The organism is Pedobacter psychrodurus, from assembly GCF_004331735.1.
Lineage (GTDB): Bacteria > Bacteroidota > Bacteroidia > Sphingobacteriales > Sphingobacteriaceae > Pedobacter > Pedobacter psychrodurus.
Genome location: NZ_SJSO01000005.1, coordinates 1 through 115,343, shown reverse-complemented (window position 1 = coordinate 115,343; position 115,343 = coordinate 1). Strand labels below are relative to the sequence as shown.

100 protein-coding genes and 1 pseudogene (1 of these 101 running past the window's edge) are annotated in these 115,343 nt (G+C 38.3%); 48 read left to right on the top strand and 53 right to left on the bottom strand.

The genetic code is table 11. From position 1 onward, the window contains the following. The 3 genes in view from EZ456_RS07315 to EZ456_RS07305 are tightly spaced (at most 18 nt apart) and all read right to left on the bottom strand, a layout consistent with a single transcriptional unit that may run on beyond the window. Nucleotides 1-28 carry the 5' portion of a hypothetical protein gene (locus EZ456_RS07315; protein WP_131528751.1) on the bottom strand. It extends 416 nt beyond the left edge of the window, so 28 of the gene's 444 nt are visible here — the first part of the coding sequence; its start codon is at nucleotides 26-28; its stop codon lies beyond the left edge, outside the window. Between the two features lie 18 nt (nucleotides 29-46). Then, nucleotides 47-1,555, bottom strand: a complete 1,509-nt coding sequence (locus EZ456_RS07310; RefSeq protein WP_165501270.1) for a SusD/RagB family nutrient-binding outer membrane lipoprotein — start codon at nucleotides 1,553-1,555, stop codon at nucleotides 47-49. Between the two features lie 12 nt (nucleotides 1,556-1,567). Beyond that, nucleotides 1,568-4,630, bottom strand: coding sequence for a SusC/RagA family TonB-linked outer membrane protein (locus EZ456_RS07305; protein ID WP_131528749.1), 3,063 nt, complete (start codon nucleotides 4,628-4,630; stop codon nucleotides 1,568-1,570). A 244-nt stretch (nucleotides 4,631-4,874) separates the two neighbouring features. Here EZ456_RS07305 and EZ456_RS07300 point away from each other — a divergent pair, with 244 nt between their 5' ends. Further along, entirely contained in the window at nucleotides 4,875-5,621 is a 747-nt protein-coding gene (locus EZ456_RS07300; protein ID WP_131528748.1) for a DeoR/GlpR family DNA-binding transcription regulator, read from the top strand. A gap of 35 nt (nucleotides 5,622-5,656) precedes the next feature. On the opposite strand, the gene EZ456_RS07295 is transcribed toward EZ456_RS07300, so the two are convergent. The 3 genes from EZ456_RS07295 to EZ456_RS07285 form a co-directional block, all read right to left on the bottom strand. Then, complete coding sequence (locus tag EZ456_RS07295) at nucleotides 5,657-6,964, bottom strand: RagB/SusD family nutrient uptake outer membrane protein (protein WP_131528747.1); 1,308 nt, start codon at nucleotides 6,962-6,964, stop codon at nucleotides 5,657-5,659. A 28-nt stretch (nucleotides 6,965-6,992) separates the two neighbouring features. Then, nucleotides 6,993-10,094 (bottom strand): SusC/RagA family TonB-linked outer membrane protein, encoded by a 3,102-nt coding sequence (locus tag EZ456_RS07290; protein WP_131528746.1) that lies wholly within the window; start codon nucleotides 10,092-10,094, stop codon nucleotides 6,993-6,995. A 112-nt stretch (nucleotides 10,095-10,206) separates the two neighbouring features. Then, nucleotides 10,207-11,403, bottom strand: a complete 1,197-nt coding sequence (locus EZ456_RS07285; protein ID WP_131528745.1) for an anhydro-N-acetylmuramic acid kinase — start codon at nucleotides 11,401-11,403, stop codon at nucleotides 10,207-10,209. Between the two features lie 151 nt (nucleotides 11,404-11,554). On the opposite strand from EZ456_RS07285, the gene nagB reads away from it, so the two are divergent. From nagB to EZ456_RS07265, 4 genes are all read left to right on the top strand, one after another. After that, complete coding sequence (gene nagB / locus EZ456_RS07280) at nucleotides 11,555-13,480, top strand: glucosamine-6-phosphate deaminase (protein WP_131528744.1); 1,926 nt, start codon at nucleotides 11,555-11,557, stop codon at nucleotides 13,478-13,480. A gap of 251 nt (nucleotides 13,481-13,731) precedes the next feature. Further along, nucleotides 13,732-14,247 carry a transposase gene (locus EZ456_RS07275; protein ID WP_131528743.1) on the top strand — a complete coding sequence of 172 codons (516 nt, stop codon included), beginning with the start codon at nucleotides 13,732-13,734 and terminating at the stop codon, nucleotides 14,245-14,247. A gap of 192 nt (nucleotides 14,248-14,439) precedes the next feature. Then, complete coding sequence (locus tag EZ456_RS07270) at nucleotides 14,440-15,600, top strand: acyltransferase family protein (RefSeq protein ID WP_131528742.1); 1,161 nt, start codon at nucleotides 14,440-14,442, stop codon at nucleotides 15,598-15,600. A gap of 37 nt (nucleotides 15,601-15,637) precedes the next feature. Further along, on the top strand, nucleotides 15,638-16,657 hold the full coding sequence (locus EZ456_RS07265; protein ID WP_131528741.1) for a LacI family DNA-binding transcriptional regulator: 1,020 nt from the start codon (nucleotides 15,638-15,640) through the stop codon (nucleotides 16,655-16,657). Between the two features lie 9 nt (nucleotides 16,658-16,666). Here the strand turns inward: EZ456_RS07265 and EZ456_RS07260 are convergent, their stop codons facing one another. Then, nucleotides 16,667-18,211, bottom strand: a complete 1,545-nt coding sequence (locus EZ456_RS07260; protein ID WP_131528740.1) for a glycoside hydrolase family 10 protein — start codon at nucleotides 18,209-18,211, stop codon at nucleotides 16,667-16,669. A 206-nt stretch (nucleotides 18,212-18,417) separates the two neighbouring features. Here EZ456_RS07260 and EZ456_RS07255 point away from each other — a divergent pair, with 206 nt between their 5' ends. Continuing rightward, entirely contained in the window at nucleotides 18,418-19,320 is a 903-nt protein-coding gene (locus EZ456_RS07255) for a coiled-coil domain-containing protein (RefSeq protein ID WP_131528739.1), read from the top strand. 45 nt (nucleotides 19,321-19,365) lie between these two features. Here EZ456_RS07255 and EZ456_RS07250 read toward each other — a convergent pair whose 3' ends face one another. From EZ456_RS07250 to EZ456_RS07235, 4 genes are all read right to left on the bottom strand, one after another. Continuing rightward, nucleotides 19,366-23,097, bottom strand: coding sequence for a sensor histidine kinase (locus EZ456_RS07250; RefSeq protein WP_131528738.1), 3,732 nt, complete (start codon nucleotides 23,095-23,097; stop codon nucleotides 19,366-19,368). Between the two features lie 90 nt (nucleotides 23,098-23,187). Next, nucleotides 23,188-24,069: an ACP S-malonyltransferase gene (gene fabD, locus EZ456_RS07245; protein WP_131528737.1), complete on the bottom strand. Its 882-nt coding sequence runs from the start codon at nucleotides 24,067-24,069 to the stop codon at nucleotides 23,188-23,190. Between the two features lie 83 nt (nucleotides 24,070-24,152). Beyond that, complete coding sequence (folE, locus tag EZ456_RS07240) at nucleotides 24,153-24,788, bottom strand: GTP cyclohydrolase I FolE (protein ID WP_116250505.1); 636 nt, start codon at nucleotides 24,786-24,788, stop codon at nucleotides 24,153-24,155. 12 nt (nucleotides 24,789-24,800) lie between these two features. Next, nucleotides 24,801-25,211, bottom strand: a complete 411-nt coding sequence (locus EZ456_RS07235; protein WP_029274209.1) for a 6-pyruvoyl trahydropterin synthase family protein — start codon at nucleotides 25,209-25,211, stop codon at nucleotides 24,801-24,803. 112 nt (nucleotides 25,212-25,323) lie between these two features. Here EZ456_RS07235 and mqnB point away from each other — a divergent pair, with 112 nt between their 5' ends. After that, complete coding sequence (gene mqnB / locus EZ456_RS07230; RefSeq protein WP_131528736.1) at nucleotides 25,324-25,947, top strand: futalosine hydrolase; 624 nt, start codon at nucleotides 25,324-25,326, stop codon at nucleotides 25,945-25,947. Between the two features lie 40 nt (nucleotides 25,948-25,987). Beyond that, entirely contained in the window at nucleotides 25,988-26,836 is an 849-nt protein-coding gene (locus EZ456_RS07225; protein ID WP_131528734.1) for a menaquinone biosynthesis family protein, read from the top strand. A 109-nt stretch (nucleotides 26,837-26,945) separates the two neighbouring features. On the opposite strand, the gene EZ456_RS07220 is transcribed toward EZ456_RS07225, so the two are convergent. From EZ456_RS07220 to EZ456_RS07210, 3 genes are all read right to left on the bottom strand, one after another. Next, nucleotides 26,946-27,641: a response regulator transcription factor gene (locus EZ456_RS07220; protein ID WP_131528732.1), complete on the bottom strand. Its 696-nt coding sequence runs from the start codon at nucleotides 27,639-27,641 to the stop codon at nucleotides 26,946-26,948. 174 nt (nucleotides 27,642-27,815) lie between these two features. Then, complete coding sequence (locus EZ456_RS07215; protein WP_131528730.1) at nucleotides 27,816-29,636, bottom strand: sensor histidine kinase; 1,821 nt, start codon at nucleotides 29,634-29,636, stop codon at nucleotides 27,816-27,818. A 258-nt stretch (nucleotides 29,637-29,894) separates the two neighbouring features. Beyond that, a complete protein-coding gene (locus EZ456_RS07210) occupies nucleotides 29,895-30,260 on the bottom strand; it encodes a DUF3127 domain-containing protein (protein WP_131528728.1) in 366 nt (121 codons plus the stop codon). Nucleotides 30,261-30,331: 71 nt separating this feature from the next. On the opposite strand from EZ456_RS07210, the gene EZ456_RS07205 reads away from it, so the two are divergent. The 12 genes from EZ456_RS07205 (at nucleotide 30,332) to EZ456_RS07150 (ending at nucleotide 46,562) form a co-directional block, all read left to right on the top strand. Beyond that, nucleotides 30,332-31,510, top strand: coding sequence for a THUMP domain-containing class I SAM-dependent RNA methyltransferase (locus tag EZ456_RS07205; RefSeq protein ID WP_131529186.1), 1,179 nt, complete (start codon nucleotides 30,332-30,334; stop codon nucleotides 31,508-31,510). Nucleotides 31,511-31,577: 67 nt separating this feature from the next. Beyond that, nucleotides 31,578-32,072, top strand: coding sequence for a hypothetical protein (locus EZ456_RS07200; RefSeq protein WP_057933225.1), 495 nt, complete (start codon nucleotides 31,578-31,580; stop codon nucleotides 32,070-32,072). A gap of 316 nt (nucleotides 32,073-32,388) precedes the next feature. Then, nucleotides 32,389-32,670, top strand: a complete 282-nt coding sequence (locus EZ456_RS07195) for a helix-turn-helix domain-containing protein (protein WP_131528726.1) — start codon at nucleotides 32,389-32,391, stop codon at nucleotides 32,668-32,670. A 73-nt stretch (nucleotides 32,671-32,743) separates the two neighbouring features. Beyond that, the gene (locus EZ456_RS07190) at nucleotides 32,744-33,388 is read left to right on the top strand and encodes an HD domain-containing protein (RefSeq protein ID WP_131528724.1); all 645 of its coding nucleotides are present in this window, start codon (nucleotides 32,744-32,746) and stop codon (nucleotides 33,386-33,388) included. 248 nt (nucleotides 33,389-33,636) lie between these two features. Next, entirely contained in the window at nucleotides 33,637-33,999 is a 363-nt protein-coding gene (locus EZ456_RS07185; protein ID WP_131528722.1) for a hypothetical protein, read from the top strand. A 93-nt stretch (nucleotides 34,000-34,092) separates the two neighbouring features. Continuing rightward, on the top strand, nucleotides 34,093-35,349 hold the full coding sequence (locus tag EZ456_RS07180; protein ID WP_131528720.1) for a putative DNA modification/repair radical SAM protein: 1,257 nt from the start codon (nucleotides 34,093-34,095) through the stop codon (nucleotides 35,347-35,349). Nucleotides 35,350-35,463: 114 nt separating this feature from the next. Further along, nucleotides 35,464-36,225 (top strand): TIGR03915 family putative DNA repair protein, encoded by a 762-nt coding sequence (locus EZ456_RS07175; protein WP_131528718.1) that lies wholly within the window; start codon nucleotides 35,464-35,466, stop codon nucleotides 36,223-36,225. Nucleotides 36,226-36,537: 312 nt separating this feature from the next. Further along, nucleotides 36,538-36,828 carry a co-chaperone GroES gene (locus EZ456_RS07170; protein WP_025141798.1) on the top strand — a complete coding sequence of 97 codons (291 nt, stop codon included), beginning with the start codon at nucleotides 36,538-36,540 and terminating at the stop codon, nucleotides 36,826-36,828. Nucleotides 36,829-36,980: 152 nt separating this feature from the next. Continuing rightward, the gene (gene groL, locus EZ456_RS07165; protein WP_131528716.1) at nucleotides 36,981-38,615 is read left to right on the top strand and encodes a chaperonin GroEL; all 1,635 of its coding nucleotides are present in this window, start codon (nucleotides 36,981-36,983) and stop codon (nucleotides 38,613-38,615) included. A gap of 296 nt (nucleotides 38,616-38,911) precedes the next feature. Next, the gene (locus tag EZ456_RS07160) at nucleotides 38,912-44,860 is read left to right on the top strand and encodes a PKD domain-containing protein (protein ID WP_131528714.1); all 5,949 of its coding nucleotides are present in this window, start codon (nucleotides 38,912-38,914) and stop codon (nucleotides 44,858-44,860) included. Then, on the top strand, nucleotides 44,857-45,879 hold the full coding sequence (locus EZ456_RS07155) for a PorP/SprF family type IX secretion system membrane protein (protein ID WP_131528712.1): 1,023 nt from the start codon (nucleotides 44,857-44,859) through the stop codon (nucleotides 45,877-45,879). The genes EZ456_RS07160 and EZ456_RS07155 overlap by 4 nt, the downstream gene beginning before the upstream one ends. Nucleotides 45,880-45,902: 23 nt before the next feature. Beyond that, a complete protein-coding gene (locus EZ456_RS07150; RefSeq protein ID WP_131528710.1) occupies nucleotides 45,903-46,562 on the top strand; it encodes an MgtC/SapB family protein in 660 nt (219 codons plus the stop codon). Here the strand turns inward: EZ456_RS07150 and EZ456_RS07145 are convergent. Then, nucleotides 46,543-47,034, bottom strand: coding sequence for an RDD family protein (locus EZ456_RS07145; RefSeq protein WP_131528708.1), 492 nt, complete (start codon nucleotides 47,032-47,034; stop codon nucleotides 46,543-46,545). The genes EZ456_RS07150 and EZ456_RS07145 overlap by 20 nt on opposite strands. 110 nt (nucleotides 47,035-47,144) lie before the next feature. Here EZ456_RS07145 and EZ456_RS07140 point away from each other — a divergent pair, with 110 nt between their 5' ends. Beyond that, nucleotides 47,145-48,572 carry an L-serine ammonia-lyase gene (locus tag EZ456_RS07140; RefSeq protein WP_131528706.1) on the top strand — a complete coding sequence of 476 codons (1,428 nt, stop codon included), beginning with the start codon at nucleotides 47,145-47,147 and terminating at the stop codon, nucleotides 48,570-48,572. A 112-nt stretch (nucleotides 48,573-48,684) separates the two neighbouring features. After that, nucleotides 48,685-49,878: a C1 family peptidase gene (locus EZ456_RS07135; protein ID WP_131528704.1), complete on the top strand. Its 1,194-nt coding sequence runs from the start codon at nucleotides 48,685-48,687 to the stop codon at nucleotides 49,876-49,878. A 714-nt stretch (nucleotides 49,879-50,592) separates the two neighbouring features. On the opposite strand, the gene EZ456_RS07130 is transcribed toward EZ456_RS07135, so the two are convergent. The 11 genes from EZ456_RS07130 to EZ456_RS07080 form a co-directional block, all read right to left on the bottom strand. Beyond that, nucleotides 50,593-51,504, bottom strand: coding sequence for an AEC family transporter (locus EZ456_RS07130; protein WP_131528702.1), 912 nt, complete (start codon nucleotides 51,502-51,504; stop codon nucleotides 50,593-50,595). A gap of 70 nt (nucleotides 51,505-51,574) precedes the next feature. After that, entirely contained in the window at nucleotides 51,575-52,795 is a 1,221-nt protein-coding gene (locus EZ456_RS07125) for a DEAD/DEAH box helicase (protein ID WP_131528700.1), read from the bottom strand. Nucleotides 52,796-52,979: 184 nt separating this feature from the next. After that, nucleotides 52,980-53,432 (bottom strand): Hsp20/alpha crystallin family protein, encoded by a 453-nt coding sequence (locus EZ456_RS07120; protein ID WP_205945046.1) that lies wholly within the window; start codon nucleotides 53,430-53,432, stop codon nucleotides 52,980-52,982. A gap of 54 nt (nucleotides 53,433-53,486) precedes the next feature. Then, nucleotides 53,487-53,879, bottom strand: a complete 393-nt coding sequence (locus tag EZ456_RS07115) for a glycosyltransferase (protein ID WP_131528698.1) — start codon at nucleotides 53,877-53,879, stop codon at nucleotides 53,487-53,489. Between the two features lie 4 nt (nucleotides 53,880-53,883). Then, nucleotides 53,884-54,117: a hypothetical protein gene (locus tag EZ456_RS07110; RefSeq protein ID WP_131528696.1), complete on the bottom strand. Its 234-nt coding sequence runs from the start codon at nucleotides 54,115-54,117 to the stop codon at nucleotides 53,884-53,886. 5 nt (nucleotides 54,118-54,122) lie between these two features. Then, a complete protein-coding gene (locus EZ456_RS07105; protein ID WP_131528694.1) occupies nucleotides 54,123-54,389 on the bottom strand; it encodes a hypothetical protein in 267 nt (88 codons plus the stop codon). A 612-nt stretch (nucleotides 54,390-55,001) separates the two neighbouring features. Next, a complete protein-coding gene (locus EZ456_RS07100; protein ID WP_205945045.1) occupies nucleotides 55,002-55,349 on the bottom strand; it encodes a hypothetical protein in 348 nt (115 codons plus the stop codon). Between the two features lie 10 nt (nucleotides 55,350-55,359). Further along, the gene (locus EZ456_RS07095; RefSeq protein WP_131528692.1) at nucleotides 55,360-55,911 is read right to left on the bottom strand and encodes an RNA polymerase sigma factor; all 552 of its coding nucleotides are present in this window, start codon (nucleotides 55,909-55,911) and stop codon (nucleotides 55,360-55,362) included. A gap of 113 nt (nucleotides 55,912-56,024) precedes the next feature. After that, nucleotides 56,025-56,960 carry a ketopantoate reductase family protein gene (locus tag EZ456_RS07090; protein ID WP_131528690.1) on the bottom strand — a complete coding sequence of 312 codons (936 nt, stop codon included), beginning with the start codon at nucleotides 56,958-56,960 and terminating at the stop codon, nucleotides 56,025-56,027. 24 nt (nucleotides 56,961-56,984) lie between these two features. Further along, entirely contained in the window at nucleotides 56,985-57,920 is a 936-nt protein-coding gene (locus EZ456_RS07085; protein ID WP_131528688.1) for a TolB family protein, read from the bottom strand. Nucleotides 57,921-58,181: 261 nt separating this feature from the next. Further along, nucleotides 58,182-58,943 (bottom strand): DUF4197 domain-containing protein, encoded by a 762-nt coding sequence (locus EZ456_RS07080; protein ID WP_131528686.1) that lies wholly within the window; start codon nucleotides 58,941-58,943, stop codon nucleotides 58,182-58,184. 219 nt (nucleotides 58,944-59,162) lie between these two features. Here EZ456_RS07080 and EZ456_RS07075 point away from each other — a divergent pair, with 219 nt between their 5' ends. Together EZ456_RS07075 and EZ456_RS07070 are read left to right on the top strand one after the other, a co-directional pair. Continuing rightward, nucleotides 59,163-59,741 carry an RNA polymerase sigma factor gene (locus EZ456_RS07075; protein WP_131528684.1) on the top strand — a complete coding sequence of 193 codons (579 nt, stop codon included), beginning with the start codon at nucleotides 59,163-59,165 and terminating at the stop codon, nucleotides 59,739-59,741. Beyond that, nucleotides 59,734-61,041 (top strand): carboxypeptidase-like regulatory domain-containing protein, encoded by a 1,308-nt coding sequence (locus EZ456_RS07070; protein ID WP_131528682.1) that lies wholly within the window; start codon nucleotides 59,734-59,736, stop codon nucleotides 61,039-61,041. Before EZ456_RS07075 ends, EZ456_RS07070 begins: the two co-directional genes overlap by 8 nt. A gap of 645 nt (nucleotides 61,042-61,686) precedes the next feature. On the opposite strand, the gene EZ456_RS07065 is transcribed toward EZ456_RS07070, so the two are convergent. The 8 genes from EZ456_RS07065 to miaB form a co-directional block, all read right to left on the bottom strand. Then, a complete protein-coding gene (locus EZ456_RS07065) occupies nucleotides 61,687-62,697 on the bottom strand; it encodes an inorganic phosphate transporter (protein ID WP_131528680.1) in 1,011 nt (336 codons plus the stop codon). Nucleotides 62,698-62,709: 12 nt separating this feature from the next. Beyond that, nucleotides 62,710-63,351, bottom strand: a complete 642-nt coding sequence (locus tag EZ456_RS07060) for a DUF47 domain-containing protein (RefSeq protein WP_029274248.1) — start codon at nucleotides 63,349-63,351, stop codon at nucleotides 62,710-62,712. Between the two features lie 580 nt (nucleotides 63,352-63,931). After that, nucleotides 63,932-64,957, bottom strand: a complete 1,026-nt coding sequence (locus EZ456_RS07055) for a sensor histidine kinase (protein WP_131528678.1) — start codon at nucleotides 64,955-64,957, stop codon at nucleotides 63,932-63,934. A 134-nt stretch (nucleotides 64,958-65,091) separates the two neighbouring features. Further along, nucleotides 65,092-65,454 (bottom strand): preprotein translocase subunit SecG, encoded by a 363-nt coding sequence (gene secG / locus EZ456_RS07050; RefSeq protein WP_108197142.1) that lies wholly within the window; start codon nucleotides 65,452-65,454, stop codon nucleotides 65,092-65,094. Nucleotides 65,455-65,468: 14 nt separating this feature from the next. Continuing rightward, nucleotides 65,469-66,524, bottom strand: coding sequence for a hypothetical protein (locus EZ456_RS07045; RefSeq protein ID WP_131528675.1), 1,056 nt, complete (start codon nucleotides 66,522-66,524; stop codon nucleotides 65,469-65,471). A 74-nt stretch (nucleotides 66,525-66,598) separates the two neighbouring features. After that, nucleotides 66,599-67,111, bottom strand: coding sequence for an LptE family protein (locus EZ456_RS07040; protein WP_131528673.1), 513 nt, complete (start codon nucleotides 67,109-67,111; stop codon nucleotides 66,599-66,601). Nucleotides 67,112-67,161: 50 nt separating this feature from the next. Continuing rightward, the gene (locus EZ456_RS07035; RefSeq protein ID WP_131528671.1) at nucleotides 67,162-68,406 is read right to left on the bottom strand and encodes a sigma-54 interaction domain-containing protein; all 1,245 of its coding nucleotides are present in this window, start codon (nucleotides 68,404-68,406) and stop codon (nucleotides 67,162-67,164) included. 132 nt (nucleotides 68,407-68,538) lie between these two features. Continuing rightward, the gene (gene miaB / locus EZ456_RS07030) at nucleotides 68,539-69,957 is read right to left on the bottom strand and encodes a tRNA (N6-isopentenyl adenosine(37)-C2)-methylthiotransferase MiaB (protein WP_131528669.1); all 1,419 of its coding nucleotides are present in this window, start codon (nucleotides 69,955-69,957) and stop codon (nucleotides 68,539-68,541) included. Nucleotides 69,958-70,937: 980 nt separating this feature from the next. On the opposite strand from miaB, the gene EZ456_RS07025 reads away from it, so the two are divergent. The 4 genes from EZ456_RS07025 to EZ456_RS07010 all read left to right on the top strand — a co-directional run bounded on the left by EZ456_RS07025 (nucleotide 70,938) and on the right by EZ456_RS07010 (nucleotide 76,169). Continuing rightward, nucleotides 70,938-72,722, top strand: coding sequence for an AsmA family protein (locus tag EZ456_RS07025; RefSeq protein WP_131528667.1), 1,785 nt, complete (start codon nucleotides 70,938-70,940; stop codon nucleotides 72,720-72,722). A gap of 68 nt (nucleotides 72,723-72,790) precedes the next feature. Further along, complete coding sequence (locus tag EZ456_RS07020) at nucleotides 72,791-74,605, top strand: hypothetical protein (RefSeq protein ID WP_131528665.1); 1,815 nt, start codon at nucleotides 72,791-72,793, stop codon at nucleotides 74,603-74,605. Nucleotides 74,606-74,655: 50 nt separating this feature from the next. Then, complete coding sequence (locus tag EZ456_RS07015) at nucleotides 74,656-75,213, top strand: LemA family protein (protein ID WP_131528663.1); 558 nt, start codon at nucleotides 74,656-74,658, stop codon at nucleotides 75,211-75,213. Further along, nucleotides 75,213-76,169, top strand: a complete 957-nt coding sequence (locus EZ456_RS07010) for a DUF3137 domain-containing protein (RefSeq protein WP_131528661.1) — start codon at nucleotides 75,213-75,215, stop codon at nucleotides 76,167-76,169. The genes EZ456_RS07015 and EZ456_RS07010 overlap by 1 nt, the downstream gene beginning before the upstream one ends. A gap of 121 nt (nucleotides 76,170-76,290) precedes the next feature. On the opposite strand, the gene EZ456_RS07005 is transcribed toward EZ456_RS07010, so the two are convergent. The 8 genes from EZ456_RS07005 to gltX form a co-directional block, all read right to left on the bottom strand. Further along, entirely contained in the window at nucleotides 76,291-76,656 is a 366-nt protein-coding gene (locus tag EZ456_RS07005; RefSeq protein ID WP_086549472.1) for a response regulator, read from the bottom strand. 19 nt (nucleotides 76,657-76,675) lie between these two features. Next, a complete protein-coding gene (locus tag EZ456_RS07000; RefSeq protein WP_131528658.1) occupies nucleotides 76,676-77,260 on the bottom strand; it encodes a chemotaxis protein CheB in 585 nt (194 codons plus the stop codon). Beyond that, nucleotides 77,245-78,063 carry a CheR family methyltransferase gene (locus tag EZ456_RS06995; RefSeq protein ID WP_131528656.1) on the bottom strand — a complete coding sequence of 273 codons (819 nt, stop codon included), beginning with the start codon at nucleotides 78,061-78,063 and terminating at the stop codon, nucleotides 77,245-77,247. Before EZ456_RS06995 ends, EZ456_RS07000 begins: the two co-directional genes overlap by 16 nt. Before the next feature lie 3 nt (nucleotides 78,064-78,066). Then, nucleotides 78,067-78,438: a response regulator gene (locus EZ456_RS06990; RefSeq protein ID WP_131528654.1), complete on the bottom strand. Its 372-nt coding sequence runs from the start codon at nucleotides 78,436-78,438 to the stop codon at nucleotides 78,067-78,069. A 14-nt stretch (nucleotides 78,439-78,452) separates the two neighbouring features. Continuing rightward, nucleotides 78,453-82,037, bottom strand: a complete 3,585-nt coding sequence (locus tag EZ456_RS06985; RefSeq protein WP_131528652.1) for a response regulator — start codon at nucleotides 82,035-82,037, stop codon at nucleotides 78,453-78,455. An 18-nt stretch (nucleotides 82,038-82,055) separates the two neighbouring features. Further along, complete coding sequence (locus EZ456_RS06980) at nucleotides 82,056-83,189, bottom strand: sensor histidine kinase (RefSeq protein ID WP_131528650.1); 1,134 nt, start codon at nucleotides 83,187-83,189, stop codon at nucleotides 82,056-82,058. Nucleotides 83,190-83,293: 104 nt separating this feature from the next. After that, the gene (ypfJ, locus tag EZ456_RS06975) at nucleotides 83,294-84,136 is read right to left on the bottom strand and encodes a KPN_02809 family neutral zinc metallopeptidase (RefSeq protein ID WP_131528648.1); all 843 of its coding nucleotides are present in this window, start codon (nucleotides 84,134-84,136) and stop codon (nucleotides 83,294-83,296) included. A gap of 162 nt (nucleotides 84,137-84,298) precedes the next feature. Beyond that, the gene (gltX, locus tag EZ456_RS06970; RefSeq protein ID WP_131528646.1) at nucleotides 84,299-85,807 is read right to left on the bottom strand and encodes a glutamate--tRNA ligase; all 1,509 of its coding nucleotides are present in this window, start codon (nucleotides 85,805-85,807) and stop codon (nucleotides 84,299-84,301) included. Between the two features lie 226 nt (nucleotides 85,808-86,033). Between gltX and EZ456_RS06965 the strand changes: the two genes are divergently transcribed. Genes EZ456_RS06965 through EZ456_RS06955 form a run of 3 tightly spaced genes read left to right on the top strand, consistent with a single transcriptional unit; the run spans nucleotide 86,034 to nucleotide 88,144 of the window. After that, a complete protein-coding gene (locus EZ456_RS06965; RefSeq protein WP_131528644.1) occupies nucleotides 86,034-87,242 on the top strand; it encodes a sensor histidine kinase in 1,209 nt (402 codons plus the stop codon). After that, nucleotides 87,223-87,732 (top strand): DinB family protein, encoded by a 510-nt coding sequence (locus EZ456_RS06960; protein WP_131528642.1) that lies wholly within the window; start codon nucleotides 87,223-87,225, stop codon nucleotides 87,730-87,732. Before EZ456_RS06965 ends, EZ456_RS06960 begins: the two co-directional genes overlap by 20 nt. Next, nucleotides 87,722-88,144: a hotdog fold thioesterase gene (locus EZ456_RS06955; RefSeq protein ID WP_131528640.1), complete on the top strand. Its 423-nt coding sequence runs from the start codon at nucleotides 87,722-87,724 to the stop codon at nucleotides 88,142-88,144. Before EZ456_RS06960 ends, EZ456_RS06955 begins: the two co-directional genes overlap by 11 nt. A gap of 170 nt (nucleotides 88,145-88,314) precedes the next feature. Here the strand turns inward: EZ456_RS06955 and EZ456_RS06950 are convergent, their stop codons facing one another. Beyond that, entirely contained in the window at nucleotides 88,315-88,680 is a 366-nt protein-coding gene (locus tag EZ456_RS06950) for a DUF6249 domain-containing protein (protein WP_131528638.1), read from the bottom strand. Nucleotides 88,681-88,897: 217 nt separating this feature from the next. Here EZ456_RS06950 and EZ456_RS06945 point away from each other — a divergent pair, with 217 nt between their 5' ends. From EZ456_RS06945 to EZ456_RS06930, 4 genes are all read left to right on the top strand, one after another. Next, nucleotides 88,898-89,464: a Crp/Fnr family transcriptional regulator gene (locus tag EZ456_RS06945; protein WP_131528636.1), complete on the top strand. Its 567-nt coding sequence runs from the start codon at nucleotides 88,898-88,900 to the stop codon at nucleotides 89,462-89,464. 69 nt (nucleotides 89,465-89,533) lie between these two features. Beyond that, nucleotides 89,534-89,854 (top strand): DMT family transporter, encoded by a 321-nt coding sequence (locus EZ456_RS06940; protein ID WP_131528634.1) that lies wholly within the window; start codon nucleotides 89,534-89,536, stop codon nucleotides 89,852-89,854. A 744-nt stretch (nucleotides 89,855-90,598) separates the two neighbouring features. Next, nucleotides 90,599-91,180, top strand: coding sequence for an RNA polymerase sigma factor (locus tag EZ456_RS06935; protein ID WP_131528632.1), 582 nt, complete (start codon nucleotides 90,599-90,601; stop codon nucleotides 91,178-91,180). Then, entirely contained in the window at nucleotides 91,177-91,659 is a 483-nt protein-coding gene (locus EZ456_RS06930) for an anti-sigma factor (RefSeq protein WP_131528630.1), read from the top strand. The genes EZ456_RS06935 and EZ456_RS06930 overlap by 4 nt, the downstream gene beginning before the upstream one ends. Before the next feature lie 135 nt (nucleotides 91,660-91,794). Here the strand turns inward: EZ456_RS06930 and EZ456_RS06925 are convergent, their stop codons facing one another. The 6 genes from EZ456_RS06925 to EZ456_RS06900 form a co-directional block, all read right to left on the bottom strand. Next, nucleotides 91,795-92,280 (bottom strand): RBBP9/YdeN family alpha/beta hydrolase, encoded by a 486-nt coding sequence (locus tag EZ456_RS06925; protein ID WP_205945044.1) that lies wholly within the window; start codon nucleotides 92,278-92,280, stop codon nucleotides 91,795-91,797. Between the two features lie 105 nt (nucleotides 92,281-92,385). After that, nucleotides 92,386-92,577, bottom strand: coding sequence for a cold-shock protein (locus EZ456_RS06920; RefSeq protein WP_025141747.1), 192 nt, complete (start codon nucleotides 92,575-92,577; stop codon nucleotides 92,386-92,388). A gap of 104 nt (nucleotides 92,578-92,681) precedes the next feature. Continuing rightward, nucleotides 92,682-93,608, bottom strand: coding sequence for a hypothetical protein (locus EZ456_RS06915; RefSeq protein ID WP_131528628.1), 927 nt, complete (start codon nucleotides 93,606-93,608; stop codon nucleotides 92,682-92,684). 70 nt (nucleotides 93,609-93,678) lie between these two features. After that, nucleotides 93,679-94,554: a phosphodiester glycosidase family protein gene (locus tag EZ456_RS06910; protein WP_131528626.1), complete on the bottom strand. Its 876-nt coding sequence runs from the start codon at nucleotides 94,552-94,554 to the stop codon at nucleotides 93,679-93,681. Between the two features lie 195 nt (nucleotides 94,555-94,749). Beyond that, nucleotides 94,750-97,266, bottom strand: a complete 2,517-nt coding sequence (locus EZ456_RS06905) for a zinc-dependent metalloprotease (protein ID WP_131528624.1) — start codon at nucleotides 97,264-97,266, stop codon at nucleotides 94,750-94,752. Between the two features lie 92 nt (nucleotides 97,267-97,358). Further along, complete coding sequence (locus EZ456_RS06900; RefSeq protein WP_165501269.1) at nucleotides 97,359-98,447, bottom strand: aspartyl protease family protein; 1,089 nt, start codon at nucleotides 98,445-98,447, stop codon at nucleotides 97,359-97,361. Nucleotides 98,448-98,658: 211 nt separating this feature from the next. On the opposite strand from EZ456_RS06900, the gene EZ456_RS06895 reads away from it, so the two are divergent. The 4 genes from EZ456_RS06895 to EZ456_RS06880 are packed head-to-tail and all read left to right on the top strand — an operon-like array spanning nucleotide 98,659 to nucleotide 102,629. Then, entirely contained in the window at nucleotides 98,659-99,987 is a 1,329-nt protein-coding gene (locus tag EZ456_RS06895) for a D-alanyl-D-alanine carboxypeptidase (protein WP_131528620.1), read from the top strand. Nucleotides 99,988-100,017: 30 nt separating this feature from the next. Then, nucleotides 100,018-101,043, top strand: a complete 1,026-nt coding sequence (locus tag EZ456_RS06890; protein WP_131528618.1) for a glycosyl hydrolase family 18 protein — start codon at nucleotides 100,018-100,020, stop codon at nucleotides 101,041-101,043. A gap of 1 nt (nucleotide 101,044) precedes the next feature. Beyond that, on the top strand, nucleotides 101,045-102,091 hold the full coding sequence (locus EZ456_RS06885; RefSeq protein WP_131528616.1) for an aminotransferase class I/II-fold pyridoxal phosphate-dependent enzyme: 1,047 nt from the start codon (nucleotides 101,045-101,047) through the stop codon (nucleotides 102,089-102,091). 37 nt (nucleotides 102,092-102,128) lie between these two features. Continuing rightward, nucleotides 102,129-102,629 carry a phosphoglycerate mutase family protein gene (locus tag EZ456_RS06880; protein WP_131528614.1) on the top strand — a complete coding sequence of 167 codons (501 nt, stop codon included), beginning with the start codon at nucleotides 102,129-102,131 and terminating at the stop codon, nucleotides 102,627-102,629. 187 nt (nucleotides 102,630-102,816) lie between these two features. Here the strand turns inward: EZ456_RS06880 and EZ456_RS06875 are convergent, their stop codons facing one another. The 4 genes from EZ456_RS06875 to porX all read right to left on the bottom strand — a co-directional run bounded on the left by EZ456_RS06875 (nucleotide 102,817) and on the right by porX (nucleotide 107,301). Next, complete coding sequence (locus tag EZ456_RS06875) at nucleotides 102,817-103,500, bottom strand: M15 family metallopeptidase (protein WP_131528612.1); 684 nt, start codon at nucleotides 103,498-103,500, stop codon at nucleotides 102,817-102,819. A 337-nt stretch (nucleotides 103,501-103,837) separates the two neighbouring features. Next, nucleotides 103,838-105,064, bottom strand: a complete 1,227-nt coding sequence (locus EZ456_RS06870; RefSeq protein WP_131528610.1) for an alanine dehydrogenase — start codon at nucleotides 105,062-105,064, stop codon at nucleotides 103,838-103,840. A gap of 73 nt (nucleotides 105,065-105,137) precedes the next feature. Beyond that, nucleotides 105,138-105,554 carry a tRNA (adenosine(37)-N6)-threonylcarbamoyltransferase complex ATPase subunit type 1 TsaE gene (gene tsaE / locus EZ456_RS06865; RefSeq protein WP_131528608.1) on the bottom strand — a complete coding sequence of 139 codons (417 nt, stop codon included), beginning with the start codon at nucleotides 105,552-105,554 and terminating at the stop codon, nucleotides 105,138-105,140. Nucleotides 105,555-105,747: 193 nt separating this feature from the next. Beyond that, nucleotides 105,748-107,301 (bottom strand): T9SS response regulator signal transducer PorX, encoded by a 1,554-nt coding sequence (gene porX, locus EZ456_RS06860; protein WP_131529180.1) that lies wholly within the window; start codon nucleotides 107,299-107,301, stop codon nucleotides 105,748-105,750. A 111-nt stretch (nucleotides 107,302-107,412) separates the two neighbouring features. Here porX and EZ456_RS06855 point away from each other — a divergent pair, with 111 nt between their 5' ends. The 9 genes and pseudogenes from EZ456_RS06855 to EZ456_RS06815 all read left to right on the top strand — a co-directional run. Continuing rightward, nucleotides 107,413-108,636 carry an HD domain-containing protein gene (locus EZ456_RS06855; RefSeq protein ID WP_131528607.1) on the top strand — a complete coding sequence of 408 codons (1,224 nt, stop codon included), beginning with the start codon at nucleotides 107,413-107,415 and terminating at the stop codon, nucleotides 108,634-108,636. A gap of 122 nt (nucleotides 108,637-108,758) precedes the next feature. Continuing rightward, the gene (gene lpxD, locus EZ456_RS06850) at nucleotides 108,759-109,835 is read left to right on the top strand and encodes a UDP-3-O-(3-hydroxymyristoyl)glucosamine N-acyltransferase (RefSeq protein ID WP_131528605.1); all 1,077 of its coding nucleotides are present in this window, start codon (nucleotides 108,759-108,761) and stop codon (nucleotides 109,833-109,835) included. Then, nucleotides 109,825-111,237, top strand: coding sequence for a bifunctional UDP-3-O-[3-hydroxymyristoyl] N-acetylglucosamine deacetylase/3-hydroxyacyl-ACP dehydratase (locus EZ456_RS06845; RefSeq protein WP_131528604.1), 1,413 nt, complete (start codon nucleotides 109,825-109,827; stop codon nucleotides 111,235-111,237). Before lpxD ends, EZ456_RS06845 begins: the two co-directional genes overlap by 11 nt. Beyond that, nucleotides 111,237-112,022 (top strand): acyl-ACP--UDP-N-acetylglucosamine O-acyltransferase, encoded by a 786-nt coding sequence (gene lpxA / locus EZ456_RS06840; protein WP_029274294.1) that lies wholly within the window; start codon nucleotides 111,237-111,239, stop codon nucleotides 112,020-112,022. Before EZ456_RS06845 ends, lpxA begins: the two co-directional genes overlap by 1 nt. Nucleotides 112,023-112,065: 43 nt before the next feature. Further along, nucleotides 112,066-112,533, top strand: coding sequence for a GNAT family N-acetyltransferase (locus tag EZ456_RS06835; RefSeq protein ID WP_131528603.1), 468 nt, complete (start codon nucleotides 112,066-112,068; stop codon nucleotides 112,531-112,533). A gap of 14 nt (nucleotides 112,534-112,547) precedes the next feature. Beyond that, entirely contained in the window at nucleotides 112,548-113,162 is a 615-nt protein-coding gene (locus EZ456_RS06830; RefSeq protein WP_131528602.1) for an ABC transporter ATP-binding protein, read from the top strand. Between the two features lie 591 nt (nucleotides 113,163-113,753). Then, complete coding sequence (efp, locus tag EZ456_RS06825; RefSeq protein ID WP_131528600.1) at nucleotides 113,754-114,314, top strand: elongation factor P; 561 nt, start codon at nucleotides 113,754-113,756, stop codon at nucleotides 114,312-114,314. Nucleotides 114,315-114,445: 131 nt separating this feature from the next. Next, entirely contained in the window at nucleotides 114,446-115,006 is a 561-nt protein-coding gene (gene efp, locus EZ456_RS06820) for an elongation factor P (protein ID WP_116250440.1), read from the top strand. A gap of 143 nt (nucleotides 115,007-115,149) precedes the next feature. Continuing rightward, a pseudogene (locus EZ456_RS06815) lies at nucleotides 115,150-115,343 on the top strand (IS5/IS1182 family transposase); the annotation flags it as partial.

The following is a 115,343-nucleotide window of genomic DNA, read 5'->3' as shown; positions in this document are numbered from 1 at the left end:
GCAGATAAAATATAGATGTCTTTTTCATGTTTGTAATTTTATATTATTATGGCTGATTCCACCACAATGGTTTTAAAAAATAGTCTTGGGCATTTGCGCCTTGTTTCTCTACTTCAGCTGGATTAAGCTGTATTTCTGTTAATGGATACAATGTTCTTTGAGGGTACAGGTTTTTTGCAGCAGGATTAGGATTTGCAGGATAGTAGAACCCAGGATAAAAGGTCTGGCTATAATCTAAGCGCCTCATATCTGTCCAGCTTTCAGGATTCATAAATAGCGCAATATATTTTTGCTGCATGATATCCTTTAGCGTTAAACTTGTGCTCACCTGAACCACGGCTGGTGTTAGCATATAAGCATCTCTTTGGGCAGTAGGAACACTCAGTTTATCCATGTGCGCTATTATACCATCGCGATAAGCTTTATAGGCTCTAGGCAGATTTCCTGCTCTAAAGGCTGCTTCAGCTTCAATAAAGCGAACTTCAGCATTTGTTAAAATTTGAAAAACGCCTGAATTGTTTGCTGCATTGAATACCTCGGTAGCATACCAGCTTGTGTAGAAATCAGAAACCACTCCTGTGGTTAATGCCTGCGCATTATTGGCACCCGGTTGTGTTCCTGTACTTGTTGCTGTGGCCATGATTGGCAGTCGGGGATCATCCGGCAGAGCGGCATCGCCCAGTAAATTTTTACCATTAAGCATTTCTATCAAAAACCTACCGTAGGTAATTGCGGCCATATTGTTTCTCGTTGGGCCGAATACATTTGTAGAATTTAATACTGTACTGGTTACAGCTTGCCATTGTAGCTGAGCATCTTCTGAGTTTGAACTTAAACCTTTGTCAATTAAATCCAAAACCGCTGTAGGATTATAAGATGATTTTTTTGTTAAATGATTGGCCTGCCTTGCTTTAATAGAGTATGCCAGCTTAATCCAAGATGCAGTAACACCTTTATAAAGAATGTCTCCGCTTATACTTGGTGTACTTATATAAAAAGGCCTGCTATTACTTGATGCTGGTTTTTGCAATTCTGTGATCCCTTCATCCAATAACTTGTTTACAGCTGCGTAGATTGATTCTTGAGTATCATATTTTGGCGAAATTGTTAAAGCAGGCTGAAATGCTTCTGTATATGGAATATCACCCAACAAATCTGTAGCATGTGCTAAAATAAGTGCATACATAATCTTACCAGCACCAACATAATATGGCGATCCTTCTTTCATAGCAATATCAATCATAGGCGGAATATTTGCCCCTACAATTTGATATGTATCCTGAAAGGGCCTTACGTTTGGTAAAAAGTAGTATTGTTCAAATGCGCCATTTGGTGCGCCTCTTCTTCCAACGTTCTGAGTTAAAATGCCGGTAAACTGGTACGCTTCAAAGGCCTGCATTGAAAAACCATTTGAAATAATACTGGGAAGTAAAAAATTAGGTGTTGTAGATGTTGGATTATTCGGATCCTTGTTTACATCTAAAAAACCTTTCTTACACGATATAACACCTGTAATGGAGGTAATCGCTATTATAAATATCAATATTTTTTTCATAACCATAATCAATTAAAAACCAACCTTCAAACCTAAATCAAATCCTCTTCTGCTTGGAACACCACCGTAATCTAAACCAGCAGAGCCACCACCTCTCACACCAGCACCTGATACCCCAACTTCAGGATCAATACCAGAATAATTGGTTAACAGGATAAGGTTTCTACCTGTTATAAACAGATTAAGATTAGAGAAAAACTTAGGAAGATATTTTTTATCCAATGTATAATTTATTGTTGCCGATCTTAGCCTGATCCAAGATCCATCTTCAATAAACGCAGTACCAACCGCAGCTAAATTATTCTCATAATAACCTTGGGTTAACTCTACCTGTTTTGTATTCGGGCTGTAGCTGCCGTCAGCATTCTTAACAACACCGTCAAAAACAACAGGCTTGCCACGCTCAGCAGTCTGCATACTTAAACCGCTTCGCACCAACTCCCACTCATTACCATTGATTACATCCCCGCCTTTTCTAATATCAATTAAGAAACTTAATTCTAGACTTTTATATCTAAAGGTATTATTAAGTCCCATTGTAAACTTCGGTGCTCTATCACCTGCGTAGGTAAATAGCGTATTAAAAGTTGGATAACCGTTAGCATCAATAATAACCCGGCCCTGAGGATCGCGGATATAATCTGTTGCACTAATTGATGTTAATGATTTACCAGGATATGAAGCGCCTTCTGCAACATTGATGATTGATGCATCCGAGTTTCTCACGATGGTAAGTGGATATGGAAGTGATAACACTTCATTTTTATTGGAAGCGAAATTGAAATTAATATCCCAGTTAAAGTTTTTGTTTCTAATCGGTGTACCGGATAACATTAATTCAATTCCTCTGTTTTCTACTAAACCGCCATTAATATATTGCAGAATAAATCCGGTTGCCTGACTTACTCTTGGTGCTATAATCTGGTCTTTAGTTCTATCTTTATAAACAGTAGCATCGAGCCTTAGTCTTTGATCAAAAAACTGCAGATCCAAACCTGCTTCGAACGATGTACGTCTTTCTGGCTTCAATTCGGGATTGTTACCAAAGAAACCGTATCTAAAGCCTCCCCCAATAAATGTATTTGATTGTAACGGAGATTCTACTCTATAAGGGCTGGTATCCTTTCCTACATCTGCGTAAGAAAGTCTCAGCTTTCCATAACTAAGCCATTTGTTATTCTCAAGTTTAAGAGATTTTGTAAATTCATACCCTAAGCTTACTGAAGGATAAAAGAACGACCTGTTTTTTGTGGGAAGTGTAGAAGACCAATCGTTACGGCCCGTTAAATTCAAGAAAACAGTTTTTTTCCAATCAGCGTTTAAGCTTCCAAAAGCACCTATGATTCTTTTTATGGAATTTCTTTCTATCAAACTTCTGTTTACAGTATTATTTACACTGATAAAATCAGGGTTCTGAAAAATCAGACCTAAATAATCAACAGTAGAAAATCTGGTCTGATCTACCGCGTTACCCACTAAAAGAGAAGTGTTAAAATCTCCGAAACTTTGTTCTGCACTGATTAAGAGGTTGGATGTTAAACTTTGAAAAGTATTAACTGTTTGACCAATACCACCATTAAAGTTATTTGGCAAGGACGTTCCCACAGCTCTTACACTCTGAATCCTTTCTGTGTATAAATCTGTACCAAGGGTATAATTTACTCTAAGCCATTTGAAAGGCCTGTATTCTGCGCCTGCATTACCTAAAAACCGATCATTCGAATCTGTTTGCGGATTTTTATCTATGGTAAAGTAAGGGTTATCGATATCTCCTGTAGCACTTGCCAATAGTCTCCTTCTCGTACCATCAGGGCTCAGATAATCTTTCATATTATCATTCTTTGGCCAGTTAAATATGCTCACAAGAAATCCACCTGAACCACCAAATAAACCTGGACCTTGTAAGGGTCTCCTTCCGGTTGTTCTCATATAATTCGCAGACCCTGTAAAAGTAAATTTTTCACTTGCAATTGCACTTCCTGATAATCTAACAGATGTTTTCCCATAATCAGTTTGTGGAACAACGCCGTTCTGATCAGAATTCGAAGCTGAAAATCTAAAAGTGTATTTATCTGAACCGCCCGACACACTTAAATTATGTGTTTGTGATTTGCCAGTTACGAAGAAACTGCCCAAATTATCATAAATGGTTTCACCGGGCGAAAATGCTGAACCATAAGAGTCTCTACTTGTTGGATTATAAATCCCAGCTGTTCCTTGTTTATAAATGGACTGGGTTTCTGGTAATCTGATTACATTATCCCATGAAAAAACGTTATTATAGGTAATTGCGGTAGAACCTGTTTTACCCTTTTTGGTTGTAATAATGATGGCGCCATTACCTGCCTTTAAACCGTATAAGGCAGCAGCAGCAGGACCTTTCAAAACCGTTACGCTTTCTATATCATCCGGATTAATGTCTGCTGCACGATTTGGAGTTCCAACACTTCGTCCCAACACCCCATTGAAAGCACTGCCTGCCCCTGGAGCCGTTGATTCTACAAATGAACTGTTATCCAAAGGCACTCCATCAACAACAAATAGCGGCTGGTTATCTCCATCTAAAGAAGTACCTCCACGAAGAATTATTGCAGACCCTTCTCCCGGACCACCACCTGAACTAGTAATAACCGCGCCAGCAATTTTACCCTGTAAAGCATTAACAATATTTTGCTGCCTAGACTCTTCAATATCTTTCGACTTCACATTTTGAAAAGCATAGTTAATACTTTTCCGATCTTGCGCAACATTAAATGCGGTAACAACAACTTCATCTAAGTTACTTGCATCATTTACCAATGCCACATTAATCGATGTATTGGCCCCGACTGTTCTCTCTACTGTTTTATAACCGATGTAGGTAAATGCCAATATATCGCTCTTCAAAGCTTTAATAAAATAGTTTCCGTCTGCATTGGTTTGTGCAACGACTGTGCTTCCTTTCACACGAATGGAAACACCAGGTATAGGTCCGTCAGTAGACGTAACCTTACCCGTAACGGTTATTTGCTGCGCAATGGCGTGAGCCAGCAACAGAAACGTACCAATAAAAATTAGTAGTAGTTTTTTTTTCATAAACTGCCTGTTTAGGGAATGAAATGATTTGTTTAGTTGTTAGTTTTTTTTGTTTGCCAAAACACGCATAATAACGCATTTTATTTTATTATTTAGCTAATATCATAAATGTTTTTCAATAAAAAAACATTTAAATGAAGTATATTTAGCTATCACACAAAACATTATTGCACAAACACGCACAAACACGCAAGTAATATATTTTTAAAATGTTTTTATACATTCGTATAAAATCAAATGATTTATGCTAAAAAAAGAACGTCACGATTTTATCATGCGCCAGATTAACCTGCACAACCGGGTGCTAACCTCAGATCTGGTTCAACTGCTTAATGTTTCAGAGGATACGATCAGACGAGACTTACAAGAACTTGTTGATGATGGATTACTGTTTAAAGTGCATGGAGGAGCCTTATCTAAATCATATCATAGCTCTTTCGATGATAGCACGGTATATGCAAGAGATAGTAAAATTGTGATTGCAAAAAAAACAATCCGTTTGATAAAGGATGGCATGGTGGTGCTAATTGGTGGAGGCACAACTATCCTAGAATTGGTTAAACAACTACCACAACATCTGGGGGCCACATTCTTTACCATTAGTCCACTTGTTGCTGTAGAACTGGCTAAATACAACAATATTGAAGTGATATTAATTGGAGGTCTTTTTTCTAAAAACTCACAAATAACTTATGGCGGCCATGTAATTAGCCAATTAGCTGAAATTAAGGTCGATTTATGCTTAATGGGCACAAGTGCCATACACCCGGAAGAAGGACTAACAGATACCGATTGGGAAATTAACCAACTCAAAAAGGCAATGGTAGCCTGTGCTAAAAAAACAGCGGTGCTTTGTATTTCAGAAAAACTGGATATCACTTTGAGGCTAAAAGTTTGCCCAATAGAAAATATAAGCTATTTAATCACCGAATTAGAAGTAGAGCACGAGTCTTTAGCCGGTTACCGCGCTAAAGAACTAAATATTTTATAAAGAGTCCCGATTTTCACCAGGACTCTTTATATCTGCTAGAAAGTGGGATCTGCAGGGGTATTGGTATTGTTATCTCTTTCTGCGAAAGGGTAAGGGAAAAAATTCCGCTTACGATCGGCTAAGGGCTGATTAAACCTTCTCATATCCTCGAGCTTTAATCCCGACATAAAAAGCTCAATACAACGGTGCTTGAAAATTAAATCTAAAAGCTGTTGTTGTGTATAAGGACCAGTTAATGATGGCAACCCAGCTCCCATTCCATAATTAGCATCGAGCACATTTCCCGTTGCTGGACGTGTTACGACCTTGTTTAGCTCAGTTAATGATGATCCCAGGTTAGGGGTAGCCTGCCGAGCATAAGCTTCTGCCTTAATTAAAGTCATTTCGCCAGGCAGATAAACTGGAATTGGCGCTAAGCTAGCCGCACCAAAACCATTAATACGCACCGTAGTGCTAACTACGGTATAAAACGGAATCCTTGCGTCGCCAGCATCTGGAATATTGGCACCAGTTTGCCCTAAATTTAAATTTTTAGGTTGGATTACATTATTAGTAGAAGTAGCAATTTCAAAAATGGGATTGAGATTTTGCGCATCATAAGTTAGTGATGATCTTTTAGTTAAATCAACAGCATTGGCACTACTTAAGGCAAGAGCGTAATTGCCAACAAACAACGCATAACGTGCCTTTAATGCATTTAACGTATTTGGAATATCTACTCCTGTGGGAATATTGCTCAAAAACGAAGTACTGATCGGGTTTGCTGCAATTAAGGCCAAAGCATTGTCAATAGTTGCAATAGCTTTGTTAAAGCCTTCTGCCCTTGTAATAAAAGTTACATTTTGCCCGGTTCCTGCTGGAACTTTTTCCCAAAATTCCGACAAATTACCCAAAGCCAAGGCTTTAAAAATACTGGCATGTGCAATTAAGCCGGAAGCCAAACCTTTATCGGCAAGATTAGCGGCATTATTAATCACATTATCTGCATCGAAAATGATTTTATTTGAACTGGTCCAAACATTTAGTAATACCGAATTTGTACCATCTACCTGCACTCCTCCCGTCATCAGCCGGTCTTCATTTGTATTTCCTGTATTAACAGAAATTAACTCATTAGTAGTAATGCCATTAACAGTAATTGCTGCATACAGGAGCCCTGCCCTTGTTGTGGAGAAATTTTTCTGAAGACCAACCGTAATTCCGGTCAAACCTCTTGCAGAAAGGAGCACATCATCAGCTACAGCACCGTTAGGATTTAAATATTCCTTTTTACAAGCAGCCAGTGAAACGGCCAGTGCAAAGAAAAATATGTAGCGAATATATTTTGATCTTGAGTTTTTCATCTTAATATGATTTATTTTTTTCAATTAATTAGAACTTAGCTTGTAAACCGAAAGAAAAAGTGCGTGGAATAGGCACAGAGCCGAAATCGATATTTCTCAAAATTGTGGATTGACCACCAGAGTTCAGCTCAGGATCGTAGCCTTTGTAATTATCCCACGAAATCAGATTTCTTCCGCTTATATTAATTGTTAAATCTTTCACAAACTTCACTTTACCAACATTATAGCTCAAAGAGATTTCTCTTAGTTTTACAAAAGAACCATCATCAATACGCCACTCTTCTACATTGTACGCACCAGCCACATAGCCTCTAGGCAATTGGCCCAACTGCTCTGCTTCGGCAACCTTCCCATTACCTACACCTTGACGAGTTCTCCAATCCGCATTCCATACATCCCCACCTTGAACAGCATCCAATTGAATGTGTAAGCTTAATTTTTTGTAGGTAAAATCGTTAACAAAAGACCCTGTATAATCCGGGTTTGGATCGCCGATTACTTTACGCAAAACATTACCTGCGGCTTGACCTGCAGTTAAAGGAATACCAGCAGGGTTTGTTGCAATATCTCCAGTTGATGTCCGCTCAAAATATGTTCCATAAAAAACACCTACCGGATAACCGTCAGTAATAGAAACAGGTGCGCCAGCATTGGTTGAAATTAATCTCTGTGCACCTGAACCCAAAATTTTATTTCTATTTCGGTTATAGATTAATGTCGATGTCCATGTAAAGTTTTCAGTTTTAACTGGCACGCCGGTAAGCATTAGTTCGATACCTTTATTTTTTAAAGTCCCGCTAATATTGTCTAACAGGCTTGAAAAACCAGTTGTTGGCGCAATTACAACGGGTAATAATAAATCAGTTACACTCTTATTATAATAACTAAAAGTTAAACCCAATCGATTGTTAAAAAAAGACATATCTGTACCGATTTCAAGCTCTTTTTGGCGCTCTGGCTTAACATCAGTATTAGCCAGTGTACTGCTCGATGCCAGTGATGTTTTGCTGTTTAAGGCACTGGGCACATACACATTGAAACGATCATACGCTCCAATCCCTGTTAAATTTCCTGACTGTCCGTAAGCTGCTCTTAATTTGAAAGCATTCCACCATGATGATACCCCAAAATCTTTCCAATAATTGGCAGATGACAATACATAACTCACATTAGCTTTAGGATAAAACTGCGTTCTATTATCTTCTCCAAATACAGTAGATTGATCTACTCTTATGGCGCCGGTTACAAACAAATGGTCTTTATATTTAAAGTTTTGTTGTAAATAAGCTCCGCTAATTGAAAATTCTGAACGACTGTCAACATTTGCCAAAACAGTACTTGCTCCGTTTACCACCTGAACAAAAGGCGCTAACCCACGTCCGTTTAGCAAGCTGTACAGGTCTTTTTGATATTGATAAGAACCACCCAATTGCGTTGTAGAACTTAATAGATCAGATATTTTTGCATCGTAGGTAAAATTTAATTCATTATTAAATAATGTTGTTGTTGCATTTGCCGCACTGGCATAACCGTTTAAAGACGGATCTAAAGTTGGTCCACCACCATAAAAACCTGTACTTACATTATACGTAAAGGGGGGAATATATGTTGTTCCGTTTTGAATGGAGTTATCAACCCCCATGGTATAATCAATGGTTAGGTTTTTAACCGGCGTAAGCTTCAAACCTGTATTTGCAATAATACGATTAGTAAACTGGCGCTGCTTGATATCTTCAATAACAGAAACTGGATTAACACGACCGCGTTCTCCAACAGCTTTTAAATTGCCCAGTATATCTCTTGCAAAAATATCGTGAAAGTTACCAATAATCGTTACAGAGTTCATTGGTGAAAAGAATGAATTACCATCTGGTTTTTCATTAGCATCGCTATGTACATAGTTAAAACCAGCAGTCATCTTTGCCCAGTTATTAATTTTTTGATCCAGATTTGCTCTAAAGTTCATTCTTCTGAAGTCTGTATTTTTAATAATCCCCTGATTAGAAAAATAACCTGCCGAAGTGTAGAACTTGGTATTATCGTTTCCACCAGAAACGGAAACGGAGTTGTCTGTACCCACACCGGTATGAAAAATATAATCCTGATAGTTATATCTGGTAACTGGAGTTTTTGCGGTCTGTAAAACAGGAGTGGCACCAGGAGTGGGTGGAACTGTTTGAATGACATCTTGCGTTACAGAGTTCGCATTATCCCCAAACCTAAAAGGCGACTGGTTTACTTCAATCTGCTTACGAAGCTCGCTGATTGTTAAGCTTGTGCTAAAGCTCACTTGAGGTTCCCCGGTTTTACCTCTCTTGGTAAAAATCTGGATTACTCCTGCATTTGCCCTCGAACCATAAATGGCTGCTGCTGCTGCACCATTCAATACCTCTATATGATCAATATCAGATGGACTAATATCCACCATCCGGTTTTGTCCGATACTTCCAACAAAGTTTCCTCCATCATAATTGGCTGATGTATTGGTTACTCTGGTTGTAGAGTTGTTTACAATTACGCCATCAATGATATATAGTGGCTCCGAAGATGAGTTAACCGAGCTTACCCCTCTTAATCGAACAGAAATTCCTCCTGCCGGATCTCCGGAGTTTTGGCTGATTTGTGCACCTGGTGTTTTACCTTGTAGTGAAGCTAGTGCATTTCCACTAGGTGCTTTGTTTAAATCATCGCCCTTTACCGTACTCACGTAACTACCGAGCTGTTTACGGGTAGTACCTTGAGAAGTACCAGTAACAATTACCTCGTCGAGCCCCACCGCATCGCCACTTAAAGCACTATTTGCCTGAACGTTGGTATTATCGCCAAGTGTTACAGATTCGATATTTGATTTAAACCCGATAAAAGAAATCTGGATCTGGTATTTACCCGGTGTCAAATCAACCGAAAAGCTATACGTTCCGCCCGAACTTGTACTTGTTGCGAGATTTGTATTGATAATTTTTACTACAGCGCCTGGAACAGGGCTGTTATTTGTGGCGTCGGTAACCTTACCACTTATGGTATACCGTTTGTTTTGTGCCTGCGCCATCTCTGTAAATAAGAGCAGCAGAAATGGGATCAACAAAATTGCGAAGAATCCTGGTGACCATTTTAGGTAACTTTTTTCCATAAAATTTGGTTTTGTTAGAAGATTAGTGTTAAAACAAATTTAACAAAATACCGCACAAACCAAATTTTTTAACCTACACAAACTGGTTTACAATCCGTAAAACATTTGTTTATTACGACGGCAAACTAATTTTACCCATACAAACCGAGGGCACTCCTTGCCTGTTGCCAAAATTAATCGGTTTTCCGCACAGGGTTTCATTGGCCAAAACAGCAAATAAAACAGCTTCTTTTGCATCGGGATTAATATTTAAATCATCAGTGGTTAGGAATTTGCAAAAAGGTAGTTTGGTTTGAAGAAGCTGCACCAGTAAAGGGTTATGCATTCCGCCACCACTCATAAAAACCTGCGCTTTAGCTTTATCTCCAAAACAGCGTTTAATAGCGCTGGCAATGGTTTCTGCAGAAAAATGGCACAGGGTAGCCATTACATCTTCTTTCCTTAAATCTCTTGTTAAAGACTGTTCTTGAGCGCTTATTAAATATTCCAGATTAAATAGTTCTGGCCCCGTGGTTTTAGGAAAATCTAAATCAAAAAAGCTGCAATTTAACAACGCAGATAATAGACGGGAATTTAATTCACCAGCCAAGGCAACAGCGGCATTTTTATCATAAAATTGATTAAAATGTTTTTGCACATACTGATCCATCAAAGTATTTCCAGGGCCAACATCCGTAGAAAAAATTTCACTGGCATCGGTACTCCCTGGCAGATAAGTGAAATTTGCTATGCCACCTATATTTAACATTACCCGATCTTCACCAGCTTTCGAAAACATTAAATAATCGCCATAAACAGCCAATGGCGCACCTTCGCCTCCAGCAGCCAAATGTTTTTGCCTAAAATCAGAAAGTGTGATAATCCCCGTTCTTAGCGCAATATGATCACCATCACCAATTTGTAATGTACCATTGGGATAGTCGGCCAGTTGATGCAGAGATTTTGGTGCATGAAAAATCGTTTGGCCGTGGCTGGCAATAAAATCGATAGCCTCATTTTGATAACCCCACTCTTTTAGCGCTTCGTTTATAAGCTCCGCATGGGTATTTGCAATATGCTCGTTCATCAGGCACACCAACTGTAAATCGACTTCTTTTTTAGAAAAAATGGCTTTTATTTTAGCTCTAAAATCGTCAGTATAATCGCCAGTTTTAAATTTTAAAATTTGGATATCAGTATCGGCACCGCTTCCTTTAACCAAACAAAGCACAATATCCAATCCATCCATTGATGTACCACTCATCAATCCTATAATTAAACGTGCCGATTTCCCTGCCTTCGAATACAACTTTTCAATCTGTGTGTTCATATTGGTTTTTATCTTAAAAAGATCAAACGTTTGTTTGCCCCTTTAATCGAATTTTATAAAAATACTTGCAATAAAAGTAAATAACCTTTGTTACAAATTGGGCATAACTCTCTATATTTACTGCTCCGTACATTAAATCCATATAAAAAAAATGGCTAGATTAAATCTACTGGAGGAGACACGTTTCGAGAAATTACCAGTAAGCGTGTTCGAAAATCCAAAAATTGCTTCAATTAATGTAGCACACCGCATTGCCGAGCTCATTAAATCAAAACAAGCAAACAACACACCTGCAGTACTGGGCTTAGCAACAGGTGTTACTCCAATTGCAGTTTATGCCGAACTGGTTAGACTGCACAAAGAAGAGGGCTTGAGTTTTAAAAACGTAATTACTTTCAACCTGGATGAATATTATCCAATGGCGCCAACTGCGGCACAAAGTTATGTTACGTTTATGAACGAAAACCTTTTCAATCATATCGACATTGATAAGAAGAATGTTCACATCCCTGATGGCACGCTTGCGCTTGAAGACATTCCTGCATTCTGCTTAGAATATGAAAAGAAAATAGGTGATCTTGGTGGTCTTGATATCCAGATTTTAGGTATCGGCCGTACGGGTCACATCGGGTTTAACGAGCCGGGCTCTGCACCAAATTCTGGCACTCGTTTGGTTACTTTAGATGATTTGACCCGCCGTGATGCCGCACGTGATTTCGGTGGAAAAACCTTTGTACCAACAAAGGCCATCACCATGGGTATCGGTACAATTTTCAAAGCAAGGGAAATTATATTAATGGCTTGGAGCCGTAAAAAAGCTTCAATTATTAAAAAAGCAGTTGAGGGCGAAATTTCCGGAGATGTTCCCGCAACATACCTGCAGCTTTCTGATCATGTAGAGTTTATCCTCGATGCACCCGCAGCTTCAGAACTGACCCGTTTTGATACACCATGGTTGGTTAAAGATTGTGTTTGGACTGATGCCTTGATCCGCAAAGCGGTGATCTGGTTGGCCAACACCCTGAAAAAACCAATCTTAAAATTAACTGAAGACGATTACAATAACAATGGTATGGCACAACTGGCAACTGAAAAAGGCCCAGTTTACAATATCAACATCCATATCTTTAACAAATTACAGCACACCATTACAGGTTGGCCAGGCGGCAAGCCGAACGCTGATGATTCTCAACGTCCGGAAAGGGCAGAACCAGCCAAGAAGAGAGTAATTATTTTCTCTCCTCACCCTGATGATGATGTGATCTCGATGGGCGGTACTTTTCTCCGCTTGGTTGACCAAGGGCATGATGTACACGTCGCTTACCAAACCTCAGGTAATACCGCGGTTTGGGACGATGATGCACTTCGTTTTGTTGAGTTCAATGTAGATTTCACGGAGAAAATGGGCATGGACAATACGCACTTAAAGGATCTTTATAATAAAATGAGAGCCTTTATTGATCAGAAACAACCAAACCAGATTGATACTCCAGAGATCCAAACAGTTAAAGGACTGATCAGAAAAGGCGAAGCTATTGCCGGTGCAAGATATTGCGGTCTTGAAGATGATCATATCCACTTCCAGGCGCTTCCGTTCTACGAAAGTGGTAAGGTTCAGAAAAACCCTGTAACTGATGCTGATATCGAACTTACAATAGCGCTACTGCAAAAAGTTAAGCCTCAACAGGTTTATGCAGCAGGCGATTTTGAAGACCCACATGGAACACATATTGTTTGTTTCAATATTATCTTGGAAGCACTGAAGCGCTTACGTAAAACTGAAGCTTGGGCACAAGATTGTTGGTTGTGGATGTATCGCGGTGCTTGGCACGAATTTGAAACGCATGAGATCGAAATGGCTGTTCCAATTTCGCCACAAGAGCTTGAACGTAAAAAATATGCTATTTTCAAACACCAGAGCCAAAAAGACAGGGCGGTTTTCCCTGGTGATGACGCTAGAGAGTTCTGGCAACGAGCCGAAGACCGTAACCGTGATACGGCAAAAGCTTACGATGAGCTTGGCCTGGCAGAATACGAAGCAATGGAAGCTTTTGTTCGTTGGAAATTTAAAGATTAATTAAAAAGAAAATAAATAGTAATCCTGCTTTGTTCATTCGAAGCAGGATTTTTTGTGCGCTCAACCTGCAAAATCTTAAAGGCCAAGAGCGTAGAAAGATTTCGCAGGTTTTAACAGGCATTAGAGACTTACGAAGCCCTTTCAACTCCCTATCTAAACTTTTGAGTAATTACGCGCGCTATTTTGAAGATAAATACTTATATTCATATCTGATTAGCCATCCCTAAATCAATTATTCAAATCGTTAGAGTATGAAGATAGAGGAAGGCTGTTGCTACCACATTTACAACAGAGGAAACAATAAGGGTAAAATATTTTTTGAAGATGAAAATTATATTTTCTTTTTAAAGCAGTTTAAAAATTATGTCTTACCATCGGTTGATGTATTGGCTTACTGTTTAATGCCAAACCATTTTCATTTTTTTATCAGGATAAAGGATAGGTTGAATTTTGAAAAAGGAATTAAGAACATGCTTATTTCTTATACTAAAGCAATAAACCAAAGTTATAACCGGGTTGGCGGCTTATGGCAAGGAAGATATAAATCGAAGAAAGTTGATTCTGAGACTTACTATACCCGAATCATCACTTATATACACCAAAACCCATTAACTTCGGGATTGGTAAAAAAAATGGAAGATTATAAGTATTCTTCTTTCAGTTCATATTTATCAGATGAACCAAGTTCGATTTGTAAATCTGAAGTATTAGAATTGTTTGGTGGTTTAGCAGGCTTTATAACTGATCATAGGATTAATGATCAGTGAACTTTCGCTTTGGCTCAAGTTACGAAATCTCGATGGCCGAGCGCGCAGCGAGACTTCAGAAGTTTTGCGAGACATTTCATATAGACTTACGAAGTTACCCGTACCCGCTTAGCCCAAGCTAAACTTCGTAAGTAATTTCTCATTCTAAAAACAATACTCTAAATTAGTTTGCTGAACCCAAACAAGCTAGCCATGACCGAACCTAAACAACGATTACTATCTCTTGATTTTTTCAGGGGATTAACCGTAGCCGCAATGATTTTAGTGAATAATCCGGGCAGCTGGGGGCATATTTATGCACCTTTAGAGCATGCGGAATGGAATGGATGTACACCCACTGATTTAATTTTCCCATTCTTCTTATGGATTGTTGGTGTATCTATTGCCTTTGCCATGAGCAGCAGTAAAGCAGATCCCGCTACACATCAAAAAACAATCATAAAAGCTATAAAACGTGGCATTATACTTTATTTACTCGGTTTCTTCCTTGCCATTTTCGGAAAAATTATCAGTGCCATAATGGACGACAGATCTATCTGGGAGGCTTTTCAAACGGTAAGGCTTTTGGGTGTTTTACAACGGATAGGTATTGTTTTCATCATCAGCAGTATCATTTTCATCAAAGTATCTAACAAAACGATATTCAAAACATTAATAGTAATACTCGCCGTTTACTGGGCGCTAATGACCTTTATTCCTGTACCAGGAGTAGGCTATCCAAACCTTGAAAAAGAAACTAACCTGGCTGCATGGATCGACCGTGGCATTTTAACTGAGGCACACACCTGGGCCTCTTCAAAAACCTGGGATCCAGAGGGAGTTTTGAGCACATTACCAGCAGTGGGAACCTGTTTATTTGGTATTCTGGTTGGCGTTTGGATGCGTAGAAAAGATATAGACAATCCAACTAAGGTTGCCTGGCTATTTACTACCGGCATTGCCTCTGTTATTTTAGGTTTGCTTTGGGATTTACAATTTCCGATTAACAAAGCCCTTTGGACAAGTTCTTATGTGCTCTATGCCGGTGGATTGGCATCTATAGGTTTGGCCCTTTGTTACTGGATAATAGATGTTCAGGGTTACAAAAAATTCACCACTCCTTTTGTTGTTTATGGCGTAAATGCCATAACAGTCTTTTTCTTAGCAGGGTTAATGCCCCGAGTATTAAATCTAATCCAGATTACGAAACCTGATGGTACAAAAACAGGATTATTGGTGCGCTTCTACGAAACTTGTTACAGTCCATTTTTTAGCCCTATAAATGCTTCCTTAGTTTGGGCCGTAACCTATGTACTCGGTTTTTATGTGTTATTATATTTTATGTATAAAAAGAACATTATTATTAAGGTTTAGTAAATTTACGCTATAATTGATTGTCCCCTTTTTGCAATTGAAAAAGAAAACCACCATATATGATATAGCAAAGGAGCTTGATATTACAGTATCAACTGTTTCCAGGGCGCTAAGTGGGTTTCCGGCAATAAGCGATGCCACCAGAAAGGCTGTTGTTGAAATGGCTAAAAAATTAAACTACAGCCCGAATAAACTTGCCTCTGCGTTAAAATCTGGCAAAACTCATATCATTGGTGTAATTGTGCCAAGTGTGCAGGCACATTTCTTTGCATCTATCATCCATTGTATAGAAGACGGGCTGAAGAACAGCGGCTACCGTGTTATTATCTACCAATCCAATGAATCTGTTGAGAATGAAATAAATGGCGTAAGAACCTTACTAGAAGCACAGGTAGATGGAATTATGGCTTCAATGTCTTTAGAAACAGAAGATGTTTCGCACTTTGCCGAAATTATTAAGCAAAATAAACCCCTCATATTATTCGACCGTGTAAATGTAGAATTAAAAGTCCCTACCATTACACTTGATGATTTCAAGGCGGGTTATATTGCTACAAAACATTTAATCGATCAGGGTTATAAAAAAATTGCGTTTGTAACCACCGTTCATCAGATTAAAATATTTAACGATCGCTTAGAAGGATACAAAGCAGCTTTAACAGACCATAACCTTCCGCTAATAGAAGAACATATTATTTTTGGAGGTTTATCCATTAAAGACGGCCGATTTGGTGCCGGCAAGTTAATGCGCAGCAGAAACAAGCCCGATGCGATTATCGCGGGTGATGATTTTACCGCCCTAGGTGTAATTAAGAAGCTTAAAGAGATTGATGAAACACCACCTGAAGTTGGTGTAATTGGTTTCGCCAATGAAGCATTCTCAGCTTACATTACACCTAACCTATCAACAATTGATCAGCATGCGCCACAAATGGGCAAAGAATGTGCTAAAATGTTTCTGAAAATGATTAATCAGGAGAGCCCATACGCCAATATGGAGCATATTGTGCTCGATCCAGCTGTTGTAGAAAGAGAATCGACTAATAAAAAGGATTAATAGCGCCTATTATTCCTTCGCTAACGGAACTTCGATACCAACAGGACCACTAGGATCACTTTCATTTTTTAATCGATCTAGCGCAGTTACGAGATAGCTGTACCGCTTTCCACTTTCTACACTGGTATCAATATATGAAAGATAATCTTCAAAGCTTATTTTAACAATGTTCTTAGGATCGAGTACCGAAATTTTTTCTCCTTCAGTAAATCGGTAAATTACAAATCCCGAAGCCGTTTCTCCATCTTTTGCCTTTAACGGAAGTTGCCATTTTAAATGTACACCATCTTTTAGTGCATCAGCCGTTAATGCTTGAGGTTGGTTTGGTGGTACCTCATCCAGCCATGGCATTTGCGGTGGCAAAGCAGGGTATTTATAAAAATCATTTTTTAACGAATCGCCTACGGCTTTAGCAACTGTACTTAATGATTTAGAACTAAAAAACACACTCCCCTGAATTCGGTTATTGTCTCTTATGTATCTAATCTGATTGGGTATTTCCCTTAGGTTTTTCCATGCTGCTTCTGCCCTCGAATTTACCAGATAAGCGCCCTGCCCGATATAAACATGCCTGCCAAAAGTATTATTACTCCACCAATCAACCAAAACACCATATGGTGCTACCCTTCTGGTAAACGTAAAATAAATCTGCGGATTGATGTAATCTACCCAACCTTCTCTAACCCATTTACGGCTATCGGCAAAAAGTTCTGCATAATTAGATAAGCCACTGGTAGCAGAACCTTCGGGATCTTCGTTTTTATTTTTCCAGATACCAAAAGGACTAATACCAAACTTCACCCATTTTTTATAGTGGTGAATACTGTCGTCCAGCTGCTTGATGAGCAGATCGACATTATTGCGTCTCCAATCTTTTATATCTGAAAAATTATTGGGGTATTTGTAAAAAGTATTACCATCGTTAATCGTTTGTCCCTCTACTTTATAAGGGTAAAAATAATCGTCAAAGTGAATTCCATCAATATCATATCCCTTTACTACATCTAAAATTACCTGAACTATATATTCCCTCACATCAGGAATACCCGGATCAAACTGCTTTTTGCCACCATAGGTAAAAAACCAATCAGGATGTTTACGATAAGCATGGTTTTCACTCAAAACAGCCGAGCTGCTCATACTGGCTCTATAAGGATTAAACCAGGCATGAAGCTCCATTCCCCTGAAATGAGCTTCTTTAATGGCAAAGGCCAAAGGGTCGTAACCAGGTGCAGGTGCTAAACCTTGTTTACCCATTAACCATTGGCTCCAGGGCTCTCTAGATTTTGCGTAAAATGCATCAGCTGCCGGTCTAACTTGCAAAATAATTGCATTCAGCCCCTGGCTTTTATGTCTTTCTAAAATGCCAATCAGCTCCTGCTTTTGTTGATCAATGCTTAAACCTGGCCTCGATGGCCAGTCTATATTGGTAACAGTAGCCACCCAAACACCTCTAAACTCCCTTTTTGGTGCAATTTTTGATAAAGGTTGTGCATTTAATATATAAGGTACTACAGTTAAAGATAAAAGTGCGTATAGGAAGTTTTTAAGCATTATTTCTGTCTTATTTTTTATTCAGGTTGTGTGTTTGTGTTGATTTGAATACAAATGAACACTAGCAAGTAAACGATTTTTTTTAAAAACTCTTATAAGTTTATTAAAAATTTTAATTTGTGCCCTGCTAAAATTAATTGTGTACACCCATTTACCTATGGAGAACAAAAGTATATTAATTTACAGAAGATACAGCGTTATTAAAAATGGAACCACAAAAGATTAATAAGGGTGATAGAAACAAAATTTACTTCCTGGTCATCGTTATTGCAGCTTTAATTGGCACAAATGCTTACTTGTTTTTTAAAGATCGAAAGCAAAGTGAAAGATTTGTTACAGTTAGTACAGAGAAGGATAAACTACGGCTTGAGGTAGAAAAGATTGAGGTTGAGCTGGATAAGGTTAATGCATTAAACCTGGATTTAAACGAGAAGCTTGTTGAAGAACAGAAGCTTGCCCGGGTAAAAATCGAAGAACTTAAAGCAGCTTTAGAAAAAAACCAGATTACTCAGGGCGAACTCGACAAAGCCAATACACAAATTAATGAGCTGAAAACATTTGTAAAAAACTACAATGATCAGATTATTCAGCTGCAGAAAGACAATATTTTTCTAAAAAACAGTCGCGATAGCCTACAGAATACCCTAAGAAACATCAGTAATAAGGCATCGAACTTAGAAAACGAAAACTCTAATCTAAATGCGAAAGTTAAAACTGCCGCGGCATTAAAGCTTCAATCGGCCGAAATTATTGCTTTCAGGACAAAATCAAGCGGTAAAAAAGTAGAAGTAACCAAATCATCTACTGCAGAGAAGTTAAGTGTGCGCTTTAATGTTGTGCCTAACCAATTAGCAGAAAAGGGACATCATAACATTTATCTTCGGGTATTCGATCCGGCGGGGAATCTGCTTGCAGACGAGGGAAACCATTTTGAGGCTGATGGGCAGGATATGCAGTTCAGCCATTCTATTTTTATTAACTACAATAACGATGACAGTACCTATGTTATCGATTGGGCAAACCCTAAACCATTTATAAAGGGTATATATACCGTAATTTTATACGCCGATGGTAATACCATGGGTAAAGCTCAAGTGGAGTTGAGATAAAACCCACCATCCGATTAACCAAATCCATACCTGTTATTTTTTAATTTAAGCTAAAGGAAAGTTCAAATAGAACGTTGTTCCTAAACCGTTTATGGAGGTAAACTTAACTGAACCGCCGGCATTTTCTACAGCCTGCTTAACAAAAGCTAAGCCTAAGCCTGTACCAGATGTTTTAGTAGTGAAGTTCGGTACAAATATTTTATCGTGCAGCACTGGCGGTATACCTTTTCCATTATCTTTTATTTCTATGTATGCATTTTTCACATCTACATATACAATAATGGTAATGCAGCATAAAGTTTCCTCATCTATAGCTTCTATCGCGTTTTTAAGCAGATTGTTAAACGTTCTTAAAAGCTGATCATGATCGGCCATGATTTCGATGTCCTTATCGCTCTTGTTTAGCACATCAATGGTTACGTTTTCGGTACTTTTAAATACCTCTCTTGCCTGCTCAATAATTGGAAGTAAAGAAAGGCGCTCCAGATTGGTATCGGGCATTTTGGCAAAATTAGAAAACTCAGAAGCAATTTTCGAAAGACTATCGATCTGTTCTATAAACGATTTGCTAAACTTATTAAACTTAAGTTCGAAATTAGGATCTTTCTCTTTCCACGATTTCTCTAACAACTGAACACCTAATTTTAAAGGCGTTAGCGGATTCTTGATTTCATGGGCAACCTGTTTGGCCATTTCTCTCCAGGCGCTCTCACGTTCCGATCTGGCCAGCTTAATCGCACTATCTTCCAAGGCCGCAATCATATGGTTATATTCCTTAATTAAAGAGCCGATCTCATCATGTCTACGCCATACAATAGGCTCGTTTTTTTGCCCGATTTTCGTTTTACTAATACTTTCCTGAATGAAAGTTAAGGGATTGGTAATCTGATTGGCCAAAAACACAGCCAATACTCCAATAGCCACAAATACCAGCGCATAAAGATTAATCAGGTTACTTACAAAAAGCGCCAGTTTATCGCTGTACTCTTCTTCGTTTGAATAATTTGGTAAACCAATATAAGCAATTGTTTTATTTTGGGCATTTCTGATGGGTGCATATGCGGCTGCGTAGGTTAAATTGCCAATTTTTTCATCTGGGTTGATAAATTCCGACCGATGCAAGCCTCCTAAAGAAGCAAAGGCAGATGGCCCCATCTTTTTACCGATAATTTTGTAATTATAAAGCTTGGGATAGGTAGTCATGATCAGGTTGCCACTCAGGTCATATAAATTTAAATCAGCATTGTTGATATCGGCAAAATTGTTAAAATCTGCGGCAGTGCTCTCGTCGTTTGCAATAATACCATTACTAAAAATCTGCTTCTCAAAGTTTTGTTGAACCTTCCTTATTTTATCCTTTAATATAGCATCCTGCTGTCCACGGTACTCATTATTCATATAATAGTAAGTTCCCCAACCTACAATAACCAGCGTTGCCACAACGGCCAATACAATAGAAACCTGGATCCTGGTTTTGTACAAAATCTTATTGGCGTTGATCATTAATGACCTGTTGATACTAAACCAACCTACCTTATCATCATCAAGGTTTTTGATTAACCATATTAAACCATAAAGTAACAAGGAGAAGATGATAAATATCAAGAAGAAAAACGATAGCGCTGCCAAACGTTCTACATAATCTACCTTCTCTTTGCTGATAACAACCATTTTGCTGTTGGTAGGCTTATAAATTAAATGGCTGTAATGAAGTTTATCATCATTACTGGTTATAAAATCATCTTTTTTACCCTTAAATATGCTTCCATCTAAAGGATATGTATAATTTCCAGATTGATTAAGCAACTTATTATTGCTGTACAAGGCAATAGAATAACCTTTAAAATCTTCGTCTTTGATCAATTTCTGATCTCCTAAAAGATCGGGTAGCCGATTGTTGTAATTATATGGCTTCGACCGGAGTTCTATAACGAGTGTACCTAATAAACCACCATTATCTACAATCGAAATAATCCCAAAGTAATCCTGGTAACCAAATGTATTGTTAACCTGATAAAAAAAGTTAGATCCATCAATTTTAACAGACCCAGCCTCGACCAGGTTTTTATATTTATCGATCGGTGGTGTCTCAGAATTCTCTATCGCAGCACCCAATCTATCATATGGATAGATCTGATAATCATACCGGTTTAAATAGCCATCTAAATAATCTTTAATATGATTTTTGAGTACCGCGTAAGTGCCTTTTCTGTTTTGACTAAAATAGCTTGTCAGAAAATTATCTTTAACAATTTCATTGCCCAAAGTACCTAAAGCAATAATAGCATTCGGATCTTCTGATGATTGCACTTTTCTGGCCAAAGGCTCGCGCAAACTTCTTTCTTTAATATCTTTATACTTGGTGTATTTAATAGAAGTATTAAAAGCCAGGCAGAAAAATACGATGGCAAACATGCCGATTGAAAAGTTCTTTTCTTTTAAATAAACGGCCCGCGCCACGATAAATAACACAAGGGCAAAAACAATAAAAAACGCATTAAAATCTACCACTAGCTTGTAGATAAAAACACCTGCAAAGCCAATAAAAAAAACAATGACCCGCTCCTTATTGGTTACATTTAATTGGCTACTTACCGTTGCCGAAACAGCAGTTATCAGGTAAATCTGAAACCAGGCCAGACACAAAATTACAATACCCACCCAGCTGGTTCCACTGAGTTTAAGGATATTAATGATATCGAAATTAATTTTTGAGTTAAAAATCAATCCGAAGAAAATATCATCAGTATCCCAAACTATCCGGCCAATCAATACCATTAATCCAGCCTGAATAACAATTCCAATTATTTTGCTCCGCTTAATCCATTCCGGAAACTTATATTGTTCCTTGTGGTTGTACATAAACAAGAGTGACCAGGTTAATACAATTACATTCAAGAGAAAATCGCCTAGCGAAGGCATCAGGAAATTATCAGCATATATCTTCGGATCAAATAGATCTAAAGTAAACCTGTGGTTAAACCAACCATAATACAAATCTGTTAACCGAAAGGCTAAGAAGAAAAACAATAACAAAAAAGTACCCCAGGCAATATGTCCACGCCTGGCAATGAACGAACTTAAAGAATTAAAAAACATACAGATGCATAACATACCGGCAACAAACAACCATAATTGTGTGCCTGAATAATGGGTTTCTGCATACCCTGGTTTAACCTTAAGTCCGAATAAAAACTTATTATCCAAATTTTTAATTACATATACATCCTTATCTGTAAAAGATGCGAACGTTAATATTTTGGTATTTGATAAAATTGGATCGATATCATTTTTAAAATACTTTGTTTCTTTAAAAGGATATTGAGATTGAATGGTAATCAAGAAAATAAAGCTAAAATTGCCCTGAGTACTTTTAATCACCTCGTACCAGCCATTATAAAAAAACAAGACAGAACTACCCTCTTTTATTGTAGTTGGATCTATTTCTGCGACTTTATAGGTGCTCCAAAACTTAAGTTGGTTATTTTGATAGGTTAACAGGTTTATGCCATTGTTTTTGCGGTAGGTATTGATAAAATCTATTGCATTTTGTGGGCTGAGATGAAACTGTTTTGCCTTGATAACCTGATTTTTATCAGCCAAAAAGCTTTTTACCGCTTTTTCTTTGATCAAAAGGTTCTGTTGAATCTCTTGCGCGTCGTGCTCAAGGAGCTCACTTTTGGTTGTAAACCGACTTAACGAAATAGAAGTTGCAATGAGGCAACAGCCCAAAACAAGCAATAGAAATCTTATTTTTACACCAAAGCTCATTTTCATCTACGGATAAAGATATTAAATATTGATAAAAAACAACGCCATAAACAGTTGAGTTTATGGCGTTGGCAAAATATTCTATTTTGAATAAAATTAAGCTATGGCAGCACTACTTGTTTGTACCTCGCGGCTTACCTTTTTAACCAATCCCTGTAACACATTACCTGGGCCAACCTCTACAAATTCAGTTGCCCCATCGGCAAGCATGTTCCCTACTGTTTGTGTCCAACGTACAGCACCAGTTAATTGTTTAATTAAATTGTCTTTAATTTCAGCTGGATCGGTATATGGCTTTGCATCAACATTTTGATAAACCGGGCAAATTGGTGCAACAATAGGCGTAGCTTCTATAGCAGCCTGTAATTCAATTTTTGCTGGCTCCATTAATGGAGAGTGGAATGCACCACCTACATTTAATTTTAAAGCTCTTTTAGCTCCTGCTTCTGTTAATTTAGCACAAGCGAGATCAATTCCTTCTATGCTGCCCGAAATTACCAACTGCCCTGGGCAGTTATAATTTGCAGGAACTACTACAGCATCAATTTCTGCACAGATTTTCTCCACCACATCATCAGCTAAACCTAAAATAGCTGCCATTGTTGATGGTTGCGCTTCACAAGCTTTTTGCATCGCATTTGCACGGGCAATAACCAGTTTTAATCCATCTTCAAAGCTTAATGCATTTGCAGCCACTAAAGCCGAAAATTCGCCTAACGAATGGCCTGCAACCATATCTGGTTTAAAATCATCGCCCAATACTTTTGCTAAAATAACCGAATGCAAAAAGATTGCTGGTTGGGTTACATTAGTTTGTTTAAGATCTTCATCTGTTCCGCTGAACATAATATCGCTAATACGGAAACCGATAATCTCATTGGCTTGTTCAAATAATGCTGCAGCTTTGGGGTTCTCATAAAGATCTTTACCCATACCTACAAACTGCGCTCCCTGTCCGGGAAAAATATATGCTTTCATATCTCTTAATCCCCTAAAAGGGAAATTAAATATTTAGTTAAATTATTATTGTTAAATCCATACCCCCTCTAGGGGGATGGGGGTTAATCTAAACTTGCGGTAATTAACCTTAAAAACTCGGCTCTTGTTTTATCGTTACTTAAAAAAGTTCCTGTAAAGGCTGATGTTGTTGTTACCGAATTTTGCTTTTGCACACCACGCATAGACATGCATAAGTGCCTGCATTCCATCACCACCGCAACGCCCATTGGGTTAAGGGTATTTTGAATACAATCTCTAATTTCGTTCGTTAAACGTTCCTGTACCTGCAAACGACGGGCAAAAGCATCAACTACACGCGGAATTTTACTTAAACCAACAATATGCCCGTTAGGAATATAAGCGATATGTGCTTTACCGAAGAAGGGCAACATATGGTGTTCGCACATCGAATACACTTCAATATCCTTAACCACAACCATTTGGCTATAATCCTCTTCAAACATTGCACCCTTCAAAATTTCATCAGGTTTTAAATCGTAACCATGTGTTAAATATTGCAGCGCCTTAGCCACGCGCTCAGGTGTTTTTAGTAAACCCTCGCGTTCTGGATTTTCGCCCAACTGGCCAAGAATATCTTTATAATGTGTAGCTACAGCTTCAATTTTATCTTCGTTGTAACGGTCTATTTTTACATAACCGTCTCTCGATTCGCCTTTCAATACGTCTTTATTGCTCATTAATTCAGGTTTTTAACCAAAGTATTCAACAAAATTATTTTCGGTTTCGTATATTTTTACGCAATGCAAAACAGCACCGCTCTCTGCAATCGGTGCCCATAATTGTTTCCAGATTTCTATGGCCAGATTTTCAGTTGAAGCCAACTTGCCTTTCATAAAATCTACATCAAGATTTAAATTTTTATGATCAACCTTATCTACCACATAGTCATTCATTACGTCTTTCAGCCATTTTAAATCAACAAGAAAACCCGTTTCCGGATTAACTTCGCCTTTAACTGTAACATATAACCAATAGTTATGGCCATGCCAATTGGGGTTGGCACATTTACCATAAACTTCATTGTTTTTATCATCATCCCAATCGGTACGGGCCAATTTGTGCGCCGCATTAAATGATGCTTTTCTCGTTATGTAAATCATTACTATAAAATAAAATGCAAATATACAGATAAAGGTTCAAGCTTAAAGACTAAAGACCAAAGCTTACATAAAACCTAAAACTTTAATGAAAACAATCTACTAACTTTACCTTATGAAAACTTTAGTTGTTGCTGCTACAAAAGCTGAGCTCACCTTCTTTTACCAGCATTTTAACCTGCCTGACGGAGATTTTGTGGAAAGTAAAAATTTCGATTTGCTGATTACCGGAGTTGGGATGGTGGCAACAGCCTTTGCCCTGGGCAAACATTTTTCATCTAAATATAGCCTTGTGGTAAATTTCGGTATCGCCGGAAGCTTCGATCGGAACATAGCCTTAGGTACAGTATTAAATATTACTGAAGATACTTTTGCTGAACTAGGCGCCGAAAATGGGGATGAATTTTTAACCATAAGCGATTTAGGCTTTGGGGAGAACCATTATACCTCGAAAACACACAAAAGAGTTAACCTACCCGTAGCAAAAGGGATAACCATGAACTGTGTAACGGGAAGCGAAAAAAGTATCAAAAATCTAATCAAGAGGTTAAATCCAACTACCGAAAGTATGGAAGGTGCTGCTGTTTTTTATGCCAGTAAACAGTTAAAGGTAGATTGCTTACAGATCAGAAGTATATCTAATTATGTAGAGCCGAGAAATAAAGACAATTGGAAAATTGGTTTAGCCATTAAAAATTTAAACGATTGGGCGATCTCTTTTATTGTAGAAATGAACTGATTATGACCAATTACTGTAGTACAGTAGTTAATTTTGATTTATGACACTTACACTTGGATTTTCTCCCTGCCCCAACGACACCTTCATTTTCGATGCGCTAATTCACCATAAAATTGATACTGAAGGATTAGAATTTGAGGTTTCTTATGATGATGTAGAAACTTTAAACCAAAAGGCGCTTAGGGGCGAATTAGACATTACCAAGTTAAGTTTCCATGCATTTGCCTATGTGGCCAACCAGTATGCCTTACTGGATGCTGGGAGTGCCCTCGGATTCGGCGTGGGTCCACTTTTGATCAGTAAGAACCATTTTAATGGAGAAAATGACGCTGAACTTCAAACGCCAAACTCTAAACTGAGGGTTGGAATACCAGGGAAATACACCACGGCAAATTTCCTGCTAGGCATTGCTTATCCTCACTTACAAAATAAGCAGGAACTTGTTTTTTCGGAAATTGAATCGGCTTTACTTAACGAGCAGATTGATTTAGGACTGATTATTCACGAAAACAGGTTTACCTATCAGGATAAAGGTTTGAATAAGATTGTTGATTTAGGCGATTATTGGGAAAAACTAACCGGTTGTGCCATCCCATTGGGTGGCATCGTAATCAACCGTAATTTAGATCGAGAGGTGCAGTTAAAAGTGAACCGTTTAATCCGCCAGTCGGTAGAGTTTGCCTTTGCACATCCAAAATCGGGGATCGATTTTATCCGCCAGCATGCCCAGGCCATGGAAGAAAGCGTGATGTACAAACACATCGAATTATATGTAAATAAGTACAGCATAAACCTTGGAGAAGAAGGCCGTAAAGCGGTTGATACTTTGTTTAAACTTGCCCAGGAACGGAATATCATTCCCGCTATTCAGGAGAATTTGTATATTTAGCGATATTTTATACTGTGATGCGTCATGCTGAATTTATTTCAGCATCTTCCCTTTAATGCGTTACATTGATCCTGAAACAAGTTCAGGATGACGAATGCTTAAATTAGATTTAACTTACCAATAGTTTATAGCCTTTTCCGTGCACGTTAATAATTTCTACTGCCGGATCGGCCCTAAGATACTTACGCAACTTACTCAAAAACACATCCATACTTCTTCCGTTAAAGTAATTGTCATCATGCCAGATACTTAACAGTGCTTCTTCACGGGTTAAAACGGTATTTTTTTTCAAACACAATAAACGCAACAGCTCGGCTTCTTTAGTAGACAGTTTTTGTTGGTGATCGTTATCGGTAATAATCTGCGTAGTATAATCGAAATGATATTGACCAATAGAAAACTGCGTTTCGGCAGCCTCTTCGTTGTTGTCTGTTTTATTGGCTACGCGCTTAAACATCGCATTAATACGCAGTAAAAGCTCCTCTATACGGAAAGGCTTGGTAATATAATCATCACCACCTAAATCATAGGCAGCAGATTTATCTTCCAACATGGTTTTTGCCGTTGCAAAAATAATAGGCACCTGTGTGTTTACCTTCCTAATGTCTTTACCCAAGGTAAAACCATCTTTTTTAGGCATCATCACATCCAAAATACATAAATCGAAGTTCTGCTTATTAAACGTTCTCAATCCATCCTCACCATCGGTGCATAGTACTACATCAAACTTGCCTTTTAGCTGCAAATAGTCTTGTAACAATAAACCTAAATTTGGGTCATCTTCTACCAAAAGTATTTTTTTCATTTTCTTGTTTTTATTCACATATGTAGCATTAGCCACACTGAAAGTTTGATTCTGAATATGCATGACGGTTTAATTTGTAATAGATTAAATTAATACGCTACTATTTTAACTAAATTAAACCTGTTCTATTTTAATGTATCGATAAAGCAAGCTTTTGTATCGATGTTTAACTGTTTATAAAGGTAAAGATATTTCGAATGTTGTTCCTCTATCTTTTTCGCTACTTACCTTAACCGTTCCATTCAATTTTTTAATAATATCCTGAACATAGTTTAAACCTAGGCCGAAGCCTTTAACATCGTGTAAATTACCTGTTGGCACCCTATAAAACTGATCGAAAATCCGTTTAGACTGCTCCTTGGTCATTCCAATGCCCTTATCTGCTATTTCGATAATTAAATTCTTACCGGCATTGCGGGTAGTAATGGTAATCTCTGGTGTATCGCTACTGTATTTATTTGCATTATCGATAAGATTATAAATTACATTAGACAGATGCAGCTCATCGCCATATATAACCGCATTCTCTGCATCGGTATGTACATTAATAATAGCATTCCTTTTCTGTAGTTGCAATTCCATACTATCCAACACAATCACAATCAAATCGTTCACATCTACTTCGGTGTTCTCCATTTTAAGCTCACCTTTTTCTAATCGGGCAATACTTAAAACACGTTCGATGTGACTACCCAGGCGAACATTTTCATCATAAATAATCCCTGCCAAACGTTTTAACCTGGCTTTATCTGCTGTCACCTCCGGATCTTTCAAAGCCTCACTGGCAATCATAATAGTGGCCACAGGGGTTTTAAACTCGTGTGTCATGTTATTGATGAAATCTGTTTTCATTTCCGACAGTTTTTTCTGCTTTAAAATGGCATACAGGGTATACGAGAAAATAAAAACAAGTACCAATAACAGACCGACTGATGAGGCAAGCGTTGCACTTAGATTAGAAATAATAGCCGAATTTTTATTCGGAAAACTTACGAAAAGCATTCCAGGATCGCGAAAAATATCGTTTCCAAACAAAGGTGTTTTATAGGTATTTTCGGGCAAAAATTCTCCTTTAACGTTAGAGGCCGTCATAAAAATGGTCGAATCTTTTCTGGCTAACGAAATCCGGTAAGAAGGTTCTAGTGTAATATTATTGGCAAGGAGCTCTTGCTTTAATAAAATGCCCAACGAGCTAAAATTAATGCGTTTATAGATGGGTACATTGGTTTCCTGCAGTTCTTTAGATACATCTTCTACTACACTCGATCGGGTATATGAAAAAGTATCCTTACCCAGTGCCGCAATTTTAATCTTTAATTTTTTTTTCTCAATCTCATCCTCACGTTGAAATTTTTTCTCTAAATCATCAGAAATCTTTGGAACACTTACCGTAAGTGGCTTGGCATTTCCAGGGTCGTAAACTAAATACCTTAAAGTATCTGGCAGGCTTTGTAAACTTTTAAATTCGAATGCTTTTGGTGGCGCAGCAAAAGGTTTTGTGCGCATGCTATATCCTTTTAAAATAAGGCTTTTAACATCAATGAATGCATCCATCTGCAAATCCAGCTTGTCGCCATTTTTTGAAGTCAAAGAAGTATATTCCAATTCAGAAATTACATTCGGTGCCCGATAAGATACACGGATAATACTATCTTGTTGGTTTAAGTAATTCTCAATCTGATTTTCTCTTTCGGCTTGCCTTAGCTCTGTCTCTTGCACATATTGTTGCCGTAAATCTTTAATATCTAACGCCCGTTGCCTTGAATCTTGTACCTGCTTCAACTTATTTTCAGCATCTTTCCGATTTAAGTGATCTGCAACATTTCTACGCTGTAGTTTATTTACAACCGATGTTAACGTTTGGTTTACCTGTTCATCAAAAAGCTGAGATTTTAGTTTATAGGATTCCCTGATGTAATACAGCTGCATTACAAAAACACCAAGCAAAGCCACCGTCATTAAAACGGTAATTAACCAAAAACTCTTTTTCTTCATGAACTAGATTGGTTTTAAGGTTAAAAAAAACCGGAGCATAATCTTCTTAAATCTAAACAGATATCAAAAATACTGATTAGCAGGGCTAAGTGTTTGTTTTTAACATATTTTAACAGCGCGAAGCACAGGAAAGACTTCCGAAGTCTTGCTGTGGCTCGGGCCTCGTAAACTTCGGAAGTTTGGCAGAGGGGCAAAAAAAATGCCGAGGCTTTAGCCTCGGCATGGTTCAAAATTGTTTGCTTAAAAAAGATTCTTTATTTAGAAAGGCAAATCATCATCTTCACCTGGTGTATTGCTTACGTCAACCGGAGCTGCATAAGCCGGTGTAGCTGCAGGTGCACCGGCTGCAACTGCATTTATACGCCAAATAACCAAACTGTTAAAATATGATGTTTTACCTGCTTTATCTGTCCAAGGGCGACCACGCAAATTAAAGAAAACCTCAACCTCATCGCCTGCTTTAAATGTATCTAATAATGCAGTTTTGTCTTGTAAAGCCTCAAAACGGATATATTCTGGGTATGTTGGATTCTCTGCGTATTCTATTATTAAATCACGCTTTTTAAACGTTTCACTTACTTGTTGTGTGGCACCTACTTCGTGTACTTTTCCTTTAATTTCCATATCTAATACTACTTAATGTACTATAAACATCAAATCTCTATAATTTTATTGATAACTTCGCATATATTATGATGCAAGTTTTCCACAATAAAAGCAAGGTAATTATTACCTGCAACAAGCGCCTTTCGCCATATTTACAAGATGAAGTTACGGCCCTAGGTTACACCATAGAAAGATCTTTTGCTACGGGTGTTGAGCTCAATATCACCCTTACAGAGTGTATAAAGCTAAATTTGAACTTGCGCTGTGCCAGTCAGATTCTATATGCCTTAAAAAGTTTTAAGGCCATTACGCCTGATGATTTATATAACGAAATTGCAGCCATTGAGTGGGAAGAACTGATTGATTTTTCGGGGTATTTCTCGGTAACTTCAAATGTTGATAACCCAAATATTACCACACCCCTTTTTGCAAACCTAAAAGTAAAGGACGCAATTGTAGACCGCATGAAAGAGAAAAAAGGTATTCGCCCTAACTCTGGATCTGATGCGAATAAAACGGTAGTGCACTTATACTGGAAAGATGCAGATGCGGATGTTTTTATGGATACTTCTGGCGAAACCCTTGCTAAGCACGGTTACCGTAAAATCCCTGGAAAGGCACCCATGTTAGAAGCTTTGGCCGCTGGAGTTATTTTAGCAACCAATTGGGATAAGAAATCGCCATTTATTAACCCAATGTGTGGTTCAGGAACCTTAGCCATCGAAGCGGCCCTGATTGCAAGCAATCGTGCCCCTGGTTTGTATCGTATGAATTATGGCTTTATGCATATTTTAGGTTATAATGAAGAAGATTTTTTCGCTGAGCGTAGAATTTTAAAAGATCAGGTAATTAAAAATGTTGACCTTAAAATTGTAGCCTCCGATCTTTCGGAAGATGCGGTTGAAGTAACCCGTAGAAATGCAAAAACTGCGGGTGTTGATACTTTAATTGAATTCGAAGTTTGCGATTTTGAATTAACACCAGTTCCTGAAGACGGCAAAGGTGTTGTTGTTTTTAACCCTGAATATGGTGAACGTTTAGGTGTGCATAGCAAATTAGAATTGACTTATAAACGAATGGGCGATTTTATGAAAACGAAATGCAAGGGCTATTCTGGATATATTTTCACTGGAAATCCTGATCTTGCAAAGAAAATTGGATTAAAAGCTGCTAAAAAATATGAGTTTTATAATGGTAAATTAGACTGTCGTTTACTTGAGTATGAATTATATGATGGCTCTCGCCGGGCACCATTAATTGATGCTTAGTCTTTTTCATTGAAAATTAATATATTACGCTCTCTTACGTACCATAACGTAAAAAATTTTGAAAAATATGGAATTTGATGACATGGATCATATGCCCGAATGGGAGCATTTTAGCCGATTTGGCCGAGATGATGAGGATGAAGAAAATCTATCAAGTGTTGATGCGGAAAAGGTCAGGTTAAAAGTGACCAGGGCTAAAAGCCTTTACAACCAGGCAAGAGCCGTATACAAATATGCCGCCCTGTTCTGCGAAACATTGGAGGGAGAGATGGCCGAAATGACCGCTAACTTAATTATGCAGAATGCCCTAATGTTATGCCCTAAAATTGTTGGGGCAGAAGGAGCTGATATGTATATTTTAAGAATGGAAAATGCCTCTATTATCCGAACCAATTGCCGTGAATTAGAAACCCAGGTAAGAGCAGCAGATATGTTCGAAATCTGTACCCCAGAATATAAAGACATTGTTTTAGACGAAATTGAAAAATTTCGTCTACTCTTTATCGAATGGGTTAAATATTTCGAAAAAGACGAGTTTGAAGATGACTGGGGGCTGTATTAACCCCTAACTGCTATCCACTTTTTTTTATTGATTTGAACTGCGTACGCAGTAAGCTATAAAACACACCTTATCGTCCTACTATCACTCCCTTACCATCCCTCTCTTAGCCTTCGATTTACCTACAACGATAACACAAAATACTGATTATCAGCCAAAAACAGAACACTTAAACATTTAGGTTATTTTTTTGTTGTAACATTTAGTTCATTACTCCGTTTCGCGTAATTCTCAATAGTGCTAAAATTTATACTTTTAAAATCTGTTGAGGTGAAAGTTTCGTAACTAATGAAAAGATTAAAAAATTTATCCCCTTTTTATGGAAGATGTATTGGCTTTAAAGACAAAGAATGTTGCCGGGAATATCAGAAAAATTAGAGAATACAGAGACTATACTCAGGATTATCTGGCGGCGAAATTGAAAATATCTCAAAATGCATATAGCAAAATTGAACTTGGTTATAGTAAATTAACTATAGATCGTTTATTTCAAATTGCAGCAATTTTAGAGGTTGAAGTATCTCATTTATTAACCCTTAACCACAATGATTTAATTAAAATTATTGCTGATGACGAGAAAAGGGCAACAGCGGTGAGTTAATACTCAGGCGCTGTTGATATCATTTCTTTTACCCTGCAAATAATTCCAATACCTTTGGAATAAATTTAAAACTATGCAGGCTTCCATTCAAAAAACTATAGATTTTGTTCAGAAAACACTAGCAAATGCCGAGGCAGGGCACGATTGGTTCCATATTGAACGTGTTTTTAAAACCGCACAAACCATTAATCAACAAGAAAATGGCAATGAACTTGTAGTAGCCTTTGCCGCATTGTTGCATGATATTGCTGATCCTAAATTTAATAATGGCGATGAAGAGTTGGGGCCGAACATGGCTGCTTCATTTTTAGCATCAATTGCTGTTAATCCTGAGGTTATAGCACATGTTAAACTGATTATCCAGAACATGTCGTTCAAAAATAGTTTTGATGGCGCAGGTTTTACCTCAAAAGAAATGCAAATTGTACAGGATGCAGATCGCTTAGATGCAATTGGGGCCATTGGTATTGCAAGAGCATTTACCTATGGTGGATTCAAAAATAGGGTGCTTTACGATCCGGCTATTTTACCTGACGAACACCTCACCAAAGAAAGTTATAAAAATACCACCGCACCTACTATTAACCATTTTTATGAAAAACTCCTGCTACTGAAAGACTTGATGAATACCGATGCAGGAAAAGCAATAGCTACAGAAAGGCATAATTTTATGCTCCTGTACCTGGAGCACTTTTACAAAGAGTGGGATGGCAAATAATCAATTATAGGCTATTAAAAATACCGAATAGTAAGTATTCCGGAACAATGTATTAGGGCTTAACTTTATAAAAATTAATCCTCATGCATCCTTATAAACTAAAATATCATAAAAATAGTGTTTTGTTAATCGCGATGGTTGGCATTCCTGTGTTCTTCATTTCCTTAATGGTATATTGTCTTTTTAGTTTACCCTCATCGCTTTCCGAAACGTCCACTTTGATATTGGTTTCGCTATCGATTATGTTAATGGCACTCCTTTTATTATGGATTACCAGAACGCAGATTTTTGTGCACAGTAAAATTTTAATTAGCGAAAAAGGTATTAGCTTTAAATTAAAAAACACTTCTTTTTTATACCGGAGAGCCGAGTTTTTTTCTGAGTGGGAAAACGTAACCAACATAACCGAAATGTTCGATAACCACAATGGAGGCTACTTTTATCAAATTACATTTAAAAACCCAGGTTTTGTAGCCAATTTTAGCCCGCTTAAAAACCATGAAATTGAAGCAGATCGCTTCTTTTCTGAACTGCAATACTACCAGGAAAGTTATAACATTGCGCATCAACTGCCAATAAGCAGAAAACTTAACCCATCGAACAGTTTTTAGTTAACGCTATTATTCCAAAATAGAATAGGATTAGCAAATCTATTTACTAATATTTTTAGTTATTAAACTATCTTTGTTAGTAAATATATTCCTATGTTCGATCGAATCCGTGAAAAATTAAATATTCTTGCTGACGCCGCTAAATATGATGTTTCTTGTTCATCAAGCGGCGGCACGAGAAAAAACACCAATAAAGGTCTTGGCGATAGCCATGCATCGGGCATTTGCCATACCTATACAGAAGATGGCCGATGTGTTTCGCTTTTAAAAATCCTCCTAACCAACCATTGTATATACGATTGTTTGTTCTGCGTTTCGCGGAAAAGTAATGATGTAAAACGTGCGGCCTTTACAGTAGATGAAGTGGTAGAACTGACCATGAACTTTTATCGCCGCAATTATATTGAAGGCTTGTTCTTAAGCTCAGGGATTTTTAAAAATGCCGATTTTACCATGGAACGGCTATTGTTAGTGGTTAAAAAACTCCGTTTAGAGCAGAATTATAATGGCTATATCCATTTAAAAACCATTCCGGGTGCCAGCGAAGAATTGATTAAGGAAGCAGGCTTATATGCCGACCGGATGAGTATTAATTTAGAAATGCCAACCGAAGCTGGTTTAAAGCTTTTGGCTCCCGAGAAAAACCACGAGGAGGTAATTAAACCTTTGGCTTTTGTTCAACAGCAGATTAGCCAATTTACTGCAGACAAAAAACTGATCAAACATGTGCCAAAATTTGTACCTGCAGGACAAAGCACCCAGATGGTTATTGGTGCCACGCCAGAGAGTGACAAAGATATTATGTACACAGCCAATGCCTTTTACAAGAATTTTTCTTTAAAAAGAGTTTATTATTCTGGTTATGTGCCCATTAGCAATGATACCAGGATGCCTATACTGGGCACACAGCCACCATTGTTAAGAGAAAACAGGCTGTACCAAACTGATTGGTTAATGCGGTTTTATGGCTTTAAAGTACAGGAAATTTTAAATGATGCCAATCCAAATCTTGATGTAGACATTGATCCAAAATTAAGCTGGGCCATTCGCAATATGCAGCATTTCCCTGTCGACATTAATAAGGCCGATTACAAAATGATTTTACGGATACCGGGTATTGGTGTAATGTCAGCCCAAAAAATTGTACAGGCCAGAAAGTTTGGAAAATTAAGGATTGATCAGTTAAAAAAAATTGGCGTAGCTTATAACCGGGCCAAACATTTTATTGTTTGCATGGATAGCCCTTATCAGCTGAAAGATTACCAGGGTACACAAATTAAGGCTTTTATTTTGGCAGAAAGCCAGAGCAAATATTTAAAAACAGATAGCAACCAGATGATTTTGTTTTAAACCCTCGCGGTCATCATTCCCAACTTGATTGGGAATCTCAAGCTATAGCATTAAGGTTCACGCCTTCGCGGGAATGACGACCAAAGTTTAAACCTGTCAACATAAATACCTCCAATGACTTACATTTTTGATGGCACTTTTCAAGGTTTATTAACCGCTGTTTTCGAATGGTTTGAACGCAAGCCAGGAAAAGTGATGCTAAAATCTATTTCAATTTTCCAACCCGAAGCTTTTGCAGAAAGCTTTACGGTTACCACCAATGCAAAAAAAGCTGATCGGGTTTGGGTAGGGCTGCAAAAGAAAATAAAAAAGGATTGGCAGCGCAAATACTATTGCAGCTATTTATCAGAAATACCCGAGGCTTACAACCACCTCTTCCAATTCACTATATACATTTTTCAAAATCAAATGGGTGCAGAAAGTAATTATGGCAATCCGCATGTAATTGCATTGGCTAAATATGCCAAAAGTGTAGAAAGGGAAAAACATAGGATGGAAGCCTTTATTCGATTTCAAAAAACGGGCGATGGGATATTTTATGCCAATATAGATCCTGATTTTAATGTGCTGCCATTAATATCCAATCACTTTAAAAACCGCTATGCCGATCAGCAATGGGTGATTTACGATTTAAAACGCAAATATGGCCTACATTATAATTTAGCAAGCGTTGAGGAAATTACCATCAGCTTTAGCAACGGTGCAAATAAACACAATCTTGCACCAGTTTTAATGGACGAAGGTGAGGCATTATACGCTACCCTCTGGAAAGATTATTTTAAAAGTGCAAACATTGTAGCCCGAAAAAATACAAAACTCCATCTGCAGCATGTGCCTAAAAGGTATTGGAAATATTTAACGGAAAAGGCGATATAAAAGGGTCGAAACATTAACATATTTCAATAATCCAGCCGTCATCTCGACTGAAACGCAGTGGAATGGAGAGATCTAACCAGCAGATTTCTCGACTTCGCTACACTCCGCTCGAAATGACGACTAGTGATTAAATAATAAATCTGGCTAAAAAAAATTAAAAACTTACTGCCATGCTGACACCCACATTCTCAATTAGCGTAAAAAGTTTGACAGTTTGGTGAAAATTTGTCCCTCAAAACCTCTTGGCATAAAAAGTGTTAATTGTAAGCTTAGTTAAAAAACTCAAATCAAAATAAAAAAATAATAAAAGTTATGGCGTTAAACCTTAAACCAATTGCTGGCAGTTCAAACAGAGTAATAGTTGAACCGGCTGCGGCAGAAGAAAAAACTGCATCAGGTTTGTATATCCCTGATACCGCAAAAGAAAAACCATCTAAAGGAACTGTAGTTTCTGTTTCTGAAGAAGATTCTGAAGGTAAAAAAGCGAGTGTGAAAGTTGGCGATGTTGTAATTTACGGTAAATATGGTGGTACCGAATTCCCTTACGAAGGTAAAGATTACTTAATTATGCGCGAAACTGATATTTACGCTGTTGTTGGGTAATAATTTAGGATTGAATGACTGAGTTCCGAATGAGTGAATTCCAGCATGAATCAAAGAAATAAATAATTAAATGATAGAATGAATGATTTAAAATAATAGAATATTTCGAAATTCAAACATTCTCTCATACATCATTCAAAATTTAAAAAATAATGTCAAAACAAGTAAAATATAACGTAGAAGCACGCGACGCCCTGAAAAGAGGTGTTGATATTCTTGCAAATGCAGTAAAAGTAACTTTAGGTCCAAAAGGCCGTAACGTAATTATCGATAAAAAATTCGGTTCACCAGCAATCACTAAAGATGGTGTTACAGTTGCAAAAGAAATCGAATTGAAAGATGCAGTTGAGAACATGGGTGCTCAAATGGTTAAAGAAGTAGCTTCAAAAACAGCTGATATTGCTGGTGATGGTACTACTACTGCTACTGTATTGGCTCAGGCAATTATTACTACAGGTATTAAAAACGTTGCTGCTGGTGCAAACCCAATGGATTTAAAACGTGGTATTGATAAAGCGGTTGCTGCTGTTGTAGAAAACTTAAAATCTCAATCACAAGCGGTTGGTGATGATAACAATAAAATTAAACAAGTTGCCTCTATCTCGGCTAACAACGACGAAGTTATCGGTTCGTTAATTGCTGAGGCAATGAGCAAAGTTGGTAAAGATGGTGTAATTACTGTTGAAGAAGCAAAAGGTACTGAAACTGAAGTTAAAACAGTAGAAGGTATGCAATTCGACAGAGGTTATTTATCTCCATATTTTGTTACCAATGCAGATAAAATGGAAGCTGAATTAGAAAACCCTTACATTTTAATCTACGACAAAAAAATCAGTAACATGAAAGAATTGTTGCCGGTTTTAGAAAAAACTGTTCAAACTGGTAAACCATTGGTTATCATTTCTGAGGATTTAGATGGTGAAGCTTTAGCAACATTGGTAGTAAATAAAATCCGTGGTTCGTTAAAAGTGGTTGCTGTTAAAGCTCCTGGTTTTGGCGACAGAAGAAAAGCAATGTTAGAAGACATCGCGATCTTAACTGGTGGTATTGTGGTATCAGAAGAAAGAGGTTACAAATTAGAAAATGCTGATTTAACTTACTTAGGTTCTGCTGAGAAAGTTGTTGTTGATAAAGACAATACAACTGTAATTAATGGCGCTGGTAACTCGGATGACATTAAATCACGTGTTAGCCAAATTAAATCTCAGATCGAAACTACTACATCTGATTACGATAAAGAAAAATTACAAGAGCGTTTAGCTAAATTAGCTGGTGGTGTTGCAGTTCTTTATGTAGGTGCAGCTAGTGAGATTGAAATGAAAGAGAAAAAAGACCGTGTTGATGATGCTTTACATGCAACCCGTGCGGCTGTTGAAGAAGGTATTGTTGCTGGTGGTGGTGTTGCATTTATCCGTGCGGTTGAAGCTTTAGCTAATTTAAAAGGTGCTAACGAGGATGAAAATACTGGTATCCAGATTATTCGTCGCGCTATCGAAGAGCCATTACGTCAAATTTGCGAAAATGCAGGTATTGAAGGTTCTATCGTAGTTCAAAAAGTTAAAGAAGGTAAAGCAGATTTCGGTTACAATGCCCGTACAGATGTTTACGAAAACTTAATTGGCGCTGGTGTTATCGACCCAACTAAAGTAAGCCGTGTAGCATTAGAAAATGCAGCATCTATTGCAGCGATGTTATTAACTACAGAAGTTGTTTTAGCTGACGAACCTGAAGAAGGTGGTGCTCCAATGCCTCCAATGGGCGGCGGTGGTATGGGTGGTATGATGTAATACCATTCTGTAGCGAAACGATTTCGTGTAAAAATACACCCTCAAGGTATAATGCCTTGAGGGTTTTTTTATGCTTATTTGCCATTAAAAACGCTGTTTCATCAATTCTATAACCCGTTCATTTAGTTAATGTTGGTGTAAAATTTTGAAACTGTAATCTAAAAATTACGTTCTTTACCCTCGAATATTTATTGACGCGTCTTAGATCTAATACTCATTTCTGAGATTGGATTAAAGCAAGTTTACTAACAAGGCTTTCAGAACGCAATAAAATCATTCCCTAGTGTTAGAGATTTATGAAGATTCGTTGTAAAAGGAAATGGCTTTCTTTTGTCCTATTTTTAGGGGCATTCTTGTTCACGTCAAATGTTTTCGCTCAAATTACTATAGGCTCAGTAGATGCAGGCCCTTTTACCCCAGGCAGCACCATTGCAGTTCCTTTTAATATCAGTGCAGGCTGTGCTTCACAGGGTAACCAATTTCAATTGTACCTTTCCGATCAGAATGGAAGTTTTGGCGCCGAAATACTTATTGGCAGTTACACTGGTTTTTACAGTACCTATATAAATGGCAAACTTCCCGCGAGCCTTACCCCAGGAACGGGTTATCAGGTTAGGATAAAATCTACTGCTCCGGCATTCACAAGCACACCATCAACTGCTTTTGAAGTAAAGGCAGGACTGCCAGTTGAGGCTAAATTAACATCAACATTGCTAAATGCTGCAAACGACGAAACTTTTGGTACCTGCACCAGCAAAGCCAATAATTCTTTCTTCCTTACAAATACTTCTACAGCAAATAGTACAGTTACCGCAAGCATAACTGATGAAGTAAATGGAGCGAGCCCAACTTTAATCAATTTCCCTACTGCGATACAACCTTTTACGGCCCAACAGTCACATTATACCATTTATACCAAGGCCGTAATGCCCGATGGGTCTGTGGCAACAAAGGCCTACCTGCTGATCAACAACAAAGCGATCACAGCCTTTGCTAATTCAGGCAATACGGTGGTTTGTTTGCCATTGGGTGCATTAACATTTAATGTAGATGTGACTTCGAGCGCAGGTATTCAAAACAACTTCCCTGGAGATATTTATACAATTACCTGGGGTGATCAAACCACCTCAACCTATACCCTTTGCGAGATTATTGCCAATGGCGGCAAGGTTACACATGCTTATACCAGATCTTCTTGCGGAAGTGTTTCTACCTCTAGTGCAGGCACAATTTACAACGCTTTTGATGTATCCATTAATGTATCGAATGCTTTCTGCACAACAATGGGCACACCTGTTTCCTCTTCGGCCAAAGTAGTGGTAAAACCGATAAATTCATTTGCATTTAATACGCCGGGCTGTACCAATGCCAACATCACATTTGTGAATACGTCTGTTTTGGGCGAAAACCCAAACAACAATACAGCAGCTTGTACACCCAATAATGTAACCTATAACTGGTATGTTGATGGTGTGATTAAAGAGGCTGATAAGCCAAAATCATTCAATTTTGTTTACAAATTCCCAACCCATGGAGAGTATACCATCCGGCTAGAATCTAAAAACATTACAGGTGAGTGTGATGCCGATCCGGTAGAAATGAAAATCTGCATCCAAGACCCACCCAAGCCAGATTTTAGTTTACCATCAAATACCATTTGCTCAGGAACAACTTTAAAAGCTACCGACCTTTCGGTTTTAGACAATATCTGCAATGCAGCCAATAACTATTCATGGTCAGTTAGCCCAGCGGTAGGTTTTGCTGGTGGCACAAATGCCGCGAGCAAAGAACCGGAGTTCAATTTTACCAGCCCTGGCACCTATACCATTACTTTAAGCATCAGCACTCCATCATGTGGTGTAATTACCAGCCTACCACAAACTGTTGTAGTTAATGCGAGTCCCGTAGCTACGCTATCGCCTGATATTACCCTGTGTAACCTGGCTACTTACGATTTTAACAATACCACAACAGGGCCAACCCAAACATTAATAACAGGCACCACAAAAGATTTACCCGATAGTTATGCCTGGACTGTTGTTCCATCGGGATCGGGCACCTATAGCTTTACTGGCGGCACAACTGCCAATTCTAAATACCCATCCATCAAGTTCGATAGCTACGATACTTATACTGTAACTGTTGTACACAAAAATAATTGCGGTACTGCAAGCGATACCCAAATCCTGACCTTCAGTACGGCACCAGTGATTAGCGCAGGACCAGATCAAAATATCTGTTTTAACGACCCCAGTTTTACGCTTAGCGGAACCATAACAGGTACGACTACTACACAAGCCTGGATTGGCGGATTAGGAACATTTACGCCTAGCAGAAATGATTTAAACGCAACTTATACTCCAACCGCAGCCGAAAAAACAGCGGGTACGATTACTTTACGATTAAGGGTTACTACCGCACTGGCCGCCCCCTGCAATCAAATTGATGACGATATTATTCTTAAAATAAAACCTAATATCAGTTTAACAAGCCCGGCAACTAAAACCATCTGTACGGATAAAAGTGTTGCCTATACACCTACATCTGCCGTTGTGGGTGTTACCTACACCTGGACTGCTACTGGTACTGCAACTGGCTATACTGCTAACGGAAGCGGGCCCATTAACGATATCCTTACCAATACCGATCTAAATGACGATGCAAACGTAACTTATATCATCACTCCTCATTTTGATGGCTGTGACGGAACAACATTCACCTTGTCGGTTTTGGTTAAACCCAACCCTATTGTAACGCCAACGGCAGTCAATGCAAGCATCTGTAATACCACTTCATCGGCCATTAACTTAACGGCAAACCTAACAGGTGTAAACTATACTTATACGAGTGTGGTAACCGGAGCAATAACCGGGAATAGCAATAGAACGGTAGCATCGGCAGGAACGCAAATCAACGATATCCTAACCAATTCAGGCACCACAGCAGGTACGGTAACTTACACCATTACACCTATATCAACAAATGGTTGTCCAGGTACACCCGCCAGCATTACCATTACGGTTTTACCAAGTGCAACACTGCCAAATGCAGGACCGAATGAGGCCATCTGTAACACTACAACCTATACTTTAAAAGGAAACAGCCCAATAGTAGGCACAGGCAAGTGGACAATCGTTTCTGCCCCTACAACTGTAACATTTGCAGACGATACTCAAAGTAATACAGCAATATCTGGTCTGCAGGCAGGAAATGCCTATACTTTTAAATGGACAATAAGCGATACCAGCTGTTCAACATCCAGTGACGATGTTCAGATCACCGTTAACCCGCTAAGTGTTGGTGGCACAATCGCAGGTGATGTGAATGTATGTGCAGGTGCAAATGGCGGAATTATCAGTTTAAGCGGGCAAGTTGGAAATATCATCCGTTGGGAAAGATCTATTGACAACGGTTTAAACTGGTCTACCATTACCTCAACAGCAAATCCATATCTATTTTCTAACCTCACCATAACCACACAGTACCGTGCGGTAGTACAGAGTGGTAGTTGTGCAGAAGCCATATCAACCATAACTACCATCACGGTAAATCCTGGCACCGTTGCTGCAAATGCAGGGGCAGATCAAAACCTGTGCAGTGGGAACGGCATTACTTTAAACGGAAATAACCCTTCGCCAAACAGTGGCGCATGGACTTTAATATCGGCACAAACCGGTATTACCATTACCGATCCTGCTCTTTACAACACCGTAGTTACTGGTTTGGTACCAGGGCAAACTTATACCTTCAGGTGGACTATTTCTGGTTTCAATGGTTGTCCTCCATCTGTTGATGATGTTACCGTTACCTATTACTCACCTGTTACCAATAATATTGGGCCATCATCAGTGCCAGTTTGTGCCGGCCAAAGTATCACCATTACCGGAGATACCCCAACTGGCGGAACAGGAACATTTGCATACCAATGGCAAAGCAGTGCCGACGGAAATACCTGGAGCAATGTTCCTTCAGCCATTAATAAAGACTTAACCCTGATTGCAAACTCTTCAACCTATTTCAGAAGATTGGTAAATAGTACCATCTGTACTTCAATTAGTAATTCGTTACAGATTACCGTTTTGCCGGGTTTAATCAACAATATCATTTCTGCCGATCAAAATATCTGTATCGGCACAGTCTCAGCTCCATTAACAGGTGCCCTACCAAGTGGTGGCAGTGGAGTGTACATTTATCAATGGCAATCGAGCTTAAATGGAACAGCCTGGAGCGATGTATTGGGCGCAAACAGTATAAGCTTTACGCCTCCAACACCAACTGCAAGCATTTATTACCGTCGAACAGTAGCCAGCGGCGCTTGCAGTAACGACATAAGCAACCAGATTCAGATAACGGTTAACCCTCATGCCCAGGCGGAAATTACTTATAATAAAAATGTTGGCTGTGCACCTTTTATTCTAGATGCAAACAATATTGCCGCAACTTTATATCCTGACAGGAATAGTATTTATACCTGGTTTGCCAATAATGTACAGATCGGAATAGGGCCAGTATTTCCTGGTTATACCATATTAAACGGAAATGAAAGCGTAACCATAAAGCTCGTTGTTACGAGTAGTTTAGGTTGTAATACTGATGAAAAAAGTGAGGTATTTAGTACGCTTCCAGTAATTACACCTTCTTTTACACAAAGTGTAGCTGAAGGCTGCGGGCCACTTAATGTTACCTTTACCAATACGACTACCCCCCTTACTGGCGCAACATTTAAATGGAATTTCGGTAATGGACAAACATCAATTTTAGCCCAACCAGCTGCACAAATTTTTTTAGCAGACCCGACCGGAAAAGACATTGTGTATAATGTTACTTTAGAAACCACCACACCGTGTGGCCCTCCAATTATAAAAAACGCGACAGTTACTGTGCATGCAAAACCTGTTTCTATATTTTCGCCTGATAAAACAACAGGCTGTTCTGATCTGCTTGTAAACTTTAGCAATACCTCTCCTGAAAGCGCGGGCACAACCTATACTTATGATTTTGGTGATGGCACGGCCCCAGAAACCTATCCAGATAGGAGAACGGTAAGTCATATATTTAAAACACTTATAGTTAAGGATTTTATTATAACGATGACTGCAAAAAATGCTTGCGGAACAAGCATTTCTAATAGCACCATTGTGGTTTCGCCAAACAACGTTATTGCAGAACTGGTGGTAAATGGTAATGAGAAAAAAGGCTGTGCTCCTTTCGTTGTTAATTTTGTGAACAATACCAGTGGAGCGAGCAGATTTCTTTACACCTTTACCAATGAAGATACGGGCGAAATCAATACGGCATTCTCCAATACCACCGGTGTTTATCCATACACCTTTACCAAACCTGGAAAATATACCATCAGGTTAGATGCAGAGAATGACTGTTCGCATAGTTTCACTACAGAAACTGTTACCATCTTAGCGCAGCCAACAGTAAGCTTTACTACCGAAAAAACCTCTGGTTGTACCAATCTAATGGTTAAATTTAAAAACACGAGTGTTGGCGCGGTGGGCTACCTATGGGATTTTGGCGATGGTTCTCCAACCTCAACTGAATTTGAGCCACAGCATACCTACACCGGATCTGGCATAAATTACCCTGTTACTTTAACTACTACCAATGCATTAGGCTGTACCAACACCACAGCAATAGCCGATTTTATCCATATTGTTGCACCGCCAGTGGCCACCTTTACTGTTAGTCCAGGCAATGAAACATCCATTCCGAATTATTCATTCGCCTTTAAAGATATCAGCACCAATGCAGTAAGCTGGGAATGGACTTTTGGTGATGGCTCTACGTCAACTTTACAAAACCCAAATCACACCTATGCCAACGAAGGGGTTTATAATGTAACCCTCAAAGTGCTGAGCAAAGAAGGTTGTTCTTCCAGCACTTTCCAATCGGTGAGGATTATCGGAGTACCAGGCTACTTAAACATCCCCAATTCATTTATGCCTGCAAGCGCGAAAAACGAGATTAAAGTTTTCAAGGCAAAAGGCCGAGGCATAAAAGAATGGCAGATGTCTGTTTTTAACAAATGGGGACAATTACTTTGGGAAACCACCAAACTGGATGATGGCGCCCCGCTGGAGGGCTGGGACGGCACTTATAAAGCTCAGGAACAACCGCAAGGTGTTTATTACTGGAAAGTAGATATAAAATTTATTAATGGCAGCGATTGGAAAGGGATGGCTTACGATTCATCTCCTCCAAAGAAAACGGGTGTAATATATTTAATAAGATGATGAGGAGAGGGATAATATTATTTTGGTTTGCGTTGGTGCTGCCCTTAATGATCTCGGCGCAGGATCACATTTATTCGCAGTTTTACAACGCGCCTGTTTATTTAAATCCGGCTTTAACAGGTCAGTTTGAGGGGGACATTAGATTTAATGCCTTATACCGCAACCAATGGACGGGTTTAGCAAGTGATTTTTCATACATGAGTGCTTCTGGCGATTTAAACCTTCGCCAGTTTAACAGTGGCATCGGTTTGATTTTTAACCGCAGCAGCGAGGGCACAGCCTACCTGGTGAAGAATAATATAGCGTTGAGCTATTCTTATATTATCGGGGGCGATGACTTTGCGCTCTCGTTCGGGTTGCAGGGTGGCATCACCAATCAAAAATTAAACTGGGATAAACTTGTTTTTGGCGATCAGATCGATATCAACACAGGTTATATTCCAGGCAGCGTTTCTGGCGCCGAGCGACCAAGTGTTGATAGCCGTTTTTATTTTGATGCCAATACAGGGGCCAATCTGGTTTATAAAAAATTTATGATGGGACTGGCTGTCCACCATCTCAATCGCCCTGACGAATCACTGTCGGGTTTTCAGGCAAAATTACCGATGCGCATATCGGGGAATTTAAGTTACAAGCTCACCCTGATCCCTGATCAATATGATCGGGATGGAAGTTATCTGATCCCTTCTATTGTTGCCTACAAACAGGGCAATGTAAAATCATTCAGTGTGGGTACACAGTATAAATATGCTGGAATAAACGCAGGCATATGGTACCGCAATGATGGCAATTCGAACGGAAATGATGCGATTGTGTTTTCTGTAATCTTCGATATTTTTAACCGCAGAACCAATGGCGAAAAATTCAGGTTAGGCATCAGTCATGATGCTACAACTTCAAAAATTAACTACAGCAACACCGGCGGAACATCGGAAATTGGCGTGGGTTACGAAAAATATTTTCCAAATAGTTCAAATGGTGGCAGGGCAAATGGCTTAAGATGTTACGATTTTTACTAATTTGCCTGTGATAATTCAAGGCGATGAACGAGATCATAGACCAAAACCATTTCATTACACAAAGTGAAATCAATAAATTTTTATTGGCTACGCTGCTTTGTGGCATAATCGGCGCTGAGCGCGAGTACAGAAGTAAATCTGCCGGCCTCAAAACCATGATGATGATTGGTTTGGGCGCTACCTTATTTACTATCCTATCCATCAAAATTGGGCCAACCAGTCAAGACCGTATTGCATCGAACATTGTTACGGGGATCGGTTTTTTAGGTGCCGGTGTAATTTTTAAAGAAGAAAATCGTGTTAAAGGGCTCACCACTGCCTGCATTATCTGGATTGTCGCTGCAATTGGAATGGCTATAGGCTCAGGTTATTACGAACAGGCTATAGGGGTTACCATTGTAGTTTTACTGGCGCTGATTATTTTTCCGTTCTTGGAAGAAATTGGCGACCGACGCTTTACCAAAAGGGTTTACCGAATTGTTAAAAAACAGCATACACATGGCAATTTAGAAAGCTATGAAGAAGTTTTCCGCGAAAGTAAACTTAAACCACAGCGCGGAAAACACCAATTGGTCGACAATATCATCACTGGAAACTGGACGGCTACAGGCACTCCAAAAAACCATCAGAAATTTGTGGAGCGCATGCTTAAAGATGATGATATTATAGAGTTTGATTTTTAACTGAGTCGAACAAATCTATTTTTTGGGTTTGTAAGGCTAATTTTTTCTCTTCGATCACTATTGTATCCGACCAAAGGTCGTGCCATGGTGCACAAGGATTCCCCAATGCACTAAAGGCATTGAACGGGATAGCTCTTACAATATTTCGGATAAATGCTTTTTGAAAAGTAATGTCGCTACCATCAGGATTTACAGCTCTTGTTCCTGTAATTAACTTTCCAATTGATCTTCCGTTAGACATTGCTTCTGTTATAAACATTACAATACCGTAAAGTAATAAGGAAATCAAACGGCCTGATAATCCTTCAAAACTATCTAAAAGTTCAGGCTTAACGATTCCGAGAATGATTGCAATGCCAAATGCGATGATGTAAAAAACAACTAAATCGATAAGATAATTAGTAAATCTCTTTACCGTAGTTGCTCGACAGTATTCTAAATCAATTTCTTGATAGTTGTTGTTGAAGTCCATTCTAGCGCCTTTAAATTAGATCTTTCGAAGGTAAAATATTTTCACCATGGCCCAAAATTAATTTATCCAAAATCATAAAACAATCATAGCTTTGTATAACTATATTCATAATGATCAAGGAACAGATTTCAGTTTTCGATATTTTTAAAATAGGCATCGGCCCATCCAGCTCACATACCTTAGGCCCGTGGCGGGCCGCACAACAGTTTACAGCTTCGCTTGCCCAAAACAATTTAATTAATGAAGTTGAGGGTATAAAAATATTGCTTTACGGTTCGCTTGCCAAAACAGGTAAAGGCCACGGAACTGATGTAGCTATTCTACTCGGTTTAACAGGAGCTGATCCGGTAACTTTTGATGTTGACGCCGTTACCACTACCTTCGAAAGCATCCAAAGAGATAAGAAATTAAACCTTGCTGATCATTTAATTCTTGATTTTGACTACGATAACGACCTGCTTTTTCTTTTTGCCGAAAGTTTGCCCTTTCACCCAAATGCGGTTACTTTTCAGGCATTTTTAAAAGATGGAAAAGCATTTTCAGAAACCTATTACTCTATTGGCGGTGGTTTTGTGGTAAAAGAAGGAGAAGACAATAGCAAAAAAGCCCAGGTAGATCTCCCCTTCCCTGTAGAGAAAGCAAAAGATCTTTTACACTGGTGTTTATCTACCGGTTTAAAGGTGAGTGAAATCGTAATAGAGAACGAACTGGCCTGGCGTACCGAAGCAGAAACGAAAAAGGGCATTTTACAACATTTCGCCGTAATGCGCGATTGTATTTATCGCGGATGCCATACCACAGGTTTTTTACCTGGCGGTTTAAATGTAGCGCGAAGGGCATTTCCGCTAAATAAACGATTAATGGGTAAAAGCGAATATTCAGATTACAATAGCTGGGTAGAGGCCATTAGAAAAGGTGGAAACGGTTTTAATTATACTTTAGACTGGGTAAGCTGCTTCGCGCTAGCTGTTAATGAAGAAAACGCATCTTTTGGTCGTGTGGTAACCGCTCCTACCAACGGTGCAGCAGGTGTAATTCCAGCGGTATTACAATATTTCATTACTTTTTGTGATGGTTACAGCGAAGAAAAAATCATCCAGTTTATTGCCTGTGCTTCAGAAATAGGCAGTATTTTCAAAAAAGGAGCAACAATATCAGCCGCTATGGGCGGATGTCAGGCCGAAATTGGTGTTTCCTCAGCCATGGCTGCTGCAGCGCTAACGGAGTGTTTAGGTGGCTCGCAAAGACAGGTTTTAATGGCAGCAGAAATTGCCATGGAACATCACCTGGGCCTAACCTGCGATCCGATTGGTGGCCTGGTACAGATCCCTTGTATCGAAAGAAATACCATGGGTGCAATTAAAGCCATCACCGCTAGTCAGCTAGCCCTGCAAAGCAATCCTGATAAGGCCAAAGTAAGTTTAGATGCTGTGGTAAATACCATGTGGGAAACCGCCCTTGATATGAATGCCAAATACAAAGAAACATCAGATGGAGGATTGGCAACTAATATTCCGATCAGTTTGCCAGAATGTTAATTCAACATTGTTGCATTAAAATGATAAATGTTATCGATTTATTACAAATTTTCTGGCACCAAATCAACAAGTATTTTTACATTCGCTGACTTTATTAATTATTCATAAAAAAATGATCAACTACACAAAAATCAGTGTGATTGGTTTGGCTTTGTCGTTATCTATATCGGCGACTTATGCTCAAGACAATCTCGTTAATTCTTTAAAAAACAACCAAAGCGAAAACAGTGCTGCTTCTTTTAAATTCACTGAAGTGATTAACCTGGCCAATACACCAGTTCAAAACCAAGGTTCTTCAGGTACTTGCTGGAGCTATTCTACCAACTCATTTTTAGAATCAGAAATGATTAAAGCGGGTAAACAGCCCGTAACCTTATCTCAGCTTTTTTCTGCCAGGAATGCTTATGTAGAAAAAGGTAAAAATTACGTGCGTATGCATGGTGCAGTTTCATTAGGCGATGGTGGTGCTTTGCACGATGTAATCAACATGTACAGAAAATATGGTGCTGTTCCACAAGAGGTATACACCGGATTAAACTATGGCACTAAAATCAATAAAACCGCAGAGCTTGGCGATATTGAAAAAGGTGTTTTAGAAGCTGTTGTAAAGAATGCAAATGGCGAGTTAACGCCAAACTGGTTAAAAGCTTATACAGGTGTAATTGATGCTTATTTAGGCGCTGTACCAGAAAACTTCACCTATAATGGCAAAAAATACACTCCAAAAACTTTCGCTCAGGAAGTGGTGGGTTTAAATGCCGATAACTATGTAGAACTTTCATCATTCAACGATCACCCTTTCTACAGCAAATTTACTTTATTAGTGCCCGATAACTGGTCTTTCGATCAGGTTTATAACGTTAAAGTAAATGAGCTAACAGACATTATCGATAACGCCTTAAAAGGTGGCTATACTGTTGCATGGGCTACAGATGTAAGCGAAAAAAACTTCAGCTGGAAAAACGGTGTGGCTTTTGTTCCACAAACACCTTTCGCTGATATGACAGCGAAACAAAAAGCAGATATGTTTAACGGCCCGCAGCCAGAGATGGAAATTACGCAGGAGAACCGTCAGCTAGCGTTCGACAACTATCAAACTACTGATGATCACGGGATGCACATTATTGGTTTAGCTAAAGATCAGACAGGTAAAGAATATTATATCGTTAAAAACTCTTGGGGAGCAAGCAACGATTATAAAGGATATTTATACGTAACTAAAAACTATGTAAAATATAAAACAACAGCAATTTTATTAAACAAAGCAGGTATTCCATCTGCAATTGCTAAGAAATTAGCTTTATAGTTAAATCTAAATCATTCAAGAAGCCGTAGAAGAAATTTTGCGGCTTTTTTGTTTGGATTTAACCGCAAAGGCACGAAGGTTTTCGCAAAGGAGGGCGAAGAATAATGGATGACGGATAAGCGTTTAGGGGGCGTTTCGTTGAGACTCGATTTTACCCTTCGACTCCGCTACCATTGAAGTTATTTTGTAATCACTTAAATATAAGTGGTTTATACCGAATGCGCATTTCCACCTAACTAGGCCGTAGCAATATATCCCCGTTCTACTTAAATCCGACCTAACAAATTTTTCGGGCTCCACCGACACAGCCACCCCACTAACTTTGAAAGAAAACGGCGAAGCCCTCATGAATGCAGCTGAAAACTATAATACAAATGAATAAATTTTCAGCCGGTGTTTTTTGTTTTTTCACTTGTTCCCTTTTTTTTATTTGTGTTCAAGCTAGCTGCGCTGGTCTTTTTAACACCAAAAAGAAAGAGCCCATCGGCGGCGGTGAGCCGAGGAAAGCATGAGCCGTAGGACAAAAAATAATCAATTATATACGTCATTAATATTGATTTTTATACAATAAATTATCCCTCAGGGTGACATCTCGAATTAAATTTAAGCCCTTATCTATGTTCATGCTTTCTATCTGTGGTTAAAGTAAACAAAAAGTCTCTATGACCTTCGTGCCTTCTCTCTGTGCCCTCTGTGGTAAAAGAGAGATAAACATTAAACCAGACCTGAATAAGTCAGCACCAACCACCATAAACCCGTGGTAATAAAAGATAATAAAATTCCGATCCCAACTACCAAATTAGAAAGCTTCGGATTAAGGTTATACTGATCGGCTACAACACCAGCGGTTAACAGCGTTGGCATAGCCATTTCGAAAATGGTAATTTTGGTTATCATTCCATTCATACCTAAAACAATCGCCATAACCAAAACGACCAATGGCGCTAAAATCAGCTTGTACAATAAAGCAAAACTGATGTGTTTCAATTCGCTAAACCAGCCGCCAAATTTTAGTTGTAAACCTATTGAAAACAACGCCAGTGGACCAACGGTACCCGCTAGTTTTTCGAATAGTGGATCCAGTAAAGAAAGATCAATAAAACGTGGGAGGGTCAGTGCTAAAATGCAACCAATAAGCGGCGGAAAGGTCAATACTTTTTTCAGCACCAGTTTCGGGCTTAACTTTTGATTCTGCGACGATCGGATGGCTACAATAATGCCAATGGTAGATAAAAGCGTAAACGTAACCTGATCGCAGATAATGGCTATAGCCAGTTCTTTCTCACTAAAATAAGCCACAATTAATGGGAAACCTACAAATGAAGTATTACTTAAAGAACTGGTTAGTTTTAGCCCACCAGAAGTGGCTTTGCTCATATTCCGGATGTGGCTGTAGAGGGTAATAAATAACCAACCAAATAGCCAGATACAAATTGGTGCCAGTGCCGGGAACAATAGGTCTTTAGTCCAGGTAATATGTGGCAGATATTTAAACGAAACCGCTGGTAATGCAATGTAGATAATCCAGGCATTAATGCCTTTGTGGGCATCTTTGGGTAGCGATTTACTTTTTCTGAAAAGAATCCCAGCTAAAATGCATAAACCGATAAGAATGAAGTTTGCCATCGAGTAGCGCAAAGATAATTTATAAAAGAAAAACGCCAATAAGATTTGTACTCATGGCGTTTTAAATAATTTATGCAGAAGGTTTTGGTTTTTTCTTTTTGTGCCAAACCTTTTTCTTGCCCTCATGCTTTGGTCTCTTTTCTTCCACATGCGTAATTTCCATTGCAGCTATACTTTCTGGCAGTGGCATACGTGGAACTTCCTTCTCGATTAATTTTTCAATGTTATCGAATTTGCGCTTATCTCTCCCATTAACCAATGTAATGGCTGTACCTTTGGTTGCTGCTCTTGCCGTACGGCCAATTCGGTGTACATAATCAGCCGGATCGCCAGGAACATCATAATTGATTACCAAGTCGATTCCCTCTACATCGATTCCGCGAGATAACACATCTGTTCCAATTAAAATTGGCAACCTACGGTTTTTGAAAGCCAGTAAAATATCTTCACGTTCTTTCTGCCCCAAATCGGAGTGGAAAGCTTCGGCTTTAATGCCCAATCCTTTAAAGGTTTTGTATAAAGCTTTTACTTTTTCCTTGGTCGAAACGAAAATAATACTGCTCTTATATTGGCCGCTTTTAAAAATATCGGTTAATAGGGCCTGTTTCTGTTGGTCATGAATGTTATAGGCCTGTTGATCTATCCCCTCAGCAGGTTTAGCAATTGAAATGGTAATTTGCCTTGGTTCGTGCAAAATCTTGCCTGCCATGGTTCTTATTTTCGGCGCCATTGTAGCCGAGAATAAAAGCGTTTGCCTTTTCTTTGGCAGGTAGCTAATAATGCGGATAATATCGTCGTAAAAGCCCATGTCCAACATCCTATCTGCTTCATCTAAAATCAAATGCTGCAGATGCTCCAGTTTTAAAACACCTGAAGATAAATGTGCCATCAGCCTACCCGGGGTAGCAATAATAATATCTACGCCATCGCGCATAGAACGTTTTTGCTGTTCGTAAGCAATACCATCTCCTCCACCGTAAACAGCCAAAGAACTGATATTGGTAAAATAAGCCAGTGCTTCAACCTGTAAATCGATCTGTTGCGCAAGCTCACGTGTTGGGGCTAAGATCAAGGTATTGTTGTGTCTATCAGCAGCTTTGCTAATTTTATCCATTACGGGTAAAAGGTAGCTGGCTGTTTTTCCTGTACCGGTTTGAGCGCAGGCAATCAGATCATGATTATCTAAAATTACCGGGATGGCTTGTTCTTGTATTGGAGTAGCGCTTTTATACCCCATGGCCATTAAGCCTTCGTATAAATCGGGGTTAAAATTAAAATCGTTAAAATTCAATCTATTGTGTTTATGTCTTTTAGCAAAAGTACCTTAAAATACCGCTAATAGCAAACGGCATTTCAATATCCGCTTGCTTAGTAATTTGAAAAGCAATATTAGATGACTCCTTCCTATTGCAATAAACAAAATAGCCCCAACTGCTTTAAAGCAATCGGGGCTTGGAAATTATAATAGACGAAACTTAGTCGACCAGGATATCTTTCTCTGGTGTATTCGTTTCAGGGTTTTTAGGTAGTGTAACCTTCAAAATTCCATCGGCGTAATTGGCCGAAATATTTTCTATTAAAACTTTTCCATTAAGGCCAAAAGCTCTTTCGAAGGTACAATTGCTATATTCTCTACGGCTATACTTTTTAGCCGAATCAGCTTCTTCTTCAGCTTGGTAAGAAATGGTTAATACATCATCTTTGGTAGCCACCTTTAAGTTCTCCTTAACCAATGCTGGAGCAAAAAGCTCAATAATAAAGCTGGTTTCTGTTTCCTCTATGTTAACAGGCACTTTTCTAAAGCCCTGATTAAACATGTCGTGCTTGTAGTGACCGAAAGGACCACCAAAGCGCCTCCCAAATCTTCCCTCTCCCGCGCCGAAGCGACTATGCATCTTGCCCGAATGGCATCTATGTTCTTTGTACATTTTGTTTAATTTTAATTGTTATTTATTCTGTTAATTAATCGGCATAAGCCAATATTAGTTGTAAACGGCCTCCTCCGTTTTAGGGATTCCCAATAGCTGTGTAATGATATTTGCATAGGGATAAGCTGGCGAGAAAACGGCATAGTCAAATTTTAAACCCCTTATCTGAACCAAAATATCGTCGATAAATTTCATTGGTTCAAGCAGTGCGCTGATCAGTCCCGATTTAGGTTTCTCTTCTTCATCCATAACCTTTTTCCCTTGAAAAATATTCAGTTCCCGATTGTAGGCTTTAAAATCAGCGCCGATTTGTTCTATAGGGGCTTTAAATTCATCCGAGCTAAAGAAAGTTACTTTCTCTCCCCTGGTAATCAGTTCGTTTGCCATACCCAAAATCGGACTGACATCGGCCTGAGATGGATCGCTTAAAAAAAGTACCTGTGACATAATGCTATCTATTTACTTTGTTTATACTGTCAATAGGTGTAATCACGGTATCATCCATTTTTCCGTTGTGATGACTGTAACTATGGTTTCTATGATGTTCTTGTTGGCAATCATCACGATAATGCCTGTTTTTAAAATCTAACCGGTCGCGGTATCCATTCTGAACGGCCAGTACATTTAAGCTGTAAAAAGTTCCTGCGGCAACAGCCAATGCCAATAATATTCTAAATGCTTTCATGGCGGTTAATCATTTACGTTAATATTGTTAACTGTTCCATTGCTTTGTACGGTTGGTCTATACCATTGGTTATCGATCGGTACAATTGGGTTGTAATGATTCTCGAAGCCGTTAAAGCGGTAATGGAAATAATGGTATCGTTTACCGATAAAAATCCTGAACATTAAACCGATCAGCATGATGGCGAATATAAATTTGAACGCAAATGGGATGAAGAAAGCGACTGCACCAAGTACAATCCCGAATCCTATGGTTTTTAATATTTTTTTCATCTGTTTATATTTTTTATTGTAATCAATTCATCATGAACAAATTGACTAACACATCTTTGTTTTTGTTATTTATATAGGAAGACGGAGCAACTTTATTTTTACTTTAAATTATTTTGATTTTTTTATTTACTAAGGAATTTTTTCCCTCGTTATGTCATCATGAGCGGAGTCGAAGGATCTTTTTAATGAGTTTTTAGAGGTCCGTCATTTCGAGGGATAATTATTTCATAAAAATCAATATGATGCTGATTTTTATGCAAATGTTAGGTTACCAGGAATCGTCATTCCCAACTCGATTGGGAATCGTAATGCAAGCGCTTTAAGATTCCCGCCTGCGCGGGAAAGACGACCACTCTATTAAAAATCTGTCAATGATAGAGTAGTCGAAAAATCTTTTAAATGAATCAACTTGTCGGTCGGTGAGCCATCAACCGAATAGAATTAGTAGAAAGATCGTCATTTCGACAGAAGTACAATGGAATGGAGAAATCTTACACAGTCAAAGATCTCTCCTCCAAAGGAGCTCCTTTGGAGCACTACGGTCGAGATGACGACACCTCGTTCAGAATGACAGTAAAACAAAAAAGCCCCGAATTTAATCGAGGCTTCCAATTATTCTTTATTGCGGTGGTGGCCCCATCCGCCACATCTCCGTTTATATTCTTCCTTAAATTTTGCCCGCTCCTCTTCGTTCATCGAATCCCATTTAGCACGCATTCCCCGTACGCGCTCACGGAAACCGCCACCATGCCCTCCTTTATTGAAATTTCCGAACAATATTCTGCAAAGCACGAGTAAACCTAGCGCTTGCCAATAATTAAGTCGCCCTGCATGGGCAACTTCTGGCAGAATCCAGTTCCATAAAAACATAACTACATAGCCCAGCACCGCTGCAATAAGCACCGCTACAGGGAAAAAGAACATGAATTTCTTACCGCGATTAAAATTTCTATTCATCATGTCTGTAAATTTAATAGTTAATAAATTCCTGATATAAATTTTGTAACCGGTTACGCAGGTGTTTTACCGCATAACCTTTTCTTGATATTAATGTTTTGATATTCTCTCCGGTTTCATCGGCCAGCTCCTGAAAGGTACGTTCTTCCAGTTCGTTCTGAACAAACACGTAACGCTGATTCTCCGGCAGTTCTTCCAAGGCCAAAAACAGTTGATCCCAGAATAGTTTTTTTAAACTTTCTTCTTCTGGCGAGTAAGCCTCAGCAAGTAAAATTTCTTTAAAATTGATTTCACCATCCTCCCCTTCGAAAGTGAAATCTTCTAACGATTCTTCTTTTTGCTTACGATATTTATCGGTGATCTTATTTCTTGCCACCCGATATAGCCAGCCACTAATTTGCTCAATGGCGCCAGCCTCGGGCTGATTGCTGAGCTGAAACCAGACGTCCTGTAAAATATCTTCCGCATCCTCATCTGTATTCACCCTTCCACGGATGAAACTGAATAAACGCTTACCATAATTGGCAACCGTTGAAATGATATTTTGAGGTTCGTTTGTTGGCACTAAATTTTGCTTAATAACCCAGTAAACGGATGAAACTCAATATTACTTTAAATTTTCTTTACTTTTTTTTAAAAATTGGCATTTTCAATCAAAATCAACTGATTTTTAGGAACTTATAGTGATCTCTTTTTGAGTAATCCTTCGTACAGTTTTTGATAAGTCGGTACAGCAATGCCAAGTTTTTCGCCTTCCCGTACAACGTAGCCTGTTAACGACTCAACTTCTGTTTGCGGTTTTTGATTGAGATAATCGCGGTGCATGGATGAAGTAACCTCGTAGGGCATCGATTTCATCGTATTTAATGTTTTGCCCGAAATGTCATCACTAATGGTTACGCCTTTAGCAAGGGCAAGGTTTTTCACTTCTTCAATTAACTTCAGAACAGTTTCAATATTTTCTTCCAGTACCTTTCCGATAGTGCTATCGAAATAAGACGTAGAAGTAGCCGTAGGAGAAATAAATATAAATTTTTCCCAGATGGCGGTAGATATTTTATCCGAAACCGTTACATCGATATCTGCATCAAACATTAAATCTTTCAGATGTAAAACCTCATCACTAAGTGGCCCATCCATACCAAAAAATAGCTTTTGAATGTTGCCAGAATTTTCGATTATACCAGTCGATTTAATTTTGGAAACGATAAACGCACAGCCTTTTAAAACATTTGCATTGGGCAGGATTTCTAAAATTTCATCACTTGCGCTAACACCATTTAAAAGTGGCAATAATATCGTTTTATGGTTAATTAAGGGTTTTAACTTTTCGATGGTCTGTTTTAAATCGTAGCTTTTCGTGCAGATTACAATATAATCGGCAACGCCAATTTTATTATAATCATCAGTAGCCAGATACGGCTTGGTTACAAAATTTTCGCTCCCTTTTATTACAGTTAAGCCTTTGTTCTGTATCTCCTTTAAATGTTCGCCACGGGCAACAAAAACAACTTCTACATCATCTCCGTTGTTGTATTTCTTAGACAATAAGCCTCCGAAATACCCACCTACGCCACCAATTCCTATAATAACAATTCTTGTTTTATTTAGCATGTTAATCTAAATATGATAAACAGATTATTTCAATGCACCTGTTGGGTTATTTCCTTTATCCACTACAGTTTTAATATTCCCTTCTAAATCAGAAACATATATTTTGCTTTGCGTAAAGGGTTTTTCAGCTCCGCTATAAAAAATTCGATCATCGGCCGTAACAAAAACATAAGGAACATTCATACCCTTTGGCGAAATACGCATTAGTTTTTTATTGTTCAAATCTAAAACATAAACCGCTTCGCTCGGTCCTGTTAATCCATCCAGAACATCGGTATTCCCCGCATTAAAAATCAGTTTTTCTCCATCTTTTGTATAAAAGAATCGGTTACTACTGGCTATCGAAAAGTCTTTTCCGATTAAACTTGCAATAGATTTGGTATCTGTTAATTTTCCGGAAAGATCAAAGGTGTACAGGTTATTAAGATCTTGCCCGATGATTTCCTTTTCATTTTTCCAGGTTGGCGCATAAACATTTATTTTAGATGCACTATCAAGCATCACATAACCCGAATTATCGGCTTTAATTACGCCTATCTTCCATAGGTTTTTGTTGTTAAAAATATTGAAAGCAATAGCACCTCCATTGGCCGACCACATGGCCTGATAATAATTATTGCTATTTACCTGCAATTTCCCCTGGCTTTTATTTTCCATATCAGCAATCCAGATTGATCTATTTCCTACAGAATCGCTAAGCGTATAAGCCAATTTATTTCCATCAGGAGAAATTGCCGGATCGGTAGCACCACCGAACGAAATCTGTTTCATGGTATCGATACTTGTGGCTACAATTTTATCACCATCCTGATAAGCCAAAGCAAAATTTTTATTGCTTAATGAAACAGTATCTAAAATGGCTTTGGTATTTTCTTCTTTCGATTTATTGTTGCCACAAGAAGTGATTAATGTAACACAGGGAATTAAGATAGAAATTAATGTGGTGCTGATTTTCCTCATGTACAATTTTACAAATAGTTTTTGTGTCTGCGGTTGCTGAGTGGACAAAGAAGCTATATTTTACTTAATACAAACTTTGTGTTGGTCGATCCTATCCTTCGCCATGGCACGTGTCCCCACGAACAACAACTAAACCGATTAAATCTTTCAAAAACCAATACGATACCAAAAGAGTCTAATTTCGGCCTGTGGAGACACAGACCGAGGCAATCGATTTCTATCTGCCGTGGTTCGTGTCTTCACGAACAACAATTAAACAGATTAAATCTTTTTCCTATCAGCGTAACCAAATACCTTTTGCAGCAATGTTGTGCTTCTTGAGTTCAGGTTACCCCTAATTTTTAGTTCTTCTTTCGCAACCTCCACAAATAAACCATCTATCGCTTTTTGTGTAACGTATTCAGTTAAGTTGGTATTTACTGGCTTTACCAAAGGTAAACGGTTGTATTGTGTAGTTAAATCGCTGTAATACTTGGTGGCATTTACCTTATTCAAACTTGTGGTTACAATCGGACTAAATTTTTGCATCAATTGTGCAGTTGTCACCCTTTTAAAATATTCGGTAGCTGCGTCTTTGTTACCCAACAGGATATTAGTCGCATCCGTTAAAGTCATCTGTTTAATGGCCGATATAAAAATGGGCTTCGCTTCGGTAGCAGCGTCTTCGGCAGCGCGGTTTAAGCTTACAATTACATTATCGCAAAGTTTATTCAAACCTATGCCGCGCAATGTTTTTTCAACCTTTTGTGCTTCAGGAGGCATTAGGATTTTAACAGCCAGATTCCCCAAAAAGCCATCTTTAAGTGAAAGCCTGTCAGCGCCAGCAGAAACACCAATTTGTAGCGCTTCCTTAATCCCCTGTCCTATTTCAAAAGTAGATGGTGTTCCGGTAGCAGCTGTTGTAGTGCCTTGTTTTTCGGTTATCTTTTTAAATATATCACTCAGTTTAATCTGTGCGCTAACATTTAGGCTTGCAAATACCAGCATGGCCAGTGATGCCGTTAAAATATTGATCTTTTTCATTTTGTGTGTTTAATCATAGTTAGCAAAACAACTGCCATACTTTTTTTATTTACCCTCAAAGATAAGCCTTTGCCCATGGCAACATTGTTAAACCGTTTAAAAAGATAGTGAAGAACGTAAAATATTTAGCACCTTCTCTTCCTAAAAAATTAGTTTATGTCTCATCACTCAGAAATATTTTTTATACTTGAAAGATAATTCGAAATAGCTACCATTTTTTTGAGGTTTATAAAAAACACAGCTGGAAACTCCCAGCAAGACGACGCCAAATTGATTGCCGAGTATAAAAATACTGGCGATTTAGACGCGTTGGGTACGCTTTACAATAAATATATGCATTTGGTGTTTGGGGTTTGCTTAAACTACTTTAAAGATGAAGAGCAGAGTAAGGATGCGGTAATGCAAATTTTTGAAGAACTGGTAAAAAAGCTGAAAATACATGAGGTACAAAATTTTAAAAGCTGGCTTCATGTTTTAACGCGGAACCATTGTTTAATGGCCCTACGGAAATCGGCCAAGCAAAATAATGTCTCAATAGACGATACTTTTGTGGAAAACAGCGAGTTTGTGCATCTGGATATAGACAACACAAAAGAAACACAGCTTACCATTATGGAAAAGTGCATGGAAACATTGCCTGAAGAACAGCGAAAAAGCGTAGATTTATTTTATTTACAAGAAAAATGTTATAAAGAAGTGGCCGATATTACTGGCTACGATATGCTTAAAGTGAAGAGTTACATCCAAAACGGTAAGCGTAATTTAAAGATTTGTATAGAGAAAAACAGTAGTGAATAACGATTGGTTAGATATTGATGTTCTGGAAGATTACCTGGATGGTAAGCTTGATGCTAAGGCTATGCACTTCGTAGAAAGACAGGCTTTGGAGGACCCTTTTGTTGCCGAAGCATTGGAAGGACTAAAACAATCACCTAAACGCAAGCAAACACTGTCTATTTTACAAAAACAACTGTACGACCGTGTTTCTGAGAAACCTATAAAACGCAAGCTTTGGGGCATTACTACGCAAAGGTTAAGTATTGCGGCAACAGCAACGGTTGCCTTTATCGCGGTGAGCATTTTATTCTTTATGCGCGAAACTAACCGCCGAAACGCAGAACTTGCAGCACATAAACAAGGTGGTGTAATGGTTCAATTGGATAGCACAACAGCAATTGCTTCAAATCAACCTAAAAAAGATACGTTTACTCAAAATTCGACAAAGACAGCTTTGATAGATAAAGCAATTACAGCTGCAAAAACAGGTGATTTAGCAAAAAATACTAAAACCAAACCTATTGTAGAACCTGCCGAACAACAAATTGCCGAAGCAAAAGCTGTTTCAGATTACAATCGGGCAAGAGCGGCAAAAGCAGAAAACTTTGGTGCCTCTGCTTATAAAGCAAAGGCAGAACAAAGTATACTAAATGAAACTGTGGTAGCTGCAGCACCTGCGCCGGCATTAGGCTCAAGTAAAATTGCATTTAGTGGCAACGTTGTAGACCAAAGCAATGGCCGGCCTGTTCAGGGTGCTGTGGTAAAGTTAGCTGGCTCCAAAAATGTAACCGCAACAGATGCTAAAGGTTATTTCTATTTACCTGCCGATAGTAATGCAAGAGATAAGGACTTGTTGATTAATGCCATTGGTTTCAAGGAATTGCCTGTAGCCGGCTTACAAGACCCTAATGCGATTAAAGGTGCTTTAAGTGGGAATAAATCACTAAACGAAATTGCATTAATTACAGGTTCGAACGGGCACAAAAAAGAAAATATTGCTGCGCCGAAAATTACACTGCGTGCAGAACAAAACCTGGATGGAAAATCGGCCGATGATATTACGAAACCTATTCCGGTTTCTACCATTAACTATAGCCAATACTTAGAAAATAATAATAAGCTTTATAACCCTAAAGGCCCGGAGCAATTTGTAATTTTAAGTTTCAAAGTTAAAAACAACGGACGGCCAACAAATATTACCGTTATAAAATCGCTTAACAAAAAAGCCGATGCGGAAGCGAAACGACTTATTCAAGATGGTCCGGATTGGGTATTACCTAAAAACGGAACAGATTTAGTTGAAATAAGCGTTAAGTTTTAATCGTATTCAAACCATTCCACAAGCAAAGCATATAAGGGATTTTAAGGAGATGATAGGTCTCTAAATAGACTTAAGGCGAATCGTCATTACCAGATGTCAGTTTTAGAAAAAAAACAAAAGGAATTGGGATGACAAATTTCTCCTAAGGAGATCGTCATTGCGAAGCCGATTTTTCATTGGCTGAAGCAATCTTTATCGCAAGTTGGAAAGATTATTCATTTTTAAATATGTTTTTAAAGGCATTCATGAGCTCACTTTGTTCGGTTATCTTCGTGCCTCGCAATGACTCCTGATTTTTGGAAACTGTCATTCGTAAATGATTGGGAATCATGCCAAGGGCATTCCTTCAGGATAATGCAATGAGCTTTAAGATCCCCCACCTATGTAGGAATGACGAACTACTCATTTTCGGATTTCTCCTTATCAAAAAGATTTGCGGCACCCAATATTCTCCCAAAAACCACAACAATTGTAATTTAAACCCGATATAAGCGGCATCCTGATTTTTTCATCAGGATAAAGCGTTTAGCGGGACGGGACCCAAACCAAAGGCTTCCACTCTTGCTTTCCAAATCATTATAAAACAAAAAAAGACCAAAACAATTAAGTCTTGGTCTTTTTAAGTATATATTAAAGATTTTGTTTTTATTTTAAGTAATAAATTGCTGCATAAATTATTGCAGCCAAAGTAGCCGATACCGGAATGGTTAAAACCCATGCCCAAATCAGATTAATAGTTACACCCCAACGTACTGCTGATACACTTTTTACAACCCCTACACCTACAATGGATCCTGTAATAGTATGCGTTGTAGAAACCGGAATACCGAAGTGCTCAGTAATACCCAATGTAATTGCTCCGGCTCCTTCTGCCGCAACGCCTTCAAGTGCTGTTACTTTGGTAATTTTAGAACCCATTGTTTTTACAATTTTCCAGCCGCCACTCATTGTACCCAATGAGATTGCCGAATAACAAGCGATTGGCACCCATGCAGGCATTGAGTCGAAATCAGGAATTACTTTTGCTGCAATTAATGCTGTGGCGATAATTCCCATTACCTTTTGCGCATCGTTACCACCATGAAAGAAACTTAATGCTGCAGATGACAATAACTGCAAACGTTTAAACCATTTCTCAGCAGTTGATGGCTTCGCATAACGACAGATATTGATGATAATCAATGTTAAAACCACTGAAATTACCAAACCGATTATTGGAGCTAATACAATAAATGATACAATTTTAACTACATAACCCATGTTTACAGCATCCATCGGACTAGCGCCAGTAAGTAAAGCATGTGTCATACCTGCACCGGCAAAACCACCAATTAAGGTATGCGATGAACTTGAAGGGATACCATACCACCAGGTTAAAAGGTTCCAGATAATTGCAGCAACTAAACCTGCAAGAATAACTTCTAATGTGATATAATTTTCAATTACCGTTTTAGCAACGGTATTAGCCACTTTGTGGTCGGTAAAATAAAAATAGGCGGCGAAATTGAACAACGCAGCCCACAAAACCGCCTGAAAAGGCGTAAGAACTTTTGTAGAAACAACTGTTGCAATCGAATTAGCGGCATCGTGAAAGCCGTTAATGTAATCGAAAGCAATAGCCAGAATTACAACAACAACCAATAAGGTAGTTACCATGTTTGTTTTTTATTAAGCGTTTTTAACCAAGATAGTTTCAAGCACATTCGCCACATCCTCACATTTATCTGTCGCTTTTTCTATCGTTTGTAAAACCTCTTTTTGTTTAATTAATTCAATCGCATTGGTTTCGTATTCAAATAAACGGGCTACCGCTAATGTAAATACATAATCAGCCTGATTTTCGCCACTGTTAATACGGATACAAGCATCGGCAATTACACGGATGTTTTTGAAACTGCGTAATTCTTTAATTGCTTTATCAATATCAGTACACATTTCTACCAAAAGTTCGGCAATTTTAACAATCGGCTCGTTAATGGTATTCATGTTATACATCTGCATACGGTTTGCAGTACCATAAATGTAATCGGCAACATCATCAACTGCAGTAGCCAGTGCATGAATGTCTTCTCTATCAAATGGCGTAATAAAGTTCCTGCTCAGTTCAAGAAAAATTGAATGGGTAATATCATCACCTACATGCTCCAGGCGCTCAATTTCTTTAAAAATTGTTTTTCTGCTTTCAGCATCACCCGTGCTAACCATTTCTAAAAGGGTTTCAGCAATTTTTAATGCATTGCTACCTGCTTGTTCGAAAAGCGGATGAAACTTTTTGTCTTGAGGTGTAAAGAACTTAAAAATATTGTTCATGTTAATTTTTAATATGTTGCAAAGCTACAAGCCCAATGTTAAGTTAATGTTAATTTCTTAATTATATTAACGAAATCGATTGGTCTTTCGTCATACAGAGTTCATTTCAACATTTTTTAGGTGTTTGATAATGAATCAATAAGGCATAGAAAATAGTGTAGCTGATTCTTCAGAAGAAAATTTTGCTAATTATACCAACCAATGCGAGCGGTAACTGCACTTTTTTAGCCGTGATGTGATGAATAGGATTTGGAAAACGGCGAAACTTCTTCTTCGGCAATGGCAGTCCCGCTAAACGCTTTATCCGATGAAAGATCGGGATGCCGCTTATATCGGGTTTATGAACTGGGGTAAGCGGCCATCCGAAAAACATTGATCGATTGATTTTCCTGTCGGTATCCATAATAACAATTCGTATTATCATAGAAAGGTTGGTAAGTCATTTACCTAGGAATTAGAAATAAAGGTTCTTTGTATACTCCCTTGTCTTTATGGTAAAAACGGATAGAGACACAAAAACATAGCAACTTCTTTGTGCCCTTTGTGACCTTCTCTGTGTGCTCTGTGGTAAAGGCAATTGTTACCCGCCTTTTTGTAGCGTAAAAGCAAAGGTAGTACCTATACCCGGCGTACTTCTGACCGAAATAGTCTGTTGGTGTGCCTCTAAAATGTGTTTTACAATGGCTAAGCCCAAACCCGTGCCTCCCACTTCTCTCGCCCGGTGGGTATCGATGCGATAAAAACGTTCAAATAAGCGTAATAAATGTTTTTCTTCAATCCCAATGCCATTATCGGTAACTTCTATCAAAAACTGATCGTGCAGCTCAAAAATCTTAATGGCCGTCTCCCCTCCATCAATGCCGTACTTAACACTATTTACCATTAAGTTAATTAATACCTGCCTAATCTTTTCACGGTCGGCCGAAACCAATGTAATGGCAGTATACTTATCTTTAAAAAAGAGTTTAATATTCTTTGCTTCTGCGCGGTCTTCGAGGTTTTCCATTACCTCTTTCGCCAGCTGCACAAAATCGAATTTTTGGTAGTTAATTGGCGATTCGCCCGTTTCTAACTTTGAAATAACGTCTAAATCATTAATTAAATAACTCAGGCGCTCTACATTATTTTCTGCTTTTTTTAGAAATAAAACAGCCTGATCCGGATCATCTACCAAACAGTCTTGTAAAGTTTCAATATAACCTTGAATGGCAAAAAGTGGTGTTTTAAACTCATGCGAAACGTTCGAAAGAAACTCTCTTCTAAACTGTTCCTGTTTTTTTAATAAATCTATTTCTTTTTTCTTCGCGCCCGCCCATTCCTTTACTTCTTGCTCTACATCATTAATCGGATCGGAACTCACATACTCGCCAAGCGCATCTTTTAAATCTTTACCTAATTTAAGGTTATGGATGAGTTTGTAGATGAGTTTAATTTTGGTATAAATGTATTTCTCCAGCAAATAATAAAAAACCAAAAAACTGCACAGAAAGGATACACCAAAAGAAATAGCCATGTAATACAGACTATGCTGAAAATAAAAATTAACCATCCCGATGGAAAGACCAACGGCGAGAGCAGTAAATAGGACCAGCACACTTAATTTCATGTTGCAATTTAAAGCTTTTTATGTTAAATGTGTGTTAAGAGATAAAGGTGATTGATCCATTTTTTTGCGGAATGTTAAAACAAAAAAAAGCTTTCCTTTTTGGGGAAAACTTTATAAAATACGGTAAGTATTACTTATTTCTTTGTAGAATCTGTTTTAGCTGGAGTCGAAGCTGCAGGTTTAGTGCTGTTTAAATTTCCGCCAAGTGGAGATGGTGACGGCGTTTTATCTAAACGCTCTTGAATAGCTGAGTTTCCAACTGCAGCAGTACCACCGCTAGTTTTAGCAATTGTAGTAACTGCAAGGGTTAAAACTACTATTAGGGTTAACAATACCCATGATCCTTTTTCTAAAACATCGCCAGTACGTTGTACACCAAACATGTTACTGGTGCCACCGCCTGTAGCTAAACCTCCGCCTTTAGGATTTTGTACTAAAACAAACAAGCCTAAGGCTACACACGCAATAATTAATAAAATGATTAAAAAGGTTACCATGGTAATATTATATTTTAAAATTTCTTTTCTATAGATTGGATAAGGTCGGCAAAGTAACGGCTTTTTTCCGGATATTTCAAACTTAATTTTTTATAAGTATCTATGGCTTTGTGATAAAGCATTTGCTCAATATAAATTTTAGCTAAAGTCTCCGAAACAAGGTCGTAATTGTCTTCTGCGCTTTTCTTTGCCTTATTTTCATTATCTATCTGTTCAGGCTTTGGAGGCTTAATTGTTGGATCTTCTTTTAAGAATTTCTCTATAATTTCAGCGCCCTTTGCATCTTTAATTTCGGCAGAAGGATATTCAGCTAAATGATCGGCTACTTCGAAAGGAGTTTGAATATGAAAGATATGCTCAACATACTGTTGTTGAAACTCAGCTCTTTCTTGTTGTTGGTTATTTTGTGGCTGTGGTTTTACCTTAGCGGCGTTAGGGTGAGCATAAGGTTGAAAAATCTGTTCGTGCTCTTTACGGGTTTTAGCCAACCACCATAAAAACGTGTACGGAAGCTTATCGTCGTTATATTGCGAAACAAAATTCCTTTCAGGTTCGTCCGGAACTACAGTTTCAATCTCTGGAACGGTTGCAACTACATCTGTACTTAATTTCTGCTCAAAGGCAAAGAAATCGGTAGCGGCTATACTTTCAATAAAAGAATCGTCATCGGCAGGTAAGTCCATTAAATGACTATCAATACCTGGCAGGTTATTTGGCGTTTCTACGTTTGCTGTTTGATTTATAGATGAATGGACATCTTCTGTAAATTCACTTATTTCTTCAAAAACCTCCTGTTCATCCTGTGTATCAGTAACTACTTCATTAATTTCTGTTTCCTCTTCCTGCTCTGTCTCTCGGACTGAAACCATATTTAATACATGGAACAATACATGCCCTTGGCTATAGAGTGCTGCCTTCGGCACTGCTGATGGATTAGCCTTAGCCAACAGTAAATGGATGGGCTGAGCATATGGAAATTGCTGCACCATTTCCTGCAACATGGATACATGCTCTGGTCCAACCTTTCCAGGTTGCGCAAGTAAATCTGCCAGTAGCTTTTTGTTATCCATTATCGAGGTTTGCCGCTAAGTTAAAAAAATGTAGACGGGTTTTGAAAATTTTGTCTTTTAGAATCCTGCTTTATTTACCACTGCGCAAATGCACGGTTAAAAATATCTTCCGATAATTGTCTGTTAATGTTTTCAATAGCACCAGGCAGTAATGTTTGAATAGGCGCTCCACTTATCGGAAAATCGAAATATTTGGTAAAGCTTTCTTCAAAGCTTTCTTTTTCGTGTTCTTTTATATTATTCTTATACTTTACCGAAACCGTTATTGTTAATCTGTTTGCACCTGAGGTAGGTGTAGCGCTATTTTGAAGCGCAACCGGTTTAATATCGTAACCCGTTATTCTTCCCTCAAATGATGCATCACCCTCACCTGTAGGAGAAATAACCAATTTGGTTTGATTGCGGATCCGGGTTTTTAATGATTCAGTGATCTGATTACTTAGTGTTGGCACAACCAACGGTGCATTATTTTCAAATACGCGAACAACAACCGTTTTTAACCCCGTTGTTGATGCCCCACTGAACTTATAAGAACACGCGCTCAATATTGAAGCAACAAGAATTAAAGCAAATATTTTTATTTTCATCAGTTGTATAATTATTAATTTATTGCTCATTGTTTTTAAAGGTGATGAAGCTATAAATTTAATTCTTTAATTTTTCTGTACAAGGTGCGTTCGGAGATACCTAATTCTTGCGCAGCGAACTTACGTTTACCTTTGTGTTTTTTTAATGCTTTTTTAATCAAGTCAGATTCTTTATCCACTAACGACAAAGATTCTTCTACCTCTTCAGCCTCGTGCGCAAAATAATCTGCATTATTGTTGTTGATATTATTATTGCTTGGTGCAGGTTGCTGAATGGTAAAGGCATGTTCCTGCCCTGCAGGCAATTCTACATCACGATACAGCTGATTGATGTATTGTGGGTTATCTGCCAAAACAGTTGCGGTATTTCCACCGTGCTGAATAATTTCGGCAACTAGTTTTTTGAGTTCAACCATATCCTTTTTCATATCGAAAAGTACCTTGTACAAAATATCTCTTTCTGTAAAATCTTCTTTCGACTGAGAATTAATCGTCATTGGCAGGTTACTTCCTGCTTCATTCGGGATGTAGTTTAAAATAGCCTGTCCGGTTACATTACGGTCTTTTTCCAATACACAGATCTGTTCGGCAATATTTTTTAACTGGCGAACATTACCCGGCCAGCTGTAATTGGTTAAGATCTGAATGGCATCTGGCTCCAGGTGCAATGCCGGACTACGGTATTTATCACTAAAATCGGCAGAGAATTTTCTGAATAATAAATAAATATCTTCTTTACGCTCTTGCAAAGCTGGTATGCGCAATGGAACAGTATTTAACCTATAATATAAATCTTCGCGGAATTTTCCATTTTTTACGCGGTTATACACATCAACATTGGTTGCAGCAATAATGCGGACATCTGTTTTCTGAACTTTAGACGAGCCCACGCGTAAGTATTCGCCACTTTCTAAAATACGCAGTAAACGTGCCTGTGTGCCCAAAGGCAGTTCAGCAACCTCGTCTAAAAAAATGGTTCCGCCGTTTGCTACCTCAAAGTATCCTTTACGTGCCTCGTGTGCGCCAGTAAAAGATCCTTTCTCGTGACCAAACAATTCTGAATCAATGGTTCCTTCGGGAATGGCACCACAGTTTACAGCAATAAAAGCACCGTGTTTACGGGCACTCATTTGATGGATAATCTGTGAGAACACCTCTTTACCACTACCACTTTCGCCTGTTATTAACACCGACATATCAGTTGGTGATACCTGGCTTGCAATATCGATAGCACGGTTAAGCAATGGCGAGTTGCCAATAATACCGAACCGTTGTTTAATATTTTGTGTATCCATTTATTCTTTCTAAAGTTACGTCACGCTGAACTTGTTTCAGAGTCTTTCTAGTTAAGATGCTGACCACGTAGTAGCTACAAGACAATTAAAATACTACTTCTACTTGTAAAACAGGTTCAGCATGACGGGATTTTATGATACTATTTTACCAATTAACGTAGCTGATGTACATTTTTCTATAAATACATTTGCATATTCGCCCGGCTTAACGCCTTCAATTGCAGGAAAAATGGCCATGGCTCCGCTATCTCCTCTTCCGCAATAATCCAGATCAGATTTTTTTGATGTGCCTTCAATCAAAACACGAACGGTTTTACCCACCCATTCTTGTAACCGCATCAATGAATGTGCCTGTTGTTTAGCTAAAATCTCAGCCAAACGCCGTTTCTTCACTTCTTCAGGAATATCATCTTCCAATTTACGGGCAGCTAAAGTTCCTGGTCTTTCAGAGTAGGTGAAGTTATAAGCAAAATCATAAGCTACATAATCCATCATGCTCAGGGTTTCTGCATGCTCTTCTTCTGTTTCTGTGCAGAAACCAGCGATGATATCGGTAGAAATTGCACAACCAGGAATAATGTTGCGAATGGCATCAATACGATTAATATACCATTCGCGGGTATAAGTCCGATTCATCAACTCCAATACGCGGGTATTACCTGATTGAACAGGCAAGTGGATATAATTACAAATGTTATCGTATTTAGCAATGGTATGTAAAACTTCGTCGGTAATATCTTTTGGATGTGAAGTAGAAAAACGCACCCTTAAATCAGGACTAATCAATGCCGTTTGCTCCAAAAGCTGCGCAAAATTTACGGTTTCTGTTCCATCTTCCGATGTCCAAGTGTATGAATCTACGTTTTGACCTAAAAGCGTAACCTCACGATAACCGGCTTCAAATAAACCTTTTGCTTCTTCTATAATAGAGTGGGCATCGCGGCTACGTTCGCGGCCACGGGTAAAAGGAACCACACAGAAAGAACACATGTTATTACAACCACGTGTAATGGAAATAAAGGCGGTAATTCCGTTGCTGTTTAACCTTACCGGACTGATATCCGCATAAGTTTCTTCGCGGGATAATAAAACATTAACTGCTTTATGCCCACTTTCTACCTGCTCAATTAAGTTAGGCAGATCGCGGTAAGCATCGGGACCAACTACTACATCAACCAAACGTTCTTCTTCTAAAAACTTAGATTTTAAACGCTCAGCCATACAGCCCAAAACCCCAACGATTAATTTCGGGTTACGGCGTTTTTCGACACCGAACTGCGATAAGCGGTTTCTAACTCTGGTTTCTGCGTTTTCGCGGATAGAGCAGGTATTAATGAAGATTACATCAGCCTGGTGATAATCCCCTGTAGTTTCAAATCCAGTTTCAGATAAAATAGAAGCAACAATTTCACTATCAGCAAAATTCATTGCACAACCATAACTTTCGATATATAATTTACGGGCATCGGCTTTAATTGGTGTATCTAAAATTAAAGCTTCACCTTGCTTTGCTTCATCGTGCGTCTTATCCTGTACTTGTAAATCAATCATTATTTAAAAACATTTTGGGGATTGCAAAAATACATAAATAAAATTAAAAGTGACAAATTGACATATTTTGTTTAAATGTTTACAGTACGATTATGATCCTTCGACCTTTCACGTCATTGAGAGACACAAAGCAATCGTAAACCATGGGTTAAAACAACAGCATTAAGATTAGTCCGTATATGATTTATTATTAAGAGAAATCAAAAATTTTTGGAAATGTAGGCTTCGGTGCCAATGGCGGGCTGCAGCCTCGCCCCCGCTTCTGCCCCAATTGAAAAAATCGTGGCATCCCGCTAAGGTCGGGTTTAGATTACAGCTGTTCTTGCTACTATGAGGGGTTTTCCATGCCACCATCCTAACCCATCTAGCCCTTGGCGAAGCGGTACCCTGCAGGCCCGGAGGTACGACGGCCGAAGCGTACAAGCGTAGCAAAGGAACAAATAATGTTTCTTGTAATGCCCTTGCGCTCCAAAAAGCTATTTTAATAAAAAATGTGATTAGTGCCATAGAACCGCCCAATGCTTACAATCAAGTAAAAGGTTTTTGGAAATGTACAGTTCAGTGCCAGTGGATGGTTGCAGCCCCGCCCCCGCTTCTGCCCCAATTGAAAAATTGTGGGCATCCCGCTACGGTCGGGTTTAGGTTACATCTGTTCTTACTACTATGAGGGGGTTTTCCGTGTCACCGTCCTAACCCATCTAGCCCTTGGCGAAGCGGTACCCTGCAGGCCCGGAGGTACGACGGCCGAAGCGTACAAGCGCAGCAAAGGAACAAATGATGTTTCTTGTACTGCCCTCGCGCTCCAAAAAACTTTCTGTTTAATAAACTCAAAAGACAACCCATTTGCATAACAAGAAGTTAACTTTAGTTATTCATAATCCTGTGCATTAAGATTGCTTTGTCGTTCCTCCTTATAATGACGATGAGCGGAGAAAAACCTTTCTATCCTTCATCTGTTACATATCGATAAGCCATAATAAATGACAGCTCAGCATAAAAACAAAATTTGGACCTGGATAGGAAGCATATTCGGCATACTGGTATTAATTGTAGCATTTGGTGCGATGTTTTTAAGTGCCCGTTGGAAACCTATATTGACCGAAAAAATTAAGGCCGGGGTTTATAATGGCTCCCATCACCTATACCGTATAGATTTTAAAAGCATTAACCTAAATGTAATTACCGGAAGTTTAGCGCTACGTGATGTTACCTTAACGCCAGACAGCGCCGTGTTTGACAGCCTAAAGAAAAAACAACTGGCGCCAGCCCATACCTTCGAACTGAAATTGAAGAAACTGCAGATCAGCAGGGTTGGCATATTAACAGCTTATTTTAAAAAACGGGTAGATGTAAGCGAAATCCTTCTGCAAAAGCCATCTATCAATATGATTTTTAATAAAGTAGTCAAGAAACCAGATACCATAAAAGATGAAAAATCACTTTATGAGCAAATTTCCAAAACTTTTAAATCCGTACATGTTAAACGCATAAAAATTGTAGATGCAGATTTCGACTATATCAACAAAACCGCAGCAAAAAAAACCAAAAACTCGATTAAACATCTCGATATTACCATTAACGATTTCTTATTGGATTCGCTTTCGGAAAATGATACCACAAGGTTTTACTATACAAAAGATGCATCTTTTCAAATTGCTGGTTATAAATCGGTAATGAAAGATAAAATGTATGCTATGAAGGTGGATACCGTTAAAGGTTCTACCGCATCAAAAAAAATAACGGTTAAAGGATTTAAACTTACCCCATTGTACGATGAACTTACTTTTGCCAGAAAATACAAGATTCAGAAAGACCGGTATAACCTCAGTTTTGATAAAATAGAATTTAATGGGGTCGATTTTATCGGTTTAAATACCGACCAGAAATTACATGCGAAATCGTTGAGGATTGGCCCGGCAACTGTAGAGGTTTTTATGAGCCGCGAATCGCCACCTCCAGGCTTTGATAAAGGCCGAAACTACCCGCATCTGGCACTGAAAAGGTTAAATATGCCTATCCTGATGGATACGGTAAAATTGAGGAACGTTAACGTAAAATATGCTGAATTTAACCCCGCCAGTAAAAAAATTGGATCGGTTGATTTTAAAGCTGTAACCGGAAATATTTTGAATGTAACCAACGATAGTTTACAACTGAGCAAAAAGAACCACGCTTTGGCGGACTTAAACACTCTTTTAATGGGCACAGGAAAGCTGAACGTAAAAATCGATTTCAACCTTACCGATAACAACGGGGCTTTTACCTACAGTGGGAGTTTGGGCAAATTTGACATGAAAAACCTAAATCCATTATCTAAAGCGCTGGGTTTAGTAGAAATAGAAAGCGGAGACATACAACATATCGATTTCAAGGCCAATGGAAATTTAAGATCAGCAGCAGGTTCTATGAATATGCTATACACCAACTTAAAAGTAAAACTCTTATCGGACAATATTGATGGGGAAGGAACCAAGACAAAGGGATTTTTATCTTTTTTGGCCAATGCCATTTTAGTTAAAAATGAAAACCCACAAAAGAGTGAGGCCCTAAGAACTGCTAGCATGACCAATACGAGGATTAATTCGGCATCTTTTTTTAATTTGATGTGGAAGACCGTTTTTGTGGGCATAAAGGATATTGTAGGCGTTAGCGTAGTGCCCGAAAAGAATCCTGTAAAACAACAAAAAGTAGTCGCAAAAAAAATAAGGGAGCAGAAGCGGGCAGATAGAAAAGCAGCAAGGAAAGCACGGAGAGAAAAAAACTGATCTGACATTTCTGAAATATATGTTTATAACCGTATATTGCTAATAAAACCACAGCCTCCATTTTTTTAATGCCTGATACAAAAAGATACCGTTATAAAGTTTTTAAATGGATTGCTGGCATATTGCTTGGCATTTTTATCGTACTAGCAGGTATTGCTTGGTTTTTAAATGTAAAATCGCGCCCTATATTAACCGATAGGATAAAAACCCTGCTCTATAAATCAACAGACAGTCTATATACGATAAGTTTTACCAAAGTTTCTACGAATGTAATTACAGGTAATGCCACTTTACAAAATGTAAAAATTACGCCCGATACCAATCGGTTTAAGCAGCTTATTGCTTTAAAAAGAGCCCCAAATAATCTGTACACAGTTGCTTTAAAAAAACTGGTGGTGAAACGCTTCCATCCTTTAACCTTATACAGGGAACAAAAACTTCAGCTCGAAGAGATCATATTTGATAAACCCGAAGTAACTATGGTTAATCAACAGTTTGCATTTAACGAGGGCCGTGCGCCCAGGCCAATTAAATCGCCTTACGATATCATCTCCAAAAACCTGAAAGAATTTAGCATTAAAAGCATCCGGTTTAAAGATGTGAGCTTTAAATACATCAATAAAAACAGAATAAACTCTACTCCTTTTTCTATTGATGACCTCAACATTACTTTAACTGATCTATTGGTCGATTCTACTTCTGCTGACGATCCATCCCGCTTTTATCTGCTTAAGGATATTGTGATTAACCTCAACAACTACGTATACCGTACACCAGACAAGATGTACGATATCAAATTAGATAAACTGGATTTTAGGGCTACAACGGGCAAGCTAAGGATTAACAGTTTCGCTTTAGTGCCTTTACATGATGAAATGAACTTTGGCAAAGTTGCAGAATATGCCAGGGAACGTTTCAACATCAAGATGAGCGACATTATGCTTAATGGGATTGATTTGCCGCTATACATCAGTAAACAAGAACTTTGGGCGAAGGAAATGGCCATTACCAATGGTTTCGTTTCGGTATTTAACCATAATGGCCTACCTAATAAACCACAGGAAAATAAGATCGGAAAATTTCCCCATCAACTTTTGCAGCTGGTTCATGCCCCTATTCTGGTTCAGAAAATTCAACTGAAAGATATAAATGTTAATTATGCGGTTTACAACAATGAGAGTAACCAGAAAGGGCAGATTACTTTCGAGCATACTTCGGGCATTATAAAAAATGCCACCAACCTCGAAAAAATTGAAGCCATAAACCCCATTATGGAGGTTAACCTAAACACTTACCTATTTGGCCAGGGAAAGCTGGATGTAAACTTTATATTTGATCTTACCGCTAAGGATGGTGCATTTTCTTACAATGGGGTTTTACACGATTTTAATGCACGGGTTTTAAATCAGATTACCAAACCGCTGGGCTTGGTCCGCATTAACCGCGGGAGTGTAGATAAATTGAAATTTAATTTTAAAGCGAACGATCGAGGTGCAAAAGGAACGGTGGCTTTCTCCTACTACGACCTTTCGGTAGCGCTGATGAAAAACGACCCTGAAAAAGATCACTTGGTTACCCGTGGTTTTCTTTCTTTCTTAGCGAATGCTTTAATCATCAAATCAGAAAACCCAGGTGTAAACGGAAAGCTAGTACCTGTAACCGTTAATTACACCAGGCCGGCAAATACTTCTTTCTTCAACATGATCTGGAAGAGCCTTTTTACCGGCATAAAATATAGCATCGGTATTACGGAAGAAAAACAGAATGAAGTACGTGAGCATATTGCAAAGTTTAAGGCTATGCGCACTAATCATATCCAAAGAAAACAGAAGCGATTAGAGCGTCGGATAAAAAGGGCGCGAGAACAAAATGAAAAGCGATAACATTTTGTAACCTTTTCTTATCTTTATTCTCTAAACCTTAAACTAAAATTATGATTATTGCCCTCGTTATTATCGGATTTATATTTCTTATTGGGATTTTCTTTTACAACTCGCTTATCGGGAAGAAAAACCAGGTAACCAATGCCTTCTCGGCCATTGATGTGATGCTTAAAAAACGGTTCGACCTTATTCCAAACCTTGTTGAAGTGGTAAAACAATACACTACTTACGAGCAGGGAACGTTAACTAAAATAGTTGAGCTGAGATCTAAAGCGGGCTCACCAAACATTAGCAATGCAGAAAAAGCTGATTTAGATGCGCAATTGAGCAGCAGCGTGAAAGGTTTAATGGTGAACATCGAAAACTACCCTGATTTAAAAGCCAATACCAACTTTATTAATCTGCAAACCACCTGGACCGAAAGCGAAGAACAGATTGCCGCTGCCAGAAGAACCTATAATGCATCGGTAACAGATTACAACAATTCGATTATGATGTTTCCGGGGAGTTTATTTGCCGGAATGTTAAATTTCCAACCCATTGCCGTTTTAGAAACCGCTGCAGAGGAACGCAAAAACATTAGCGCAAAAGAACTTTTCAACAATTAATGTCGTTCGATATTGCAAGCAATGTAGCCTTACAGCAAGTTTTGGCTACTATGGAGGTAGAACGCAAAAGAATTGCCGCTACCCAAACCAAAGGCTATATTTTTATTGCCGCGGGCATTCTGCTTTGTATTCTAGGCTTTATCCTGGGCTTTCCCATTCCCGGTATAATTGGTGGTTTAATCCCTCTTATTTACGGTGGTGTTTTGTTATTTAAGATCAATGATGCTTTAACAACTTACCAAAATGCTTATAAAACCAATGTAATTGGTGCTGCCCTTAAATTTTTAGACGAAAGCTTATCCATTAATCCCTCCCAGGGAATTGAAGCTTCGGAATTTATGTATACACAGTTGTTTAGCACCGAGCCCGATCGTTATAAAACAGAAGACCTAGTAACCGGATGTGCTGATAAAACCCGGTTTTACTTTGCTGAGGTGCATGCTGAATATAAAACGGTAACCCAAACTAAAAACGGAACCCAAACAGAGTGGCACGACATTTTTAGAGGAATTATCTTTGCTGCCGATTTTAACAAAAGATTTAATGGTGTAACCATTGTCAGACCAAAAGATTTTGGAGCAGCTTTTGGTGCGTGGTTTTCAAAAAACCTGTTTTCTTTTGGCAGTAATGATGTCATCCAATTGGAGAATTTAGAATTTGATAAGACTTTTGTGACCTATGGTTCCGATCAGGTCGAATCTAGATACATTCTTACCCCTGCCATGATGGAGCGGATACTAAACCTGAACCATCAAACAAAGTATAACATTAGTTTATCTTTTATCGAATCGAGAATGTACATCGGTTTCCCTTTAAACCGGAATTATTTCGAGGCGCCTGTTTTTAAATCATTATTAAGCCCAGAAACAGTAAATGAAGATATTACCACCATCAAGTTTATGTATGATATTGTTAGGGAGTTAGACCTAAATACAAGGATTTGGGGAAAGGAGTAAATCCGAAGTTTAACCAAGCCAAGGAAAAAGGAAGAACTTTGGAAGTTTAGCAAGGCCTGGGCCTAGACTTACGAAGTTTTTCCTGCACACCAGCCTCTTGAAACTTCGTGAGTCTTCGGCGCTAGCTCAAATGTTTTTTTACAATTTCTTCGAGTGCAGCAATATCAAATGGTTTCGATAGGTAACTATCAGCACCAGCTTCATCAGCTAATGAAGATATATCATTATTGGCCGAAAAATAAATTACCGGAATATGCTTTAAATCGGGATGGCTTTTTAGTGCTTTAGTTGCTTGTATACCTCCTAAATCGGGCAACCAATTATCCATAAAAATTAAATCAGGCATATATGCTGCAACCTGCTCTTCTATGTTATTGGCATTTTCAGATGTTTTTATCTCATACCCGGCATCTTCCAAAATAAATGTACAGAGATCAAGAATGTCCCTGTTATCATCAAAAACAAATACCTTTTTCGCAACTATCATATTAATCTCCGAAAAGCAATTAATCATTTAACTTATTTATATAATCAGCCATGTGGTGGCTATCCAATACCACATGCGGTTTAACGTTAAGCACCGCCTGCTGTGGCATATACGGCATTATTGCCGTATTTGGATTCTGTATAACCACTCTACCTCCAAAATTGTTTACACTTTTTAACCCTTCCACCCCATCTGCATTAGACCCTGAAAGTAAAATACAGACTAATTTCTCTCTAAAAACCTCAGCTGCTGATTGAAAGGTAACGTCAATTGATGGTCGGGAATAATTTACTTTTTCCGAATAATCTAAAGATATACTTTCGTCCTCCTCTATCAGCATATGGTAATCTGCAGGCACAATAAAAACATTACCCGGTTTTAAAAACTCCTTTTCTTCTGCTTCACTAACTACCAATGTCGTACGCGATTTTAATAAATCGGTTAAAAGAGATTCGTTACTTGCCTTACGATGAACCACTAATACAATAGGGAAACCGATATCGTTCCTCAAAGCAGGAAAAATTTCGAGCAATACATCTAAACTACCGGCCGAACCGCCAATAATTAATGCACCACAAGGCATAGAATCTACAGTTTCCGCCATATTTTCTCCATTTTAACCCTTTTGTATTCTTTAGCTTTTGGCCAAAATTCCAAACTTTCTTTACTTCCTAAAGCAAGATACCCCAATTTCTCGATGCTGCCATCAAATAGGTTAAATACTTTATGCTGTAAGTCTTTATCGAAATAAATTAATACGTTTCTACATAAAATTAGCTGAAATTCATTAAAAGAATGATCGGAAACCAAGTTATGCGTAGAAAAAATCATTTTACTATTTAAGCTTTCATCAAATTTTGCCAAAGAGTAGTTTGCAGTATAATAAGTAGAAAAATCTTTTAACCCACCCGATTGCAGATAATTTTCGGAATATTGCTTTAAATAATTTAAGGGGAACATGCCTTTCTTTGCTTTATCTAAAACAGATGGATTAATATCTGTAGCATAAATAAGCGATTTATTAAGCAAATTAAGTTCTTTTAAAACAATGGCAAGCGAATAAGCCTCTTCTCCGGTAGAACAGCCCGCCACCCAAATCCGGATAAACGGATATGTACCCAGCACAGGAAGTACATCATTCCGCAAAGATTTATAAAAAGAAGGATCGCGGAACATTTCGGTAACATTAACCGTAATCTCCTCTAAAAAACGCTTAAAATATTGCTTATCTGTTTTAACGGTGTAACGAAATTCGGCGAAACTCACAAAATTATCCAGTCCATAAAGGCGTATAATCCTTCTTTTTATTGATGCATGAGAGTATTCCAGAAAATCATAACCGTGAGTTTCTAAAACATCATTCAACAGGATTTCTACCTGTTCATTATCTATCGCATCACTTATCACCTGTTATTTTGTAAAATTTTCTATTTGCATTAATAACTCGTCAACATTTATGGGTTTTGAAACATAACCCGATGCTCCTGCGCTTAAGCAACGTTCCTTATCTCCAACCATGGCCTGGGCGGTTACCGCTAACACAGGAATATTCTGCATTTTAGCCGATTTTTTCATGACTGCAATGGCTTGATAACCATCCATATCCGGCATCATCATATCCATTAAAACAATGGCAACATTATCGTGCTTTTCTAGTATAGAAAAACCTTCTTGGGCACTTATAGCAGATAAGCAATCGAAACCTTTGGCTTTTAAAACAGCTTTTAAAGCAAAAATGTTTCGGTTATCATCATCAATTATAAGAATTAATTTTTGAGGCATAAATAAAAAGTGGATTATGATTTATGATGATTTTCGTATAACCAAACCCTTAATAACGATATCAGCTGATCCATATCTACTGGTTTGCTAATATAATCAGATGCACCTGCAGCAATACATTTTTCACGATCGCCCATCATGGCTTTTGCCGTAACGGCTAAAATAGGCAGGTTCCGGTATTTGATATCTTGCCGGATGGCCGTTGTGGTTTCGTAACCATCTAGTTCTGGCATCATCATATCCATTAAAACGACATCAATTTCAGGGTTTTCATTTAATAGTTTAAGGGCTTCTTTACCATCTATGGCTGCTACAACTTTCATTTGATGCTGCTCTAACATTTTGGTTAAAGAGAAAATGTTACGCACATCATCATCTGCTATCAGAACGGTTTTACCAACCAATACATCCTGCAATTCGGAAAACTTTTTAGGTGTTTTGGTTTTTTCTTTGGTTTTTTCTTCTACCAAGTGAAGAAACAGGCCCGCTTCATCCAAAATACGTTGGTAAGAATGGGCGGTTTTTACCACAATGGAATCAGCATATTGTTTAATTCGGTTTTCTTCTCCTTTTGAAAGGCTTTTACCTGTGAATATGATGATTGGTAAATTCTCTAAACCAGGCGTTTTCTTTACCACTTCCAGGGTTTCGTAAGCATGTTTGTCAGGAATGCCCATATCCAAAATCACGCAGTTAACCTCTGGTTTATGCAAGGCAGAAACACTTTCGTTTACCTGGTTAACAATTTCTGTCTGGATATTAAAATTACTTAAGAAATAACTTAACGCCTTGGCATGTTGTTCATTTTCTTCTACAATAAGTACTTTTTTAGGGTGGCGGCTTAAAGCATGTTCTAGTTTTGAAAATATCTCTTGCATGTGCTCAAAAGCAAAAGGCTTATTTATAAAGTCTACCGCACCTTTTAACAAACTTTCTTTCTTAACCTGTAAAGAAGACATGATGTGCACTGGAATTGGGCGTGTTGAAGGATCCGATTTCAGCTCTTCCATTACCTGCCAACCATCTTTAATGGGCAATTGGATATCGAGTAAGATGGCAAGTGGTTTAAAGGTTTTCGCCATTTCAATACCTACATCACCACGAACGGCAACCAAACCTTTATAATTTCTTTTTCGGGTAAAATCTAAAAGTGTTTTAGCAAAAGGAGTATCGTCCTCAACAATTAAAATCACCTTATCATCAGGTTGAATATTATGGCGGTCATCGTCAATCTCTTGCGGAATATTTTCGACCGTTAAATGGCTAACTTTTTTTACTGGAGCCTCTAATGCAATTATCGGTTTATCTATACTAGGTACAATACCATCAAAACCTTTATTTTTATCAATAGGTAAGGTTAGTGTAAAAATACTTCCTTCGCCCTCCGTGCTTTTTAAATCAATGTACCCGCCCAATAGTTTAGCCAGCTCTCTACTAATTGAAAGCCCGAGGCCTGTGCCGCCAAATTTGCGGCGCGTAGAACCATCTGCCTGCTGAAAAGCTTCGAATACCATGCCTTGCTTTTCGGGTGCAATACCTACGCCAGTATCGGTAACTTTAAATACCAGCGCGCCTAACTTTTCATTTTTATTGATATTTAGGGTTACAGCGCCTACGGTTGTAAATTTAATGGCGTTTGATAGCAGGTTTTTAATAATCTGCTCTAAGCGCATTTTATCTGTATGGAAAAACTCAGGAACTTCCGCCGATTTTTCGGTAACAAAGTTCAGGTTCTTATCTTTAGCCAAAGGGTTAAACAGCGAACGCATGTTAAGAACGATCTCATCAACCTTAATATTTGCTCTATCAAGTTCCATTTTGCCTGCTTCAATTTTAGAAAGATCTAAAATTTCGTCGATTAAACTTAAAAGGCCCTGGCCTGAACTTTGAATAACCTCTGCATATTCCTGATGCTCTCGATCCATAGCCTCATTTTCGGCCATTAATCTCGACAATAACAATATTGAGTTGAGTGGTGTTCTTAACTCGTGCGACATATTGGCCAAAAATTCTGACTTGTACCTTGTACTTAGTTCTAAAGCTTCAGCCTTTTGTTGAATCTCTATATTGCGTTCTTCTATAAGTTCATTTTTTTCTTCTAATAAGCTGCTTCTTTCTTCCAGCTCCTGGTTACTTTGCAACAGTTCTTCTTGCTGTACACGTAGTTCTTCTTCACTGGCCTGAAGTTTCTGTGCCTGTGCTTCGAGCTCTGCATTTAAGCCTTCTAGCTCATTGTGCTGAACCTGCAACTCTTCTGATTGTGCCTGCGTTTCTTCTAATAGCTGCTGAAGCTTTTGTCTGTTCTGTGCGCCCAACAATGCGGTGCCCACATCAGATAAAACCAAGTTTAAAAAGTGTAATTGCAGATCGCTATATTTACCAATGGTACCTAATTCTAAACCGCCTATTGAAATTTCATTTCTAATAATTGGAAGCACAATTAGCTGTGCTGGTTTAATATTCCCCGTGGCGTGTGTAACGGTTAATTCGTTCTGGGGAACATCATCCAACAATATCTGCTTACCTGTTTTAACCGCCTGGCCAATTAAGCCCTGGCCAAGTTCTATGGTTTGGGTTAGATTTTGTCCCTGTAAAGCATATTGCCCTTTTAAATGCAGGTATCCATCATCTTTAAATAAATAAATGGCACCAACCTGGCTCTTGGTATAATGGGCCAAAAACGCTATAATATCTTCTGCCAGGTGGAAAACATCTTTTTCGCCAACCATTTTTACGTTTAAATTAGCTACACCAGTTTGCAACCATTCATTCTCTTCTAAAGTATCGAAAGATTTTTTCAATGATGATGACATTGCATTTAGCGATTCAGAAAGTTCGCCAATATCATCCCGGGTTTGGCTATCGAGTTTTACACCATAATTACCACTAGAAATTTGATAGGCAATTTCTTTAATGGCAATAATACGTTTCTCCATTTCATATTTTTTATCTTCAATTTCTTGTTGAAGTTTAACACGTTCATCAAAATCGACTGACACTTTTCGGTAAAAAAACAAAGTGATCAGAATGGCAAGAAGCGCTGCAATTAAAATCAGTATCGGGGTATAAGATGTAAGTTTATTTAATTCGTTGGTTCTTTCTTCAAGCAATCTTTTCTCTTCGTTTACCATTTTGCTTACAATTGCCCTGGCCTCATCCATATAAACCTTGCCCTGAAATAAAACCGTAGGATCGATAACACCGCCTAAAGTTTTAATCTCTACGGTCGATTTAATAATATCCATTCTTTTAAAAAGAATATTTTTAAGCGCTGCTACATTTTTTTGCTGGGAAGCATTATCCTTGGTATCTAGCTCAACTTTCTTTAGAATCGCAGCGGCCGAATCACTGGCACCGTAATAGGGCGCTAAAAACACCTTATTTCCGGTTAGTAAAAAGCCACGTTGACCAGTTTCAGCATCTTTTAAATACGATATAATATTCTCAGTATTTAAAATAACCTCGTCACTATGTTTTACCAAGTCGGTGCTTTTAATAAGGTTGCCAATACTTATATAAGAGGCCAGTGAACTAATAAATAGAATAATTAGCGATAAGCCAAGGCCTAAACGTAAATTGTTTTTAAGCGTTGTTTTCATTATATGGATTAAGGATAATTAGACTTGATTTTTAAGGATTTCTTCTTCTGTAGTGGGGATGATAAAATAAAATTCCGAACCTTCATCCGGCACACTGTTTACCCCAATTGTGCCTCCGTGGCGATTAATAATTTCTGAACAGATATATAAACCTATTCCCAACCCATTAAACCTATTACTGTTTTCTTCTACGCGATAAAATTTATCGAAAATTTTATCTTGCTGCTCTTTTGAAATACCAATACCAAAATCTTTTACGGCCAGGTAAAGCTTTTCATCTTTAATATGAGTAGTTATATTAACCTGGTTTGTACCTGGAGCGTATTTAATGGCATTGGTAATAAAATTGATCACCACCTGCTCCAACCTCGTTTCATCTCCAAATATCATCCCCTCTGTTTTGCCCAGTTTGCTGATCTTAAAATCGGGATTAGATTGCTGCAACATCTCAATCGCGTTGTTCACCATCTCATCAGCACAAAAGCTTTTCATGTTAAACTTCATCTTGCCGCTTTCAATTTTAGAGATATCAAGCAGATCGACAATTAATTGGTTTAATTTTTCAAGCTGGATACTCGCTTTTTCGAGATGGTTCTGAGCCATGGCTTTATCATCTCGGTTGAGGCTGCGCTGTAATAATTGAATATACCCCTTTACACTGGTTAAAGGTGTTTTTAGCTCATGACTGGCTATACTGATAAATTCGTCTTTTTTATGCTCGGCCTGTTTTCTGAATTCGATTTCTTCGAGCAACTTTTCCTGCACCTCGTTAAGCTTTCTATTCTGCTCGTATATGCGATAAAATGTTTTTATTTTAAGCAAAAGCACATTAATATCAACGGGTTTGGTAATGTAATCCAATCCGCCGCTAAGGTATCCTTTGGTAATAAATTTTAACTCTGTATTTACTGCCGAAAGAAATATAATGGCGGTATCTTTTGCCTTACTAAAACCCGAAATGGTTTCAGCCACCTCAAAGCCATCCATATCTGGCATTTGTACATCGAGAATAATCAGGACGTAGTTATTTTTTAAAACTTTTTTCAGTGCTTCTTCACCAGATGATGCGGTATCAACCTCAAAATTGTGTGCTTGGAGTACTTTTTGTAACGAGATCAGGTTTTCGGGCCTATCATCAACTATAAGGATCATCTTTATTAAAACAAATAAGAAGCCGGGATAATTATGTTTGGTTTTGAGATAAAAATCTCATTAACTGTAAACAAACAAAACGCTTTTAAAAAAGTTTTGATTTTTTATAAATTGTTTGAATTAAAAGTATCGCCCTGTTTAATATCTCCGGTTTCAAAGCCTTTTTTAAACCAATACATGCGTTGTGCGGAGGTACCATGGGTAAAAGAATCTGGCTGCACATCGCCAGTAGCCTGTTTTTGCAATTTATCATCGCCTATGGCATTGGCAGCAGTTAATGCTTCTTCTATATCTCCTTCGTCTAATTTAAAATCTTTAAGATTTTGAGCATTATGCGCCCAAAGACCCGCAAAAAAATCGGCCTGTAACTCTAATTTGACTGATAAGCGGTTATATTCTTTTTCACTAACCTGGCCACGGGCCCTATCCAATTTTTCTGAAATTCCCAATAAATTTTGAACGTGATGGCCAACCTCATGTGCAATTACATAAGCCTGGGCAAAATCTCCCGCAGCACCAAAACGGTTCTTTAAATCATCATAAAATGACAAATCGATATAAACCTTATGGTCGCCAGGGCAGTAAAATGGCCCTACATTCGCGCCTGCATTCCCACATGCCGTTTGTACAGCTTCTCTAAATAGCCTGAGTTTAGGGTACTCATACTGTTTGCCCATGGCTTGAAATTCTTTATCCCAAACCTGCTCGGTTGACTCTAATACACCCGATACAAACTGTGCCTGTGGATCGTTAGCAGGCACGCCTTGCTTTACTTCTTCAGTTCCTGCGGTAGCCGGAATCTGGCTAACCAAACCAGTTAAATCTTTGCCGAAAATTAAGCCGAGCACTACAATTATTATACCTACGCCACCACCGAGGATGGTTTTTCCGCCACCACCACTTCTGCCGTCTTCTACATTATTACTGCCTTTACCAAACCATTGCATAGTCTACTTTTTTAGTTTAATGAATAACCTTAAATACGGGACAATTGTTATACTAAAGTATAAATTATTTTTTTTGATCTATTGTTTGCGGTGTGGCAAATAAAAAGTTAAGCTTTAAACCTGACTTCTCCTATTATTTCCTTTTACTTCCTGAAGGATATACTAGCTATTAAAAACAGCTATTGCTTTTACTATTCTCGCTTTAGTTTCTTCTACCCCCAATAATACGGCAATATCAAAAACACCTGGCCCGAATTTGCCGCCTACCAGCATAATGCGGAAAGGCAACATCAATTCTCCGGGTTTAAAGCCTTTTTCTTCGGCCAGGGCTTTAAAAGCTGCTTCAGCAGTAACCGCATCAGTTAATGTTAAACCACCAGCAAAAGCCTTAAAAAAATCAGCTTTTTCTACTGTCCATTTTGGCTTTACCGAATTCACATCATATTCTGCCGGTGAAGCAAAAAAGTAACCGCTCTGCGCCACAAAATCTGGCAATAAAGTACAGCGATCTTTAATTAGATCAATAACAGTACTTAAAAAAGCATCATCTTCTACTTCAATTCCTGCTTTTTCCAACTCAGCTTTAACGCTTGCCGCCAAGCGCTCAGCGCCCTGCGATTTAATCCACTCATGGTTATACCATTTGGCCTTTTCAAAATCGAATTTAGCCCCTGCTTTACTAATTCTTTCTATCGAGAATTTTTCTTCCAGCTCTTTTAACGAAAATAACTCCTCATCGGTACCATCATTCCAGCCTAAAAGGGCCAACATATTAATAAAAGCTTCGGGCATAAAACCCATTTCTTTAAATCCTTTGGTTACATCGCCAGTTTTAGGATCAGTCCAGCTCATGGCATAAACCGGAAAACCTAATCGGTCGCCATCACGTTTGCTTAATTTTCCATGCCCATCTGGCTTTAAGATTAAAGGTAAGTGTGCCCAAGCAGGCATATCCGCTTCCCAACCTAAATATTTCCAAAGTAGAATATGAACAGGTGCCGAAGGCAACCACTCTTCTCCTCTAAAAGCATGACTAATTTCCATTGCTTTATCATCAACCACAACAGCTAAATGATAGGTAGGCATTCCATCAGCCTTTAACAGTACTTTATCATCAACCAACGAGGTTTCGAAACTTACATCACCCCGGATTAAATCGTTAAAATGTACAATTTCATCTGTAGGCACTTTAATACGGATAACGTGAGGTGTTTTGGCCGCCAATAACTCTTCAACTTCGCTAATAGTAAGGGTTAAAGAATTACGCATTTGCATACGTGTAGCCTGCCCGTATTGGAAATTTGGGATTTCTTTACGTTTAGCATCCAAATCTTCCGTAGTATCGAAAGCGTAATAAGCATAACCATCGCTAATTAACTGTTCGGCAAATTTGCGGTAGCTAGGTTTACGTTCGCTTTGGCGGTACGGGCCATAAGCACCTGGATTATTAGGACTTTCATCGGGTGTAATTCCACACCAATTTAAACAGTTTACAATGTATTCTTCTGCGCCTTCTACAAAGCGGTTTTGGTCGGTATCTTCTACACGAAGTACAAAAGTTCCATTATTTTTTCTGGCAAATAAATAATTGAACAAAGCAGTGCGTACACCACCTAAATGCAAACCTCCGGTTGGGCTTGGGGCAAATCTTACTCTAACTTTCTTATCCATAATTTAAGCAAAGAGCAGGGAGTTAAGGGCAAAGGGTACGGTGCAATCCGTGCGCTATGCGCTATGCACTATGCTCGGCACAAAGATATGTTTTTCATCCATTTTACAGTGTTTTCATCTGTGATGAAGCTATTATACATTCGAAATGATTGCTTTAAGGTTTTTGAAAAAGCATAATGGTTTTATGTTTTTTTCGTTTTGTTATTGTAATTTGGCTAGCTAAAGCATGAACCCTTATCAAAAAAAACGCCGTTGGAAGTTTTTCCTTCTCATTTTTGCCATCTTAATTGGCATTGCCTCAGTATTTTATACCGATTCTTTCGTAAAAAAAATGGAGCGCGAAGAGGCCGACCAGTTTCACCTTTGGGTGAAAATTCAAGAGCGGGCCATGTTTCTTTATGATAATGACGATTATCGCACCGTGGTTGAAACGGTAAGAAAAAACACCAAAACGCCCGTAATTATGACCGATTCGGCTGGAATCATTACTTCCTTTAATGGGCTAGACAGTACAAAAACCAACTATCCCATTTCGGATGCTAAACTTACTTACGATAGTTTATATTTTGTTCGGCAGTTAAGACAGATGAAGGCACAGCACCCACCTGATGAAATGAATATCTTTGGCAGAAAATTTAAGGCCTACTATCGCGATTCTTTTATTTTAACTCAGCTAAGGTATTTCCCATACATCCAGATGGGCGTTATCTTCCTTTTCCTGTTAACGGCTTATGCAGCATTCAGTTCTGCCCGCAGGGATGAGCAGGACCATGTTTGGGTAGGTTTAGCCAAAGAAACAGCACACCAGCTGGGTACACCAATATCATCTCTTATGGCCTGGACAGAGTTGATGAAATCTAAATTTGATGCAGAAGATGATCCGCTGATTGCCGAAATGGAGAACGATATTAAACGATTGGAAATTATTGCCGACCGTTTCTCGAAAATCGGTTCTAAACCTATACTTGAAGACCATACGGTTTATATCGTAGTAAGCGATTTTATCCGGTATTTTAAAGTGCGCACATCAGACAAGGTTAAATTTAGTATTACTGGCGATGAGCAGGTAAGGGCAATGTTAAATGTTCCATTGTTTGATTGGGTGATTGAAAACCTTTTGAAAAATGCAGCCAATGCCATCGAAAATGAGGGTTCAATTTCCATCAATATTATAGAAAATTTAGCCAAAGAGCAGGTATTTATTGATGTGAGCGATACCGGAAAGGGTATTCCAAGATCTAAGTTCGATGCAGTTTTTCAACCCGGTTATACCACGCGTAAACGCGGTTGGGGCTTGGGTTTATCGCTAACCAAACGTATTGTAGAAAATTACCATAGTGGAGAAATTTTTGTGAAAGACTCAGAACTGGGTAAAGGCACAACTTTTAGAATAATATTAAAAAGCAGTTTAAGATATGAACCGACCACAGCCTAACGAATATCCAACTTGGGGCGAAACCTATATCAGTAAAGTAGACCGAGATATTTTTGAGATTTTAAACGATCAGATGCAAAGTCTGCCTGCCTTGTTTAGGGCAAACGCCGATAAAGCTGATTATGCCTATGCCGAAGGTAAATGGACCCTGAAAGAAATGTTAGGCCATATTATAGATGCTGAACGTGTTTTTGCCTTTCGCATTACCTGTTTTGCCCGAAAAGAACAGCAACCTTTGCCAGGTTTCGAAGAAGATGACTATGTAATAAATGCCCGCTTTGCCGAACGCGATCTGGAAGATTTAATTGAAGAATTTACTGCATTACGGAAAGCCAATTTATACCTTTTTAAATCTTTAAATGAAGACGAGTTAAATAGGAAAGGGATTGCCTCAGGCAGGGAAATTAATATAAAGTCTATCCTGTTTATTGTTGGCGGGCACATTATTCACCATGTTTCCATTTTAAAAGAACGTTACCATGTGGTTTAAAAACTTTACTGTTGATGACTTGAACAACCGTCCGAAAAATCATCTGGGTGCTTTGCTTGATATCCGGTTTACCGAAATTGGTGAAGATTTTATTGTCGGAACCATGCCTGTTGATGAACGTACACACCAACCTGCTGGTATATTACACGGAGGTGCCTCGGTGGTTTTAGCCGAAACACTGGGCAGTATTGCCTCTTATATGTGTATCGATCCGGAGAAGTATGTTGCGGTTGGTTTAGAAGTGAACGCCAACCATTTACGTCCTGTAAAAAGCGGTTTGGTTAAAGGCGTTTGCAAGCCCTTACATATTGGTGCCAAAACCCAGGTTTGGGAAATTAAAATTTACGATGAACGCGGAAAAATGAACTGCATTAGCCGCTTAACCGTAGCGATTATTAACAAACCGCAATAAATGTGCCGTCAGATGTTACATCTGACTGTTACTTAAATCTAAGAAAACAAGTTATTTAATGCTGAAAACACCAATTGTCAGATGGCAACATCTGACAATACCAGCATATCTGATAACACGAGAAGTCAAGTTTTATAGCAAACTGGCTATGAAACTTGAATTCTTTGATATTAAAGCATTTTATTGTTATCCAACCATTTCTTTTCTACCAGGTAAGAAACAATTAAGCCCAAACCACCGAAAATGCCTATGCAACCGAAATAAATAGCTACCGATTGTCCTTCTTCACTATGTGTCATGTCGCTGCCGAATACTCCCCTAACTGTAAAGAGTGCTACCAGCAAACCAATTCCTAAACCAACCAACAGTAAACCGAACTTTAAACTTAAAAACGGTTTTGGTGTGGCCTTATGCACACCAGGATCGATTCCCCTTTCGATCATTGCCATTTTCTCTTTATTTGATAAATACCGCATTCCGAATACCATTGCGAATGCGCCTAAAAAAAGTGAGATGGGAACTAATATACCTATCATGATTATAATTTTTTAATTGTAAATATTCTATTGTCTAAATTGAACCGTGTTCTGTGTATTATGACTACATGCTTTTTAATCAGGTTACACCCTTTATAAAAAAAATATTCAATCACCAGTTGTCAATCACCAAACCATAGAGAGAAAAATAATAAATGTCAATCACGAGGCGCTACCCTGCTAAAACATTCCTATTTTTGTTCTATAGCCACAGATTTTGATCGAACAACTTAGAAATATAGAGATTTTTACCTCATTAAGTGATAGTTCATTACATGAGCTCGCTAACCATATTGAGCATGTTAAATACAAAAAAGGAACTATAATTATTCACGCCGACAAGATAGAACCCCATTTCTATGTTCTTGAAAAAGGCATTGCCCGGGCATATTGCAATGGCGAAAACCAAGAGATAACCTTTTGGTTTGGACAAAGTGGTAATGTGCTCTTTTCTTTTAATAGTTACATTAACAATCGGCCAGGTTACGAAAACGTAGAACTTTTAGTAAACAGTACTTTAATACAGATCAGGTTAAGCGATCTGTTTTCACTTTACGAGGACAATCTGGAAATTGCCAACTGGGGCAGAAAAATTGCCGAACAGGAGCTAATTGCTACTGAAAGAAGATTAATTGACAGGGCTTTTAAAGGGGCAGCGGAACGTTATCAGGATTTTATAAATCAATCTCCCGAACTGATTAAAAGGGTTGCCTTAAAACATATTGCCTCTTATCTAGGCGTAACACAGGTTACTTTGAGTAGAATAAGAGCAGCTCATAAATAAAATCATTTTTTAACATTTGTAAAATGTTACCCGGTAAATGTGCCTTAAATTTGCAGAAACACATTTATTATGAACTGGATTATATTAATTATTGCCGGCCTTTTTGAAGTTGGCTTTACCACCTGCCTTAAATTATCGAACAATTTTTCAAATGTAAAATGGAGTACAGCATTTTTTGTCTGTATTATTTTAAGTTTCTTATTGCTAAATAAAGCAACACAAACTTTACCCATGGGAACTGCTTATGCTGTTTGGACGGGTATCGGTGCAGTAGGAACGGTAATTATCGGGATTTTTTATTTCAATGAACCGGCAACTTTTTGGCGGATATTTTTTATTTGTACGCTTATTGGATCAATTGCAGGGTTAAAATTTTTCGCTTCACATTAGCGCGTGCCACCTTCCGAAGTTTATCAGGCCCAGAGCGTAGGAAAACTTCGGAAGTTTCGCCAGTCCCTAAAGGAAATTTTTTCTTTTCGGAGCGTAAAGCCTGCATAAGAAACCAACCTCGTTCCCGTGTTGCGCTTATACGCTTCGGCTTCGTACCTCAGCCTGCAGGGTATCGCTTCACCCAGGGCTAGGTGGCCCAAACAGTATTTCATTTTTGGGGTTTGCAAGGTGCACTTATGCTGTTCGTAAACCTGATGGTAGCGGCAGCTCCCGATTTTTCATCGGGACTAAAGCGGACAGCAGGATTGCAATCCGCCATGAAAAACCATCCTTTCATTTCCAATCAATAAAAATTGTATCGTCTATTTATCAGCTAATTTTCTTTTCGGAGCGCAGTGCCAGTACAAGAAACCAACCTACTTCCTGTGTTACGCTTATACGCTTCAGCTTCGTACCTCAGCCTGCAGGGTATCGCTTCACCCAGGGCTAAGTGGCCAAAACAGTGTTTCATTTTTGGGGTTTGCTAAGTGCACTTACGCTGTTCGTAAACCTGATGGTAGCGACAGCTCCCGATTTTCATTGGGACTAAAGCGGACAGCAGGACAGCAATCTCCAATGAAAAGCTGCCCTTTCATTTCCAAAACCTAAAACATCTAATCTATTTGCTGTCGAGCGCAATAGAAGATTATTTAATTATGTTTCACGTGTAACCTACCTATCTTTAATGTAGTCTTACTGCTAAACATGGAGCAAAAACCTACAGATTTAGAGCTGATCCAGAATGTATTGAACGGCGAAACCGATCAGTATGCTTTGTTGGTAAAACGCCATCAGCGGTTTGTATTTACGCTTGCTTTAAGGTTTTCGAAAAACAGGGAAGATGCAGAAGAAATTGCGCAGGATTGCTTTGTAAAATCATATAAAGCATTGGGTACCTTTAAACAAACGGCTAAATTTAGTACCTGGCTGTACACGATAACGTATACTACGGCGATGACTTTTTTAAGGAAAAACCGCTTAGATACCACATCAATACATGATGAAAGTACCATTTTACAGCTCGAAAACCAGACCTCGAGCTTTAACGCTAATGGTTACGAGAAGCAGGATAGCCATGCTTTTTTAAATATTGCCATTACCCAGCTTTTACCAGACGATGCCGCTATTATTACGCTATTTTATAAAGGCGAACAGAGTTTAGAAGAAATTGGTGAAGCGCTGCACATGGAACCCAACACCATTAAAGTAAAGTTGCATAGGGCCAGGCAAAGACTTAAAGAAAAATTACAATATTTGTTAAAAGATGAAGTAAAGGAGTTACTATGAATACAATAGAACAACAGCTTTGGGATTATATAGATGGGAATTTGGATGATTCTTCAAAAAAAGCCATCGAAGAAAAAATTGAATCTAATGCTAAGATTAAATCGCAGTACGAGGATCTGCTAAAGCTTAATTTAGTTTTTAATGCGCTCGATCTTGATGAACCTTCCATGTCTTTCAATAGGAATGTAATGGAAATTATTGCTTTAGCTCCTGCCCCGGTAGCGATGAAAACAAAGGTCGACAAAAAAATTATTTACAGCATTGGGGGCTTTTTCGTGATCTCGCTACTAGCATTATTGGGTTATGTGTTTTATAACGCTAACCTCAAAATGCCTCAATTCGATTTGAAGGTGAATTTCGATTTCCATTTAGAGAAATACATTACGCCTACAGCTATTTATGCCTTTCTTTTTGCAGATCTGGTGATCGGATTAATTTTTCTTGATCAGTTTTTAAGGAAAAAAGCGGCTCAGAAGTAGGAAAGCTAAATAGCTCCCGCAGATCAAAATGATTTACGCAGATTTATGTCATCTGCGCCTTTCGCGAAATCTGCGGGAACTCCGCAAGACAAATTTTACCCCAAAGTTTTCAAAATTTCCAATCCCTTTGGCCACTCACCAAATCCTGCATCGGCATTTAATATGGCCTGCATTGCCGATATTAATAAATTCGCTTCCCCAGTTCTCAGCAAAAAACTCAGCTCTTTCTAATGTTACCCACTCATCGTTAGAACTGGCCACAACTATGGTTTTAAAGTTTATTTTATCCAAAGGTACATGATCAAAACCTACCGTATCGAAAGTATAACGCGGCGCTTCCAAGTCGCTGGGTGCTACCAATAATGCGCCCTTAATTTTCTTTTGATATTGTTTTGCCCAATTGGCGATTGCACAGCCTAAACTGTGGCCAATTAAAACTACATCGTCCAAATCATACCCCAAAAGGCCCTGATCGATCGTTTCAATCCAATCTTTGCTTACAGGTTCATCCCATTCTCGCTGATTAATTCGGATAAAATGATCTCCAGATTTTTCGAAATGAGTTTGCCAATGATCTGGGCTTGAATTACCCAAACCAGGAACAATAAAGTAGTAGGTCATAATAAGTGAGAATAGATCCTGAATGAATTCAGACAGCGAAAAATAAAACAAAAAAAAGGCCGCCATCGTAAGAAAGCAGCCTTCTCTGTAAATATGATAAATAAATTAAATTACTTTCACATTAACGGCATTTAAGCCTTTTTTACCGTTAGCAACTTCGTACTGTACTTTGTCGTTTTCACGGATTTCGTCGATAAGACCTGTTGAATGAACAAAAATTTCGCTATCGCCATTCGCAGGTACGATAAAGCCAAAACCTTTAGTTACATTGAAGAATTTTACTGTGCCTTCTTGCATTGTATTAAATATTAAAATTAAGTATGCAAGGTAAGTTTTAATTTTTAAAATCAAAATAAATTTTAACATTTTTTTAACGTTAAAATTTTGTAAATAGCAGATTACTAAGGCCTTTTAATTACCTTCCCAATTATTGTTAAAGTAATTTCGCTATTATGCGGAATCCCCAGCGTAGTTCCTGGAGCAACATTAAAAAGGTTTCTAACATAAATATCGGCTATTCCCTGAGCCACTTTTTTCTTAGCTTCAGCATTTTCGGGAAGTACATTATAAATCGTTTTTACATGTATCCCTCCCTGAAAATCGACAACCGCGGCAACCTGGTAGGCAAAATCTTTATAAGCCCGGTCTATCCGAATAATATACTGTGGAAACATATAATCGTAAGCCTCGGTTCTATTATTTGCCCTGTCTACTGTACTAATTTTTTCTACCCTTACAATTTTACTTTTAGGAATAAATTGAACAGGGTCTGTAGCGGCAAAAGCGCTATCGCTATTCGAGTTAACCCTAGCTGAGCGTTTCTCAATAAAAGCAGTATCAGCTTTGGTCGGTTTTTGTAGGTCAGCTGCCGAAGTTTTTAATTTATTTTTAATGTAATCCTGTGCGTAAAAAGTCATGTTTACATCCGAGCGTAAATCGGCAGCAATTACCCTTCCATCAACCTGAATGCGCTGAAAAACCAAACTATCTTTACTGATATGTTTTACTTTAAAAAATTCGGCAGCAAAATTATATACATTTCCATGATCGTACTGCATGTAGAATTTTTGCATTCTTTGCTTCTGTGGACTCCAGGCCGACATGGTATCTTCTTTAACTACCTCAATGATCCAAGATGGTTTTTGCATAAAACCTTCTCCGTTAAAAGAGAGTCCGTTTTTAAACCGGCGTTTTACCTCTTGGTAACGGATGCCTTTTACAGGCTCGAAAGTAAAATCTCTTAAAGTTGGATCGCTGGTTTTAGAGCCAAACTTACAGGCAGAAAGCATCAGCACAAAAAAGAAAAAGTATATCGTATTTTTAATCATTTTAACAAAAATCTTTGGCTAAAATAAGTTTTTTTAACCAGAGCTAAACATGGTTGTTATAGATGCAGGTTTATCTCCGGGCTTGTTTTTTCACCAAAATGACGTTAGCTACTTTGCGCTGCCCTTCATGGTCCCATTTTTTATTATCCGTTGGATAGTTGACAATACCATTATCAGGCATTCCATTCACCCACAAGGTTGTAGAACCACCACCATCAAAATTAATGGCACTAGTACAGCCGAGCCAACGCATTAATTTTGTTAGCTCGAATAAGCTCATGCCTGCAGAGTTTTCATTTCTCCCATCAACAGTTAACAAAATTACCCTTCCATTCGGCTTTATACCCAGGCAGGTACGCGGATGGCGCAAACGGTTAAAGCCGGTCCTATCTAGCGTTTCATCAACATCGTTTAAAGTTAATAAAGGGCCGTTTAACAGAACATCTTGAGCGGTTATTTTTGTTTCCCAGTCGGTTGTTCCATCCCACTTTTTGATCGAAATTTTTCCGTTTTCAATTACAACCGCTGCTTCCTGATGCCTTGCCCGATTTCCATTTTTATCCAGGCGGTTAGTATTAATGACTTTTCCATTAACGCGAACAAAATCTACCGATCCTCCGTTTTTTACATCGAAAAAATTGCCATTTACCGCAGCAATGGCGGTATTTCGTAATCCAAAATTACTGGTAGTAATTAGTTCTTTTTCTTCTGCCCCGAAGGCAAAAACCGCCTTGCGGCCAGTATTTTTTATTTCTAAAAACGAAATGTTTTCATTTGCAGCGAAAAGATTTTTCTGATCAAAGTGATGCCGGAATAAAACCACCTGTTTGGCAATTCTATTTTTATGCCATTTGGTTTTTACAATCGTTAACGAATCTGCACTTTGGCCAAAAGCAGATAAACTGTACGTAAATAAGGCAGTGGCAAATAATAATTTTTTAAGCATAATAGCCGTTTTGATCATAAAATTAAAAAACTGTTGTGTGTTTAGCTTAAAGCATCAAGAATTATACAAATGAATACACAAAAAAGCGGAGCGATCAATTTAATGATCGCTCCGCTTTTTTAATGATTAAATGAGGGAATTTTGAATGATTGAATGGTGTATTGCTATCCATTCAATCATTTACTCATTCAGTCATTATTTCTTAGGATCTAAGATATCTTTAATTCTGATATTCAAATCTTCGTAATGTGCTTTGGTAATGGCGTCGCCTGCTACTGCTCTAGCTTTTGTAGTAGCCAATAAGGTTTTCAACTCTGCTCTAACCAGTGGCCTGATATCAGATAAGCCAACATTGATTGGGGTTAAACCATAACTTGCTGCATAATCGACAGGGAATCCAACCGGAAGTTCTGCTTCTTTAGTCATTAAATCCTGTAAACGGTCTACATAAGCACGTTGTAAATTACGTTTAAATGCATCTGCTCTTCCTGCAACAAAAACCGACGATCTTAAGTCAGTAAACAATTCAGGTAAGGTGTATGCTTTCGCTGCCCCGTTTTTGGTTTCGTTATCTAACAAACGTGCAATACGTGGAGCGGATAATAAGTTGCCTAAAGTATTCGCTTGAACACTTTTAATACGGTTTAACAATACACCATTATCAAATTTACTAAGCTGATCATTGCTGATTAACCAAAGTGGCGTAGTAAATAATTGTTGATTGAAAAAAGTAACGGCTTCTTTTTGTTTTGCTTTAGGCAAATAGGCGTAAACTGGCCCTTTTTGATCGTAGGTTTTAAAGTTTTCGCTTAACCCACCAACGTTTGTTGCCACATGCCCCATATAACGGTTAAACTGGCCAACAATTTCAGTGTAGATTTCTTTTAAATCGCTATAATCTTTTCCTTTTTGATAAGTCCATTTTTCTACATTAGGTAAAATGCGTTTTAGGTTGGCAATACCATAAGTACTTGCTTTCATGGCATTATCGCCCAAATCTTCGCTCTGCAAACGAGGATCTAATGAAGTTCCTTGACGGCCATAGAAATATAAAGGATTACCTGCATTTTTCAACGTCCACTGGTCTAAAATTTCTTTTTCCTGTTCTGCAGTTTTGTTTCCAGGAATCCAAGAATATCCCCATTTCACTACCCATTTATCGTATTCTCCAATTTGAGGGTGAAGTTTGGTTACGCCATCACCAGGTTGAGCGATGTAGTTAAAACGTGCATAATCCATAATCGATGGTGCAGTACCATGTTTATCCGTAAATGCTTTTGAACGTAATGAATCAACTGGGTAAGCGTAGCTTGAGCCAAAGTTGTGTGGTAAACCTAAAGTATGGCCAATTTCGTGTGAAGAAACAAAACGGATTAATTCGCCCATTTGTGCATCAGTAAATTTAGCTTTACGCACTTCAGGATTAATGGCTGCAGTTTGTACAAAATACCAGTTACGCAATAGGTTCATTACATTGTGGTACCAACCAATATGCGTTTCTAAAATCTGTCCGGTACGTGGATCACTAATATGCGGACCATAAGCATTTGCAATATCTGATGCGAAATAACGAACAACCGAATATCTAGAATCTTCTACGCTGAACTGAGGATCTTGCTGCGCGGTTGGAGCCTCTTTACCCATAATGGCATTTTTGAAACCTGCGGCTTCGAATGCTACCTGCCAATCGTTAATTCCTTGAATTAAAAATGGCACCCATTTCTTTGGTGTTGCAGGGTCGATATAAATTACAATAGGTTTTAACGGTTCTACCAATTCGCCACGTTTGTAAGCGTTTGTATCTTTCGGAACTAAATTCCAGCGGTGAATGTAGGCCGTACGCTCTGCCTTTTGTGCGTTGCTTCCATAATCAATCTGAGATTGACCAAAAAACCCAACTCTGCTATCCATTATTCTGGCTTTTACAGGGATTTTTGGCAATAATAACATCGATGTATTGAATTCGAAAGTAACTGCACCATTACTGTTATCGGTTGGAGATTCTGCTGCACGATATGTTTTAGCTGTTTTTACTTCAACATTAATAGGGAAAGTTTTTACCGTATCGATATAAGAACGTGTTGCATCGTACATGGTAACTTTATAAGCCTTACGGATCTGATCGGTAGCGCCAATTGCCATTACATCACCGTTATAAAAATCGGTCACGTCAATCACAACACCTGTAGTATCTTTATTATAGGCTTTAATTTCAAAACTGGCTAAAATCTGCGCAAGATTAGAGTTTTGTACCGATTCGTACATATCGCTGTTTGGATCGGCTTTAGTAGCATAGCTTGGTACGCGGATGTAAACCTGTTTACCTCTACGCTCCCATTTCCATACCTGTTCATTTAATTGTTCACCACCATACTGCTGGTTACCAACTTTTACACCTGCTGGTACTTTTGCCAACCGGGTAACCACAAGCATTTCGCGGTTAATCATCGAATCTGGTATCTCAAAATACCATTTATCGTCTACTTTGTGTGTTTTGAATAAACCATTTGTTGTTCTGGCTTTTGCGGTAATTACTTCAGAAAATGGTTTAATTCCTTCTTTTTTGGGGGCTGCTGCCGGAGCTGTAGTTGGAGCAGCTGGAGCAGCTCCTTTTGTCGTTTTAGATTTTTTCTGAGCATATACGGAACCTGATCCGGCTACACCAAGTAATACGATACCTGCAAGGGCAAGTACCTTAAAGTTTTTCTTCATGTGTATATAAAAGTTAGTTTGCTTGATAATAAGAGGTTAAAGTTAGAATCTTGTTACACGACAATTCTTTTGTAACTGGAAAATTACGCTGCTCAGATCCTCTTTTCAAGGCGAACTACTTTAAAATAGACTTGATTGCCTCTAAAAATTTCAAAAATTACATTTCTATCCGCTTTTGATTTAAACATTTCGGTAAGCTCGTTTAAAGAATAGGCATCTACGCTTTTGAAGTTTACCGCAATAATTTCATCATCAGGGCATAATCCCGCTTTTTCCGCCGGACTATTTTCGTCTATTTCGCCAATCAATACCCTTTTATACTCTTTCTGATCGAGATAAATCACCATGCCTACCATATCATGCTCGAAAGGGGCTTTACTTAAACCATTGGGCTTAACATAAATAAAACCCTCTTGGTAGTTAAACTGAATATTAAATTTCCGCAGTAAATCCGCGCCTAAATTTCCGTTCCGTTTTGATAAATCGATCTTATCCGCAATGCTCTTAAAATCAGGGAATCCGGCAACAACATCTTTAAAAGCGTAGCCCCCTATAGTAAACTTGCCTACACGGCCAACATGCCCCTTAATCTGACCGCTGAGGCTCATCCCTAAATTTGCTTTGATTTTTTTTTCAGGTTGCGGAAATTCGGTTCCATTTAGCATTTCGAGCGATAAAGCATGGCTGGCTCCGGTGTCCATTAAAAACCTGGCTTCAACGGCTTTGCTGCCTGGAACATCAACCGTGGCTAAAATATATGGTTTCTGATTATCTATCTCAATGGGTATTTTTTTTCCGCGGTATTTAATTTTGGCATCGTGATCGTAAATAATCAGCCTATTTTCACTATATCTTATATCAACAATAAAGCTGTTAAAAAAACTGAAACCCAACAAGCCGTAAATTTTCAGTCCCAAATGCCCCGACAGGTTAAAGAGATCTTCTTTTAAGATTGCCGTTGGTATACGCTCAATGCTTGTACTGCCTACTTTAACATCGAGACTTTGAGAAACATAGGCCTCAACGGTGTCTATGCCAAGGCCAGAAACTCTAATTTTACGGAGCTTACTAAAATTCAACGAATCGATAATAGATGGATCGGTAATAATCATTGGCCCAACTCCGGTATCGAGAACAAAATCAAATGGTCCCTTTCCATTTACATATACCGGAATAATCATTAGGTTTTTGATACACTTAAAAGAAATTGACTGTTTTTGCCGGTTTCTTTTAAAAAGAAATTCCTGGCTAAACCCAGAAAAAGCAAGAAATACCAACCCCAAACAAATTGTGAATTTGCGTAAACAGATTATTACAACAGGGTTATATTTGGTTAACATTAAACTAAATTTAATAAATTAGTTGATAATTATGTCCTCCTAAATTTAGAACATGTTTCCCTTAAAAAATCATAATTTTATTTTTCTTGCTTTTGCACTATCTATTTGTTTATTAACAAGTTGCTCAACCAATAAAATCATTTCAAAAAAAGTAGCTAAAGAATTTAAAAATTCGCAGGTAATCAAACAATATCAGGTTGGCTTCGCTCTTTACAATCCGGCAGATAAAAAAATGGTTTTTCAGAAAGATGCTGATAAGTATTTCACACCTGCATCTAATACCAAACTTTATACTTTTTTTGCGAGTTTAAAAATGCTGCCAGATTTAATGCCTGCTTTAAAATATATTGAGCGAAATGATTCATTGATTTTTTGGGGTACCGGAGATCCGGCTTTCTTACAGTTTGCAGTAAAAGACAAATCAGCGTACAATTTTCTTTTGGCGTCGAATAAAAAGCTATTCTTTTCTGCCGGACGATATTCGGGTAGTTTTTTTGGCGATGGCTGGTCCTGGGATGATTACGATTATTATTATCAGCCAGAAATTACCGAGATGCCAATTATGGATAACATGGTTACCTCTACCTATGCTGGTCCAAATAAAATCAATATTGAACCAAAGGTTTTTGCCCCCTGTTTCGAAATAGATTCTACTAAAAAAACCGGCAGTTTTCAGGTAAGCAGAGATTTTTTAACCAATCGCTTTCATTTTCCCGCCGTATCAGTGCAACCAGGCTACAACCAGCAAAACCCATATAAAACCAGTGCACAGGTTACCGTCGAAATATTATCAGATACCCTGCACAAACCTGTAGGTATTATCGACCTTAAAATACCCCCGTACGCTAAAACTTTATCAGGCGCAAAGCGCGATTCGGTTTTAAAACACATGATGCTACCCAGCGATAATTTTATTGCCGAACATTTGTTATTGGTTTGTGCTAATCAGATTGGCGATACATTAAGTACCACGAAAGCCATTGATTACATTACGAAAAACTACCTTTCTTTTTTGCCCGATAAAGTAAAATGGGCTGATGGGTCTGGCTTGTCCCGTCAGAATTTATTTACTCCGCGTGATAATGTATACCTTCTCGATTCTATTTATAGGCTGGTAAACAATCCAGAAAAGCTTTTTGGTTTGTTACCTGCAGGTGGTAAAAGCGGCACTTTAAAAAACGCTTACCCAAAAACCGAAAATCCTTTTGTTTACGGTAAAACGGGTTCGCTGGGCGGTATTCATAACCAAAGTGGATATGTACTGACAAAAAAGGGTAAAACCTACATTTATTCTTTTATGAACAACAGCTTTGTAAAACCAACTGCCGAAGTACGTGCAGAAATGGTAAGAATAGTAACTTATATACATGATAATTTTTAATGATATGTAGCATCAATTAATACCTAACCTATGAAAAAATCCTATTTATTGATCGGCATTTCTACCCTGCTGGTCATATCATCCTGCAAGAAAAACGACCCGACAACAGCTCCTACGGGGCCTCCTATACCAGCAACACCGTACGTACCCGACAATAGTTTTAAAGTTGTAAGCTACTTTCCAAGCTACAGAGACCCTGCTGGTGTTGCCGATTCGAAGTTCAAAATGATTACGCACCTTTTTTATGCTTTTCTAAACCCCAATATTGATGGCAGTTTAGTGGCATTAGAACAGCCCGGCCGATTTACAACCGTAATGCAAAAAGCAAGGGCAAACAGCGTAAAAACAGGCATTTCGATATCAGGCACGAAAAGTATTTTTGTAACCATGGCGGCGTCTGCAACGGCCAGAAGCCTATTTGTAAAAAATGTGCTGACATTTGCAAAAACAAACAATCTGGATGGTGTAGATATGGATTGGGAATATCCAAGTACCAGCGATGGATCGGCAGATAATTACGTGCTGCTCATGAAGGAACTTTCAGATTCACTACATAAATACCACAAATTTTTAAGCGCAGCCATAACACCCGGCGTATATGCGGGCAGCATTCGCGATGGACTAAAATCGGAAGTTTTCCCTGTTGTAGATTTCTTTAATATTATGGTGTACGATGGCATTGGTTGGGATAAAAATGAGCCTATTCAACATGCATCGTACAATATGGCTATTGCCAGTTTAAATTATTGGTTAAGCACCCGTGGTATGCCAAAGGAGAAAGCCGTTCTGGGTATCCCAGCTTATGGTAAAAATGCCAGTAACTCAGCCAAGGCCTATCGAGATTTTGTAACAGCGGGTGCTGATGTAAGTTTAGATAATGCATTAATTGATGGTGTTCAATTTTACTTTAATGGAATCTTAACCACTAAGAAAAAAGCAAAACTCGCCAAAGATATTGCAAATGGAATTATGTTCTGGGAATTCTATCATGATGACAATGGCGACAAATCTATTATCCGTGCTGCAAATGATGAGCTTGGAAGAAACTATAATTAATATGAAGCCTAATTTTAAATCGATTGATCAACCTTTTTCTAACAAAATAAATATTGAGGGAAACACCTATCTATATTTTGGAGGAACTGCTTATTTGGGCATTCCCAAAAATCAGGATTTTATTAATTTATATGTCGAAGGGATTAAAAAATTTGGTTTAAACAACGGCACAAGTCGCACCAATAACATTCAGCTTGGTGTTTATGATGAGGCCGAAAAAGTAGCTGCAGTACGCTACGGAGCAGAAGCCGCCCTGATTACTTCAAGCGGATATTTAGCAGCGCAGCTTACCGTTAAAGCTTTATCGAAATTAGGAAGGGTTATTTATGCCCCGGCCACGCACCCTTCATTATGGTTAGTAGAAAATCAAGCCAGAAATTTAATGTCGTTTAAAGCATGGGAACTGGAAACGATTGAAATGATAAATTCATCGGAAGAAAAAACCTGGGTTTTGATCAGCAATTCGATGAACAATCTTTTACCCGAAATTTATGAGTTCGACTTTGTAAAAGAAATCCGTAAGGATAAAAATATAATTCTTATTGTTGACGATTCGCATGGAATAGGCGTAAACAATAATGGTATGGGTGCCATTGTAAACCTTCCCAAACAAGAAAACATCGAAAATGTAGTAGTTGCCTCAATGGCAAAAGCATTAGGTGTAGATGCGGGTATTGTTTTGGCCTCAAATAAAATCATCAATACACTTAAAAATACAAATACTTTTATTGGCGCTTCTCCGTCTAGCCCTGCAGGGCTTTATGCATTTATCCATGCCGAAGAAATATATTGCAAGGCATTCAAGAAACTGAAAAACAACATGCTGATGTTTGAAAAAGCATTAAATCTTACCTGGAAACACGAATATGGTTTTCCTGTATATTTACTCGGCGATGTTAATTTCTCAGAACGCCTTCTACAAAGGCAAATCTTAATTTCATCTTTTCCTTATCCAAATCCTACTGATGAGCCTTTAGATCGTATAGTGCTTTCCTCCTGGCATAATAAAGAGGATATTGAAAAGCTGATAACATCCATAAATTTTTAACCTTTCCTTATCCAATTAATTTTTCAATATTTATGACATGAAAAAACTGTTCGTATTATTGTCGTTAACGCTTCTCTTTGCTAATACAATTTCTGCACAAACCACCAATGTTTGGATTGTTAGGCATGCAGAGAAAGACAAGTCTGATCCACAGGATACCAACCCAAATCTCTCTGATGAAGGAAGGGTTCGTGCAGGAGATTTAGCAACCTACCTAAAAAAGGTAAAGTTTGATGTTGCTTTTGCCACGCCGACAAAAAGAACGCACCAAACATTAGATTCGTTGGTAATTCCAAAGGTGATTGATTATAAAGACATTAAATCGCTTGTTGATAGCATTAAAACCAATTATGTTGGCAAAACTATTATTATAGCAGGCCATTCTAATACCGTACTCGAGATTATTGAAGCCCTTGGCGGCAGAAAACCAAAAGAAGAATTGACTGATGATGATTATGATTACATTTTTGAATTATCAGTAAAGGAAGATAAAGCTAGGGTAAAAATGGAGCAATACGGAAAGCCGCATCATTTATAGTCGAGTGTTGTCAGGTTAACGTGTTGTCAGGTGTTACCATCTTACTACCAATATTTCAAATTGAAACAAGATAAGTGGGTCATTATAAGATTGCTTCGGCTCGCTCATGCCCAGCCTCGCAATGACGAACTACGCCAGGCTATGCTTTCAAACCAATGAACCAATGACTACTGAACCAATAAATCTGCTAAAGCTTCTCGAAGGGAATATCCATTAAATCGTACTTTTTCCATCCCGAAAAATCGTAGTGCCACCATTCGTTCTCTAGTACATTCATCTGATATTTACCCATTATAGCGATTAGAAAATCGCGGTTCTTCTTAACCTCTGGCGATACCTTTTCATATTTTGCTGCAGCAGCAGCTAAGAAACTATCGTAAGGAGTTGGCATTGGTATTTCTTTACCGGTTTTCAGATTGATCAAGGTTAAATCTACGGCACAGCCTCTGTTATGTTTAGATCCCTTTGCCGGGTTAGCTACAAAATTTTTATCGCTGGCCTTTTTATAAAATTCGACGGTAACAGCATAAGGCCGATAACCATCGAATATTTTTAAGCCATAACCTTTTTTATTTAATTCCTTTTGGATTTTTTTTAATGATTCTACTACTGGTTTTCGGGCAAAAGCCCTCGCCTGTTTATACATCACCTGCTGCATAAAGTTATTCTTAGTGGCATAGCGGATATCTAATTTGATATTGGGAATGGCTTTTTTGATTTCAACCAATTCATTGTCCGGATTCGTTTTTATAGATGCCAGGTATTGATTATAGGAACTTATAATTACCAGTTTTTTTGCAGCAACAGGTTTGTTCTGAGCGCAAACAACCACTGAGAGAAAGAGAAATAACGGAAAGAGATTGAATTTCATATAATTATTTTCGACATAGGTCATTACTGCTGTCAGGTTAAAACGCTTGTCAGTCTGAGCCAGTCGAAGACCTTTACATTTGAATAATTAAGAAAAATGTCCTTCGACAAATTACCATTGACAGACTTCAATAGAATGATCGTCATTCCCGCGCAGGCGGGGAATCTTAAAACATATTGCATTACGATTCCCAATCAAGTTGGGAATGACGATTCCACGCAATATATTAATTCATTACAATACCCTTCATTTATATTGATTTTATACAATAAATTATTCCTCAGGATGACATTTCGTTCGTGTACCTACTAAATTAATAGCTTCGCGATTGTAAGTTTTACTGATTCGAAACCACCAACAATTCAAGATCCTTAAATGGCAAGTTAAACATATCTGCCAGATCTTTATTGGTACAATTACCTTGATAAATATAAAGTGCCTCTCGAATACCTGGGTTATTCCAAACCATATTCATTAAACCACCAAATTCACCAATATCCAATAAAATTGGGGCAAAAATGTTCGTCAAAGCATAAGATGCCGTTCTTGGCACACGCGAAGCAATATTTGGCACACAATAGTGGATTACATCGTATTTTCTAAATACTGGATTGGTGTGGTTTGTCACCTCAGAAGTTTCAAAACAGCCCCCCTGATCAATGCTTACATCAATTACCACCGAGTGCGGTTTCATCCGGGCAACGGTTTCTTCCATTACGATGCATGGACTACGGCCATGTGAGGCTCTAATAGCCCCAATAACCACATCGCAGGTTACAATGGCTTTATTTAAAACAATAGGCTGCATTACTGAGGTAAATACCCTGCTGCCCAAATTATTCTGCAGGCGGCGTAAGCGGTAAATGGAACTATCGAAAACTTTTACTTCGGCTCCTAATGCCAAAGCTGTTCTGGCGGCATACTCACCAACCGTTCCAGCACCTAAAATGACAATTTCAGTTGGAGGAACGCCAGTAAAGCCGCCGAGCATCAAACCTTTCCCTCCCGTTACATTGCTCAAATATTCTGCAGCAATTAAAATAGAGGTCGATCCAACTATTTCGCTCATGGCGCGTACCACACTGAGCACATTACCTTCGTCGCGAAGGTTCTCAAAACATAATGCATTAATTTTTTTATGCATTAATGCCTTAAGGTAATCTTGTTTTAACGTTCCCGTTTGAAGTGAAGAAATTAGTGTTTGCCCTTTATGCATCATCTCAATCTCTTCCAACATGGGCGGTGCAATTTTCACCAGGATATCAGCATCGAAAACTTCTTTTTTGTTATAAGCAATTTTAGCACCCTGTTCAGCATATTCGGTATCAGAAAAATTAGCCGCGGTGCCCGCCCCACTTTCTAAAACCACCCGGTGCCCGTTGTTTACCAGTAGCGCCACAGATAAAGGCGTTAGTGCAATTCTATTTTCCTGGAAAGAAATTTCCTTGGGTATTCCGATGTATAGACTGTTTTTTTTATTCCTGGTTTCTAGCTTTGCCTCTTGCGTTTGTAGTAAACCCTGACGAGCTATATCGGCCATTCCTTCGCGTAATCCTGTAGCCATGTTGAATTAAAATTTTGATAGTTTTAGGTTGTTCAAGGTAAGGAAAATCTGTTAATTTATTGATAACTAATTGTTATACCTTCGAAAACCTGAATAACCTACGGTTAACATCCTGCACATTTATCTCAACTTTAATATGTTTTTCGGGTAATAACTCTTCCACTCGCTCCGGCCATTCTATTAAACAAACGCCACCACCATAAAAATATTCTTCATAGCCCAAATCATAGGCTTCATGAATATCTTTTATTCTATAAAAATCGAAATGGAACACCGAACCGTTAGGACTTTCATATTCATTAACGATTGAATAGGTAGGGCTCGAAACCACATCATCAACACCTAAATATTTACAGAAATTTTTAATGAAGGTTGTTTTTCCTGCGCCCATATCGCCCTCAAAAATGAAGACTTTTTGGCTCCCGGCAAAATCTGAAAGCTGTTGTGCAACAGCAGGTAAATCTGCTAAACTATTTACTTCGATATCCATTTTAAAAAAATAAAGGCAAAAGTAATACATAATTGCATTGCTTTTGCCTTTTATAAGTCGTCATTTCGACCGTAGCGGAGAAATCTTTTCCAAATGATCTCGCCAAAGATTTCTCTCCCGACTTAACGTCGGGACTATGCTCCAGTCGAAATAACGAGTCTCAAGTCTCAAATCTAATTTCTCAAATCTATTACTACCTAGGCGAATATGTTACTACCGGAATAATCATTTCCTCGAGTGAAATACCTCCATGCTGGAAGGTTTCATTGTAATAATTCACAAACTGATTGTAATTATTGGGGTAAACGAAATAGCTATCTTCCTTTGCAAAAATATAACTGCTGCTGATATTGATCTTAGGCAACAAAGCATCGTGCGGATTTTTAATTAAAAACACATCCTTTGCATTAAAATTAAGGTTTCTACCCTGTTTGTACCTTAGATTGGTATTTGTACTCCTATCGCCAATTACCTTAACTGGTTTTTTAACACGGATCGTTCCATGATCGGTTGTAATGATCACTTTTACCTTTTTCTGAGAGATTTTTTTCAATAAATCCCAAAGTGGCGAATGCTCAAACCAAGATAGGGTTAACGAACGGTATGCGGCATCATCATTAGCCAACTCGCGGATCATTTGCATATCAGTGCGGGCATGGCTCAACATATCAACAAAGTTGAATACGATAGCATTGAAATCGTTCTGTAGTAAATTATTTGTCTGATCAACCAAATCTTTTCCCTGTTCAAAAGTTAAGATTTTATTATAGCTGAACTTGCAATCTTTTCTTAAGCTGCGTTTAATATTATCCGCAAGAAAAGCCTCTTCGTGCATGTTTTTCCCGCCTTCGTCGTCATCATTTTGCCAAAGCTGAGGGAAACGTTTCTCCATATCTAAAGGCATCATTCCAGAGAAGATTGAATTACGGGCATACTGTGTAGCCGTTGGCAAAATACTAGTGTACATATCCTCTTCATCAATTCTGAAATATTCTGATATTAAAGGATTGATGATTTTCCACTGATCGTAACGTAAATTATCAATCAGAATAAAAAATACCGGTGTAGTATCGTTAATATGAGGAAAGGCTTTTTTCTTTAACAGCTCGTTAGAAAGCAAAGGGGCTTTATCTTTATCTTTAATCCAGCCTAAATAATGTTCTTCAATAAATTTTGAAAATTGGGTATTGGCTTCTTGTTTTTGCATGGTCAAAATTTCATGCATCTGAGGATCGTCGAGTTTTTCTAGTTCCAGCTCCCAGAAAACGATTTTTTTATACACATCCACCCACTCTTCATAATTCAGCCTATCGCCCAACGTCATACCTAATCGACGGAAATCCTGTTGATAAGCCATAGAAGTTTTCTCGCTTACCAGGCGCTTGTTATCAATCAGTTTTTTAATGGTTAACAAAACCTGCTTCGGGTTTACAGGCTTGATCAGATAATCATCAATCTTGCTACCAATCGCATCTTCCATCAAATTTTCTTCTTCACTTTTGGTAATCAGTACAACAGGAACATCTGGATTAAGGTTTTTAATGGCCGATAGGGTTTCAATCCCGCTCATCCCTGGCATATTTTCATCCAAAAAAACCAGATCAAAATGAGCTTTTCCAAATGCCTCCAACGCATCGTTCCCGTTGGTAAATGTGGTTACATTATAACCCTTATCATTTAGCAATAATATATGTGGTTTTAATAAGTCGATTTCATCATCGGCCCATAATATTTTAGTTTCTTGCATGTTTTTGTAAAAATAGGTAAGTATTGCCATTTAATTTTGGCAGGTAAATCAAACTATAAATAAAAATAGCAATTTTTGTACCGTATCTACCTATTTAACGATTTTTAACGATTGAACAAGAAGAAAATAATAAATGACCCAGTATACGGTTTCATCAGCATTCCGTCCGAATTAGTTTACGATGTGATCTCACATCCTTATTTCCAGCGTTTACGTTACATCAAACAGCTTGGAATGACTCATTTGGTTTATCCAGGGGCTTTACATACGCGTTTCCACCATGCTTTAGGTGCCATGCATTTAATGAGTTTGGCCATAAATCTTTTAAGAAGTAAAGGGCATACCATAACCGATGGCGAAGAAGAAGCCGCCATTTTGGCCATTTTACTGCACGATATCGGCCACGGCCCTTTTTCTCATGCATTAGAACATTCTTTGGTAAGCGGAATTAGACACGAAGATATTTCGGCAAAACTGATGCACGATTTAAACGCACATTTTGAAGGGCGGTTAACGCATGCCATCGAAATTTTTAACGGCACCTACCCTAAAAAATTTCTTCATCAATTGATTTCTGGTCAGTTAGATCTTGATAGGATGGATTATTTAAACCGCGATAGCTTTTTTACGGGCGTAAGTGAAGGTGTAATCAGTTTCGATCGGATTATTAAAATGTTCAACGTTTACGATGATGATTTAGTGATTGAGGAGAAAGGCATATATTCTATTGAGAAATTTTTAATTGCCCGCAGACTGATGTATTGGCAGGTTTACCTACACAAAACCGTTATTTCTGGCGAGATGATTTTGGTAAAGCTATTAGAGCGTGCAAAAGAATTATCAGCCGCAGGAACCGATTTATTTGCTTCACCATCGTTAAATTATTTCTTAAAAAACGATATTAACGAGGCTAATTTCTTCGCTCAGCACGAAAATCTTGAACATTTTACTAACCTGGATGATCAGGACATTTATGCAGCAGTTAAGGTTTGGACCAAACATCCAGATAAAATCTTATCTACGTTATGTAAAATGCTTACTTCCAGAAATCTTTATAAAGTAGAAATGGGTAACGAAATGGCTGATCACGACCGTGTAAAATTTTTGCAGGATGTCGCTGTTAATTTATTAGAAATCAAGGCAGAAGAGGCCCGATATTTCGTTTTTACCGATTCTATACAAAACCGTGCTTATAATGCAGGCGTTGGAAATATTAAGATTTTGATGAAAAATAACGATATTGTTGATATTGCAAAGGCCTCTGATTTGTCTAATCTGGAGTCGTTGCAAAAAACAGTAGAAAAATATATCCTCTGCTACCCCAGAGGGATTTAAGGTTATTTAACAAAATATTTAACTTTTGGTGCCGTTTTAAGTCTTATTATTGTGTAAAATATACACACTTTAACCCTAGCAGGTTTTTTTGTTCATATCAATTTAACATATACCTTTGTACGATGCAATTTACTGCCACGCAGATAAGTCAGTTTCTAAACGGTTCCATTGATGGTAACCCTGATGTAGCCGTTACCGAACTTTCTAAAATAGAAGATGGAAAGGAAGGCTCTTTGTCTTTTCTTTCGAACCCTAAGTACGAAAACTTCTTGTATTCTACTCAGGCTTCTGTCGTTATCGTATCAAAGGATTTCGCTCCTACACAACCATATACCAGCACCTTAATCAGGGTTGAAAATCCTTATAGTGCCTTTACCATTTTGTTGGATAAATATAACGAGGCGGTAAACGCACAGGTTGCACAATCTGGAATTGATAAACTGGCTTTTGTACATCCAACAGCAAAAATTGGCAAAAATGTATTTATCGATGCCTTTGCCTATGTTGCCGAAAACGTAGAAATTGCAGATGGATGTAAAATAAATGCGCAAACTTTTATTGGCGCTAATTCTAAAATCGGCAATAACAGCACTTTTTTTCCTGGTGTAAAAATTTATCACAATTCAATAATCGGTAACAGAGTTGTCATCCATGCCAATACCGTTATCGGAAGTGATGGTTTTGGGTTTGCCCCACAAAAAGATGGCACTTACAATAAAATCCCGCAGATTGGAAACGTTATTATCGAAGATGATGTAGAAATTGGCGCGAATACAACTGTAGATCGTGCAACAATGGGATCAACAATTGTAAAAAAAGGTGCAAAAATCGATAATCTGATCCAGATTGCACACAATGTAGAGATTGGCGAGAACACCGTTTTGGCTGCACAATCAGGGATATCAGGAAGTACAAAAATTGGACCTAACAGTGTTGTTGGCGGACAAGTTGGTATAGCCGGGCACTTAACATTAGCAAAAGGCACCCAAATTGGCGCACAAGCCGGTATCAATTTTAATATTACAGAAGAAAATAAACAATGGCATGGTAGTCCGGCGCAACCATTGCGCAACTGGATGCGTGCCTCAGTAATTTTCAAACATCTTCCAGATGTAGAAAAAAGAATAAATGCGCTCGAAGAGGAATTGAAAAAGCTCACAGCTGAACTGGAAAAGAATACATTACACAATGAACGTTAGACAAAAAACGATTAAACAAGAAATATCAGCATCTGGTGTGGGTTTACACACAGGCGCTAATGTTACTTTAACATTTTGCCCGGCCCCCGAAAATCATGGCTTTAAATTTCAACGTATTGATTTAGATGGCCACCCGATTATAGAAGCTGATGCAGATAACGTTACAGATACCTCACGAGGTACTACGCTTACCCAAAATGGTGCTAGCGTAAGTACCGTAGAACACGTAATGGCATCCTTGATTGGTATGGACCTCGATAACGTACTCATTAAATTAGACGGACCAGAAACTCCAATTATGGACGGTAGCTCTATCCAGTTTGTTGATTTACTGGAAGAAGTAGGTACGGTTGAGCAAAATGCAGATCGTGAGTATTTCACCATTCCACATAACATTACTTATACCGAAGAAGATAGAAAAGTAGAAATTGTAGCCATGCCGTTAGACGACTATCGTTTTACGTGTATGATCGATTATAATTCTCCTGTTCTGGGCAGTCAGCATGCGGGTATTAACACCATTGCAGAGTTTAAGAAAGAAATTGCTTCTTGTCGTACCTTCTGTTTCTTACACGAATTGGAATATCAGTTATCCCACAATTTAATTAAGGGCGGCGATTTAAATAACGCCATTGTAATTGTAGATAAAGAAGTTACTAAGGATGAATTAAGCCACCTGGCTAAATTATTTAATCGTAAAGATATCGATGTTGCTCCACAAGGGATTTTGAACAACATGGAACTGCGTTATCAAAACGAGCCTGCCCGTCACAAACTACTAGATATGATTGGCGATTTAGCTTTAGTTGGCATGCATTTAAAAGGCCATATTATGGCTGCCCGCCCAGGTCACGCAGCAAACGTTGCTTTTGCAAAAAAGATTAAAGCAGCAATTAAAAAAGAGAAAAACAAAAAAATACAAAAGGTGTACGATCCAAGTGCAAAACCATTATATGACGTTGTTCAGATTATGGATATTTTGCCTCACCGTCAGCCATTTTTATTCGTTGATAAAATATTAGAACTTTCTAAAAATCACGTGGTAGGTGTTAAAAACGTAACCATGAACGAAGAGTTTTTTAAAGGTCACTTTCCTGGTGCACCGGTTTTTCCGGGTGTAATTCAAATTGAGGCTATGGCTCAGGTTGGTGGTATTTTAGTGTTAAGTACCGTTCCAGATCCTAGAAATTATTTAACTTATTTTTTAAAGATAGATAACGTACGCTTTAGAGCTCAGGTACTTCCTGGCGATACTATTGTTTTCCGTTGCGATTTACTTGAACCGATTAGACGAGGCATTGCCCAGATGAAAGGTGTAGGTATGGTTGGGGAAAAAATCGTTGTCGAAGCCGAAATGATGGCTCAAATTTCAAAAATTAAACAAGCAGAACCCGCCCAATAATGATACAACCTTTAGCATACATACATCCCCAGGCAAAGATTGCCGAGAACGTGGTAATCGAACCATTTGTAGTAATACATAAAGACGTTGTAATTGGTGAAGGAACGTGGATCGGATCGAATGTTACCATTATGGATGGTGCACGTATTGGTAAAAACTGCCGCATATTTCCTGGCGCTGTTATTTCTGGTGAGCCGCAGGATTTAAAATTTGCTGGTGAAGTTACCACAGCAGAAATTGGCGACAATACTACTATCCGTGAGTGTGTTACCATTAACCGCGGCACTAAAGATAAATGGAAAACCACTATCGGCAGCAATTGTTTAATTCAGGCATACTCGCACATTGCGCACGACTGTGAGGTTGGTAACAACTGTATTTTCTCTAATAGCACCACTTTAGCTGGCCACATTACCATTGGAAACAATGTGGTTTTGGCAGGTTTGGTAGCGATACATCAATTTGTTAAAGTGGGCTCTTATGCTTTCGTAACCGGAGGTTCATTGGTACGTAAGGATGTTCCTCCTTATGTAAAAGCAGCTCGCGAACCACTTTCTTATGCAGGCATCAACTCAGTTGGTTTGCGCAGAAGAGGTTTTACCAACGAACAGATTGACGAGATTCAAGAAATTTACCGTGTACTTTTCGTAAAACACAATAACGTAACTAAAGCTTTAGACATGATCGAAGCCGAATTTAAACCAACGGAAATCCGTGATGAAATTGTAGATTTTATCCGTAATTCTAATCGTGGGGTAATGAAGGGTTTCGGAATGGGAAGTTAAGCCTAAAGCAGAAAGACCAAAGCTTAAAGCAATATAAATATTCATGAGTGATTTAACGCTAATCAGAACCGATTCAGATCATGCCGATTTTAGACAGTTGGTTGCTTTACTGGATAATGATTTAGCGGTTAGAGATGGCGACGACCATGCTTTTTATGCTCAATTTAACAAGGTTGATGCCATTAAGGAAGTGATTGTTGCCTATCAACAAGGCCTACCTGTTGCTTGTGGTGCGATAAAACCTTTCTCGGCAACCGAAGCAGAAGTGAAAAGGATGTTTGTTCATCCCGAGCACAGAAATCAGGGAATTGCCGCTTTAGTTTTAAACGAATTAGAAAACTGGGCTACTGAAATGGGCTTTGCTGCATGTGTTTTAGAAACAGGCAAAAAACAGCCAGAAGCCATTGCGCTTTACCAAAAGGTAGGTTACCATATTACGCCCAACTACGGACAGTATATCGGCGTTGATAACAGCATTTGCATGACTAAACTGCCTACCGTTAAATCCTAAATGCTTAGCTACAAATGAAAATAGCATTAAATAACGCTGGCAGAAGGTTTAATAAAGAGTGGATTTTTAGAAATTTAAGCACTGAATTCACCTCTGGTAATAGTTATGCAATACTCGGGCCCAATGGTTCTGGTAAATCAACATTATTAAGTGTTTTAACCGGTAGTTTATCTCCTTCTGAAGGAGAAATTTCATTCTCAGACACCAAAGAGATTCCTGTAGAAAAAATCTATAAGTACATCAGCTTGGCGGCTCCATATCTCGAACTGGTGGAAACATTTACCTTGAAAGAGAGCATTGATTTTCATTTTAAGTTCAAAAATTTTGCCCCAGGCCTTGATTCAAAAAAGCTAATCACCGTACTGGGATTAGAAAAAGCAGCGAACAAAGAAATCAAGTACTTTTCATCGGGAATGAAGCAAAGAACCAAACTAGCTTTGGCATGTTGTACCGATACACCAATTTTATTTTTAGACGAGCCAACGAGTAATTTAGACGTTCAGGGAATAAGTTGGTACCGCGAACTGATCGAAAATTTCGGAAAGGACCGCCTGACAATAATTGGCTCTAATCAAATACAGGAATACGATTTCTGTACAAATCAGATACAAATATCTGATTATAAGTAAGTTAACACAAAATTCCGCTATCTACTAGACGTCTGTTTTGTCATACATTTGTATTAAAAATATTTTTTTTTAAAAACATTTTGTAATTACTAAATTCTTCTTACCTTTGCACCACCAAAAAGAGAAACAATTATTTAATTTATCTCTTTAAGTAAAAGATCATATTTTCCGTATTTCGGAATCAAAATATATAGCCCTTAAAGGCAAAGAGTTTTTCATAGTTTAGTTTGAGGTTTAGGTTGATTATGCCTTTGGAGTGGTTCCCAAAGGCATTTCTTTTATAAGAGGATTTTTATTGATTTATGCTGATGCGAGCGAACAGAAAAAACAAACTGCTCCTCAACGCACGGCGAAATACAGGAGCAAGCCGCTGTTCTTTACACAACATTATGTTTTCTAAACCCGATTGCACGGAAATCCTTTTTTGTAAATTTCGCAAGTTTTAAAAACCTACGAGGCTTATAGCAAAAAAGATTGCAGTAAAAGCGGGGCTATCGTAACCGATTAATCTAGGTTTTGCTTTCCAAATCATAATCCATTTATTTAACTTCGACGTTTAAAACAACCGAGAAGACAATATTTCATTATAATATGGCAAAGGCATCAGAAGTAAAAAGCGGAAATGTACTTCGTTTTAACGGAGAGTTGGTAAGTGTAGAAGAGTACATCCACCGTACCCCTGGAAATTTAAGGGCTTTTTATCAGGCGCGTATGCGCAACGTAAAAACCGGAAAAATTGTTGAATACCGTTTCAGGACTGATGAAGAGGTGACCATTTGCCGTGTAGAAACCAACGACTATCAATACCTTTATGAAGATGGCGATTATTTGGTGGTGATGGATAACAATACTTTTGAGCAGTACAATATCCCTAAGCTGCTTTTCGGAAACGCTATTAAGTTTTTAAAGGAAGGGATGAACGTAACCATCGCTTTTGAAAGTGACGAACCTATTGTTGCGCAATTACCCAATAGTGTAGAATTAGAAATTACCTACTCTGAACCTGCCGTAAAAGGCGATACCTCTACCAGTGCACAAAAATATGCTACTGTAGAAACTGGAGCAGAAATACGGGTTCCTTTATTTATTAACCAGGGCGATAAGGTTAAAGTTGACACCAAGACCGGCGAATATATGGAAAGGGTAAAGTAGTGTAATTAAAGGTTTAAATTTCCTTAAACCCTAAGCCTTATACCTTAAACCTTTATAGGTTTTTATCAAAATAATTTTACCTTTGCCGTCACGAAAAACTGAAATATAAATCCAATTTAGGATAATACAATATGGCAAAAGCATCAGAAATTAAAACAGGTAACATTCTTCGCATAAACAACGAACTGGTTACTGTTGACGAATGGAATCACCGCACACCAGGAAAAGGTGGAGCATTTTACACTGGTAAATTCCGTAACATTAAATCAGGCAGAATTGTTGAGGCACGTATGAATACCGACGAGGCAGTAGAAATTTGCAGGGTAGAAACCAGCGATTATCAATATCTATACGAAGAAGGCGACTATCTGGTAGTAATGGATAACAACAATTATGAGCAGTTTAACGTTGAGAAATCTTTATTTGGTTCGGCTATTAAATTTTTAAAAGAAGGCATGAACATTATTGTTTCTATGGAAAGTGAAGAAGCAATTATGGCTCAATTACCAAACTTTGCTGAGTTCGAAATCACTTATTCGGAGCCAGCGGTTAAAGGTGATACCTCTACAAACGCTTTAAAAGCAGCAACGTTAGAAAATGGCGTTGAGGTTAAAGTGCCAATGTTTGTAAACCAAGGCGATAAAATTAAAATCGATACCCGTACAGGCGAATACGTTGAGCGTGTAAAGTAGTTTTAAGCAAAATACATTGAAGCCTCTGAAGCGAATTCGAGGGCACTGAAAAAGTCTCTTTTTGAAAAGGGATAAAAGGAGTAGAAAACTAGTTTTTCTACTCCTTTTTTTGTATTTTAAGGTATATTATTACTGCTTTTAAGATGCTTCTTCAACAACAACAAATCCAGTTTAGTGAGTTTTCCAAGCTTTATGACCTAATTATTCCTAAGGAGAATTTACTTCGCAAGATTAGTGAGCTTATAGATTTTAGCTTTATCTATGATGAGCTAATGGGCAAGTACTGTCCGGACAACGGGCGTAACGCTGAGAGTCCGGTACGCATGTTTAAATATTT

What these genes read in the sequence shown, in the direction of transcription:
- EZ456_RS07090 (WP_131528690.1), bottom strand. Translation starts at nt 56,960, where the DNA reads ATGCTAAATAAAACAAGAATTGTTATTATAGGAATTGGTGGCGTAGGT.
- ypfJ (WP_131528648.1), bottom strand. Translation starts at nt 84,136, where the DNA reads ATGCAATGGTTTGGTAAAGGCAGTAATAATGTAGAAGACGGCAGAAGT.
- EZ456_RS07045 (WP_131528675.1), bottom strand. Translation starts at nt 66,524, where the DNA reads ATGGATAACAAAAAGCTACTGGCAGATTTACTTGCGCAACCTGGAAAG.
- EZ456_RS07295 (WP_131528747.1), bottom strand. Translation starts at nt 6,964, where the DNA reads ATGAAAAACTCAAGATCAAAATATATTCGCTACATATTTTTCTTTGCA.
- EZ456_RS07260 (WP_131528740.1), bottom strand. Translation starts at nt 18,211, where the DNA reads ATGCTTAAAAACTTCCTATACGCACTTTTATCTTTAACTGTAGTACCT.
- EZ456_RS06910 (WP_131528626.1), bottom strand. Translation starts at nt 94,554, where the DNA reads ATGCTTAAAAAATTATTATTTGCCACTGCCTTATTTACGTACAGTTTA.
- lpxD (WP_131528605.1), top strand. Translation starts at nt 108,759, where the DNA reads ATGCAATTTACTGCCACGCAGATAAGTCAGTTTCTAAACGGTTCCATT.
- EZ456_RS07270 (WP_131528742.1), top strand. Translation starts at nt 14,440, where the DNA reads ATGACCGAACCTAAACAACGATTACTATCTCTTGATTTTTTCAGGGGA.
- EZ456_RS07000 (WP_131528658.1), bottom strand. Translation starts at nt 77,260, where the DNA reads ATGGCGGAAACTGTAGATTCTATGCCTTGTGGTGCATTAATTATTGGC.
- EZ456_RS07205 (WP_131529186.1), top strand. Translation starts at nt 30,332, where the DNA reads ATGCAAGTTTTCCACAATAAAAGCAAGGTAATTATTACCTGCAACAAG.
- EZ456_RS06950 (WP_131528638.1), bottom strand. Translation starts at nt 88,680, where the DNA reads ATGATAGGTATATTAGTTCCCATCTCACTTTTTTTAGGCGCATTCGCA.
- EZ456_RS06940 (WP_131528634.1), top strand. Translation starts at nt 89,534, where the DNA reads ATGAACTGGATTATATTAATTATTGCCGGCCTTTTTGAAGTTGGCTTT.
- EZ456_RS07300 (WP_131528748.1), top strand. Translation starts at nt 4,875, where the DNA reads ATGCTAAAAAAAGAACGTCACGATTTTATCATGCGCCAGATTAACCTG.
- EZ456_RS06925 (WP_205945044.1), bottom strand. Translation starts at nt 92,280, where the DNA reads ATGACCTACTACTTTATTGTTCCTGGTTTGGGTAATTCAAGCCCAGAT.
- efp (WP_116250440.1), top strand. Translation starts at nt 114,446, where the DNA reads ATGGCAAAAGCATCAGAAATTAAAACAGGTAACATTCTTCGCATAAAC.
- EZ456_RS07310 (WP_165501270.1), bottom strand. Translation starts at nt 1,555, where the DNA reads ATGAAAAAAATATTGATATTTATAATAGCGATTACCTCCATTACAGGT.
- miaB (WP_131528669.1), bottom strand. Translation starts at nt 69,957, where the DNA reads ATGATTGATTTACAAGTACAGGATAAGACGCACGATGAAGCAAAGCAA.
- EZ456_RS07200 (WP_057933225.1), top strand. Translation starts at nt 31,578, where the DNA reads ATGGAATTTGATGACATGGATCATATGCCCGAATGGGAGCATTTTAGC.
- EZ456_RS07105 (WP_131528694.1), bottom strand. Translation starts at nt 54,389, where the DNA reads ATGAAAAAAATATTAAAAACCATAGGATTCGGGATTGTACTTGGTGCA.
- EZ456_RS06955 (WP_131528640.1), top strand. Translation starts at nt 87,722, where the DNA reads ATGTGGTTTAAAAACTTTACTGTTGATGACTTGAACAACCGTCCGAAA.
- EZ456_RS07065 (WP_131528680.1), bottom strand. Translation starts at nt 62,697, where the DNA reads ATGGTAACTACCTTATTGGTTGTTGTTGTAATTCTGGCTATTGCTTTC.
- EZ456_RS07115 (WP_131528698.1), bottom strand. Translation starts at nt 53,879, where the DNA reads ATGTCACAGGTACTTTTTTTAAGCGATCCATCTCAGGCCGATGTCAGT.
- EZ456_RS07080 (WP_131528686.1), bottom strand. Translation starts at nt 58,943, where the DNA reads ATGAAAAAGATCAATATTTTAACGGCATCACTGGCCATGCTGGTATTT.
- EZ456_RS06870 (WP_131528610.1), bottom strand. Translation starts at nt 105,064, where the DNA reads ATGGCTACAGGATTACGCGAAGGAATGGCCGATATAGCTCGTCAGGGT.
- EZ456_RS07010 (WP_131528661.1), top strand. Translation starts at nt 75,213, where the DNA reads ATGTCGTTCGATATTGCAAGCAATGTAGCCTTACAGCAAGTTTTGGCT.
- secG (WP_108197142.1), bottom strand. Translation starts at nt 65,454, where the DNA reads ATGGTAACCTTTTTAATCATTTTATTAATTATTGCGTGTGTAGCCTTA.
- EZ456_RS06990 (WP_131528654.1), bottom strand. Translation starts at nt 78,438, where the DNA reads ATGCCTCAAAAATTAATTCTTATAATTGATGATGATAACCGAAACATT.
- EZ456_RS06980 (WP_131528650.1), bottom strand. Translation starts at nt 83,189, where the DNA reads ATGATCCTTATAGTTGATGATAGGCCCGAAAACCTGATCTCGTTACAA.
- groL (WP_131528716.1), top strand. Translation starts at nt 36,981, where the DNA reads ATGTCAAAACAAGTAAAATATAACGTAGAAGCACGCGACGCCCTGAAA.
- EZ456_RS06890 (WP_131528618.1), top strand. Translation starts at nt 100,018, where the DNA reads ATGAAAAAATCCTATTTATTGATCGGCATTTCTACCCTGCTGGTCATA.
- EZ456_RS06965 (WP_131528644.1), top strand. Translation starts at nt 86,034, where the DNA reads ATGAACCCTTATCAAAAAAAACGCCGTTGGAAGTTTTTCCTTCTCATT.
- EZ456_RS06900 (WP_165501269.1), bottom strand. Translation starts at nt 98,447, where the DNA reads ATGATTATTCCGGTATATGTAAATGGAAAGGGACCATTTGATTTTGTT.
- EZ456_RS07085 (WP_131528688.1), bottom strand. Translation starts at nt 57,920, where the DNA reads ATGAGGAAAATCAGCACCACATTAATTTCTATCTTAATTCCCTGTGTT.
- EZ456_RS07150 (WP_131528710.1), top strand. Translation starts at nt 45,903, where the DNA reads ATGAACGAGATCATAGACCAAAACCATTTCATTACACAAAGTGAAATC.
- EZ456_RS06920 (WP_025141747.1), bottom strand. Translation starts at nt 92,577, where the DNA reads ATGCAAGAAGGCACAGTAAAATTCTTCAATGTAACTAAAGGTTTTGGC.
- EZ456_RS07025 (WP_131528667.1), top strand. Translation starts at nt 70,938, where the DNA reads ATGACAGCTCAGCATAAAAACAAAATTTGGACCTGGATAGGAAGCATA.
- EZ456_RS06985 (WP_131528652.1), bottom strand. Translation starts at nt 82,037, where the DNA reads ATGAAAACAACGCTTAAAAACAATTTACGTTTAGGCCTTGGCTTATCG.
- EZ456_RS07110 (WP_131528696.1), bottom strand. Translation starts at nt 54,117, where the DNA reads ATGAAAGCATTTAGAATATTATTGGCATTGGCTGTTGCCGCAGGAACT.
- fabD (WP_131528737.1), bottom strand. Translation starts at nt 24,069, where the DNA reads ATGAAAGCATATATTTTTCCCGGACAGGGAGCGCAGTTTGTAGGTATG.
- EZ456_RS06930 (WP_131528630.1), top strand. Translation starts at nt 91,177, where the DNA reads ATGAATACAATAGAACAACAGCTTTGGGATTATATAGATGGGAATTTG.
- EZ456_RS07170 (WP_025141798.1), top strand. Translation starts at nt 36,538, where the DNA reads ATGGCGTTAAACCTTAAACCAATTGCTGGCAGTTCAAACAGAGTAATA.
- EZ456_RS07210 (WP_131528728.1), bottom strand. Translation starts at nt 30,260, where the DNA reads ATGGAAATTAAAGGAAAAGTACACGAAGTAGGTGCCACACAACAAGTA.
- EZ456_RS07055 (WP_131528678.1), bottom strand. Translation starts at nt 64,957, where the DNA reads ATGAAATTAAGTGTGCTGGTCCTATTTACTGCTCTCGCCGTTGGTCTT.
- nagB (WP_131528744.1), top strand. Translation starts at nt 11,555, where the DNA reads ATGGCTAGATTAAATCTACTGGAGGAGACACGTTTCGAGAAATTACCA.
- EZ456_RS07175 (WP_131528718.1), top strand. Translation starts at nt 35,464, where the DNA reads ATGACTTACATTTTTGATGGCACTTTTCAAGGTTTATTAACCGCTGTT.
- tsaE (WP_131528608.1), bottom strand. Translation starts at nt 105,554, where the DNA reads ATGGATATCGAAGTAAATAGTTTAGCAGATTTACCTGCTGTTGCACAA.
- EZ456_RS07140 (WP_131528706.1), top strand. Translation starts at nt 47,145, where the DNA reads ATGATCAAGGAACAGATTTCAGTTTTCGATATTTTTAAAATAGGCATC.
- EZ456_RS07060 (WP_029274248.1), bottom strand. Translation starts at nt 63,351, where the DNA reads ATGAACAATATTTTTAAGTTCTTTACACCTCAAGACAAAAAGTTTCAT.
- EZ456_RS07305 (WP_131528749.1), bottom strand. Translation starts at nt 4,630, where the DNA reads ATGAAAAAAAAACTACTACTAATTTTTATTGGTACGTTTCTGTTGCTG.
- EZ456_RS07015 (WP_131528663.1), top strand. Translation starts at nt 74,656, where the DNA reads ATGATTATTGCCCTCGTTATTATCGGATTTATATTTCTTATTGGGATT.
- EZ456_RS07155 (WP_131528712.1), top strand. Translation starts at nt 44,857, where the DNA reads ATGATGAGGAGAGGGATAATATTATTTTGGTTTGCGTTGGTGCTGCCC.
- EZ456_RS07285 (WP_131528745.1), bottom strand. Translation starts at nt 11,403, where the DNA reads ATGAACACACAGATTGAAAAGTTGTATTCGAAGGCAGGGAAATCGGCA.
- porX (WP_131529180.1), bottom strand. Translation starts at nt 107,301, where the DNA reads ATGCAAGAAACTAAAATATTATGGGCCGATGATGAAATCGACTTATTA.
- EZ456_RS07235 (WP_029274209.1), bottom strand. Translation starts at nt 25,211, where the DNA reads ATGATTTACATAACGAGAAAAGCATCATTTAATGCGGCGCACAAATTG.
- EZ456_RS07215 (WP_131528730.1), bottom strand. Translation starts at nt 29,636, where the DNA reads ATGAAGAAAAAGAGTTTTTGGTTAATTACCGTTTTAATGACGGTGGCT.
- EZ456_RS06875 (WP_131528612.1), bottom strand. Translation starts at nt 103,500, where the DNA reads ATGAAATTCAATCTCTTTCCGTTATTTCTCTTTCTCTCAGTGGTTGTT.
- EZ456_RS07020 (WP_131528665.1), top strand. Translation starts at nt 72,791, where the DNA reads ATGCCTGATACAAAAAGATACCGTTATAAAGTTTTTAAATGGATTGCT.
- EZ456_RS07160 (WP_131528714.1), top strand. Translation starts at nt 38,912, where the DNA reads ATGAAGATTCGTTGTAAAAGGAAATGGCTTTCTTTTGTCCTATTTTTA.
- EZ456_RS07135 (WP_131528704.1), top strand. Translation starts at nt 48,685, where the DNA reads ATGATCAACTACACAAAAATCAGTGTGATTGGTTTGGCTTTGTCGTTA.
- EZ456_RS06935 (WP_131528632.1), top strand. Translation starts at nt 90,599, where the DNA reads ATGGAGCAAAAACCTACAGATTTAGAGCTGATCCAGAATGTATTGAAC.
- EZ456_RS07225 (WP_131528734.1), top strand. Translation starts at nt 25,988, where the DNA reads ATGACACTTACACTTGGATTTTCTCCCTGCCCCAACGACACCTTCATT.
- EZ456_RS07250 (WP_131528738.1), bottom strand. Translation starts at nt 23,097, where the DNA reads ATGAAAATGAGCTTTGGTGTAAAAATAAGATTTCTATTGCTTGTTTTG.
- EZ456_RS07275 (WP_131528743.1), top strand. Translation starts at nt 13,732, where the DNA reads ATGAAGATAGAGGAAGGCTGTTGCTACCACATTTACAACAGAGGAAAC.
- EZ456_RS07100 (WP_205945045.1), bottom strand. Translation starts at nt 55,349, where the DNA reads ATGATGAATAGAAATTTTAATCGCGGTAAGAAATTCATGTTCTTTTTC.
- EZ456_RS07195 (WP_131528726.1), top strand. Translation starts at nt 32,389, where the DNA reads ATGGAAGATGTATTGGCTTTAAAGACAAAGAATGTTGCCGGGAATATC.
- EZ456_RS07190 (WP_131528724.1), top strand. Translation starts at nt 32,744, where the DNA reads ATGCAGGCTTCCATTCAAAAAACTATAGATTTTGTTCAGAAAACACTA.
- EZ456_RS07220 (WP_131528732.1), bottom strand. Translation starts at nt 27,641, where the DNA reads ATGAAAAAAATACTTTTGGTAGAAGATGACCCAAATTTAGGTTTATTG.
- EZ456_RS07145 (WP_131528708.1), bottom strand. Translation starts at nt 47,034, where the DNA reads ATGGACTTCAACAACAACTATCAAGAAATTGATTTAGAATACTGTCGA.
- EZ456_RS06830 (WP_131528602.1), top strand. Translation starts at nt 112,548, where the DNA reads ATGAAAATAGCATTAAATAACGCTGGCAGAAGGTTTAATAAAGAGTGG.
- EZ456_RS06895 (WP_131528620.1), top strand. Translation starts at nt 98,659, where the DNA reads ATGTTTCCCTTAAAAAATCATAATTTTATTTTTCTTGCTTTTGCACTA.
- EZ456_RS07005 (WP_086549472.1), bottom strand. Translation starts at nt 76,656, where the DNA reads ATGATAGTTGCGAAAAAGGTATTTGTTTTTGATGATAACAGGGACATT.
- EZ456_RS06905 (WP_131528624.1), bottom strand. Translation starts at nt 97,266, where the DNA reads ATGAAGAAAAACTTTAAGGTACTTGCCCTTGCAGGTATCGTATTACTT.
- EZ456_RS07130 (WP_131528702.1), bottom strand. Translation starts at nt 51,504, where the DNA reads ATGGCAAACTTCATTCTTATCGGTTTATGCATTTTAGCTGGGATTCTT.
- EZ456_RS07255 (WP_131528739.1), top strand. Translation starts at nt 18,418, where the DNA reads ATGGAACCACAAAAGATTAATAAGGGTGATAGAAACAAAATTTACTTC.
- EZ456_RS06835 (WP_131528603.1), top strand. Translation starts at nt 112,066, where the DNA reads ATGAGTGATTTAACGCTAATCAGAACCGATTCAGATCATGCCGATTTT.
- gltX (WP_131528646.1), bottom strand. Translation starts at nt 85,807, where the DNA reads ATGGATAAGAAAGTTAGAGTAAGATTTGCCCCAAGCCCAACCGGAGGT.
- EZ456_RS06885 (WP_131528616.1), top strand. Translation starts at nt 101,045, where the DNA reads ATGAAGCCTAATTTTAAATCGATTGATCAACCTTTTTCTAACAAAATA.
- EZ456_RS06845 (WP_131528604.1), top strand. Translation starts at nt 109,825, where the DNA reads ATGAACGTTAGACAAAAAACGATTAAACAAGAAATATCAGCATCTGGT.
- EZ456_RS07185 (WP_131528722.1), top strand. Translation starts at nt 33,637, where the DNA reads ATGGCACTCCTTTTATTATGGATTACCAGAACGCAGATTTTTGTGCAC.
- EZ456_RS07040 (WP_131528673.1), bottom strand. Translation starts at nt 67,111, where the DNA reads ATGAAAATAAAAATATTTGCTTTAATTCTTGTTGCTTCAATATTGAGC.
- EZ456_RS06880 (WP_131528614.1), top strand. Translation starts at nt 102,129, where the DNA reads ATGAAAAAACTGTTCGTATTATTGTCGTTAACGCTTCTCTTTGCTAAT.
- EZ456_RS07120 (WP_205945046.1), bottom strand. Translation starts at nt 53,432, where the DNA reads ATGTACAAAGAACATAGATGCCATTCGGGCAAGATGCATAGTCGCTTC.
- folE (WP_116250505.1), bottom strand. Translation starts at nt 24,788, where the DNA reads ATGAGCAATAAAGACGTATTGAAAGGCGAATCGAGAGACGGTTATGTA.
- EZ456_RS07035 (WP_131528671.1), bottom strand. Translation starts at nt 68,406, where the DNA reads ATGGATACACAAAATATTAAACAACGGTTCGGTATTATTGGCAACTCG.
- EZ456_RS06915 (WP_131528628.1), bottom strand. Translation starts at nt 93,608, where the DNA reads ATGATTAAAAATACGATATACTTTTTCTTTTTTGTGCTGATGCTTTCT.
- EZ456_RS06960 (WP_131528642.1), top strand. Translation starts at nt 87,223, where the DNA reads ATGAACCGACCACAGCCTAACGAATATCCAACTTGGGGCGAAACCTAT.
- lpxA (WP_029274294.1), top strand. Translation starts at nt 111,237, where the DNA reads ATGATACAACCTTTAGCATACATACATCCCCAGGCAAAGATTGCCGAG.
- EZ456_RS07290 (WP_131528746.1), bottom strand. Translation starts at nt 10,094, where the DNA reads ATGGAAAAAAGTTACCTAAAATGGTCACCAGGATTCTTCGCAATTTTG.
- mqnB (WP_131528736.1), top strand. Translation starts at nt 25,324, where the DNA reads ATGAAAACTTTAGTTGTTGCTGCTACAAAAGCTGAGCTCACCTTCTTT.
- EZ456_RS07180 (WP_131528720.1), top strand. Translation starts at nt 34,093, where the DNA reads ATGTTCGATCGAATCCGTGAAAAATTAAATATTCTTGCTGACGCCGCT.
- efp (WP_131528600.1), top strand. Translation starts at nt 113,754, where the DNA reads ATGGCAAAGGCATCAGAAGTAAAAAGCGGAAATGTACTTCGTTTTAAC.